Annotated in this window: 119 protein-coding genes and 5 tRNA genes (1 of these 124 only partly in view); 90 read left to right on the top strand and 34 right to left on the bottom strand. The window is 62.1% G+C overall.

The annotated features are described in order from the left end of the window. Positions 1 to 465 carry the 3' portion of an FkbM family methyltransferase gene (locus VB618_RS18400; protein ID WP_329798190.1) on the top strand. The gene continues 366 nt to the left of window position 1, outside the view, so only the last 465 of its 831 coding nucleotides appear in the window; the start codon falls outside the window, past its left edge; its stop codon occupies positions 463 to 465. Positions 466 to 472: 7 nt separating this feature from the next. Here the strand turns inward: VB618_RS18400 and sfsA are convergent, their stop codons facing one another. Next, a complete protein-coding gene (gene sfsA / locus VB618_RS18395; RefSeq protein WP_329798188.1) occupies positions 473 to 1,192 on the bottom strand; it encodes a DNA/RNA nuclease SfsA in 720 nt (239 codons plus the stop codon). A 121-nt stretch (positions 1,193 to 1,313) separates the two neighbouring features. Between sfsA and VB618_RS18390 the strand changes: the two genes are divergently transcribed. From VB618_RS18390 to VB618_RS18370, 5 genes are all read left to right on the top strand, one after another. Further along, a complete protein-coding gene (locus VB618_RS18390) occupies positions 1,314 to 2,060 on the top strand; it encodes a competence/damage-inducible protein A (RefSeq protein ID WP_329798187.1) in 747 nt (248 codons plus the stop codon). A 38-nt stretch (positions 2,061 to 2,098) separates the two neighbouring features. Then, entirely contained in the window at positions 2,099 to 2,605 is a 507-nt protein-coding gene (gpt, locus tag VB618_RS18385; RefSeq protein ID WP_329798186.1) for a xanthine phosphoribosyltransferase, read from the top strand. A gap of 18 nt (positions 2,606 to 2,623) precedes the next feature. Continuing rightward, complete coding sequence (locus VB618_RS18380; RefSeq protein ID WP_329798184.1) at positions 2,624 to 4,180, top strand: AMP-binding protein; 1,557 nt, start codon at positions 2,624 to 2,626, stop codon at positions 4,178 to 4,180. Between the two features lie 109 nt (positions 4,181 to 4,289). Next, positions 4,290 to 4,583: a hypothetical protein gene (locus VB618_RS18375; protein ID WP_329798183.1), complete on the top strand. Its 294-nt coding sequence runs from the start codon at positions 4,290 to 4,292 to the stop codon at positions 4,581 to 4,583. A 276-nt stretch (positions 4,584 to 4,859) separates the two neighbouring features. After that, complete coding sequence (locus VB618_RS18370; protein ID WP_329798182.1) at positions 4,860 to 6,080, top strand: porin; 1,221 nt, start codon at positions 4,860 to 4,862, stop codon at positions 6,078 to 6,080. 910 nt (positions 6,081 to 6,990) lie between these two features. Here VB618_RS18370 and VB618_RS18365 read toward each other — a convergent pair. Further along, positions 6,991 to 7,563, bottom strand: a complete 573-nt coding sequence (locus VB618_RS18365) for a hypothetical protein (RefSeq protein WP_329798181.1) — start codon at positions 7,561 to 7,563, stop codon at positions 6,991 to 6,993. Between the two features lie 42 nt (positions 7,564 to 7,605). On the opposite strand from VB618_RS18365, the gene VB618_RS18360 reads away from it, so the two are divergent. Further along, positions 7,606 to 8,004 (top strand): response regulator, encoded by a 399-nt coding sequence (locus VB618_RS18360; RefSeq protein ID WP_329798180.1) that lies wholly within the window; start codon positions 7,606 to 7,608, stop codon positions 8,002 to 8,004. A 100-nt stretch (positions 8,005 to 8,104) separates the two neighbouring features. Further along, positions 8,105 to 8,476 carry a hypothetical protein gene (locus VB618_RS18355; RefSeq protein ID WP_329798179.1) on the top strand — a complete coding sequence of 124 codons (372 nt, stop codon included), beginning with the start codon at positions 8,105 to 8,107 and terminating at the stop codon, positions 8,474 to 8,476. 51 nt (positions 8,477 to 8,527) lie between these two features. Here the strand turns inward: VB618_RS18355 and VB618_RS19845 are convergent, their stop codons facing one another. Continuing rightward, on the bottom strand, positions 8,528 to 8,752 hold the full coding sequence (locus tag VB618_RS19845) for a NepR family anti-sigma factor (protein ID WP_442931860.1): 225 nt from the start codon (positions 8,750 to 8,752) through the stop codon (positions 8,528 to 8,530). A 250-nt stretch (positions 8,753 to 9,002) separates the two neighbouring features. On the opposite strand from VB618_RS19845, the gene VB618_RS18350 reads away from it, so the two are divergent. Then, complete coding sequence (locus VB618_RS18350; protein WP_329798178.1) at positions 9,003 to 9,170, top strand: hypothetical protein; 168 nt, start codon at positions 9,003 to 9,005, stop codon at positions 9,168 to 9,170. 55 nt (positions 9,171 to 9,225) lie between these two features. On the opposite strand, the gene VB618_RS18345 is transcribed toward VB618_RS18350, so the two are convergent. The 5 genes from VB618_RS18345 to VB618_RS18325 form a co-directional block, all read right to left on the bottom strand. Further along, on the bottom strand, positions 9,226 to 9,435 hold the full coding sequence (locus tag VB618_RS18345) for a hypothetical protein (protein WP_329798177.1): 210 nt from the start codon (positions 9,433 to 9,435) through the stop codon (positions 9,226 to 9,228). A 240-nt stretch (positions 9,436 to 9,675) separates the two neighbouring features. Next, positions 9,676 to 10,857 carry a calcium-binding protein gene (locus VB618_RS18340; protein ID WP_329798176.1) on the bottom strand — a complete coding sequence of 394 codons (1,182 nt, stop codon included), beginning with the start codon at positions 10,855 to 10,857 and terminating at the stop codon, positions 9,676 to 9,678. A 204-nt stretch (positions 10,858 to 11,061) separates the two neighbouring features. Further along, a tRNA-Leu gene (locus VB618_RS18335) sits at positions 11,062 to 11,147 on the bottom strand. Between the two features lie 67 nt (positions 11,148 to 11,214). Further along, complete coding sequence (locus VB618_RS18330; protein ID WP_329798175.1) at positions 11,215 to 12,402, bottom strand: FAD-dependent oxidoreductase; 1,188 nt, start codon at positions 12,400 to 12,402, stop codon at positions 11,215 to 11,217. Further along, entirely contained in the window at positions 12,403 to 12,666 is a 264-nt protein-coding gene (locus VB618_RS18325; protein WP_329798174.1) for a zinc-finger domain-containing protein, read from the bottom strand. 144 nt (positions 12,667 to 12,810) lie between these two features. On the opposite strand from VB618_RS18325, the gene VB618_RS18320 reads away from it, so the two are divergent. Both VB618_RS18320 and VB618_RS18315 read left to right on the top strand, forming a co-directional pair. Next, positions 12,811 to 13,575, top strand: coding sequence for an alpha/beta fold hydrolase (locus VB618_RS18320; RefSeq protein ID WP_329798228.1), 765 nt, complete (start codon positions 12,811 to 12,813; stop codon positions 13,573 to 13,575). A 57-nt stretch (positions 13,576 to 13,632) separates the two neighbouring features. Next, complete coding sequence (locus VB618_RS18315; protein WP_329798173.1) at positions 13,633 to 14,124, top strand: class I SAM-dependent methyltransferase; 492 nt, start codon at positions 13,633 to 13,635, stop codon at positions 14,122 to 14,124. A 2-nt stretch (positions 14,125 to 14,126) separates the two neighbouring features. On the opposite strand, the gene VB618_RS18310 is transcribed toward VB618_RS18315, so the two are convergent. Further along, entirely contained in the window at positions 14,127 to 14,927 is an 801-nt protein-coding gene (locus VB618_RS18310) for an enoyl-CoA hydratase (protein WP_329798172.1), read from the bottom strand. 124 nt (positions 14,928 to 15,051) lie between these two features. Between VB618_RS18310 and cysE the strand changes: the two genes are divergently transcribed. From cysE to VB618_RS18295, 3 genes are all read left to right on the top strand, one after another. Then, on the top strand, positions 15,052 to 15,888 hold the full coding sequence (gene cysE / locus VB618_RS18305) for a serine O-acetyltransferase (RefSeq protein ID WP_329798171.1): 837 nt from the start codon (positions 15,052 to 15,054) through the stop codon (positions 15,886 to 15,888). Between the two features lie 105 nt (positions 15,889 to 15,993). Further along, complete coding sequence (locus tag VB618_RS18300) at positions 15,994 to 16,191, top strand: DUF3126 family protein (protein WP_201752112.1); 198 nt, start codon at positions 15,994 to 15,996, stop codon at positions 16,189 to 16,191. 59 nt (positions 16,192 to 16,250) lie between these two features. Beyond that, on the top strand, positions 16,251 to 16,781 hold the full coding sequence (locus VB618_RS18295) for a gamma carbonic anhydrase family protein (RefSeq protein ID WP_329798169.1): 531 nt from the start codon (positions 16,251 to 16,253) through the stop codon (positions 16,779 to 16,781). Positions 16,782 to 16,940: 159 nt separating this feature from the next. Here the strand turns inward: VB618_RS18295 and VB618_RS18290 are convergent, their stop codons facing one another. Then, the gene (locus VB618_RS18290; RefSeq protein WP_329798227.1) at positions 16,941 to 17,543 is read right to left on the bottom strand and encodes a transglutaminase-like cysteine peptidase; all 603 of its coding nucleotides are present in this window, start codon (positions 17,541 to 17,543) and stop codon (positions 16,941 to 16,943) included. A 372-nt stretch (positions 17,544 to 17,915) separates the two neighbouring features. On the opposite strand from VB618_RS18290, the gene VB618_RS18285 reads away from it, so the two are divergent. Next, entirely contained in the window at positions 17,916 to 18,731 is an 816-nt protein-coding gene (locus VB618_RS18285) for a rhomboid family intramembrane serine protease (RefSeq protein WP_329798168.1), read from the top strand. 137 nt (positions 18,732 to 18,868) lie between these two features. Continuing rightward, positions 18,869 to 19,300 carry a CBS domain-containing protein gene (locus tag VB618_RS18280; protein WP_329798167.1) on the top strand — a complete coding sequence of 144 codons (432 nt, stop codon included), beginning with the start codon at positions 18,869 to 18,871 and terminating at the stop codon, positions 19,298 to 19,300. Position 19,301: 1 nt separating this feature from the next. On the opposite strand, the gene VB618_RS18275 is transcribed toward VB618_RS18280, so the two are convergent. The 4 genes from VB618_RS18275 to folE all read right to left on the bottom strand — a co-directional run bounded on the left by VB618_RS18275 (position 19,302) and on the right by folE (position 22,687). Next, the gene (locus VB618_RS18275) at positions 19,302 to 20,312 is read right to left on the bottom strand and encodes a patatin-like phospholipase family protein (RefSeq protein ID WP_329798166.1); all 1,011 of its coding nucleotides are present in this window, start codon (positions 20,310 to 20,312) and stop codon (positions 19,302 to 19,304) included. An 86-nt stretch (positions 20,313 to 20,398) separates the two neighbouring features. After that, the gene (locus tag VB618_RS18270) at positions 20,399 to 21,553 is read right to left on the bottom strand and encodes an MFS transporter (protein WP_329798165.1); all 1,155 of its coding nucleotides are present in this window, start codon (positions 21,551 to 21,553) and stop codon (positions 20,399 to 20,401) included. 78 nt (positions 21,554 to 21,631) lie between these two features. Then, entirely contained in the window at positions 21,632 to 22,042 is a 411-nt protein-coding gene (gene hisI, locus VB618_RS18265; RefSeq protein ID WP_329798164.1) for a phosphoribosyl-AMP cyclohydrolase, read from the bottom strand. Between the two features lie 9 nt (positions 22,043 to 22,051). Beyond that, positions 22,052 to 22,687 carry a GTP cyclohydrolase I FolE gene (gene folE, locus VB618_RS18260; protein ID WP_442931858.1) on the bottom strand — a complete coding sequence of 212 codons (636 nt, stop codon included), beginning with the start codon at positions 22,685 to 22,687 and terminating at the stop codon, positions 22,052 to 22,054. Positions 22,688 to 22,887: 200 nt separating this feature from the next. Between folE and VB618_RS18255 the strand changes: the two genes are divergently transcribed. Next, on the top strand, positions 22,888 to 23,334 hold the full coding sequence (locus VB618_RS18255; RefSeq protein WP_329798163.1) for an iron-sulfur cluster assembly scaffold protein: 447 nt from the start codon (positions 22,888 to 22,890) through the stop codon (positions 23,332 to 23,334). Positions 23,335 to 23,337: 3 nt separating this feature from the next. On the opposite strand, the gene VB618_RS18250 is transcribed toward VB618_RS18255, so the two are convergent. Beyond that, positions 23,338 to 23,772: a hypothetical protein gene (locus VB618_RS18250; RefSeq protein WP_329798162.1), complete on the bottom strand. Its 435-nt coding sequence runs from the start codon at positions 23,770 to 23,772 to the stop codon at positions 23,338 to 23,340. Between the two features lie 27 nt (positions 23,773 to 23,799). Between VB618_RS18250 and yidD the strand changes: the two genes are divergently transcribed. Both yidD and thrS read left to right on the top strand, forming a co-directional pair. Next, positions 23,800 to 24,132 carry a membrane protein insertion efficiency factor YidD gene (gene yidD / locus VB618_RS18245; RefSeq protein WP_329798224.1) on the top strand — a complete coding sequence of 111 codons (333 nt, stop codon included), beginning with the start codon at positions 23,800 to 23,802 and terminating at the stop codon, positions 24,130 to 24,132. A 76-nt stretch (positions 24,133 to 24,208) separates the two neighbouring features. Beyond that, a complete protein-coding gene (gene thrS, locus VB618_RS18240) occupies positions 24,209 to 26,254 on the top strand; it encodes a threonine--tRNA ligase (RefSeq protein WP_329798161.1) in 2,046 nt (681 codons plus the stop codon). 100 nt (positions 26,255 to 26,354) lie between these two features. Here the strand turns inward: thrS and VB618_RS19840 are convergent, their stop codons facing one another. The 3 genes from VB618_RS19840 to VB618_RS18220 form a co-directional block, all read right to left on the bottom strand. Beyond that, positions 26,355 to 27,737: a CBS domain-containing protein gene (locus VB618_RS19840; protein WP_442931857.1), complete on the bottom strand. Its 1,383-nt coding sequence runs from the start codon at positions 27,735 to 27,737 to the stop codon at positions 26,355 to 26,357. 107 nt (positions 27,738 to 27,844) lie between these two features. Continuing rightward, entirely contained in the window at positions 27,845 to 28,726 is an 882-nt protein-coding gene (locus VB618_RS18225; protein ID WP_329798159.1) for a hypothetical protein, read from the bottom strand. Between the two features lie 19 nt (positions 28,727 to 28,745). Next, on the bottom strand, positions 28,746 to 31,190 hold the full coding sequence (locus VB618_RS18220) for a YfhO family protein (RefSeq protein ID WP_329798158.1): 2,445 nt from the start codon (positions 31,188 to 31,190) through the stop codon (positions 28,746 to 28,748). A 295-nt stretch (positions 31,191 to 31,485) separates the two neighbouring features. On the opposite strand from VB618_RS18220, the gene VB618_RS18215 reads away from it, so the two are divergent. Together VB618_RS18215 and VB618_RS18210 are read left to right on the top strand one after the other, a co-directional pair. Beyond that, the gene (locus VB618_RS18215; RefSeq protein WP_329798157.1) at positions 31,486 to 32,049 is read left to right on the top strand and encodes a nitroreductase family protein; all 564 of its coding nucleotides are present in this window, start codon (positions 31,486 to 31,488) and stop codon (positions 32,047 to 32,049) included. Positions 32,050 to 32,053: 4 nt separating this feature from the next. Next, on the top strand, positions 32,054 to 32,662 hold the full coding sequence (locus VB618_RS18210; protein WP_329798223.1) for a flavin reductase family protein: 609 nt from the start codon (positions 32,054 to 32,056) through the stop codon (positions 32,660 to 32,662). Positions 32,663 to 32,772: 110 nt separating this feature from the next. On the opposite strand, the gene VB618_RS18205 is transcribed toward VB618_RS18210, so the two are convergent. Next, the gene (locus tag VB618_RS18205) at positions 32,773 to 36,750 is read right to left on the bottom strand and encodes an Ig-like domain-containing protein (RefSeq protein ID WP_329798156.1); all 3,978 of its coding nucleotides are present in this window, start codon (positions 36,748 to 36,750) and stop codon (positions 32,773 to 32,775) included. A 326-nt stretch (positions 36,751 to 37,076) separates the two neighbouring features. On the opposite strand from VB618_RS18205, the gene VB618_RS18200 reads away from it, so the two are divergent. After that, complete coding sequence (locus tag VB618_RS18200) at positions 37,077 to 38,174, top strand: helix-turn-helix transcriptional regulator (protein WP_329798155.1); 1,098 nt, start codon at positions 37,077 to 37,079, stop codon at positions 38,172 to 38,174. A 15-nt stretch (positions 38,175 to 38,189) separates the two neighbouring features. On the opposite strand, the gene VB618_RS18195 is transcribed toward VB618_RS18200, so the two are convergent. From VB618_RS18195 to VB618_RS18180, 4 genes are all read right to left on the bottom strand, one after another. Then, a complete protein-coding gene (locus VB618_RS18195; RefSeq protein WP_329798154.1) occupies positions 38,190 to 40,676 on the bottom strand; it encodes an Ig-like domain-containing protein in 2,487 nt (828 codons plus the stop codon). A 314-nt stretch (positions 40,677 to 40,990) separates the two neighbouring features. Beyond that, entirely contained in the window at positions 40,991 to 41,860 is an 870-nt protein-coding gene (locus VB618_RS18190; RefSeq protein ID WP_329798153.1) for an HpcH/HpaI aldolase/citrate lyase family protein, read from the bottom strand. Further along, complete coding sequence (locus VB618_RS18185) at positions 41,860 to 42,339, bottom strand: MaoC family dehydratase (protein ID WP_329798152.1); 480 nt, start codon at positions 42,337 to 42,339, stop codon at positions 41,860 to 41,862. Before VB618_RS18185 ends, VB618_RS18190 begins: the two co-directional genes overlap by 1 nt. Positions 42,340 to 42,394: 55 nt before the next feature. Beyond that, on the bottom strand, positions 42,395 to 43,168 hold the full coding sequence (locus VB618_RS18180; RefSeq protein WP_329798151.1) for an NAD kinase: 774 nt from the start codon (positions 43,166 to 43,168) through the stop codon (positions 42,395 to 42,397). Between the two features lie 49 nt (positions 43,169 to 43,217). Here VB618_RS18180 and cutA point away from each other — a divergent pair, with 49 nt between their 5' ends. Further along, complete coding sequence (gene cutA, locus VB618_RS18175; protein WP_329798150.1) at positions 43,218 to 43,547, top strand: divalent-cation tolerance protein CutA; 330 nt, start codon at positions 43,218 to 43,220, stop codon at positions 43,545 to 43,547. Here cutA and VB618_RS18170 read toward each other — a convergent pair. Beyond that, positions 43,544 to 44,530: an MBL fold metallo-hydrolase gene (locus tag VB618_RS18170; protein ID WP_329798149.1), complete on the bottom strand. Its 987-nt coding sequence runs from the start codon at positions 44,528 to 44,530 to the stop codon at positions 43,544 to 43,546. The two genes, cutA and VB618_RS18170, sit on opposite strands and share 4 nt — an antisense overlap. Before the next feature lie 99 nt (positions 44,531 to 44,629). Continuing rightward, positions 44,630 to 45,427 carry a TrmH family RNA methyltransferase gene (locus tag VB618_RS18165; RefSeq protein WP_329798148.1) on the bottom strand — a complete coding sequence of 266 codons (798 nt, stop codon included), beginning with the start codon at positions 45,425 to 45,427 and terminating at the stop codon, positions 44,630 to 44,632. A 160-nt stretch (positions 45,428 to 45,587) separates the two neighbouring features. Here VB618_RS18165 and VB618_RS18160 point away from each other — a divergent pair, with 160 nt between their 5' ends. Continuing rightward, a complete protein-coding gene (locus tag VB618_RS18160; protein WP_329798147.1) occupies positions 45,588 to 45,764 on the top strand; it encodes a hypothetical protein in 177 nt (58 codons plus the stop codon). A 69-nt stretch (positions 45,765 to 45,833) separates the two neighbouring features. Here the strand turns inward: VB618_RS18160 and VB618_RS18155 are convergent, their stop codons facing one another. Both VB618_RS18155 and VB618_RS18150 read right to left on the bottom strand, forming a co-directional pair. Continuing rightward, complete coding sequence (locus VB618_RS18155) at positions 45,834 to 45,986, bottom strand: hypothetical protein (protein WP_329798145.1); 153 nt, start codon at positions 45,984 to 45,986, stop codon at positions 45,834 to 45,836. 273 nt (positions 45,987 to 46,259) lie between these two features. Continuing rightward, positions 46,260 to 46,334 (bottom strand) — tRNA-Thr (locus VB618_RS18150). Positions 46,335 to 46,474: 140 nt separating this feature from the next. Here VB618_RS18150 and VB618_RS18145 point away from each other — a divergent pair. Next, on the top strand, positions 46,475 to 46,780 hold the full coding sequence (locus tag VB618_RS18145; protein ID WP_329798144.1) for a hypothetical protein: 306 nt from the start codon (positions 46,475 to 46,477) through the stop codon (positions 46,778 to 46,780). A 75-nt stretch (positions 46,781 to 46,855) separates the two neighbouring features. Here VB618_RS18145 and VB618_RS18140 read toward each other — a convergent pair whose 3' ends face one another. Then, entirely contained in the window at positions 46,856 to 48,574 is a 1,719-nt protein-coding gene (locus VB618_RS18140) for an MFS transporter (protein WP_329798143.1), read from the bottom strand. Between the two features lie 240 nt (positions 48,575 to 48,814). Continuing rightward, a complete protein-coding gene (locus VB618_RS18135) occupies positions 48,815 to 49,636 on the bottom strand; it encodes a TrmH family RNA methyltransferase (protein ID WP_329798142.1) in 822 nt (273 codons plus the stop codon). Between the two features lie 191 nt (positions 49,637 to 49,827). Here VB618_RS18135 and VB618_RS18130 point away from each other — a divergent pair. From VB618_RS18130 to rpoC, 12 genes are all read left to right on the top strand, one after another. Further along, positions 49,828 to 49,912, top strand: a tRNA-Tyr gene (locus VB618_RS18130). Between the two features lie 17 nt (positions 49,913 to 49,929). Further along, positions 49,930 to 50,003 (top strand) — tRNA-Gly (locus VB618_RS18125). A 228-nt stretch (positions 50,004 to 50,231) separates the two neighbouring features. Further along, positions 50,232 to 51,422 (top strand): elongation factor Tu, encoded by a 1,191-nt coding sequence (tuf, locus tag VB618_RS18120; RefSeq protein WP_329798131.1) that lies wholly within the window; start codon positions 50,232 to 50,234, stop codon positions 51,420 to 51,422. A gap of 42 nt (positions 51,423 to 51,464) precedes the next feature. Continuing rightward, positions 51,465 to 51,541: transfer RNA gene (locus VB618_RS18115), tRNA-Trp, on the top strand. Positions 51,542 to 51,703: 162 nt separating this feature from the next. After that, complete coding sequence (gene secE, locus VB618_RS18110) at positions 51,704 to 51,904, top strand: preprotein translocase subunit SecE (RefSeq protein WP_036350572.1); 201 nt, start codon at positions 51,704 to 51,706, stop codon at positions 51,902 to 51,904. A 12-nt stretch (positions 51,905 to 51,916) separates the two neighbouring features. Then, positions 51,917 to 52,450, top strand: a complete 534-nt coding sequence (nusG, locus tag VB618_RS18105) for a transcription termination/antitermination protein NusG (protein ID WP_329798141.1) — start codon at positions 51,917 to 51,919, stop codon at positions 52,448 to 52,450. 170 nt (positions 52,451 to 52,620) lie between these two features. Continuing rightward, positions 52,621 to 53,049 (top strand): 50S ribosomal protein L11, encoded by a 429-nt coding sequence (gene rplK, locus VB618_RS18100; protein WP_329798140.1) that lies wholly within the window; start codon positions 52,621 to 52,623, stop codon positions 53,047 to 53,049. A gap of 10 nt (positions 53,050 to 53,059) precedes the next feature. After that, positions 53,060 to 53,761: a 50S ribosomal protein L1 gene (gene rplA, locus VB618_RS18095; RefSeq protein WP_329798139.1), complete on the top strand. Its 702-nt coding sequence runs from the start codon at positions 53,060 to 53,062 to the stop codon at positions 53,759 to 53,761. Positions 53,762 to 54,455: 694 nt separating this feature from the next. Then, the gene (gene rplJ, locus VB618_RS18090) at positions 54,456 to 54,974 is read left to right on the top strand and encodes a 50S ribosomal protein L10 (protein WP_036350581.1); all 519 of its coding nucleotides are present in this window, start codon (positions 54,456 to 54,458) and stop codon (positions 54,972 to 54,974) included. A 52-nt stretch (positions 54,975 to 55,026) separates the two neighbouring features. Next, the gene (gene rplL, locus VB618_RS18085; RefSeq protein WP_329798138.1) at positions 55,027 to 55,404 is read left to right on the top strand and encodes a 50S ribosomal protein L7/L12; all 378 of its coding nucleotides are present in this window, start codon (positions 55,027 to 55,029) and stop codon (positions 55,402 to 55,404) included. A gap of 244 nt (positions 55,405 to 55,648) precedes the next feature. Continuing rightward, entirely contained in the window at positions 55,649 to 59,779 is a 4,131-nt protein-coding gene (gene rpoB, locus VB618_RS18080) for a DNA-directed RNA polymerase subunit beta (protein WP_329798137.1), read from the top strand. A 104-nt stretch (positions 59,780 to 59,883) separates the two neighbouring features. Next, complete coding sequence (gene rpoC / locus VB618_RS18075) at positions 59,884 to 64,059, top strand: DNA-directed RNA polymerase subunit beta' (RefSeq protein WP_329798136.1); 4,176 nt, start codon at positions 59,884 to 59,886, stop codon at positions 64,057 to 64,059. A gap of 63 nt (positions 64,060 to 64,122) precedes the next feature. Here rpoC and VB618_RS18070 read toward each other — a convergent pair whose 3' ends face one another. Then, positions 64,123 to 65,781, bottom strand: coding sequence for a glycosyltransferase family 4 protein (locus tag VB618_RS18070; RefSeq protein WP_329798135.1), 1,659 nt, complete (start codon positions 65,779 to 65,781; stop codon positions 64,123 to 64,125). Between the two features lie 452 nt (positions 65,782 to 66,233). Here VB618_RS18070 and rpsL point away from each other — a divergent pair, with 452 nt between their 5' ends. The 37 genes from rpsL (at position 66,234) to VB618_RS17885 (ending at position 90,630) form a co-directional block, all read left to right on the top strand. Beyond that, entirely contained in the window at positions 66,234 to 66,605 is a 372-nt protein-coding gene (gene rpsL, locus VB618_RS18065) for a 30S ribosomal protein S12 (protein ID WP_009764294.1), read from the top strand. A gap of 33 nt (positions 66,606 to 66,638) precedes the next feature. Next, positions 66,639 to 67,109: a 30S ribosomal protein S7 gene (gene rpsG, locus VB618_RS18060; RefSeq protein ID WP_329798134.1), complete on the top strand. Its 471-nt coding sequence runs from the start codon at positions 66,639 to 66,641 to the stop codon at positions 67,107 to 67,109. A gap of 19 nt (positions 67,110 to 67,128) precedes the next feature. Continuing rightward, positions 67,129 to 69,204 (top strand): elongation factor G, encoded by a 2,076-nt coding sequence (fusA, locus tag VB618_RS18055; RefSeq protein ID WP_329798133.1) that lies wholly within the window; start codon positions 67,129 to 67,131, stop codon positions 69,202 to 69,204. Between the two features lie 44 nt (positions 69,205 to 69,248). Then, positions 69,249 to 70,439, top strand: a complete 1,191-nt coding sequence (gene tuf / locus VB618_RS18050) for an elongation factor Tu (protein WP_329798131.1) — start codon at positions 69,249 to 69,251, stop codon at positions 70,437 to 70,439. A gap of 68 nt (positions 70,440 to 70,507) precedes the next feature. After that, positions 70,508 to 70,816: a 30S ribosomal protein S10 gene (gene rpsJ / locus VB618_RS18045; protein ID WP_009764298.1), complete on the top strand. Its 309-nt coding sequence runs from the start codon at positions 70,508 to 70,510 to the stop codon at positions 70,814 to 70,816. 47 nt (positions 70,817 to 70,863) lie between these two features. Then, positions 70,864 to 71,592 (top strand): 50S ribosomal protein L3, encoded by a 729-nt coding sequence (gene rplC, locus VB618_RS18040; RefSeq protein ID WP_329798130.1) that lies wholly within the window; start codon positions 70,864 to 70,866, stop codon positions 71,590 to 71,592. Beyond that, the gene (rplD, locus tag VB618_RS18035) at positions 71,592 to 72,212 is read left to right on the top strand and encodes a 50S ribosomal protein L4 (protein ID WP_329798128.1); all 621 of its coding nucleotides are present in this window, start codon (positions 71,592 to 71,594) and stop codon (positions 72,210 to 72,212) included. The genes rplC and rplD overlap by 1 nt, the downstream gene beginning before the upstream one ends. Further along, a complete protein-coding gene (locus tag VB618_RS18030; protein ID WP_329798127.1) occupies positions 72,209 to 72,505 on the top strand; it encodes a 50S ribosomal protein L23 in 297 nt (98 codons plus the stop codon). Before rplD ends, VB618_RS18030 begins: the two co-directional genes overlap by 4 nt. A gap of 20 nt (positions 72,506 to 72,525) precedes the next feature. Beyond that, positions 72,526 to 73,362: a 50S ribosomal protein L2 gene (gene rplB, locus VB618_RS18025; protein ID WP_329798126.1), complete on the top strand. Its 837-nt coding sequence runs from the start codon at positions 72,526 to 72,528 to the stop codon at positions 73,360 to 73,362. 15 nt (positions 73,363 to 73,377) lie between these two features. Then, on the top strand, positions 73,378 to 73,656 hold the full coding sequence (rpsS, locus tag VB618_RS18020) for a 30S ribosomal protein S19 (protein WP_329798125.1): 279 nt from the start codon (positions 73,378 to 73,380) through the stop codon (positions 73,654 to 73,656). 1 nt (position 73,657) lies between these two features. After that, positions 73,658 to 74,038 carry a 50S ribosomal protein L22 gene (rplV, locus tag VB618_RS18015; RefSeq protein ID WP_329798124.1) on the top strand — a complete coding sequence of 127 codons (381 nt, stop codon included), beginning with the start codon at positions 73,658 to 73,660 and terminating at the stop codon, positions 74,036 to 74,038. A gap of 11 nt (positions 74,039 to 74,049) precedes the next feature. Then, entirely contained in the window at positions 74,050 to 74,754 is a 705-nt protein-coding gene (rpsC, locus tag VB618_RS18010; RefSeq protein ID WP_036352970.1) for a 30S ribosomal protein S3, read from the top strand. A gap of 24 nt (positions 74,755 to 74,778) precedes the next feature. Further along, positions 74,779 to 75,192 (top strand): 50S ribosomal protein L16, encoded by a 414-nt coding sequence (gene rplP / locus VB618_RS18005; RefSeq protein ID WP_036352973.1) that lies wholly within the window; start codon positions 74,779 to 74,781, stop codon positions 75,190 to 75,192. A gap of 12 nt (positions 75,193 to 75,204) precedes the next feature. Continuing rightward, the gene (gene rpmC, locus VB618_RS18000; protein ID WP_329798122.1) at positions 75,205 to 75,417 is read left to right on the top strand and encodes a 50S ribosomal protein L29; all 213 of its coding nucleotides are present in this window, start codon (positions 75,205 to 75,207) and stop codon (positions 75,415 to 75,417) included. A gap of 11 nt (positions 75,418 to 75,428) precedes the next feature. Continuing rightward, complete coding sequence (rpsQ, locus tag VB618_RS17995) at positions 75,429 to 75,668, top strand: 30S ribosomal protein S17 (protein WP_329798121.1); 240 nt, start codon at positions 75,429 to 75,431, stop codon at positions 75,666 to 75,668. A gap of 163 nt (positions 75,669 to 75,831) precedes the next feature. Further along, a complete protein-coding gene (rplN, locus tag VB618_RS17990) occupies positions 75,832 to 76,200 on the top strand; it encodes a 50S ribosomal protein L14 (protein ID WP_009764309.1) in 369 nt (122 codons plus the stop codon). After that, positions 76,200 to 76,517, top strand: a complete 318-nt coding sequence (rplX, locus tag VB618_RS17985; RefSeq protein ID WP_329798120.1) for a 50S ribosomal protein L24 — start codon at positions 76,200 to 76,202, stop codon at positions 76,515 to 76,517. Before rplN ends, rplX begins: the two co-directional genes overlap by 1 nt. Continuing rightward, complete coding sequence (gene rplE / locus VB618_RS17980; protein WP_329798119.1) at positions 76,510 to 77,076, top strand: 50S ribosomal protein L5; 567 nt, start codon at positions 76,510 to 76,512, stop codon at positions 77,074 to 77,076. Before rplX ends, rplE begins: the two co-directional genes overlap by 8 nt. Positions 77,077 to 77,115: 39 nt before the next feature. Beyond that, on the top strand, positions 77,116 to 77,421 hold the full coding sequence (gene rpsN, locus VB618_RS17975; RefSeq protein WP_329798118.1) for a 30S ribosomal protein S14: 306 nt from the start codon (positions 77,116 to 77,118) through the stop codon (positions 77,419 to 77,421). A 13-nt stretch (positions 77,422 to 77,434) separates the two neighbouring features. Next, positions 77,435 to 77,830 (top strand): 30S ribosomal protein S8, encoded by a 396-nt coding sequence (gene rpsH, locus VB618_RS17970; RefSeq protein ID WP_329798117.1) that lies wholly within the window; start codon positions 77,435 to 77,437, stop codon positions 77,828 to 77,830. Between the two features lie 36 nt (positions 77,831 to 77,866). Next, entirely contained in the window at positions 77,867 to 78,400 is a 534-nt protein-coding gene (gene rplF, locus VB618_RS17965) for a 50S ribosomal protein L6 (RefSeq protein WP_329798116.1), read from the top strand. A 12-nt stretch (positions 78,401 to 78,412) separates the two neighbouring features. Further along, entirely contained in the window at positions 78,413 to 78,775 is a 363-nt protein-coding gene (rplR, locus tag VB618_RS17960; protein ID WP_190846512.1) for a 50S ribosomal protein L18, read from the top strand. A gap of 64 nt (positions 78,776 to 78,839) precedes the next feature. Further along, positions 78,840 to 79,409 carry a 30S ribosomal protein S5 gene (gene rpsE / locus VB618_RS17955; RefSeq protein ID WP_099511403.1) on the top strand — a complete coding sequence of 190 codons (570 nt, stop codon included), beginning with the start codon at positions 78,840 to 78,842 and terminating at the stop codon, positions 79,407 to 79,409. A 14-nt stretch (positions 79,410 to 79,423) separates the two neighbouring features. Then, complete coding sequence (gene rpmD, locus VB618_RS17950; protein ID WP_329798115.1) at positions 79,424 to 79,633, top strand: 50S ribosomal protein L30; 210 nt, start codon at positions 79,424 to 79,426, stop codon at positions 79,631 to 79,633. A gap of 10 nt (positions 79,634 to 79,643) precedes the next feature. Continuing rightward, complete coding sequence (gene rplO / locus VB618_RS17945; protein WP_329798114.1) at positions 79,644 to 80,117, top strand: 50S ribosomal protein L15; 474 nt, start codon at positions 79,644 to 79,646, stop codon at positions 80,115 to 80,117. A gap of 107 nt (positions 80,118 to 80,224) precedes the next feature. Continuing rightward, entirely contained in the window at positions 80,225 to 81,562 is a 1,338-nt protein-coding gene (secY, locus tag VB618_RS17940; protein ID WP_329798113.1) for a preprotein translocase subunit SecY, read from the top strand. Positions 81,563 to 81,616: 54 nt separating this feature from the next. Next, entirely contained in the window at positions 81,617 to 82,198 is a 582-nt protein-coding gene (locus tag VB618_RS17935; protein WP_329798112.1) for an adenylate kinase, read from the top strand. A 193-nt stretch (positions 82,199 to 82,391) separates the two neighbouring features. Beyond that, complete coding sequence (gene rpsM, locus VB618_RS17930) at positions 82,392 to 82,760, top strand: 30S ribosomal protein S13 (RefSeq protein ID WP_329798111.1); 369 nt, start codon at positions 82,392 to 82,394, stop codon at positions 82,758 to 82,760. A gap of 78 nt (positions 82,761 to 82,838) precedes the next feature. Further along, positions 82,839 to 83,228, top strand: coding sequence for a 30S ribosomal protein S11 (rpsK, locus tag VB618_RS17925; RefSeq protein WP_329798110.1), 390 nt, complete (start codon positions 82,839 to 82,841; stop codon positions 83,226 to 83,228). Between the two features lie 90 nt (positions 83,229 to 83,318). Beyond that, complete coding sequence (locus VB618_RS17920) at positions 83,319 to 84,341, top strand: DNA-directed RNA polymerase subunit alpha (protein ID WP_442931855.1); 1,023 nt, start codon at positions 83,319 to 83,321, stop codon at positions 84,339 to 84,341. A gap of 126 nt (positions 84,342 to 84,467) precedes the next feature. Then, positions 84,468 to 84,890: a 50S ribosomal protein L17 gene (rplQ, locus tag VB618_RS17915; RefSeq protein WP_329798108.1), complete on the top strand. Its 423-nt coding sequence runs from the start codon at positions 84,468 to 84,470 to the stop codon at positions 84,888 to 84,890. Positions 84,891 to 85,034: 144 nt separating this feature from the next. Next, positions 85,035 to 86,441, top strand: coding sequence for a Do family serine endopeptidase (locus VB618_RS17910; RefSeq protein WP_329798107.1), 1,407 nt, complete (start codon positions 85,035 to 85,037; stop codon positions 86,439 to 86,441). Continuing rightward, on the top strand, positions 86,441 to 86,884 hold the full coding sequence (locus VB618_RS17905) for a GNAT family N-acetyltransferase (protein ID WP_329798106.1): 444 nt from the start codon (positions 86,441 to 86,443) through the stop codon (positions 86,882 to 86,884). The genes VB618_RS17910 and VB618_RS17905 overlap by 1 nt, the downstream gene beginning before the upstream one ends. Beyond that, complete coding sequence (locus VB618_RS17900) at positions 86,881 to 88,188, top strand: replication-associated recombination protein A (RefSeq protein WP_329798105.1); 1,308 nt, start codon at positions 86,881 to 86,883, stop codon at positions 88,186 to 88,188. Before VB618_RS17905 ends, VB618_RS17900 begins: the two co-directional genes overlap by 4 nt. Before the next feature lie 54 nt (positions 88,189 to 88,242). Then, positions 88,243 to 88,935, top strand: coding sequence for a tetratricopeptide repeat protein (locus tag VB618_RS17895; protein WP_329798104.1), 693 nt, complete (start codon positions 88,243 to 88,245; stop codon positions 88,933 to 88,935). 9 nt (positions 88,936 to 88,944) lie between these two features. Next, positions 88,945 to 89,331 carry a fluoride efflux transporter CrcB gene (gene crcB, locus VB618_RS17890; RefSeq protein WP_329798103.1) on the top strand — a complete coding sequence of 129 codons (387 nt, stop codon included), beginning with the start codon at positions 88,945 to 88,947 and terminating at the stop codon, positions 89,329 to 89,331. Positions 89,332 to 89,373: 42 nt separating this feature from the next. Continuing rightward, entirely contained in the window at positions 89,374 to 90,630 is a 1,257-nt protein-coding gene (locus VB618_RS17885) for an RluA family pseudouridine synthase (protein WP_329798102.1), read from the top strand. A gap of 83 nt (positions 90,631 to 90,713) precedes the next feature. On the opposite strand, the gene VB618_RS17880 is transcribed toward VB618_RS17885, so the two are convergent. Next, entirely contained in the window at positions 90,714 to 91,304 is a 591-nt protein-coding gene (locus VB618_RS17880) for a hypothetical protein (protein WP_329798101.1), read from the bottom strand. Positions 91,305 to 91,511: 207 nt separating this feature from the next. Here VB618_RS17880 and VB618_RS17875 point away from each other — a divergent pair, with 207 nt between their 5' ends. Both VB618_RS17875 and VB618_RS17870 read left to right on the top strand, forming a co-directional pair. Next, positions 91,512 to 91,973 carry a hypothetical protein gene (locus VB618_RS17875; protein ID WP_329798100.1) on the top strand — a complete coding sequence of 154 codons (462 nt, stop codon included), beginning with the start codon at positions 91,512 to 91,514 and terminating at the stop codon, positions 91,971 to 91,973. 125 nt (positions 91,974 to 92,098) lie between these two features. Next, positions 92,099 to 92,689 (top strand): GNAT family N-acetyltransferase, encoded by a 591-nt coding sequence (locus VB618_RS17870; RefSeq protein WP_329798099.1) that lies wholly within the window; start codon positions 92,099 to 92,101, stop codon positions 92,687 to 92,689. Between the two features lie 10 nt (positions 92,690 to 92,699). Here the strand turns inward: VB618_RS17870 and VB618_RS17865 are convergent, their stop codons facing one another. Beyond that, positions 92,700 to 93,167: a 5' nucleotidase, NT5C type gene (locus VB618_RS17865; protein ID WP_329798098.1), complete on the bottom strand. Its 468-nt coding sequence runs from the start codon at positions 93,165 to 93,167 to the stop codon at positions 92,700 to 92,702. A 147-nt stretch (positions 93,168 to 93,314) separates the two neighbouring features. Between VB618_RS17865 and VB618_RS17860 the strand changes: the two genes are divergently transcribed. From VB618_RS17860 to VB618_RS17850, 3 genes are all read left to right on the top strand, one after another. Further along, positions 93,315 to 93,590 carry a GNAT family N-acetyltransferase gene (locus VB618_RS17860; protein ID WP_329798097.1) on the top strand — a complete coding sequence of 92 codons (276 nt, stop codon included), beginning with the start codon at positions 93,315 to 93,317 and terminating at the stop codon, positions 93,588 to 93,590. Between the two features lie 115 nt (positions 93,591 to 93,705). Next, entirely contained in the window at positions 93,706 to 95,478 is a 1,773-nt protein-coding gene (gene ftsH, locus VB618_RS17855) for an ATP-dependent zinc metalloprotease FtsH (RefSeq protein WP_329798096.1), read from the top strand. 107 nt (positions 95,479 to 95,585) lie between these two features. Further along, positions 95,586 to 95,711: a hypothetical protein gene (locus VB618_RS17850; protein ID WP_329798095.1), complete on the top strand. Its 126-nt coding sequence runs from the start codon at positions 95,586 to 95,588 to the stop codon at positions 95,709 to 95,711. Between the two features lie 84 nt (positions 95,712 to 95,795). On the opposite strand, the gene VB618_RS17845 is transcribed toward VB618_RS17850, so the two are convergent. Both VB618_RS17845 and VB618_RS17840 read right to left on the bottom strand, forming a co-directional pair. Then, positions 95,796 to 96,650 (bottom strand): alpha/beta fold hydrolase, encoded by an 855-nt coding sequence (locus tag VB618_RS17845; protein ID WP_329798094.1) that lies wholly within the window; start codon positions 96,648 to 96,650, stop codon positions 95,796 to 95,798. A 172-nt stretch (positions 96,651 to 96,822) separates the two neighbouring features. Then, positions 96,823 to 97,881: a LacI family DNA-binding transcriptional regulator gene (locus tag VB618_RS17840; RefSeq protein WP_329798093.1), complete on the bottom strand. Its 1,059-nt coding sequence runs from the start codon at positions 97,879 to 97,881 to the stop codon at positions 96,823 to 96,825. A gap of 260 nt (positions 97,882 to 98,141) precedes the next feature. On the opposite strand from VB618_RS17840, the gene VB618_RS17835 reads away from it, so the two are divergent. The 11 genes from VB618_RS17835 to VB618_RS17785 all read left to right on the top strand — a co-directional run bounded on the left by VB618_RS17835 (position 98,142) and on the right by VB618_RS17785 (position 110,329). Continuing rightward, positions 98,142 to 99,215, top strand: coding sequence for an ABC transporter ATP-binding protein (locus VB618_RS17835; protein ID WP_329798092.1), 1,074 nt, complete (start codon positions 98,142 to 98,144; stop codon positions 99,213 to 99,215). A gap of 66 nt (positions 99,216 to 99,281) precedes the next feature. After that, on the top strand, positions 99,282 to 100,541 hold the full coding sequence (locus VB618_RS17830; protein WP_442931849.1) for an ABC transporter substrate-binding protein: 1,260 nt from the start codon (positions 99,282 to 99,284) through the stop codon (positions 100,539 to 100,541). Between the two features lie 78 nt (positions 100,542 to 100,619). Beyond that, positions 100,620 to 101,558: a carbohydrate ABC transporter permease gene (locus VB618_RS17825; protein WP_329798091.1), complete on the top strand. Its 939-nt coding sequence runs from the start codon at positions 100,620 to 100,622 to the stop codon at positions 101,556 to 101,558. Between the two features lie 5 nt (positions 101,559 to 101,563). Next, positions 101,564 to 102,415 (top strand): carbohydrate ABC transporter permease, encoded by an 852-nt coding sequence (locus VB618_RS17820; protein ID WP_329798090.1) that lies wholly within the window; start codon positions 101,564 to 101,566, stop codon positions 102,413 to 102,415. Between the two features lie 12 nt (positions 102,416 to 102,427). After that, positions 102,428 to 104,161, top strand: a complete 1,734-nt coding sequence (gene araD / locus VB618_RS17815) for an L-arabinonate dehydratase (RefSeq protein WP_329798089.1) — start codon at positions 102,428 to 102,430, stop codon at positions 104,159 to 104,161. A gap of 9 nt (positions 104,162 to 104,170) precedes the next feature. Continuing rightward, positions 104,171 to 104,980 (top strand): HpcH/HpaI aldolase family protein, encoded by an 810-nt coding sequence (locus VB618_RS17810; RefSeq protein WP_329798088.1) that lies wholly within the window; start codon positions 104,171 to 104,173, stop codon positions 104,978 to 104,980. A 15-nt stretch (positions 104,981 to 104,995) separates the two neighbouring features. After that, positions 104,996 to 105,889, top strand: a complete 894-nt coding sequence (locus VB618_RS17805) for an aldose 1-epimerase (RefSeq protein ID WP_329798221.1) — start codon at positions 104,996 to 104,998, stop codon at positions 105,887 to 105,889. Then, on the top strand, positions 105,886 to 106,767 hold the full coding sequence (locus VB618_RS17800; protein WP_329798087.1) for an SMP-30/gluconolactonase/LRE family protein: 882 nt from the start codon (positions 105,886 to 105,888) through the stop codon (positions 106,765 to 106,767). Before VB618_RS17805 ends, VB618_RS17800 begins: the two co-directional genes overlap by 4 nt. Before the next feature lie 12 nt (positions 106,768 to 106,779). Further along, positions 106,780 to 107,544 (top strand): SDR family NAD(P)-dependent oxidoreductase, encoded by a 765-nt coding sequence (locus VB618_RS17795; RefSeq protein ID WP_329798086.1) that lies wholly within the window; start codon positions 106,780 to 106,782, stop codon positions 107,542 to 107,544. A gap of 7 nt (positions 107,545 to 107,551) precedes the next feature. Next, on the top strand, positions 107,552 to 109,555 hold the full coding sequence (locus VB618_RS17790) for an alpha-glucosidase (protein WP_329798085.1): 2,004 nt from the start codon (positions 107,552 to 107,554) through the stop codon (positions 109,553 to 109,555). A gap of 3 nt (positions 109,556 to 109,558) precedes the next feature. Then, entirely contained in the window at positions 109,559 to 110,329 is a 771-nt protein-coding gene (locus VB618_RS17785; RefSeq protein ID WP_329798084.1) for a sulfite exporter TauE/SafE family protein, read from the top strand. Positions 110,330 to 110,415 lie beyond the last annotated feature (86 nt).

Raw genomic sequence — 110,415 nt, 5'->3', positions numbered from 1 at the left:
ACCCGGATCCTGGCCGTGGAGCCGCAGCCGGAGATCTTCGACAGGCTGATCTACAACATCCGGCAGAATCCCTCCTGCACGATCAAGGCTGTCGACTGCGCGATCGCCGACAAGACGGGCGAGCTCACCCTCTTCCTGGACCCCCTCAACCGGGGCGAGGCGAGCCTTAAGATCGTCAATTCCAGCCAGACGGACGCGATCCGCGTCCCTGCCGTGACCCTGCTCGAACTTCTGAGCCGGGAGGGCCTGACCCATGTCGACGCGATCAAGCTCGATGTGGAGGGGGCGGAGGACCTGGTCCTCGGCCCGTTTTTCCGTGACGCGCCCGCTTCCCTCTACCCGTCCGTGTTCATCGTGGCGAACGTGCCGGAGCGCTGGCAGGTCGATGTGGTCGGTCTCCTCACGGGCAAGGGCTACCGGCAGATTCTCGAGACCAAGATGAACTTGGTGTTCGAGCGTTCCTGAGGGGCGCTTACCGCGGCTTTACGATCTCCACCGGTCGGTCGATGGTCACCTCCTGCGGCGTGATACGGCAGACATAGGCGTAGGATTCCACGCCCGCGGCGAGGGCGTGCCGGAAGGCCTTATCGTAGGCCGGATCGATGTCGCGGGCGACGTCGAAGCGCTCGGCATCCATCTGAATGACGTAAACGAGGGCGGCTCTCGCGCCTTGGGCCTTCATGTCGGCCAACTCGTAGAGGTGCTTGGCGCTGCGGGCGGCGATGCAATCCGGGAACTCGGCGAAGCCTGCCTCACGCATGAGATGGCAGTTCTTCACCTCCAGGTAGCAGGGCGGCTCGCCGTCCTTCTCCAGCAGGAAGTCGACCCGGCTGTTTTTGCCGTACTTCACCTCGGGCCGGACGCGGTCGTAAGCCGCGAAGGGCGCGAGGCGCCCCTCCCGCAGGGCCTCGGCCACCAGCAGGTTGGGGCGGGAGGTGTTGATCCCAATGAGCTGGAGCGGACCGCCGCCGGCCGCGACCTCCACGAACTCCCAATTGTATTTTAGCTTGCGGTTGGGGTTCGTGGCCCGTGAGAGGAGGGCCCGGCTGCCGGGTTCCTTCAGACCCATCATAGCCCCTGGATTGGCGCAATGAGCCGTAACCACCTCGCCGGTGTCTAGCTCAATATCCGCCAGAAATCGCTTGTAGCGCTCGATGAGACGTCCCTCGAGCAGGGTTTCCTGAAAACGCATCCAAAACCAACATTCGCGTGTAAAAATCCCTGGTAGCAGGGGAGAAGCCTTCGGTTCAACCGAACCCTTGCTTGAGAATTGCCGTTTCTGAGGCTAAACGCCCCCAAAAGGATCGCTGCGCATGGCCGTCTCCGTTACAGCCGCTCTTCTCATCATCGGGGATGAGATCCTCACGGGTCGCACCAAGGACAAGAATATCGGCTACATCGCCGAGTATCTGACCGGGATCGGCGTAGACCTGCGCGAGGTGCGCGTCGTGCCGGACGTGGAGGAGGAGATCGTGGCTGCGGTGAATGCCTTGCGCCACCGCTACACCTATCTCTTCACCACCGGCGGCATCGGCCCCACCCACGACGACATCACGGCCGACTGTATCGCCAAGGCTTTCGGTGTCGGGATCGACCATGATCCGCGGGCAGTCGCGATACTGCGGGAGCGCTATACGCCGGACGAGCTCAACGAGGCCCGCCTGCGTATGGCCCGGATCCCCGATGGTGCCGACCTGATCGAGAACCCGATCTCCAAGGCGCCGGGCTTCCGCATCGGCAATGTCTTCGTCATGGCCGGCGTGCCCTCGATCATGCAGGCCATGCTCGACAACATCGCGCCGACCCTGGAAACCGGGGCGCGCATGATCATCGAGAATATCGAGGCGGAGGGTCTGGCCGAGGGCATCTATGCCGAGGGCCTGGGCCAGATCGCATCGTCCTTCCCGAGCGTCTCCATCGGGTCCTATCCGTCGTTCTCCACCAGCGGCTTCCGCAACCAGATCGTCGTGCGCGGCAAGGAGCCTGAGGCCGTTGCCCGGGCCGCCGCTGCCGTGCGCGATCATCTCGCCCGCCTCAAGGGTGACCAAGCGCCATTGTAAGAGTTATCCTCGCCACCACCGTCACAAAGAGCCAACCGATGTCTCCGACTTCTCCCAAAGCCTTCCCCGTCTCCTGGGACCAGTTTCACCGCGATTGCCGCGCCCTTGCCTGGCGCTTGGCCTCGGCCGGCCCGTTCGAGGCCATCGTCTGCATCACCCGCGGCGGCCTCGTGCCGGCCGCCATCGTGGCGCGTGAACTCGACGTCCGCCTTATCGAGAGCGTCTGCATCGCGAGCTATCACGACTACAAGAACCAGGGTGAGCTCCGGGTGCTCAAGGACATTGCGCCCGCCGTCAAGGCGCTGGGCGACGGCACGGGCAAGGGCGTGCTCGTGATCGACGACCTGACCGACACCGGCAAGACCGCCAAGATGGTCCGCGACATGCTGCCCAGCGCGCATTTCGCCGCCGTCTATGCCAAGCCCGCCGGACGCCCCCTCATCGATACCTTCGTGACGGAAGTCAGCCAGGACACCTGGATCTACTTCCCCTGGGATATGGGCCTGGCCTATCAGGCGCCGATCCGCGAAGGCTCGGCCGGCTAGTTGACCAGGAGCGCGCCCGTGGCTGAGTTCGACATCGCGCGGACGCGCAAGACCCTGTTCGGAGCACTCCTCGATGCCCGGGATCGTTTCGGCCGCAACAAGGTTGCCCTGGAGGATCTGGAGCGTCAGCCGATCACCTTCGAACGTCTTGTCCTCGGCTCCCTGGTGCTCGGGCGCAAGCTCGCCAGATTGACGAAGGAGCGCGAGACCGTCGGCGTGCTGCTGCCGAATGTGCAGGCGATTGCCGTGACCCTGTTCGGGCTCAACGCCTTCGGGCGCGTTCCGGCCTTCCTGAACTTCACCGCGGGTCTCAAGAACCTCAGGGCCGCCTGCGAATTGGCCGGGATCGAGACCATCGTCACCTCGCGGCGGTTCATCGAGCAGGGCAAACTCGACGACATCATTGAGGCGTTAGGGGAGGGGCGTACGATCCTCTGGCTCGAGGATGTGCGCGCAGAGCTTACGAGCCTCGACAAGCTGCGCGGGCTTGTCGATTCATGGATCGCGCGGCGTGTCCACGCTGGCGCGAACCTCCAGCCGGACGACCCGGCCGTGCTGCTCTTCACCTCAGGGTCCGAGGGCGTGCCGAAAGGCGTGGTGCTGTCGAACGCCAATCTGGTAGCCAATGCCTATCAGGTGAAGGCTCTCGCAGGCGATGTGCTGAAGGACGACGACGTCTTCTTCAATCCGCTGCCGATCTTCCATTCCTTCGGCCTGACCGCAGGTCTTCTGACGGCTTTGCTCAACGGCATGAAGGCGGTGCTCTATCCAAGCCCGCTGCACTACCGGCAGATCCCGAAGCTCGTTGCGGGAACGCGCGCCACGGTGATGCTCGCCACTGACACCTTTCTCCAGGGCTATGCCCGCGCTGCCGGCGAGGACGATCTCGCAAGCGTGCGCTTCGTGATTGCCGGGGCCGAGCGGGTGAAGGACGAGACGCGCCGCCTTTGGGATCGGCATGGCACGGTCATCGTCGAGGGATACGGCGCCACCGAATGCTCGCCCGTCATTGCCTGCAATCTTCCCGACGACAACCATCCGGGCACGGTGGGGCATGTCCTGCCCGGCATCGAATGGCGCCTGGAAGCCGTCGAGGGAATCCATGAGGGCGGGCGCCTGCACGTGCGCGGCCCGAACGTGATGAAGGGCTATCTCGACCCGGCCGGACCCGGCGGCATCCGGCCGCCGGCCGAGGGGTGGCACGACACCGGCGACATCGTCACCGTCGATGGTCGGATCGTGACGATCCGGGGGCGGGCAAAGCGCTTTGCCAAGATCGCCGGCGAAATGGTGTCCTTGGCGGCCATCGAGGCGACCGTCCAGTCCCTCTGGCCCGACAGCAGCCATGTGGTGGTGGCGATCCCGGACCCGCGCAAGGGGGAGCAGATCGTCCTCATCACCGACAAGCCGGATGCGGACCGCGATGTCCTCATGGCCCATGCCAAGGACCATGGTTTTCCTGAACTTTGGGTGCCGCGCTCCATTCTGGTTGCGAGCATTCCGGTGCTGGGCTCGGGAAAGACCGATTATGCCGGCGCTGTCGATCTGGCGCGGCGCCTGCAGCCCATGCTGTAGCGGCTTCATGCCCTCTTCGGTCAGGGGCCTCGCGGTAACAAAGCCCTGCTTGACGCGTTGTCATTTCGAAGAGTGTTCCGTTCGGACAGTCTGTACGAAGGGTATGACGATGCGAAAGATTGTTTGTGTTCTGGCTCTCTTGGTCGCTGCATCGAGTGTCCAGGCCCAGCCACGGCCATTGACCCCTAACCTGACCTGCAATCAGGCTCGTGGTCTCGTGCTGACGCGAGGTCAGATCGTTCTTGGAACCGGCACCTACACTTACGACCGCTATGTCAGCGATGGGCGGTTCTGCCTGCGCAACGAGATGACCGAACTCGCTTTCGTGCCGACCCGGGACACGCCCCAATGCCCTGTCGGGTATACCTGCCGGGAGCTCGAACTGGATTTCTTCGGAGATTGACGAGTTGGCTCGGGCAGATTTGGGAGACATGTGTCTTAGCGGCGGATGGGCCTCAAGCTGTAGTGCGAGTGACGCAACGACAGGGTTTGCCTGGCTGTTGAATTCGGGCCACACCCTGGAAAATAAGCATGCGAACCCTCCTGGAATGCCTATCTTTTCGGCATAGTGCGCGTCGCATGAGCGGATCTGAAGCGAACCTGTGTTGCGTCAGACGTGAGCGTGAGTATGGTCACGTTTGTACATGGGTCTCGGACCCAGATTTCTTTGGAGAAACCCATGAAGCTCGTTAAGGGCCTCTTTCTTGGAACAGTCGCAGGGCTTGCGGCTGTCACGGGGGCACAAGCCGCTGACTTGCCGGTCGCTAAGGCCGCAGCGGTCGAATACGTTCGCGTCTGCTCCACCTACGGTGCAGGCTTCTTCTACATCCCAGGCACGGAAACCTGCTTGCGCGTCGGTGGCCGCGTCCGCGCCGAGTACACCTACCTTGAGCCTACAACTCGCGAGAGTAATTCGATCGGCTTCCTCGCCCGCGGCCGCGTCCAGCTCGATGCCCGCACCGCGACGGCTTACGGTCTGCTCCGCGCCTTCGTCCGTATGGAGATATCCCGCAACACCGGCGTCTACGCTAACTCTAATGGTCCCGGCACCGGCACCTCGCCGAACATTGCCCAGGCCTACATCCAGTTCGGTGGCCTGACCGCCGGTCGTACGACCTCGTTCTTCACGAACGGCGACGTCGCGAATGAGAATTGGGGCACGCTCCGCTTCTACGACTATCCTGATGTGAACCTGCTCGCCTACACCTTTTCCTTCGGCAATGGCTTCTCGGCCACCCTGTCGCTGGAAGAGGGCTCCTTCGCGACCAACCTCGCCACGGACCTTGCCGATGTCGGCGCCGGCCAGAGGCTGCCTGACCTCGTCGGTAACCTGAAGTATTCCGGCACCTGGGGTTCGGCTCAGCTTTCCGGCGCACTGCATCAGCTCCGCACCAACACCCTTGTTGGCGGCGATTACGTTGACAGCGAACTTGGCTGGGCCGTGTCGGGCATGGTCAACGTGAACCTGCCGGCGCTCGCCGAAGGCGATGCCTTGTGGTTTGCCGCCACCTATGCCGACGGCGCTCTCGGTTATCTCGGCTTCGATCCCGACAACTCGGTCGGCATCGCTTCGGGAACGGCTGTGGACGCCTATGTGGATCTTGATGGCGATCTCGATACCGGCCGCGGCTGGTCCCTCGCCGGTGGTCTCAACCACTACTGGACCCCGACGATCCGGCAGAGCCTGTTCGGCTCCTATGCTCGCGTTGAGTACGGTTCTACCGCTCCTGTCGCTGACTTCACTGAATGGCGCGTCGGTTCGAACCTGATCTGGTCGCCGGTTTCCGGTCTCGACATCGGTGTGGAGGCTCTCTACTCCAACCTCAACCCGCGTGGCATTGTCGGCGCGGATGATGATGACGCTTGGGAAGGCCGCCTGCGCATTCAGCGCGACTTCTAAACACTCTTCCTAATTAGTTAGAAAACCCCGGTGGTGACGCCGGGGTTTTCTTGTTTTGGTCATAACGACGTCCTACTGAAAGCTCCTTCTGCCTTTCAAACGGGCTCCTCAGCCGACGGGATCAAACTATGCCCACGGTGCTTAAAACCTTCACTGCCGCATGGCTCGCAATTGGGCTTGGTGGATGCGTTGGCATGGCGGGGATTTCCACCTGGGACTATCGATCAGGTTCTGGCTATGAGACCGCACGCGCACAGGAAAGCCGGATCCAGGTCGATTCAGATCAGGGTCTGACGCATGAGGCCTGTACGAGCGTGAGCAGAAGGCAGATTGCCCCTTCGGGCAGTGTCTCGGGCACCGATCTGAGCGCCTGCCGCTCCAACTGATCCGGTACGTGGAGCCAAGGAACGAACCTTCACCTTGACCGTTGGCATGAGGTCAATTCCAATTCGGGAGAGAATCCTCATGAACAACATCATCTGGCTCATCGGTGCAATCGTTGTGGTCCTGGCGATCCTGTCATTCCTCGGACTGCGCTGAACACGAACCCTGAACCTGCAGGACAGAGTTCGCATCATATGCGCTGTCCTGCAGTTCTCGACTTATCAGGTTATCTGCAGTGACGCTGCCGATTGCGAGGCAGGGCAGCCGCTCACTCCAGAAGAACAAAGACGACTGATGCGACATTCATCGCGGCCAAGAGGCCGATCAATACGGTGAACAGCGGGATGCCTCGCCTGCGTACCGCTCCGGCGCCGCTCCCCACTTCCATATCCGGTTCCGGACAAGATTCCCTGCAGGTCATTCCTTATCCTCTTCTTGGCCTTACGTTTCGTAATGTTGGCCAGAATGAGCCGGGTTCAACGACACCGACGTGCGGTTTCACACAAGCCGGCTGCAGGCGTTGCTTCTAGTGACGCGTCGCGCTCTTCTGGATTTGGAGAAGTTGCCCCTCGATCGCCCGCATTCTCGTCATCAGCCGGTCCAGTTCGTAAAGGAGTTGCTTCTCGTCCTGCCGGGCCTGCTCAACCGATTCAGACGAGGAGCCGTGGCGGATCCGATGAAGGGCATCGGCGAGCTTGCGGTCGAGAAGCCGCATGTGATGCTCCAGGTCCAAGAATTCCTGGTGAAGCTGGGTCTCCTTGAACACGGTGGGGATCTCACGTGAGAAAAGTCGGTTCAAGCTTAAGCTACAGCCTGGAAGGCGGTTCCTCCAGAGCAAAAAGCTTCTCAAGAAAATTTCTATAAGGCCAAGCTGAAACGGAGAGCCGTCCTCACCGTTCTGTGATGAGGGTCTTGGCCCGATCGCGCCCTGCGCTCGGGACAATTGCTTATTCGCGATCTTGTCGAAGATGCGGTTGAAAGCGTTACTGCTTTCGACCGCATATTGAGTTCTGGCTTTATCGCACCGGCTGTCCGCATCGCGTTTTCGGAGCCGGATTTTTCTATCCAATAGAGAGCCTGAGGATCGTTGCTCCTTCATCAAAGGGCTCCAGGAAATGTAAACTGGAAGAGGAGATGGCTTATGGGACAGAGAATCGAGCCTTATCGTATAGCCTTGATCGTCGAGGATGATTTCGAAGTCAGGGGCTTAGCGGCAGCTCTTCTCGAGGAAACTGATCTGAAGGTCGTCGAGACGTCCAGCGCGGAAGAGGCGCTGGCCTATCTGAACCGGCATTCGGAAGAAGTAGCCTTCCTTTTTGCTGATCTCCGGCTCCCCTGCCTGATGGACGGATTGGATCTGGTGCGAACCGTTCGGCTCAAGTGGCCATGGGTTCGCACGGTGCTGACCTCCGGCAGCCCCCTTGATGACGAGTCTGGCGATGTCCCGCGGGATGTCCGTTTCATGCCCAAGCCCTGGAGAGCCCTTGAAGTCCTGATGGAGGCGGAGAGGGCCGCCGCTCAGTCCCTCCGGAGAAACTGAGGGTCACTGGGTCGAAGCCTATCCGCATCGTCTCGCACGTCGGCGTGGAACCTAGGCGCTTGCCGGGAATTGGCGTCAGCAGTTCGAAGAGGATTAACTGATGCCGAACACGTCTATTGCTACCGGAACTTTCGCGTCTCGCAGTGAAGCCAACCAAGCGGTCCAGCGCCTTGTCTCTGCCGGGTTCGCCCGCAACAGCATCGAGCTTCATCGCCATAATGGCGATGAAGGTTATGACCTCGAGATGCATACCCGACAGGAGAATCTTAAGCGGGCCGAGCGCCTGATCCATGCCTCCGTGCCGCTCTATGCCGTGCGTCAGACCGCGTCCGGTGTCGTTCAGACCGCCAAGTCATATCCCTTCGTTCTGCTCGGAGCTGGAATTCTGGCGGGGTTTCTGATCTACAGCCTCGTTCCGAAGGAAACGGCCTCGGCGGGCCATTCGAATCCGCGGAACCGTCGCAGGCGCTAAGGCTCAGAACCATCTCAATGGGGTGAGGGCTCGATCCTGAACAGATATGGCTCAGTGGTCCTCATCCCCTTCTCGACGGCCCGCCCTTTCAAGCCTCTCCAGTAACTGCCTGATGCGATCCGGCGCAGGTTCCTTCAGGATGCTCTGGTAATTGTGCTGAAGTTGACGTCCGAGATCTTTCAACAGTTCGGATTGCCCGGCCGCTGTCAACCCATTGGAGCCGATACTCCAGCCCGTGTTGCCTCCTGCGGCATAAGGGTGGTGCCGCTTTGGCATCAATGACCTCCCTGTGAGTTGCGCGTGGTGATCGAAGAACGGGCGAGTTCCTATTCAGTTGCGGCTAAGTTTCTGAAGAAGTTTAATTTTTTCGCCTCGGCGAGATTCCTCGTCCATGCTGAGACAGGTATCCTGCGCCCCCGGGCCTTGCGTCTTATATCCTTATTGGGGAGCAGGCGACTGCCGGTCGCATTGGCTTGACCCTTCTCATGCGTCAAAGCTCAGCTTCAAGGTTGCTGGGGGCTGCGGGATGCGTGAAGTTCTGATGATCTATCTGGGTGGCGTCATACTGCTCCTTGCAGTCTCGACCATGATCAATGACGAGGAACAGGTTGGCCTCGATCACATCCTGATCGCCGGCTTCGGCTGGCCGATTCTGACGCCCCTCCTGGCGTTCCGAGCGTGGCACAGCCGCTGAGATTCCTAGCTGCATTTAGGAGAGCAGGCGGAGGCGTATTGTGACCTGGCGGGGCTTAGTTCCGCGAGGGCGCAGAACGGGGTGAGCAGCGGTATCCGATGGGGCACTGGGCTGTATCGGCCGTCGGAACCCAGGCCGGATCCAGGGTTTCGCCGACGCCGCAGGATCCGTAGGATCCGACATAGCGGTCGTAGGTGAAGGGCCCCGTGTTGAGGACGATGGCTTTCTGCGAGGCGACAAGGCCCTGTGCCTGAGTACAGGACATTCTCAGCGTCAGAGGATGGCTCTGTGCCCATGCATCGACACTCGTCGATACAAGGACCAAGGCGGCCACTAGGCTTATGCGGTGAGGCGAAAAGGAGCCGGAGAGCATCGTTCGTCTCCAAAGGGACTGGTCAAGAGTGCCTTCGACCATATCCGCCAACAGGATCGCTCGATGTGCTGTCATGCACACCAAGCGCCTTAGATCACAGCACCGGGCCCTCCGGCTCCTATGGATGCTCGACTAGATGATCTGGAAGTCCAGAGATGTCATCCTCAGGCCGACTGAGAGCTTCGCTACGATGACCTGCTCACTCCTGCCGGTGCCGTCCTGATCGTAATAGAGAACACCGTTGGTGCGATCGTAGATGATCCGATCGCTCGCGTCATGTGCCCCCGTTCCAGTCCAGAAAGCCGAAGACCTCAACTGACCCTCTGGTCCTAGACCCGTGAATGCATTGTTGTTCAGTAAGAATGTGTCACTGGCAACCGAGAAGTCCCGAATGGTGTCTACATCTGCTGAACCGTTCGGGATCCCATGATAGACGAAGACATCCAATCCCGAGCCGCTGCGGAGAATGTCGGCACCTGACTGGCCATAAAGGCGGTCATTGCCGCTTCCGCCGTTAAGAGCATCATCCCCGAAGCTGCCATAGAGACGGTCGTTGCCGCCGCCGCCAGTCATAGCATCGGCGCCGGAGCCACCGTCTAGACTGTCGTTGCCGAGGTCGCCATTGAGAGCGTCGTTGCCGGAACCGCCACTTAGGCTGTCGCTGCCTCCCCCACCCAGCAAAACGTCATTGCCAGAACTGCCACTCAGCCGGTCATTGCCCAGTTCCCCATAGAGACGGTCACTTTCCCTCCCGCCGTTGATCCTGTCGCTCCCAATGCCCCCCATAATCCGGTCGTTGCTCGCTGTTCCGAAGAGCGCGTCGTCCACGGTCATATACTGAAGCTGACCATAGAGGGGAGCATCCGACCTGGTGACTCCTACGGGAAGGTTTGTGCTCAGACTCAGGCTCACCGAATGGAGCACTGACGCAATGACAGAGTTGCTGTTCAGATCATCCCCTGAAACCTGTCTAAAGATATCGACGCTATAGTTCAGATCCGCGTTCTCGATATTGTTGGCGTGCTGGACCATGATTTGCCAGACATCATCGACGTTTCTGTTGCCGAGATCGAGTACCTTGCGGTGCCTCTCCTCTGGGGTGTCTGAGCCTCTCCTGTCGGGGGAGGTAGCAAGATTGGCATCGACCAATGTCTCAAGATCGCCGTTCGATCCTGCAGTGCCTCGGATCACTTTCTCCGAGACGACACGACCCTGCTCATCCGTAACGGTCTTGACGAGATAGAGGTGAAAAAAGCCGCTATCGACTCCCTCAAATTCAACGGGCTTTGCCTCGATGGCAATAACGGTCGGCATGGGCAGACTCCTAAAACGGGCCGGGTTACCCGGACACTTCATTTCTCCTTCATCAACTTTGCTTCTGGCTTTGCCGTTCCGAAGAAGGCGTGGGAATTCGGCGTTTCTATTGTCGCAGTCGATTTGACCGAAGGCTGACAGCAAGGCGAGCTTCCGGGAGCTACGCCTCTCAAGGTGGTGACGGCAATGAGTGGGATAATCGAATGGTGCGGACGGCGGGGGTCGAACCCGCACGGGCATAGCCCGAGGGATTTTAAGTCCCTTGCGTCTACCGGTTTCGCCACGTCCGCTTCAGCAAAGAGGGTTATCGAGCTGTGGGCCTGAGCGCAAGTCCAACCATACGCGCTGGATACTCACTTAGTCCGGAGCACGGAAGCCATAGAGCCAGTCGTAGCGCTTCGTCATGCCCTCGGGGCCGAGATAGCGCATGACCCTGTCGCGCCCGAAGGCCACCAGAGAGCCCGCATGATAAATGCGCCCGTTCGTGCGGGCTTCCTTCTGGACCCGGGTCGCGCGCCCGAGGCGCTGCTTCTCATAGGCCGAGAGGACTGCTGGGATATCGGTTGGCGTCTCGCGCAGCAGAGAGGCAAGGGTCGCCGCCGCCTCGATCGCCATCGCGGCACCTTGAGCCAGGAAGGGCAGGACCGGATGAGCGGCATCGCCGAGGAGGGCAATCAGGCCCTTGGCGAGGCGCTCGGCCGGATGGTCGAAGAGCGACCAGCGCAGCCATTCCTGTGGCAGGGCGAGAAGATCGCGCAGGACAGGGGCGGACGAGGCATAGCGGGCGAGCAGATCCTCGCGCCGGCCGGGAGCGGCCCAGCCCTCTACGGGTGTAGGATTTCTCTCGATAGCCGCGACATTGATAAGCCTGCCGCCGGCAATGGGGTAATGCACCACATGGCCCTGAGACCCGAGCCAGAGGCCGGTCTCCTCGCCCGCGAGTTCGGCCGGGGCGGCGCTGCGCTCGAAGGTGGCCCGCCAGGCAATGTGGCCGCGATAGGTGGGCTGCGTCCTGTCGCCGAGTTGCTGCCTGACCTTCGACCAGACGCCGTCGGCGCCGATGATCATGTCGACCGTGAGGGTCTCCTGCGCGCCGCCGGCGGATATCCAGGTGAGGGAAGCCTGTGAGGGATTGTTCTCAATACTCTCCACCGTCCGCCCCATGACAAGGCGGATCGACGGCTCGGACCGGACGGCATCGAGCAGGATCATCTGGAGATCGGCCCGGTGCACGACCCAATAGGGAGCCTCGAACCGCTCGCGCATGAAGGCGCCCATGGCCACCTCGCCGATGGGCTTGCCCGAGCGGATCGCGCGTACCATCACGCGCTCCGGCTCCGTCGCCACACGGCGGAGCGCCGGGCCGAGACCGAGTTTGATCAGGATCCGGCTGGCATTGGGCGAAAGCTGCAGGCCTGCTCCGACCTCGCTGAACCCGGTCCGGCGCTCAACGAGCGTCACTGCGTGGCCCTGCCGGGCTAAGGCCAGAGCCGCCGTCAGGCCGCCGATGCCGGCGCCGACGACTGCAATCGAGAGCTTCTGCACTTACCGGGAAGAGGCGGAGTTCGCGAAATCGGGCTCCCAGACGCATTCAGCCGGGCGGGCCTCGTCAAACTTCAGGGAGGGGTCGTACTTGAACAGGGTCGAGCAGTAGGAGCAGATCGTCTCGGTGTCATAGCCCATGTCGATGAAGATATGGGGATGATCGAAGGGCGGCGTCGCTCCGATGCACATGAACTCCTTCGAGCCCACGTGAATGACGGGAACGCCCGGATCGTTGTGGAAGTGGGGAGTACCTTTGTCAGCCATTGCCGTTGCTCTGAAGCGTTGAAATTTGGCGCACCATAATGGCCGATCGGCCATGCGCCTAGAGCAAATTTCCAAGCGTTGCATCCGGCCAGATGGGTGCTAGGTAGAACCTCACTCTTGGTTTCCTCCAACGCCACTGGTCCGATGCGCTATTTCAATTCAAACGGCGTGAGCATCGCCTATGTCGACGTGCCGCCCCATGAGGGGCAGGGCGATCCGATCCTGCTCATTCACGGCTTCGCCTCGAACCATGCGGTCAACTGGGTCAACACGCTCTGGGTGAAAACCCTGACGCGGGCCGGATACCGGGTCGTCGCCTTCGACAACCGGGGGCATGGGCAGAGCGAGAAGCTTTACGATCCCGAGGCCTATAATTCCTATCGCATGGCGGAGGATGGCTGCCGGCTGCTCGACCATCTCGGCATCGAACGGGCCGACGTGATGGGCTATTCCATGGGCGCGCGGATCACCGCCCACATGGCGCTCACCGCCCCGGAACGGATGCGCTCCATGCTTCTTGGCGGCTTGGGCATCCATCTGGTGGAGGGTGTCGGCCTGCCGCTCGGCATCGCCGATGCCATGGAGGTGGGCTCCCTAGACGATCTGACCGACCCCATGCAGCGCATGTTCCGGGCCTTTGCCGAGCAGACGGGCAGCGACCTCAAGGCGCTCGCGGCCTGCATCCGCGGGACCCGGCAGGTGCTGACCCCAGAGGAGGTCGCCTCCATCACACTGCCGACCCTGGTCTCGGTTGGAACCAAGGATGACGTCTCCGGCTCAGGGCCGGAACTGGCCCGGCTCATCCCGAACGCGACGGCGCTCGATATTCCAGGGCGGGACCACAACCTCGCCGTGGGCGACAAGGTGCACAAGCAGGGCGTGCTCGACTTCCTGACGCAGCGTACATGAGGCACCTACCTTTGCTTTAAAGGGCTCCTCCCCATATCCCTGCGGCAGGAGTGACCTATGACCCGACTCGACTCTGTGATCCGGCGGCTTACCGCCCAGCGCGACCTCCTGAACTGGGCGGCTCAGGAGATCAGAACCACGGGGCTTATTCTCGAACTCGGCCTCGGCAACGGCCGCACCTACGATCACCTGCGGACCAAGCTACCCGGCCGCGAAATCTATGCCTTCGAGCGCTCTCCGGCGGCTCATCCGGATTGCTATCCTCCCGAAGGCTACCTGATTGTCGGGGACATTTTCGAGACCCTGCCGGCCTTCATCGCGCGGTTTGGGCAGGGATCGGCGGCGCTGATTCACACCGATATCGGCACAGGTGACGAAGAGGCGAACCGCCGGCACGCCCTGCGGCTGTCGCCCCTGCTCGATTCCCTGCTCCAGCCCGGAGGGCTTCTGATCGCCGACCGAGCCTTCGAGATGCCGTCCTGCACCGACATCTCTTCCCAGACGAACGTGCCGGAGGGCCGTTACTTCGTGTATCGCCGGAACGCCTGAACCTAGCGCCCGGTGAAAACCGGCCTGCGCTTCTGCAGGAAGGCCTCGCGGCCCTCTACGGCATCCGCACTGTCGAAGCACTGATCAGCCAAGGCCACTGGGTTGGCGCCGGGATGCGCCACGCCAACTGAATCATCTATCGCTGCCTTGGCGGCCCTGATCGTCAGGGGCGCGTTCTCCGCGATGCTCTCCGCGAGCGTTTGCGTGACCTGTTCCAATTCGCCATCGGGGACCAGCCGCTGCACGACCCCGAGGCGATGCGCCTCCTGAGCGTCGAGCCGCCGTGCGGTGAAGAACAGATCCTTCGCGGCGGTGGCGCCGACGGCAGCGGTCACGAGCTTCATGGCTCCCGGAGGGTAGCCGACCCCGAGCCGTGCTGCCGGAATGCCGAAGATGGCGTTCTCGGAGGCAACCCGCAGGTCGCAGGAGAGGGCAAGACCGAAGCCGCCGCCGAGGCAGAAGCCGCGAATCATGGCAATCACAGGCTTGGAGCAATGGGCGACGGCCCAGAAAGCCGCTTCGTTGGCGGCCTCATAGAGCCGCCCGCCCTCGGCATCGGCGCGTACCGTCGCGAATTCGGCGATATCGGCTCCGGACGCGAAAGAGGCTTGGCCTGCGCCCCTCAGGACGACAACCCGCACGTCCGGATCCCGGTCAAGAGCCTCCATCAGCGACGGGAAGGCCTTCCACATCTCCAGGTCAACGGCGTTATGCTTGGCAACATTGTCGATGGCCAATGTTGCAATGCTGCCGCTGAAGGAGAGGGCAAGCTTGGATGGTACGGGCGAAAAAGAGTAGGTCATGGCTCGTTTGGATCTGTAGTAAGGGCCCGGGCTTCTTATTTATGATTGAGGCCATAGCGGATCGTGCGGAAAAGTGGGCTTGGTTTTATGTACGATGCGCCAGCATAGCCGGCAGGAGACTACCATGACACAGACGCGCCTGAAGCCGGGAGCCCCCGATGCCGTGGCCGGAAAGGTCGATCCGATCTGGGATCGCCTCCGCTCCGAGGCCGAAGCGATCGTCCAGGCCGAGCCGGCGATGGCCGGCTTCGTCCTGAGCGCCATCCTGCACCAGCCGAGCCTCGAGGCCGCGGTGATTCACCGGGTCGCCTCCCGTCTTGGCCATGCGGCTGTGCCGGCTGACATCATCGAGCAGATCTTCCTTGAGGCCGTGGAGAGCGACCGCACCATCGGGGCGGCCATGAGGGCCGACATCAGCGCCGTGCTCGACCGGGATCCCGTGGTCTCCCGAGCCATCGAGCCCGTGCTCTACTTCAAGGGCTTCCACGCCATACAGACGCACCGGCTGGCTCACTGGCTGTGGAAGAGGGGGCGGCAGGATTTCGCCCTGTATCTGCAGAGCCGCTCGTCCGAGACGTTCCAGACCGACATTCATCCGGGAGCCCGGATCGGACGGGGCATCTTCCTGGACCACGCCACCGGGCTCGTGGTGGGCGCCACCGCGGTTATCGAGGACAATGTGTCGATGCTCCAGGACGTGACCCTGGGCGGAACAGGCAAGGAGCGGGGCGACCGTCATCCCAAGATCCGCCAGGGCGTGCTCATCGGCGCCGGCGCCAAGATCCTCGGCAATATCGAGGTCGGCCACTGCGCGAGAATCGCCGCAGGCTCTGTCGTGCTCAAGCCTGTGCCCCATAATGCCACGGTGGCCGGCGTTCCCGCCAAGGTCGTCGGCACGGCCGGTTGCGAGGAGCCCGCCCGGTCCATGGATCATTGCTTCTCTGACACTGACGGAATCTGAGGACGGGCTCCATCCGGGACCTAACGCCGCTTGCTCGCGTTTGCCGGGCATGGCAAGTGCAGCAAACGTGACAGTAAGAAAGGACCTGTAGTGGAAAAAACCGAGATGGCTAAAGTCGAGCGCTACCTGCGCCAGACCTTTGCGAACCACTCGATCCGCGTTGTCGGGCGGCCGAAGAAGACCGATTCGGCGGAAGTTTACATCGGTGAGGAATTCGTCGGCGTTCTCTTCGTCGACGATGAGGATGGGGACCGCTCCTTCAACTTCACCATGGCAATCCTCGATACGGATCTTGAGGACTAGGCGCTTTTTCGCAGCAGACCTCCCCTGAGGTTCTGCTGCTTTTCTCTGCTGGATCATTGATGCCGATCTACAGCCTCGACGACACCGCCCCGATCCTTCCCGAACCCGGCCGCTTCTGGATCGCCCCGGACGCGCATGTGATCGGCAGAGTCCGGTTGGGGCTGGATGTCAGCATCTGGTTCGGCGCCGTGTTGCGGGGCGACAATGAGCTCATCGACATCGGCGAGGCCACGAACATTCAGGAAGGCGCGCTGCTGCACACGGATATGGGGGTGCCCTTGAGCGTCGGTGCGGGGTGCACCATCGGGCACAAGGCCATCCTCCATGGCTGCACCATCGGCGAGAATTCCCTGATCGGCATGGGCGCCACGGTGCTCAACCATGCGCGCATCGGCGCCAATTGCCTGGTGGGAGCGAATGCGCTCGTGACTGAAGGCAAGGAATTTCCCGATAATTCGCTGATTGTCGGGGCTCCCGCCAAGGCGATCCGGGTGCTGGATGCCGAGGCCATCGAGCGGCTTCGCTTGTCGGCCAGGCACTACGTGGAGAACTGGCAGCGTTTCGCTCAAAAAATGAAGCGGATCGACTGATCCGCCGCGCATCGTGCGTAAAAGTGGATCCGGTTTTCCTGCCCACACGATGCGTTTCACCAAAAAATAAGGCGGATCGACTGATCCGCCTGAAGTCTTCTGACATCGATGGTGGGAAAATGAACTAGCCGGCGCCCTCAGGTGCCGGCTTTGGAATTCTTAGCGGTTCGCCGTGGTGGTCGGCGACGAGACGATGCCGCCGAGCGACACCCAACCCATCGCGTCCTGGCTCTCGCGCTTGATGTAGACATAGCCGGTGCGGTGCCAGGGGAGGACCGAGGAGATCTTGTTGTCCAGGACGAAGTCGCCCCGGCTGGTGCGGACCATCAGCACCGCATGGCCTTCACCGAGCTCGTCGATCACGACGGTCATGCGCATGGCGCGGCGGGGCAGGCCGGCCTCCACGAGAAGGCGGCGCTTCAGAAGCTGGAAGTCTTCGCAGTCACCCTTGCCATCATCGGGGAAGCCCCAGGTGTCGACGACGCCGAAGTGATCAGCATCCGTCACTGCCTTGATGCCCGAGTTCACGCGCTGATTGACGGATACGATGGTCTTCCAGGCCTGAGGCGTCAGCTCGATCTTGTCGGCTTCCGTGACATCGACGGTGCATTCGGAGCGAAACTTCTCGCAGAACTGGGACCAGCCGAGGAGCGGCTTGGCAGTGCCGACGCTCGTGATCGGGGCGCTGTTGACGGGCAGAGACGCGAGGGTCTGAGCCTGGGCGGCAGCACCGGAAAAGATCAGGGAGAACCCGAGAAGAATTGTTTTGATGAAATTGCCGGAAAATTCCGACTTCTCATTTGCGCCACAGAAAAGGCCGTTCTTGAAATAATCCTGCCGCATGCCCCACCAGCCGGTTAACGTTCTTTTAACCAAACTGACATGGTTACATTTAGGGCTCAAGCGGAAAGTAAAAGGTGAGTTAACGCGTCGCGCCTCGGCTGGTTCCTTTATGGTTAACAAAAATATTGAAGATCGCAATTCCGAAAGGACGAGTTTCCTCTCCGTTAAGCTCGGCCGCTGCTAAGTTGTTGGTTTTTCTCGACTGGGCGGCCAAATAGAGGTTAGGTCGCGGATATCTTCAATCCCGGTGACCGGGATATTCCTGTCGGCCGTCTCATACAAAAGCATTACATGTCTCCGAACCCGCCCCGTGCCCGAGAGCCGATCCTCAACCTTCCGGCCGTCATCGCCCTCTGCCTGCTGGCGCTGATCGGCATCCATGCCGTCCGCCTGCTCCTCTCCGACGAATCGGATTTCATGCTGATCATCGACTGGTCGGTGATTCCGGCCCGCTGGTCCGTGGCCTTCGGGAGCGTCCAGGTGGAGGATGTCATGAACTACCTGCGCGAGGGCGTTGCGGAAGACACGATCACCCCTCTGATGGCCTTGGCGCAGTATGTTCTCGACGGCCAGGAGGGCAGGCCATGGACGGCTTTGTCCTATGCCTTCCTGCATGGCTCCTGGGCCCATGTGCTGATCAACAGCGTTTGGCTGGCAGCCTTCGGGACACCCATCGTCCGTCGTTGCGGCGGCGGGCGGTTCTTCATCCTGTCGGCGGCCGCCGCGATTGCCGGAGCGGTTCTCTACGCTGTTATGAATCCCTTGCAGGTTCTGCCGATGATCGGAGCGTCCGGGGCCGTGTCGGGTCTTATGGCGGCTGCCTCCTGGTTCATGTTCGCCCCGGCCTCGTGGCACTGGGAGGGGCGGCTGACGCAGCCCCACGAGCGGCCCCGGGAAACCCCAGCGCACATGATCCGCAACCGGCAGGTCCTGATCTTCCTCGGGATCTGGTTCGCCGCCAACTACGTGTTCGCCTTCGTCCAGCCTTTAGGCGTCACGGATGCGAGCATCGCCTGGGAGGCGCATCTCGGCGGCTTTCTGGCAGGCCTCGTCCTTTTCCCTCTGGTGGACCCGCTTCCCGCACGAGCCAAGCGCATCTCGGCTTGAAACTGATGCCGTTTGCGCTGATCATCCGAAAGCTGACGTAGGGTTTTCACCCAAAGTCGTGGGTGTCTGACCCAGCATCAGCCTAGCGAGTACGAGGGCTGACGGTCCTTCGCCATTCGCGCAACGGGAGGGAATCAATGATCGTCAATCGCATTCTTTCGCTCAAGGGTCGCGACGTCGCGACCATCGAACCGAGCCGGACTTTGAGCGAAGCGGCCAAGGTTCTCGCCGAGCGCAGGATAGGTGCCCTTCTCATTGTGGATGGTCAAAGGCCTGTGGCAGGCATCATTTCCGAACGGGACATCGTGCGGGCGGTCGCCAGCCATGGCGCCAAGGCCCTGGAGGAGCCCGTCTCCCGCTTCATGACGGAAAAGGTGATGACCTGCACGGGGGAGACCTCGATTCCCGACGTGATGGAACTGATGACCCAGCAGAAATTCCGGCATGTCCCAGTCGTCGAGGGCGGACGCTTGGTCGGCATCGTCTCCATCGGCGACGTGGTGAAGGAACGCCTCCAAGAGGTCGAGGCCGAGGCCGAGGCGATCAAGGAGTATATCGCGACGGCTTAAATCAGCGCGGCTGCGATTCCTGCAGCAGTTCGAGAATATCCGGCAGGGCGCGCTCCGTGGCCTGCCGGCCCAAGGTGATGCATTCCTGGGCCCGGTGGAATTCGAACAGCCCCATCTTGGCGAGTTTCGGCGCGACCATGATGTCCGGCGGATCGCCGGCGAGCCGTGAGCGGGCGATGCGATCCTGGGTGATGTTGAAGGCATCCACCATCACGGTGGCCATGCCCGGAGCATTGGGCTTGCTCTGCTTCTCGCCGCGGCCGCCCGGAAAGATGCCCCAGCGCCGCGGGGCTTCCTCGATCACCTGCTCGATCTCCTTCTCGTCGCTCGTCCCGGCATCGTAGGATTGGATGACCGTGCCGCGCACGCGCACCTCGCCATTGAGGTTCACGCAGATGACGATGTCGGCTCCCAGGGCACGGGCGGCCGTGATCGGAATCGGGTTCACCAGGGCGCCATCCATGAGCCATCGTCCGCCGATCATGACCGGGTCGAACACGCCCGGAAGGGCATAGGACGCGCGCATGGCCTGAACGAGAGGGCCGCGCGTCAGCCAGATCTCGTGGCCGCTCACCAGTTCGGTCGCGATGGTGCAGAACTTGACCGGCAGCGCCTCGACCCTCTGGTCGGTGAGATCCTGGTCGAGCAGGCGTTGCAGGCGTCCGCCGGCGATGAGGCCCGCGCCGCTGAAATGGAAATCGAGAAGGCCCATGACGCGCCGCTTGGTCAGCGAAAGGGCGAAGGCCTCCAGTCCGTCGAGCTTGCCGGCCGCATAGCAGCCGCCCACGACAGCGCCGATCGAGCACCCGGCGATCACGTCCGGAACGATGCCGGCTTCCTCAAGAACGCGGAGGACGCCGATATGGGACCAGCCCCGTGCCGCGCCTCCGCCGAGTGCCAGGCCGATCCGGGGCTTGGCCCGAGGATCGCGTTCGACAGGCGCTTTGATCTCCGTCACTCCCCCACCACCCCCCGAACCGGCGCTGCGCCGGGCAATTCCGTCCCACAACATTGATCGACTCCAAGGCACTCTGTTCATTATGGCGGCTTCCCATGAAACCCGCGTGAACATGCCCTCAAGTTTCAATTAGGACTGGTTCATGAAAACTGAACAGTGGAACGCTGAAGAGCCCGCTGCGACATGATGATGATGACGAAGGTGAAGACGATCAGAAGACCCAGCATTGCGCGCAGGCCGAAGATTTCCCCGCCGAACCCGATCAGCGGCGGGCCCATCAGCAATCCGCCATAGCCCAGCGTCGCCACCATGGCGACCCCCATGCTGGGCGGAATGCCCTTCATCTGGCCGGCTGTGCTGAACAGGACCGGCACCGTATTGGCCAATCCAATGCCCACCAGGGCAAAGCCGATGGAGGCGGGCAGGGGCGAGGGCAGGATCATCGCCAGGGCAAGGCCGAGGGCCGAGAGCAGGCCACCGAGCTGGAGGGTGCGTGCCCGCCCGAGATGGCGCACGGCAAAATCGCCCATGAACCGGCAGATTGTCATGGTGAGCGAGAAGGCGGCAAAGCCTGACACGGCCGCCTCCAGGCTCGCGCCGGCCACCGTCTGAAGATAGATCGCTGACCAGTCGACGATGGCGCCCTCGACGATGAAGCAGAACATGGCAAGCACCGCGAGGAGAATGACCGGACCGCGAGGCCAGGCGAAGCCGTGGCCTTCCGATGCTCTTTCCGTCTCCCCCATGGTCCAGAAGCCCGTCACGAGGAAGAGCATCCCCATCCCGGAACAGGAGATCAGCAGCGTGGGGACGATCCCGATATCGGACGCGATGAGAAGGCCGGACAAAGCGGCTCCGGCCAGCCCGCCGAGGCTGAAGAAGGCGTGAAAGGACGACATGATCGCCGCTCCCCAGGCCCTCTCGACCACGGTGGCATTGGTGTTCATGGCGATGTCCATGGTGCCGTTGCAGGCGCCGGCCACGAGGGATGCGGCGATGAAGAGCGGCAGGCTCGGTGCCAATCCCGGCAGGAGCAGAGCGGTCGCAAACGAGAAGGCCGCGATGAGGGTCATCGTCCGGCTGCCGACGACGGCCACAGCCCAGCCGATCACCGGCATGAGAGCGACGGCGCCGAGAGAGAAGGCCAGGAGTCCAAGGCTGAGTTCCCCATCGGACAGGCCGAGCGACACCTTGAACCGAGGCAGCTGCGCCGCCCAGGTGCCGATGCCGAAGCCATTGCCGAAGAAGATGGCGCTCGCCGCTACCCGCGCGAGGAGAAGGTCACGTCGTGTCATGCGGCGTACCTATCGCGTATGCCGGAAACGTGCACCCGTTTCCTGGCGGAGGGCAGCCCTGCGTTTCGAGAGGGCTGCTCAGTCGATGACCAGACTCGGGCCGTCTGCCGACATTTCGACCCTGCGGTAGAAGCAGGAGCGGCGCCCCGTATGGCAGCACCCGCCGTCGCCCGCGACCTTCACCTTCAGCAGAAGGGCGTCCTGGTCGCAGTCGGTCCGTATTTCCAGAACCGTCTGGACCTGCCCGCTGGTCGCGCCCTTGTGCCAGAGTTCCCCACGGGAGCGGGACCAGTACCAGGCCTCGCCGGTCTCAAGGGTCTTCGCCAGGGCCTCCGAATTCATGTACGCGACCATGAGGATTTCGCCCGTCGCGGCTTCCGTGGTGATGCAGGTGACCAGCCCGTCCGCTCCGAAACGGGGGGACAGAACACTGCCCTCCTCGAGTTCGGTCTTGGAGCCGGGAGGCGGAAACGGGTTGGTCGCGGTCATACGAGGGCCTCAGCCCCGGCCGTTGCGCACCAGGGTGAGGAAGCGCACCTGTTCGGCCGGGTCTTCCTTGAAGACACCTGTGAACTGGGTCGTCAAGGTCAGGGCGCCGGCCTTCTGGATGCCACGCATGGACATGCACATGTGCTCGGCCTCGATCATCACCGCCACTCCGCGCGGGGCGAGCGCCTTGACCATGGCCGAGGCGATCTGGGCCGTCATGGTCTCCTGCGTCTGCAGGCGACGCGCATAGGCATCCACAAGGCGGGCGAGCTTGGAGAGGCCGACAACGCCCTTGGAGGGATAATAGGCCACATGCGCCACGCCGTAGAACGGCACCATGTGGTGTTCGCAATGGGAATAGAAGGGAATGTCGCGCACGAGCACGATATCGTCGTAGCCTTCAACCTCTCTGAAGACCTTGTCGAGGATTTCGGCCGGATCCTCCCCATATCCCGAGTAGAGTTCCCGGAAAGCCTTGGCCACGCGCTTAGGCGTATCCTGAAGTCCCTCGCGCGACGGGTCGTCCCCGGCCCAACGGAGCAGGGTGCGGACGGCGGCTTCGGCCTCTTCCCGGGTCGGCGTCGTAACAGGTTTGTCGGCAACCGGATTCAGACGCGCGGACAAGGACTTGACGGCATCACTCACGCAGGGCCCCTTTCGTCATTCTTCGGATTAGGAAGCGACGCAGCTTCCAAACATTTTTTCAGCTTCTTCTCCGCACGCCACTGGTCAGAGGCCTATTCCGGAGTTCAGCTACCACAATATGGGTTCAGTACCCATTTTGTGTATTAGATACCTACGCGGAGTTAAAGGGTATATTCCCAAACGTAATGTCACAGGCTGTCATGCTGAATGAGATCTATAGCCGGCGCATCCTCGAACTCGCGGCCGATATTCCGCACCTCGGGCGGTTGCCAGACGCTGACGCATCCGCGACGGCCAGATCCAAGCTTTGCGGGTCGACGGTGACGGTCGATGTGAAGCTCGATCAAAATGTAGTGACGGGCTTCGCCCAGGACGTGAAGGCCTGTGCCCTGGGCCAAGCCTCGTCCTCAATCATGGGGCGCCATGTCATCGGCTCGACAGTCGAGGAACTCCGCGACCTTCGCGAGACCGTAACGCAGCTGCTCAAGGCGGGCGGTGAGGCACCTCAGGGCAAGTGGGAGGACCTGAAGGTTCTGGAGCCCCTGCGGGACTACAAGGCCCGGCATGCTTCCATCCTGCTCACCTTCGATGCAGTCGTGGATGCTCTCGACCAGATCGAATCGAGAAGGAGTTCAGGCCAGACCTAAATTTCAAGTGTAAACTTTTTCCTCATTCGGATTGCGGATTGTATATTCAAAAGCTTTGACAAATTTCAGAAAATTTTCTGAAGCGTGATCCGCGATTTTGCTTAAGAAGAAAGCGGTGAGAGGATTATTACTTTGTAGTGAAAGCCGGTTGGAAGCGATCTCTTTGATTGTAATATTGTCTGGTATTTCTTGACTTACTGATAAGACATTCAGCGTTTCGAGATTGGTCTTGTTTCTTCCTATCAAATCAGAGGACCCGAAGTATTGATCTATAATCAATGCCAGATCATCGTTCTTGCTGAAAATACATACATCACCATAGTCTCGGATAAAATCGTAAAACTTGTCAGTGGTTTCACCGCTGATCGTGGTTGCAAAAATGAACCCACCAAGGCTTTGTCTTGTTTCGTATCTGACCGTGACTTTAGTATCTCTCATTGGCTTCTCACTTTCGCAAAGCGCATGATGCAACCTACAGTAGGAAAACTTATTGCGCACTACCTTATACGCGGTTATCAACTAACATTGTCTGGGCTCATCGGCCGCCAATGCCGCCATCTGCCCTCTTGCTCCGAATACACCGACGAGGCGATTCAGCGGCACGGGTTCTGGCCGGGGGGCTGGATGGGTTTCGCGCGGATATGCCGTTGCGGGCCCTTCGGGACCTCAGGGCTCGATCTCGTGCCTGAAACGTTGCCCGAGGCTGCCTCCTGGTATAAGCCCTGGGCTTATGGTCTCTGGCGGGGCGTCAATGCTCCCCCGATCATCTGCGAGGCAGCCGAACCTGACGGCGGCTGACTTCGCCTTTCATCAGCAAGCCGTCGGCCCCGCTTACCTGCTCCGTTGGCAGGAGTGAGCCAGGAGAAGATTTGACATGATTACCCTGACATTTCCCGATGGCGCCCAGCGCCAGTTTGAGCCCGGCATCACCGGCCGCGAGATCGTGGAAGGCATCGCCAAGTCGCTCGCCAAGCGCACAATCGCCATGGCGCTCGACGGCACGGTCGCCGATCTCGCCGATCCGATCTCCCAGGATGCCAAGATCGAATTCCTCAACCGCGAAGACCCGCGCGCGCTGGAACTGATCCGGCACGATTGCGCGCATGTGCTCGCAGAAGCCGTGCAGGAGCTGTTTCCGGGAACGCAGGTGACCATCGGTCCCGTAATCGAGAACGGCTTCTATTACGACTTCGCCCGCAACGAGCCCTTCACCCCGGAGGACTTCCCGGCGATCGAGGCCAAGATGCGCGAGATTATCGCGCGCGATAAGCCCTTCACGAAGGAAGTCTGGAGCCGCGACAAGGCCAAGCAGGTCTTCAAGGAGAAGGGCGAGACCTACAAGATCGAGCTCATCGACGCGATTCCGGCAGGCCAGGATCTCAAAATCTACTCCCAGGGCGACTGGTTCGATCTCTGCCGCGGTCCGCACATGACCTCCACGGGCAAGATCGGCAACGCCTTCAAGCTCATGAAGGTGGCGGGCGCCTATTGGCGCGGTGACAGCAATAACGCGATGCTGACCCGCATCTACGCGACCGCCTGGGCTGCCCAAGAGGATCTCGACAACTACATCCGCCAGCTTGAGGAAGCCGAGAAGCGCGATCATCGCCGCCTGGGCCGCGAGATGGACCTGTTCCATTTCCAGGAGGAAGGACCGGGCGTCGTGTTCTGGCATCCGAAAGGCTGGACGGTGTTCCAGGAGCTGATCTCCTATATGCGCCGCCGTCTCAAGGGCACCTATCAGGAGGTCAACGCGCCGCAGATCCTCGACAAGGCCCTGTGGGAGACCTCAGGTCACTGGGGCTGGTACTCGGACAACATGTTCGCCGTGAAGTCGGCTTCTGCCTTCCTCCGCCCGAACGATCCGGAGGCGGATCAGCGCCTATTCGCCCTCAAGCCGATGAACTGCCCGGGCCACGTCCAGATCTTCAAGCACGGCCTGAAATCCTACCGCGATCTGCCGCTGCGCCTCGCCGAATTCGGCAACGTTCATCGCTACGAGCCGTCGGGCGCCCTGCACGGCCTCATGCGTGTGCGCGGTTTCACGCAGGACGACGCGCATATCTTTTGCACCGAAGAGCAGCTGGCCGCGGAGTGCCTGAAGATCAACGATCTGATCCTCTCCACCTACGCCGATTTCGGCTTCGATGAGATCGTCGTGAAGCTCTCCACACGCCCTGAGAAGCGCGTCGGCACAGACGAGATGTGGGATCACGCGGAAGACGTGATGACCCGCGTCTTGAAGCAGATCGAGGATCAGTCGGGCGGGCGCATCAAGACCGCGATCAACCCGGGCGAGGGCGCGTTCTACGGACCGAAGTTCGAGTACGTGCTGCGCGACGCCATCGGCCGCGACTGGCAATGCGGCACCACGCAGGTCGACTTCAACCTGCCGGAGCGGTTCGGCGCGTTCTATGTCGATGCGGACGGCCAGAAGAAGACGCCCGTCATGGTGCACCGCGCGATCTGCGGCTCCATGGAGCGCTTCACCGGCATCCTGATCGAGCACTTTGCCGGCCATTTCCCGCTCTGGCTCGCGCCGGTGCAAGCGGTGGTCGCTACCATCACATCCGAGGGCGATGAGTACGCTATGGAGGTGGTGCGCGCCGCCGAGGCCGCAGGCCTTCGCGTCGAGCCTGACCTGCGCAACGAGAAGATCAACTATAAGGTCCGCGAGCATTCGCTCGTGAAGGTGCCTGTTCTTCTCGTGGTTGGCCGCAAGGAGGCCGCCGAACGGACAGTCTCCATCCGCCGTCTCGGCAGCCCCGAGCAGAAGACCATGACCCTCGATGAAGCCTTGAAGGCGCTTGCTGCCGAGGCCGTAACGCCGGACCTCAAGCGGGCGGCGAAAGCGGTGTCCGAGCCGGAGGGGCATGCGACGCTTGACGGCCATCGCGTGGTTGAACGCACGGTGGCGTAACAGCCGATCAAATGGATGAAGGCGGCGCTCCTGTTCAAGAGCGCCGCCTTTTTCTTTGGCTCAACCTTCTCAGGATGAGGGTATCGTTGAGAGCATCGCCTCAGCTCGTCTGTCGCTGCCGTCCAGTGGTGCGGCCGCCTGCTGCGGTACCGGCTGTTGTGCCGGCCGTGCCGCTGCCGGGATTGCCTGTCGCGGCTCCTGCATCGCCGGCTTCGGTGCCGGTGGCATGTGTGCCTTGGCGCTGGCCGACCCGCAGGTTGTTCTGCACGTGGGACACGCCGGAGACGGATTCCGCCATGTCTTCGGCCCGGCGCCTTTCGTTGCGGTCGCGCACCGTGCCGGTGAGGGTCACCTCCCGGTTCTGGACCTGCACCTCGATTTCTGACGCATCGAGCATAGGATCGTCGGTCAGGCGCTCGCTGATGTCCTCGCGGATGCGCTCGTCCGAGCGCTGGTAGCCCTTCGGGCCACGGCCCTGGTGCTCGCCCCGGCGGACCTCGCCGAAGCTGCCGGTGGCGTCGTTGCTGAACCGGTTATTGCCGGGGCCCATGCCATAGTTGCTGTGATCCCGTCGCTCGTTCACGAGGCTCCAGGTCCGTTCGCGATCCTGCATGCGGCGATCATCCTCGCTGCTGTCGTCGCCGGGGCGGGCGCGCTCGCCGGTGATGGTCGAAGCGCCATAACGCGGAGGGTGAAAGCCCCTGCCGGCGGAGCCGCGGCCCGCGAATTCGTCGCCATAGCTCTGATAACCATCGCCGCCGAAGCCGCCGCGCATGCGGGAGTCGCGGGCGCCTTCCTGGCCGGGATAGCCGAAGCTGCCGAAGGCGGCGCGCACATCGTCCTCCTCGCGGAAGCGGAAATGGTCGCGGCCCGGCCTGCGGCTGTTGTCGACCCGTCCGCGATTGCCGTTGTCGTGGTAGTCGTTAGGGCGGTGCCGGTCAGTGTCGTCCCGGCTGGCGTCGTTCATGCGCCGTTCCAGCTCGCGCCGTTCATCGGCCGTCAGGCGAGCCTGTCCGCCGCCCCGCGTCTGGTCGGCGCGGGCACTTGTGGGCGTGCCGGAGCGGTCGGGCTCTGAGGGGGTGGAAATGCGATGCAGAGCGCGGGTGGCCTCACCCTCGACATCGGTCGCTAGATCGCCGAGCGCCACGATGCCGACCAGGTGCTTGTCGTGATCGACCACGGGCAGGCGGCGGATCTGGTGGTCGCTCATCAGCTGGACGATATGGCTCACGTCGTCGTCGTCGAAGCACCACCACACATTGTCGGACATGATGTCCCGCACGCGGGTGGTGTCGGGCGGGAGGCCGGCTGCGGTTGCGCGAACGGTGATGTCGCGGTCCGTCACCATGCCGCGCAGGCGCCGCCCATCGCAGACGGGCAAGACGCCGACATTCATTTCATCCATGAGCCGTGCCGCTTCCTGGATGGTCCGGTCCGGACTCACCACGCGCACGTTGCGGGTCATGATCTCTGCGACTTTCATGGGCTTCCTCTCCTGCAAGGTCACGCCTTGGGAGTGCGGGCTCATGCGCGGCGCGACCTGTACTTGGTGTTCGGTCAATGCCGCGGGGCCGGAAAGGTTCAGGGCAGTCAGGGTTTGGCGAGAACCTCGATATCGCGGTCGAGTCCGCTCTCGATCTTGAACTCGCGGGTATGGACCTTGCCCTCGTGGCGGGCGATGAGGACGTATTCGCCCTCGGCCAGTGTTACGGACGGGAAGGCCCCGATAGCCTCGCGGATCACGTCGCCGCCCGGGGTGAGCACGCTGAAGGCCGTTCCGGCAAAGGCTTCGCCGCCTGCGGACGCCACTAGCTTCATGGTCACGGTGGCTGCGCGGTGGTTGAGGGTTGCCTCGGTGACCCGGCCCGATTCCACCTTCAGATCACTGCGCATGATGGCGTTGGCATCCCCGTAGGTGGAGACGATGTGGTAGGTGCCCTCAGGCAGGCGGATCATGTCGTTCGCCTTGGCTTCGGCGATCACGAGCCTTCCTTCCGAGTTCTGCGCCTCCGGCACATAGACCGAGAAGGTGAGGCGGTTGGCCGGAATGGGGCTCCCGCTGACCGCACCTTTGAGCTGAAGGGCGCCCGCATTGATCGCGAGACGCTCGTTCAGGTTGCCGCGCTGCACGCTGATGCGCTTCGAAGCGCTGGCAAAGCCATAGGCCACATGGATGATGTAGTTGCCCGGCGAGAGGGTGAAGCTCGGCGCAGGGCTGGTGGAGCGGGCGACGATCACCGGTTGGGAGGCGTCGCCGCGATCCTCATAGATCCGCCAAACGAGACCGGATCGGATCGGCTCGTTGCTCCCGGCAAAGGTCGCGCCCGCATTCACCGTTACCTGTCCGATGGAGATCGGAGGCTGGTTTTGTGACATGGACGGCACGGCAGGAGACTGGGCCGCGGCCGTGGATGCCGACAGGAGAGTCAGAAGACCGAGGACGAAGGAGCGTGGATTCACGGAAAAAGGCATCGTTTCGAAAAATCGCTCGTTACCGGAGCGGAGCTGCGATGGCCGTTTGAATCGGCTCGTCCTCGCTCTTCACGATATCGGCGGCGGCTGCAACAAGATTTTCCAGGGACATAGGGCGGAAGTGGAACTCGACCCGGTGCCGTCCCGGACCGATCTCGACCCCACGGAACAGGAGATTGGTCCGCAGGATCGGGCGGCGCTCGCCGTCCACAGTAGCCTCCCAGCCCGGATAGTGAATGTCGTGCAGCACCAGCACGCCGTTCGCGCTGCTGTCGACCTCGATCGTGACTGAGTTCCGCTGATAGCTGACGATGCGGGCCTCACCCTTGGCGGGTTCCGGCTTCGAGCCGGCCGGGGAATACCGGGCCTTGAGGAGCGGCAGGCTCTCGTGGTCGATGAGGGCTTCCGTCTCGCGGTTGAACTCCGGCAACTCCTCCTCGCCGAGCACAGCCTCGGAATCCACCGGACTCACATGATGAGCCACATAAGTGCGGGGGCCGGAGGCATTCAGGCGATAGATCCACATCCGCCCGGTGCCATAGACCACCTCCGCATCGGCCAAGCGGGGGAAATGGCGCGGCAGCTTGTCGGCAGGGCGATCGAGAACGATGTAGTCGAGCCCGAGCAGGCTCGCGAGTTCGCATTCGTAGCCGCGGAAGCTGGTCGGGAACTGGCGCAGGTTGGGGTCTTCGGCATTTTCCCCCGGACCGATGGCCCGCTCGTAATCGGCAAGACGCAAGGGGTTGTAGCCGATGATGTCCTCGATCCCGAGCACCATGGAGGCGTTCTGCCAGGCACCCTTCAGGCCGAGGATCTCGACACGGGGATACTCGCCATGGGCGTTCCGCTCGACGAGTTCGCGCTTGAGGATCTGGAGGCCCTGCAACTGCTCGGGCGGCAGCTTGGTGAAGACGGTGTAGCGCTCGGCCGGCTCGGCGTTGAGGGCCGAGGCCGCGTGGCGGCCGATCAGCTCCGCACCCGTCAGTGTGACCAGCACCAGTGCCATCACCCCACGCCAGCGCGGTGCGGCGCTCAGCTTGGCAATGACCAGGACCGCCACGGCGGCCGCGGCGAGGCTCATGCCGATTTCGGTTAAGGCCGGGGCGGCATGCCCGCCCTTGACCGCGAACGACAGGGCACTGGCGATGGCCGCGATCACAAGGCCTAAGGCGAGCAGGGGCGGGAGGGCCCAGAAGCGGCCGAGGGCGGCGCGGTTCCACCTGGGGAGCCCCTCCGTCACATAACGATGCACGAGATAGCCGCCGGCAAAGGCCAGGGCGATGTTGATGAGGAAGGTGGCATCCGCCGGCCTGCGGTAGAGGTTCACGCCCGGCATATGGTCGAAGATGAACTCGAAGCCCGGGGTGTAGCGCCCGAGGGCATAGAGCAGGGCGGCCATGCCCATCGCGAGGAAGAATCGGAACTCGCGGGCGAACAGGCGCCCGCCGGCGACACCGTTCCAGATCAGAAGAAGGGCCGGGATCGTGCCGATGAACAGGTAGTTCGTGGCCCGGTCGGTCCAGGTTCCTTCAGCCAGGCTGTGCCAGTCAGGCCCCCAATAGTCATAGGTCCAGCGCAAGGAGCCGAAGACATTACCGAAGAGGATCGTTGCCAGGCTTTCCGGCGGCAGGGACCCCATGGCGGCCACGCCGAAGCCGAAGGAGGGGCGCGTGGAGGTGGCGAGGAACTGCATCGTGAGGACGACCGGAACCGCCATCAGCGCAGCCCCGATGGCTCCCATGGCGATCAGGAGCCCCAGGCGGGATCTGAGATAGGGAAGGGAACCGGGAGCGGCCCAGATGCGGTGAACGGCGACTGCAATCAGCGTGAGCGCGCAAAGGAAGGCGACCTGGTCCCGCCCGAGGACCATCAGGACCGCGCTCAACGCGAACAGAACGCCATAACGGTAGGAGCGGCGGTCGAGCGCCTCCTCCAGGAGCCAGAAGGCCAGGGGGAAGAAGCCGTAGCTGAAGATCATGCCCGTGTGCTGGAGCCGCGCGGTGGCGGAGCCTCCGAGCATGAAGACCAGCGCGGCCACTACGGCGCCGGCAGAGTGCCAGCCGCGCCGACGGAATATCGGCACGAAGGCGAGGGCGCCGGGAAGGAAATGGGCAAACACGACCACGTCGAAGGCCTGCATCGAGGGCTCGGGCACGAGCCATCCGAACAGCAGCATGGTGGGCGTGAACAGAAGGGACTGGGGATCCGCCGCCGAGGGGTGGCCGCCGAAATGGTAGGGGTTCCAGAGGGGCAGTTCCCCATGGGCCAGGGCGGCGCCCAGGTAGCGCAGGGTCGGGTAGAACTGGTTCTTGGAGTCCCACGGAACGACCGTTCCGGTCAGGGGCCAGATGGATACGGCCAGCGCCCAGGCGGCCAGGATGAGACCGAAGGCGATGAGCGTCTCGCGCCTCGACCAAGCGGCGGGGGAAGCAGGACTACTGGGTCCGAAAAAGGATGTCTGCATTGCTTTCAAGCGGCGTCTCGCCGGCGTACCTCACCCTCCGGCGTGACCCTCAAGCCTGCTCTTGTGCAGGCTGCCGGGTCCGCCAGGGTTGAAACCTGCTTGGCGTCTGACCGCACTCCCCCTATACATCCGCTGCTGTTTCTTCTGTGGCAGCGGCCCGCCCTTGGGACGCCCGCGCTTCCTCAAGCGCATCAAGACGGCGAGACGATGGCCGGCTTCAAGGCCCATCGTGCTCGCAGCCTTCGTGAGCATCCACCTACATTGTTCCACATTATCCAAGCCGGATGAAGAGCCCATGAACGATAGCCTTTCCCGCCTTCTGCAGCGCCGCTCCGTCCCTGCGCGCTGGCTGGGCGAACCGGGGCCGAGCGAGCAGGAGGTCGAGACCCTCCTGAAGGTGGCCTCCCGGGTGCCGGACCACGGTAAGCTGGTTCCATGGCGCTTCATCCTTATCCAGGGCGACGCCCGTCAGCGCCTCGGCGCGGTGCTGGCGACAGCCTTTCAGGCGGACAACCCCGAGGCCGGCGAGGACAAGCTGGCCGTTGAGCGGGAGCGCTTCGCCCAGGCGCCCCTGGTGGTTGCGGTGGTGTCCCGCGTCGTGCCGCATGTGAAGATCCCCGAATGGGAGCAGGTTCTCTCGGCCGGCGCCGTCTGCATGAACCTCCTTAACGCCGCGATGTTCCTCGGCTACGGCGCCTCCTGGCTTACCGGCTGGGCCGCCTTCGACCGGCGGGTGCTCGATGCGCTGGGTTTGAATCCAAACGAACGGATCGCCGGCTTCATTCATATCGGCACGGCCAAGGAGACGCCGGCTGACCGCGACCGGCCCAGCCTCGACGACATCGTGACACGGTTCTAATGTGATGTTCTACGAAACCGCCACCAACGCCCATGGCCTGCCGCACGATCCGTTCAAGGCCATCGTCACGCCCCGGCCCATCGGCTGGATCTCCGCCATGAGCGCCAAGGGGGAGGTGAACCTTTCACCCTACTCGTTCTTCAATGCCGTGTCTGAGCGGCCGCCCATGGTGGCCTTCTCCTCGGCGGGCAAGAAGGACGCGCTCACCTTCATCGAGGAGACGGGCGAGTTCGTCTGCAACCTGGCGACCTACGACCTGCGGGACAAGATGAACCTCACCTCGGCGCCATTACAGCGCGGCGAGAACGAGATGGAGCATGCGGGCCTCAAGGCCGCACCGTCCCGGCTGGTGAAGCCGCCCCGGGTGGCGGAGGCAGCGGCGGCTCTCGAATGCCGGTGGCTCCAGACCGTGCCGCTCGAGCCTCTCGGAGGCGGCGACCCGTCCTACTACCTCGTGATCGGTCAAGTGATCGGGATCCATATCGACGACAGCTACATCGTCGACGGCCTCGTCGACACGGCCGCCATGCGACCCATCGCCCGCTCCGGCTACCGTGACTACTTCGTGGCGACCCCGGAGACAAAGTTTTCCATCACACGACCCGGAGGCTGACACGGCCGGATCGTCGGCGGAACGCCGTCCCGGCCCGAGAATGTAAAAAGCCCGCGATGGTCTCCCATCGCGGGCTTTTTCGTTTGTTCAGGCTTCGATCGTCATCTGGATCAGACGATGAAGAAGTCCTTCTCGGTCAGCTTCAGGTTCTTGGAGAGGGTAGCGATCTCCACCTGCTTGCCCTTGCCGGAGCCATCGGCGTCGTAGAAGAGCTTGCCCTTCTTGTCGTCGTAGATCACGTAGTCGTTCTTGTCCTTGGCCTTGTCGCCGATGGTGAAGAACGACTTGCTGAGCTTCGCAGGGCTCGCTTCGGTGCCCTTCTTGCCGAGCTTGGTGAACACGGCATTGTCGAGCCAGAAGCTGTCGTCCTTGACAATGAAGTCGAGAACTTTGTCCACGTTCGACTTGCTGGCCACGGTGTCGAACACGAACGTGTCCTTGCCAGACTCACCCTTCAGGGTGTCCTTGCCGATACCGCCACGGATATTGTCGTTGCCCGTGCCGCCATAAAGCATGTCGTTGCCTGCGCCACCCGCGACAGTATCGTTACCGGCGCCAGCCTTGAACACATCGTTGCCCGCATTGCCCGTAAGGACATCCGAGGTCGAGGTGCCCGTGACTTTTTCTCCAGAAACGTCTCCGACGTCGATGGTGAGGGTCTCTACGTAAGTCGCACCAGCCGAGTCTTTAACCTGAACCCGGATCGTGTGCGACGTTGCCTGCTCGTAGTCGAGTGCGAAGTTGCGCGCGACAGTGAGGAGGCCGGTTGCTGCGTCCACAGCGAAGCGTCCACTTGCATTGTCGAGCAGGGCATAGGTGAAGGTGCCACCTTCAGGATCCGAGGCCGTCAGCTTGCCGATCTCGGTTCCAGCCACCGAATTCTCAGTGACCGCATTCTTCGACAGGAGGATATCCCGCGGCGCATCATTGACGGCGTTGATGGTCAGTTCGAAGGTCTGAGGCGCGCTCTTTGCACCCGCTGTATCAACCACACGGTACTGGAACTCGACAGGACCGTTGAAGTCGGCCGGCGGAACGTAGCTGAAGGTGCCGTCAGCCTTGAGCGTCAACCCAGCCACTGGGGCAACTAGTTCGTACTTCAGCGAGTCGCCATCGTCTACATCGGAACCGGCTGGAACACTGCCGGTGATGACCGTGTCCTCATTGCCCGAAGCGCTGTTGCCGGTGGCAGCTGCGACCGGGGCCTCGTTCACGTTCGTCAGATTGACGGTGACCTCACGTTCCTCGATGTTGCCAGTTGCATCCTCGGCAGTGATCAGCAGCACGAAGCTCTTCTGGTCGGATTCGCTCTCGAAATCGAGCGGGCCGCCAACATACACGAGGTTGCCATCGACAATGTTGAACAGGGCTTGATCGTCACCGCCGGTGATCGTGAACGTTTCGCCCTCTTCAGGGTTTAGCATTGCGACTGTGACCGGTGCTGTCGTGCCGTCTGCATTCTCTGCAAGTGCCAGGGGGGAGGGGACGTTAGGAGCAGCAGTGTCGAGCGTGAAGGTGAATGTGGTCGCCTCCGACACATTGCCGGCTGCATCCGTCTGGCGGACATGGACTGTGTTCTGACCTTCTTCAGCCTCGAACGACGAGCTCCATGTGGCGCCGTCGGTCGAGTACTCGACTGTTGCGCCAGCCTCGAGGCCCGTGATCGCCAGTTCACCGTCATTGGTGATCTTGTCGCCAGCTGCGCCGGTATCGTTGGCCAGAGCCACAGCCGGGGCCAGTACCACTGTATCGATAGTCACCTTCTGAGTGGTGGTGGTCTCGTTACCGGCTGCATCCCTGGTCACCACGGTGATGGTGTGCTCGCCTTCTGTCAACTTGGTGGCGTCGAACGTGTAGCCGCCGTTAGCTTCAACCAGATCCTCATCGCCGATTTTGGCTGATATGACCGTAGCGCCGACATCCGGAGTGATAGTCACCGCCACTGCGTTCGTAGCCTCGGTCTTGTTCAGGCCATTCGCAGCGCCAGCCACTGCAATCGCCGCCGCCGCCGGGGCAGTAGTGTCTAGTGTGAAGGTGAGGATCGATGGTGTTGACACGTTGCCGGCTGCATCCGTTTGGCGGACATGAACCGTATTCTGGCCTTCCACTGCTGCGAAGGTCGTGTTCCAAGTCTGGCCGCCATCGATCGAGTAATCGACTGTTGCACCATCCTCGATAGCACTGAGGTTTAGCTCACCGTCATTGGTGATCTTATCGCCAGTCGTGCCGGTATCGTTCGCCAGAGCCACAGCCGGTGCTTCCGGAGCTGTGATATCCATATTGCCATCAATGGCATCGACGATAGTGACCACGCCGTTGAATTTACCGCCGGCATCGCTACGGGCAACCAGCAGCTTCGCCGCCAGGTCCTGAAGGAACTTCGGGTTGTTAAGCCGGTCGGCAACCTCTTTCAGAATGATGGTGTATGGATCGGCCTCAAGCTCATCGACACGGGCCGCAAGCGCCGCATTGCCGGCGACGGAACCCCACTCCTCGATCAAATCCTGACGCTGCTCGCTGAGAACGCCAACATAGTCCTTGAGGGCCTTGACCATGGCAGCAGCATCGCCAGCATTGTCGATTGCCTGAATGAACACATACTTGTTGTATTCCACGCTGACCTGATGGTCGAGCGCCTCAACCAGGGCCTCTTCTGTCGAGAAGTCACCGAAGAACTTCTTGATCTCAAGCACGCCGTTGGCGACTGCTGTCTGACGGCCCGAGGGGCTTGGGATGTGGGCGTACTCAGCTTCGCTGGCATCGTCCAGTAGATCAGCGCCGTGTGTTGTAATTGCGGCTAGAATTTCGGCGGAGGTGGTGGCGCTGTTGAATGCGTAGACTGCATCAACGGCATCGCCAGCTTTGTCCAGAGCGTCAACGAGGGTCCAGACACCATTGTAGTTAGCGTTGCCGCGGGTAGCAACGAACTGGGCGCTCAACTCGGCCAGGAAGTCGGCAGCGTCAGCATCGTCGAGACGTGCGTCAAGTGCCTTCAGGATGATCGTGTAAGAATCGGCCTTGAGTTCCGCGACGCGGGCTGCGAGGGGAGCGTTGTTCGCGATAGCGCCCCACTCCTCAATTAATGCTTGACGCTGGTCATTGAGAACCTCCACCTGCTGAGTGAGTTCACCTGCAATGATGTCAGCGGCTTCTTCGGTCCGAGCGTTGTCGATAGTCCGGATAAAGACGTACTTATTGTATTCAACGTTGACTTGTTGGTCGAGCGCTGCTGCGAGAGTCGCCTCCGTAAAATCGCCGAAGAACTTTTTGATCTCTAGCAACCCGTCAGCAATGGCCGTTTGACGGCCCGAGGGACTTGGGATGAAGGCATACTCGGCTTGACTGTCAAGATCTAGCAGATCAGCGCCATGCGTAGTGATAGCCGCCAAGATCTCGGCGGAGGTAGTGGCGCTGTTGAACGCATAGACCGGATCTACAGCGTCGCCAGCCTTGTCCAGCTCGTTGAGGAGTGTCCAAACGCCAAAATAGCTGGCCTCGCCACGGTCTGCGAGGAACTTGGCAGTCAGTTCGGCGAGGAATGCATCACCGTCCGCATCGTCAAGACGCGCATCGAGCGCCTTCAGGATAATCGTGTAGGGATCTGCCTTCAGCTCGGCAACGCGAGCGGCAAGCGGTGCGTTATTCTCGACAGCGCCCCACTCTGCGATCAGCGCCTGACGCTGGTCGTTGAGGGTGCCAACCTGTGCCAGGAGGATCTCTGCGAGATCTGCGGCAGCCTCGTCACCCCGAGCGGTGTTGATGTCGTCGATGAAGACCTGCTTGTTGTACTCGACGTTGACCTGATGAGCGACAGCCTGAGCAAGAGTGGCTTCGGTGAAGTCACCAAAGTAAGTCCTGATTTCAAGGATGCCGTCGGCAACAGCCGTCTGACGACCGGAAGGGCTCGGGATATAGGCATACTCGGCTTGGCCGGCGTTATCGAGCAAAGTCGCTTTGTGTTCAGTGATTGCTGCCAGAACTTGCTCAGCAGTCGTAGCGCTGTTGAAATCTAAAACAGGATTTTCAGACATAAACATTCCCCCAAACTCACCCTCATGGTGAGCATTTCGAACTCTTGGGAGCGCCATGGGGCGCCCCGCCGATCGCGTCCGTTGCCATTGCCCTGCCGCTTCCAACCACGCGGGGAGAGGGCGATGTGTGGTTTCGTAACGTTAAAGAGCACACCTCAGGGGAATCGCTCATTACCCATATGGGGAGTTGATAACGTTCCAAAAACTACGTAAATGGGGAGTGTCTCGAAGAGGCTGCCTACCTGTTTGGGTAGGTGCCGTAAGGGCATCCAGCGTGATAGGGGCTAAAGCAGCCAGGGATGCAGCAGCATCTCTAGGCTGCAGAAATTAACAAAGGCTTTTCGGGCTGGCCCGTGGTTTGTCGAGTGTAGAGTTGTCTGCAAATGCCAGTAACAGAGGCTTTCTATGAGGCTGCCATCGTTCCAGAGTTGTGGAAGGAGGCGCTGGATCGTGCGAGCGAGGCCTGGAATGCGGATGGCGTCATCGTCTCATCCTATCCTGACTGCCTGAGCGGCTATCTCAACTCCGGTCGAATGGAGGAGTTTTGCGGCCGCTTCGTCGGTGAAGGATGGTACAAGCGCGATATTCGAGCAGTCCGTGGGCTCGCCTTCGTGCGCAAGGGCAATGAACTCGTTACCGATCTCGATCTCTTCACACCGGACGAGTTGACGCAGCTTCCGTTCTACACCGACTTTCTTGAGCCTTTAGGTTTCCAGTGGTTCGCAGGGGGGCTGCTGACTGAGATAGGCGCGCCACAGATTACGCTCTCTGTTCATCGCAAAGCCGGCAGGGACCCGTTCCTGCAGAATGACTTGGCCCGCATTCAGCGGGACCTGCCGCACATGAAAAGAGCCGCCCGGCTGGCCTCAAAAGCTCGCATGTCCTACGCCGAGGGATTGGTCGACAGCCTCGAGCGTTTGACCTGTGGCGCTATCCTGATCGATTGGTTGGGACGGGTCATCCGCATGAACAAGAAAGCCGAGAGCTATCTCGGGACCCATTTCCAGGTAATCTCATCCCGCGTCCGATCACGACATCGGGAGAACAATAAGGCTTTGCAGGAGCTTGTAGAGACTTGCACCCAACCGTTCATGGAGCGGAGCCGGGATGCCGTGACATCCGCTCTGCTTCACAGGCCAAATGAACTCCCTCTCGTTGTTCATGCCCATCCTATTGTTCGCCGGGCTTCAGATGTCTTCCAAGGGGCTGCTGGCCTTCTTTTGCTCAGCGATCCAGGGGAGGAGCGGGGTCTCGATACCAAGACCATCCAGAAGATGTTTCAGCTGACACCCTCCGAGATGCGGATCTCCACAGGACTTGCGAAAGGTCTCGACACGCAACAGATCGCAAGCCAGCATGGGATCGGTGCCGATACTGTCCGCTACCATCTTAAATCGATCTTCGCCAAGACGAGCACGCGTCATCAGGCACAACTAGTCAGCCTGCTCTCCCGCCTCTCGGACCCGCCTGAACTCAACTAAGGGTGCTTGCCGGGTCTAGATGACGAAGAAGTCCTTGTAGGTCATGGCGAGCTTCTTCGACAGGGTGGCGATCTCCACAGCCTTGCCTTTGCCAGAGCCATCGGCATCGTAGGAGAGCATGCCCTTCTTGCTGTCGTAGATGAGGTAATCGTTCTTGTCCTTGGCCGCAGAGCCGGCCACGAAGAAGTCTTTCTTCAACTGCACGGGCTTCATTTTCGAGCCGAACTTGCCGATCTTTGTAAAGACCATGTTGTCGAGCCATAAACTGTCGTCCTTCACATTGAAGTCGACGATCTTGTCTTTGTTCGTGCTCTTGTTCGCCTTGCTGTCGAATACGAAGATGTCCTTGCCTGATCCGCCCGTCAGCTGATCGTTCCCAAGTCCGCCCCAAAGCGCGTCGCGGCCTGAGCCGCCCCTGAGAATATCTGCAGAGGACGAGCCTATGATCCTCTCGCTCGTATCGTCATTCACTTGGATGACAAAGGTCTCCTGATACGCGGCGGCGTCCTTATCCTTCACCTGCACAGTGACCGTGTGTGTGGTCGCCTGCTCGTGGTCGAGCTTGACGCCGTCCTTGACCACAAGAAGGCCATTGCTGATGGCGAAACACCCGTCGGCGTCGTTTATCAGGGAGAAGGCGAGAGCGTCATCGTCGATGTCGAATCCCCTAAGCGTGCCCACGACTGTCCCGGCTGTGGCGTTCTCCTCCACGCTGTCGGTCGACAGAACGATGTCATGCGGTCTGTCGTTCACCGGGCTGACGGTGATCGTGAATGTTCTCGGTTGACTTGTCCCACCTTCAGCATCGACCACCTGATATTGGAATGTCACTGTGCCGTTAAAGTTTGGCGTCGGCTGGTAGCTGAAGGTGCCGTCCCCACTGAGTGTCAAACCTTGGACGGGCTGCATCAGCGTGTAGGTCAAATCATCGCCATCGATGTCCGTACCAGAAGGGACGTGTCCCATAATGCTGGTATCTTCAATGCCCGATGCGCTGTTGCCTGATCCCGCAGCCTCAGGGGAATCATTTCGCCCTGTAATGGTAACGGTAATGGTCGCGACCGCAGTACCGTCCAGAGACTGAACCGTCAGCGTCTGGTGAACCTGCTGGCCTTCCTTAAGAGATTGCGCGGCGCTGTTGAGCGTGAAGCCCCACTCACCGGTGATGCTGTTGAAGGCAAACGTCCCGAATTGTTTCTGAAGCTCGCTTTCCTCAACAGTCTTGAACCTGTTTTCGCCCCAGTCACCATCCTCGACGGTCATGCGGCCGCCAACACTATGCAGATCACCCTCGTTCATGGAGCCGGAACTACCGCCGGTAATCGCAGCGTCGTAGGTTGCATCAATGGCCCTGTCGATCATGTCGAGCGCAGCGATCAAAGCGTCGATGTCGGGAAGTATACTGCCTTGGCGTGCCGCCTGCATCCTCACGGTCAGTTCTGCTAGATAAGCCTCATCGCCAATTTGCGAACTGACTTCGCTCAGGATGATGGAATAGGTTTCGCCTTCAAGCTCAATCGCACGGGCAACCGCAGCCTCGTTGCCACTGTTGATCCATCCAGCAATCAGCTCCTGCCGCTGCTGATGGAGGTGTGTGACATGGGTGCTCAATGCTGCTGCCATGGAGCTGGCATCCTGTGCGCTGTTGATCGCTCGGAGACCTGCAAGACGACCATGGACAATATCGATCTGCTTCTCCACGACCGTTGTAACGTGATCCGGCGAGGTGAAGTCTCCAAATAACGTTCTGATCTCGGTCACGCCAAGTCCAACGGCCTGCTCGTAGGCATCCTCTTCAGACAGCTGCTGGAGCTTATCGAGGTGATCGGGATCGAGCAGTGCCGATGCATGATCTTTGATTGCGACGAGCATGGCCTCCCAACCTGCCGCATCATTGAATGGCGTGACGATGCTCTCCGATCCAAGCACATCAATCGCATCACCGAGCCCCTCGATGAGACTATCGAGAGTATCGAAGGGTCCGTTCTCCTCGCGGGTTGACATCATTTCCGCCGCCAAGGCGTCGAGGTATCGCCCATCGTCGAGACGAGGGGCGATCTTCCTTAAAACAGTTGTGTAAGGCTCGGCCGCAAGTTCGGCAGCTCGAGCTTTGACGGCAGGGTTGTCACTTAAAGACCATTCCTGAATGACGCTTTCTCGGTCGTCGTAGAGCAACTGCACCTGCTCAAGAGCAGCCCTCATGTCCTCCACGCTGCTCGATGTTTCAAAGGCGTAGACGAAATAAAACTTGGCATATTCCACATCGATCTGCCGCTCGACGACAGCCTTGATCTCCGACAGGGATGTGAAGTTCCCGAACAGGGTCTTGATTTCGTTGACGCCGAGACCGACTGCCTGCTCGCGATCTACGTCGTCTGCCAAGTAACCGAGATTCTCGATATGGATGTCATCAAGAAGCGCCGCGGCATTGCTCTTGATCGCGGTCAAGACCTCGTCCCAATCGGCCGCATCATTGAAAGCTGCAACAATAGCATCGGACATCCGAAATTCCCTATGCCTGTCTTTGCATGGCGTCTTCCGGCGATGCCAAGAACATTCCGCTCGCTATCCGCCATCCATGAAGCAGAGGAGCAAAGTCCTCATCATATCGATAGGGAGGGAAGCGGTTGTCGACTATCTATTTGAAGAGGATTGATGCCATTTGGCCCTTTAAAGAGCAGTTTGCTTCTCGAATACTGCAAGTGTCGAAGATAGATTGTCGATATTATAACTTTAGGTTGATTTAATACTTATAACTACTTACAGTTAGAGGAATAAATTTGCTGGCCCATCCGGTTCCCAGACTGGCTCGGTAACTATTTGCTGGCACGCCTCAGAAGCCGTTCCGCACGTAGCAGGTGCGGTTGGTCCAGCATCTCGCCATTGACACCGACCACACCTGCTCCGGGATTGGCTTTGAAAGCCTCGATCACCGCTTGGGCCCGCTCGATTGCCTCCTGCGAGGGGGCGAAGGCTTCGTTGATGATGGGGATCTGTGCCGGATGGATCGCCATCTTGGCCACGAAGCCATCGCGGCGGGCGTCCCGGCACTCTGCTTCCAGGCCTGCCATGTCGCGGAAGTTGGTGAAGACGGAATCCACTGCATCGACACCAGCCGCCGTGGCCCCCAGCAGGGTGAGAGAGCGGGCGAGGCGATAGGGATCGGTGTAGGAGCCATCTTCACCTCGGTTCGTCTCGGCTCCCAGATCGGCTGACAGATCCTCGCCGCCCCAGGTGATGCCCATGAGCCTGTGGCTTGCGCCTGCAAAGGTGCCGAGCGCAAACACGCCGGCGGCATTCTCCGTCGCGATGGCGAGAATGCGGGTGACGCCGTCCTCAAGGCCGAATTCAGCCTCGCGCACGGCGAGCTTGGCGCCGAGATGCGCCACGTCGGCACCACCCACCGTCTTCGGCAGCACCATCCCGTCGGGGCCGGCACGCATGACGCCGTCGAGATCCGCATCAATAAGGCCTGTAGTCAATCCGTTGACGCGCACGAAGAGGCGCGGGCGCTCGGCCTTCGTGCGGTGCTCGTTCAAAAACTCCGCCGTGACGCGGCGGGCCTCCTCCTTGGCGGCGAGAGCCACCGAATCCTCAAGATCGATGAGGAGGACATCCGCTCCGGAAGTCAGGCCTTTCTCGAGCTTCCTGGCGCTGTCGCCCGGGACGAAGAGCAGGGAGCGCATCAGGCGATCCTCTTGCGCATGAAGGCCTGACGGCGGCATTCGGCCACGAGAGTGCCGTCCTGCTTGTAGGCCCGGTGGATGAACTCCACGATTCCGGCGTCGGGACGCGATTTCGACTCGCGCTTGGCCACGATCTCCGTGGTCGCATTGATGGTGTCGCCTTCGAAGAGCGGAGCCGGAAACTTCACGTCCGTCATGCCGAGATTGGCGATGGTCGTGCCCACCGTCGTATCGTTGACCGAGATGCCGATGAGCAGGCCTAAGGTGAACAGGGAGTTCATAAGCGGCTTGCCCCATTCCGTTTCTGTCGCGCAGAAATGCGCGTCGATATGGAGCGGCTGTGGATTGAGGGTCATGTTGGAGAACAGCATGTTGTCCATCTGCGTCACCGTCCGGGTCAGGCGGTGCTTGATGGTGGTGCCGACGGTGAAATCCTCGAAGTAGAGGCCGCCTCTCGGGTGCCTGCTCTCATCGTTCATGATTTTGACCTCTCGTTCCTGGCTGGCACGTTGAAGCCCGCGCCTTATGCTGTCGTCAATAGCCGAACTGCTCCCGCAGGATGCGCTCATCGAGGCTGTGGCCGGGGTCGTGCAGCATCACGAGATCGACGCTGCGATCCATTGAAACATCCACCCGGGAGACATTGCGGAATTCCGTGTGGTCCGCAACCGCGCTCACGGGGCGATTGCCCGCCTCCAGAACCTCGATCTGGATCTTGGCATAATCCGGTAGCAGGGCACCGCGCCAACGCCGCGGGCGGAAGGCGGAAATCGGCGTGAGGGCGAGCAATGGTGCGTTCAGCGGCAGGATCGGCCCACCCACGGAAAGGTTGTAGGCAGTCGACCCGGCAGGGGTCGCCACCAGGATGCCGTCGGCACTGAGTTCGGGGATCCGTACCCGGTTGTCGACGCTCACCCGTAGCTTGCCCGCTTGATAGGTCTGACGCAGCATCGAGACCTCGTTGATGGCCCGCGCCGTGTGAGACACGCCCATTACATCCCAAGCCACCATCAGCAGCGGGTGAACCACACTCCGTCCAGCCGCTTCAAGACGCTCGAACAGATCCTCCTCCCGGAAGTCGTTCATCAGGAAGCCAACGGTGCCCTTGTTCATGCCGTAGATGGGCTTGGCCGTGCCCATGAACCGGTGAAGGCTCTGCAGCATCAGGCCATCTCCACCAAGGGCCACGATGACATCGGCCTGTTCAGGCGCAACGTTGGCGTAACGATCCTGCAGGATTTGGAGTGCGCCTTGCGCATCTGGCGCGGCGCTGGCCACGAATGCGATATTGTTGAAACGACGGGCCATGCCCAATTACCCTCGCTGCGTCCTGTAGGCTGCGAAGAAAAGGCATAGCATGGATCGCCCGCTTCTCGTCTATACGACCTTTCCCGATGTGGACATCGCCCTGTCGATCGGGGAGGGGCTCGTTCGCGACCGGCTGATCGCCTGCATCAACGTGCTGCCGGGGATGCGGTCCGTCTATGCCTGGAAGGGCGCCGTCGAGCAGGGGCAGGAGGCCGTGGCCATCCTGAAGACCCGCAAGGGCCTTCAGGATCAGGTGCATCGGGCGCTGAAGGAGCGCCATCCTTATGAGACGCCGGTCGTTCCCTTCATCGAGCCGACCGGCGGGGATGCGGCCACCCTGGAGTGGCTTGTTGCCGAAACGGCCAGCGGGCAGCCTTAGGCCGCCGGGCTCCACTGGACCGGCACGAAGCGGAAGCCAGTGCCCTCCTTGGCAATGTGGCCTGTCGCCGGGAAGGGGGCGTGGTAGAAGGCAACCTGCGCCCGCTCGGACGCGGCCATGTCGAGCAACCGACGGCGGGTGGCGCGGGCTTGGTCCGCATCCATGTCGAACACCGCCGACCAATCGGGGTTGCGGACGAAGAGGGCCGGGTGGTTCGTGGTGTCCGACATGATCATCAGCTTACCGCTGCCTGAGGACAGCATGTACGCCGTGTGACCGGGCGTGTGTCCTGGGGCTGCCACGGCGGTGAGGCCCGTCACGACCTCCTTGTCCATCTCGTAGCGCTTTACGTTGTTGGCAATGGGACCGAACGCGCGGCGCGCGCCCTGGAAGGCACCCTTCATGCCCTCCGGCGCCTGGTTCATGCGGGCATCGTCCATCCAGAAAGCCCATTCTGCAGCCGGAACCATCACTTCGGCATTCGGGAAGACGGCGGTGCCATCCTTCAGGCGCAGGCCGTTGATATGGTCGCCATGGAAATGGCTGATCACGACCGTGTTCACCTGGGCCGGATCGAAGCCGGCTGCGCGGAAATTCGCCATCCAGCGGCCGGAGGTTGGCGCTCCCATGTCGCCGTTGCCGGTGTCAATTAGGGTCAGGCGCCCGCCGTTGTTGAGCACGAGCGTGTTGAAGGTGATCGGCAACGCGTTACCGGGGAGGAAAGCCTCCTGCATGGCCTGCTGGACCTGAGACAACTCCGCATTGCGGACGAAGCCTTCGAGGGGACGCTGCGCGAAGCCGTCGTTGATGGCGGTCACCTCGATATCGCCGACCTTGTAGCGATAGAAGCCCGGCGCCTGGCGCGAGCCCGACCCTTGAGCGGGAGCCGGCGCGGAAGGAGCGGTCTGAGCCAGGGCTGGCCCGACAATGGGAGTGGCGGCAAGAGCGGTGCTGGCAAGAATGGTGCGGCGTGTAATGGACATGAGCGTCTCCAGGCTTGGGAGCAGAAGCCTAGAACGGCCCCGCTTGCATGCAAGAGCGCTTCCTTTCACAAGTCAGCGAGCAGGAGAGGGCTCCAGCCCTTATTTGCCCTGAGTGAGATGGTGCAGGGCAATGCCGCTGGTGGTGGCGACATTGAGGGAATCGAAGCCTCCGCTCATTGGGATTGACACGGTCCGGGTCCGCGCCAGGAGTTCCGGCGGCAGGCCGGGACCCTCCGCGCCCAGCAGCAGCGCCGTACGCCGGGAGGGCCGGACCTTCGAGAGGTTTTCCGCACCGGACGGGGAGAGGGCGACCACTTCGAAGGAGGCGTCCTCCAGCGCCCGCACCAGGGCATCGGCCGAGGGAGCCCGCGCAAAGGGCACAACCAAAGCTCCGCCGACCGAAACGCGGATGGCTTTGCGGTAGAGCGGGTCGCAGGTTTCTTGGTCGAGCAGGACTGCATCCGCCCCGAAGGCAGCCGCATTCCGGAAAATCCCGCCGACATTGTCGTGGTTGGCAAGACCGACTAGGCCGACCACGAGGGCCGTCCCCGGCAGGCCAGCAAGGAGAGCTTCGACCGGAAGCAGGGCCGGACGCCTAGCCACGGCCAGAATGCCTCGATGAATCGGGAAGCCGACAATCGCGTCCATCACCTGCCGGTTTGCCACATAGACAGGAACCTCGGGTGGCAGGAGGTGGAGTGCATCGTTCAGGCCCTCCACGCGTCCTTCGCCCAAGAGAAGCGATTCGACCACGAAGCGGGACTGCCTCAGCAGGACTCTCAGGACAACCTCACCCTCCGCGATGAAACGGTGCTGGCGCCCTAGGAGATCTCGCTCCTTCACGGCCCTATAGGCTTCGATTCGCAGATCGTCAGGGTCCGAGATAGCAATCAGCATGGGCGTGGATCGAGTCTTCGGAGTGATTGGGCATCCCGTCTGTCTAATGCGGGAAATCGGCTTTGCCTATGCGGGGCTGTCGAACGGAACAACGAGTTTGCATCCCGGTTAGCCCTGCAAGGACAGTTGGGGCCGCCTCACGGGGTCCCGAAGGAGCAGGATGATGTGGGATATAGCCGATGGTTGGGTCTGGGCATTGGTGATCGTCGGCGGCCCGTTGCTGATCGGCATCTTCATGGCCGTTGCCAGCAGCCGACGCCGCAAACTGACGCGAAACGAGCAGAAGGTCTCCGACGAGGTTGCGCACAAGAACTGGGGCAAGGAGCAGATCCGCTAGTAGCTTGGCCTTCAGCCCACGTGATGCTCCCACCGGTGCCGCCCCGGCGCTGCGGCTTTGATGTGCTGTTCAATCGATTGCTCGTCGCTTCTGCTTAGAGTGCTCCAGGTGGGTGTCGTTCGCATGAGCGATTTCCCGAGACAACTGGGTCGCGATGATGCCGACGATGACGGCGGAAGCCACTGCCGCCGAGCCCATCACGTTCAGCAGGAATACCGCCATGAATGCCTCCTGCCACAATGGGAGGAAGCCTAGGCCTGGCTGTGGAAATTGCCGCCTGGGAAGACGGGCTACCCCTGGCTGGCCTTCACCGGGCAACCAGAACACCGATGTCTCAGGCAAGCAGGGCAGCGGGCCGGGCAGGAGCAGTGGCGGCTCCTCCGGACGAGCGATTCCGCGGGCGGCGGCTGATTGATGCTCGAATTCCCGGAGAGCACGAAGCCCCGGCAATCTGCCGGGCTTTTTTCGAAGTCTCCACCGTTTCAAGGAAAGGGGTGGTGCCGGTGGAGAGGATCGAACTCCCGACCTTCGGTTTACAAAACCGCTGCACTACCGCTGTGCTACACCGGCCGACTTCATAGGGCTGAGGTAGCAGCACGCGAAGCAGGACGCAAGTTCCATACAAATGTAAATATTAAGTGTCCCAGCACACCGAAACCAACCTTGGATTCTGGAATTATCAGGCAAACAGCAATCCAGGAGTTGGTGCTATGAGGACCCTAGGGGCTTCTGTTCAGACGAGAGTTCGACTGCGAGGCGTCCTCAAGACTCTCGTGGTTCTATCGGTCCTTGGGGGTGCAGGCCTGGCCGGAACAGCCGAGGCTGCACCGGCGAGCCACGGTGTGGCTGCAAAGCCTGCCAAGGAGGTGGTGACATCCATTTCTGCCAGGGACGTGGAGACAACGTCGTCTGTTCAGCCCACCACGGGCAGCGATGCGCACTGCGATATCTCCCGCAAGCGCATGTTCGTCGAGGGTGAGGGCTGGATCGTGCGCCGTGTGACCACCTGCTACTGACAGGCAGGTCCTTTCCAACGAAAAGCCCCGCCTTTCGGCGGGGCTTTCCTGTTTGATGAGAGGCTTGTCGGAAGCTCAGCGCCTCGGGCTGGCGCCCTCGTAGGTCATGATATCCCGGTCCTTTGTCTCCGGCACAAAGAGGAGGCCGACCACGAAGGTCACCAGGGCGATCACGACCGGATACCACAGGCCGTAGTAGATATCGCCGGTGGCCGCCACCATCGCGAAGGCGGTGGGAGGCAGCAAACCGCCGAACCAGCCGTTGGCGATGTGATAGGGCAGGGACATCGCAGTGTAACGGATGCGGGTGGGGAAGAACTCCACCAGGGCCGCTGCGATCGGGCCGTAGACCATCGTGACGTAGATTACGAGGATCCACAGGATGCCGATGGCTTTCAGGGCCTGAGGGTTGCTGAGGGCGTCGAAGAAGCCGTTCACCTTCAGGATGCTCGGGTCGCCGGCCTTCGGGTAGCCCACTTCGGTGGCCGCAGCCGAGAACGCCGTGATGTTGGCCGGAATGGCCGGAGCGATCGGGGTTTCCTTACCATTGAAGGTCACCTTCGGAGCGGTGCCAGGAGCAGCCGGAACGAGCTCGTACTTCACGGCCGAGCGGGCCAGGGCCACGCGGGCGATGTCGCACGGAGCCGTGAAGGTACGAATGCCGACCGGGTCGAACACCGAGCCGCATGCAGCCGGGTCGGCCACGACCTGAACCTTGGCCGTTTCCAGAGCCTGATTCAGGTTCGGGCTGGCGATGTTCGTGAGCGCACCGAAGAGCGGGAAGTAGGTGATCGCCGCGATCAGGCAGCCGCCGAGAATCACCGGCTTGCGGCCGATCTTGTCGGAGAGGATGCCGAATACGATGAAGCCGCCGGTGCCGAGGATCAGCGACCAGGCGATTAGCACGTTCGAGGTGAGCAGGTCGACCTTCAGAATGCTCTGGAGGAAGAACAGGGCATAGAACTGGCCCGTGTACCACACCACAGCCTGACCGATGGCGAGACCGATGAGGGCAATCAGCACCATCTTGGCGTTGCCCCACTGGCCGAACGCCTCCTTCAGAGGAGCCTTCGACTGAGTGCCTTCGTCCTTCATCTTCTTGAAGGCCGGCGATTCGTTCATCTGGAGACGAATCCAGACCGAAATGCCAAGCAGCACCACTGACAGCAGGAACGGAATGCGCCAGCCGGCGATCGGCCAGCCTTCACCGGTCTGGAAGCCGGCCTCGCCCATCCAGGTGCGCAGCACGAGAATGACGGCGAGAGACAGCAGCAGGCCAACGGTAGCTGTGGTCTGAATGAAGCTGGTGTAGAAGCCGCGACGGCCGGCCGGGGCATGCTCGGCCACATAGACCGCAGCGCCGCCGTACTCGCCGCCGAGGGCGAGACCCTGGAGCATGCGCAGCGCGATCAGGATGACGGGAGCGATCCAGCCGATTTGGGCGTAGCTGGGCAGCAGGCCGACCAGGAAGGTCGAGAAGCCCATGATCAGGATCGTGACCAGGAAGGTGTACTTGCGGCCGACGAGATCGCCGATGCGGCCGAAGAAGATGGCGCCGAACGGGCGGACCAGGAAGCCTGCCGCGAAGGCCAGGAGCGCGAAGACGTTACGGGTCGTCACGTCGAAGGCGGAGAAGAACTGAGCGCCGATGATCGTGGCGAGAGAGCCGTAGAGATAGAAATCGTACCATTCGAAGACGGTGCCGAGGGAGGAGGCCAGGATGACCTTCCTTTCCTCCTTCGTCATCGGCCGCGTTGCGGCGGCCGACTGCGGCGTTGTTGCTGCTGTTGCCATAGGGTTCCCTTCCATTGATGTGCCCGGTCTGATCCGGGTTCTGGGTCGCGGCCCGAATGTCGAGCTTTGAGCCGAGGCATCGTGACTGCTCTACGCAGCCAAGAATCCATCGAACGGGAGGCTACCTCCGGCCTTTCTTTCCACAATTCCCAATTGGTATTTGCGACTTCCGTCTAAGAAGTTGCTTCTCCTGCATGATTATCGTGCAGAGCCAATGGGTTAACCCTGCGACCAGGGCTATTATTTGACGTTACGGAAAGCGCCTTTAACCACAGCAAAAAGGGAAATCGCGGCTGCATTCGAGACGTTGAGGCTCTTGATGGCGCCAGGCATATCGAGGCGTCCGATCACATCGCAGCACTCCCGCGTTCTCTGCCTCAATCCTTTTCCTTCGGAGCCGAGCACGAGAACGACAGGCAAGCGGATGTCGATTTCATCCAGATTGGTCTCGCCTGAGGAATCAAGTCCGATTCGTTGATAGCCGCGCTCACCCAGGTCTGTCAGTGTGCCGCTGAGGTTGCGGACGATCATGAAAGGCACATGCTCGAGGCCGCCTGAAGCGGATTTAGCCAGAACGCCCGTCGCGGCGGGACTGTGCCGGGCCGTCGTGATGATGGCTTCCACATCAAAGGCTGCCGCCGTGCGGACGATGGCGCCGACATTGTGCGGATCGGTAATCTGGTCGAGGGCCAGCACGACCCTCTTGCCGCTTAAGGTGTCGACCGAGGGAGAGGGCAGGGGATCGGCCTCGGCATAGAGCCCCTGATGGACGGCATCCGGCTCCAGGAGGCGGTTGATCTCGTCCGGCCTGACGATCTCAGGTTCGATCGGCAGGGGAGCGCCCATCTCTTCGCTCAGGCGTTTGGCGGAGTTCTCGGTCGCCAGCAGGCGGCGAATCGTACGCTTGCCGTTGCGCAAGGCTTCGAAGACCGGGTGCCAGCCATAGAGAATGGTCGTGTCGATCTCGAAATTCGGACGCCAAGCCTTAGGGTCTCGGTGGCCCGGCTTGCCGTGAGGGCGCTGAAATCGGGGCTTGCGGGAGGGGAAGGGGCGCTCGCTCATGCTCTTTGGATCTCACGATTTGTCAGAGCGCCATAGCACAGTGAGCCGCTATGCACGACCACTCGATTTCGGCGCGCTTTGAGGTTGACACCGGCCATCCACCTCACCATAAGAGCGCCACGGAACGCCGAGCCCCAGGCGAAGCGGTCCGCAGAACAGCCTCGGCGTTGTGCGTTCGGGTTGGGTTCTAAGGGGGAATGTCCCGAGCGGCAAAGGGGGCGGACTGTAAATCCGCTGGCTATGCCTTCGTAGGTTCGAGTCCTACTTCCCCCACCACCCAATCAGAAGGGCATGCGGGTGTAGCTCAATGGTAGAGCAGCAGCCTTCCAAGCTGAATACGAGGGTTCGATTCCCTTCACCCGCTCCACCTTCCTCTACACTTCCTGCCTAGCTTGTAATTCTGGCCCTAAATGCCTTTATACAACCCGAAACCGCCCTTGAGGAGTTCTCGGAAACCTCGTGCTTGATACGTGAAGGATCAGGTTATCGGGCATTAGGTTCTGCAATATCGAAATTGGCTCTTGCACAAAGAGCGCAACCGCAATATCGGACGCCCCTGGGTTTTTTGTTCCTGGCCTCTGTAAGGTAGAGATCAATGGCGAAGGAAAAGTTTCAGCGGAACAAGCCGCACTGCAACATTGGGACGATTGGTCACGTGGACCATGGCAAGACGTCTCTGACGGCGGCGATCACGAAGGTTCTGGCGGAGTCGGGCGGGGCGACGTTTACGGCGTACGACCAGATCGACAAGGCGCCGGAAGAGAAGGCGCGCGGCATCACGATCTCCACGGCACACGTGGAGTACGAGACGGTCAACCGGCACTATGCCCACGTGGACTGCCCCGGCCACGCCGACTACGTGAAGAACATGATCACGGGTGCGGCCCAGATGGACGGCGCGATCCTGGTGGTGTCCTCGGCCGACGGCCCGATGCCGCAGACCCGCGAGCACATCCTGCTGGCCCGCCAGGTGGGCGTGCCTGCTCTCGTGGTGTTCATGAACAAGGTCGACATGGTCGACGACGCCGAGCTGCTCGACCTGGTCGAGCTCGAGGTGCGCGAGCTTCTGTCGAAGTACGACTTCCCGGGCGACGACATCCCGATCGTGAAGGGCTCGGCTCTTTGCGCTCTGGAGGATCGCCAGCCTGAGATCGGCCGCGAGGCTGTGCTTAAGCTGATGGCCGAGGTGGATGCCTACATTCCGCAGCCGGAGCGTCCGATCGACCTGCCGTTCCTGATGCCGATTGAGGACGTGTTCTCGATCTCGGGCCGCGGCACGGTGGTGACGGGTCGCGTCGAGCGCGGCATCGTGAAGGTCGGTGAGGAAGTTGAGATCGTGGGCCTGAAGGCCACGGTCAAGACGACGGTCACGGGCGTCGAGATGTTCCGCAAGCTGCTCGATCAGGGCCAGGCGGGCGACAACGTGGGCGTTCTGCTGCGCGGCACGAAGCGCGAGGACGTGGAGCGCGGCCAGGTGCTGTGCAAGCCGGGCTCGATCAAGCCGCACACGAAGTTCAAGGCCGAGGCCTACATCCTGACGAAGGAAGAGGGCGGCCGTCATACGCCGTTCTTCGGCAACTACCGTCCGCAGTTCTACTTCCGCACGACGGACGTGACGGGCGTGGTGACGCTGCCTGAGGGCACCGAGATGGTGATGCCGGGCGACAACATCACCATGGAGGTGACGCTGATTGCGCCGATCGCCATGGAGGAGAAGCTGCGCTTCGCCATCCGTGAGGGCGGCCGCACCGTCGGCGCCGGCGTCGTCGCCGCCGTAATGGACTAATGAGATCCAGGTGGCGGGTTTCCGCCACCTGTTGACCGCCGGAGGAGTGTAGCTCAATCGGCTAGAGCACCGGTCTCCAAAACCGGGGGTTGGGGGTTCGAGTCCCTCCACTCCTGCCAGCGGTCGACAAAGCGGGCGTTTTGCTCTAAAGAGCGCCCCATAGATGGTTTGAACAGGTGGCGCGGGGCTTGGAAAGCAGCCTCGCGCCCCTTCAATTTGGGCTCAAGCGTGCCCTCAGAGGACGTTCGCTGCCGCTCTCAAGGCGGTGCGGGCGCAGGGAAATGGCGAAGACGAACCCGTTCGATTTCATACAGCAGGTCCGCTCGGAAGCCGCGAAGGTGACTTGGCCGACGCGCAAGGAGACCATGATCACGACCGCTATGGTGTTCGTGATGGTGGTGCTTGCCAGCATCTTCTTCCTGGTCGTCGATCAGGCGATCGGCTGGGGCGTTCGCTCGGTGATCCTTGGGCTTGGCGGTTAAGGGGTGGATGCAATGACGAAGCGTTGGTACATCGTCCACGCCTATTCGAATTTCGAGAACAAGGTCGCCCAGTCGATCAAGGACCAGGCCGCCCAGCGCGGCCTCGAGGACAAGTTCGACGAGGTCATGGTGCCGACCGAGAAGGTCGTCGAGGTGCGCCGCGGCCGCAAGGTCGACACCGAGCGCAAGTTCTTCCCGGGCTATGTCCTGGTGAAGTGCGATCTGACCGACGAGGTCTACCACCTCATCAAGAATACCCCGAAGGTGACGGGCTTCCTGGGCGCCGACAAATCCAAGCCGGTTCCGATCCCGGATCGTGAGGCCGAGCGGATCAAGGGCCAGGTGGCCGAGGGTGTCGATCACCCCAAGCCGTCCGTGAACTTCGAGATCGGTGAGCAGGTCCGCGTATCCGATGGGCCGTTCGCCTCGTTCAACGGCGTCGTCGAGGAAGTCGACCACGCCCGGGCCCGCCTCAAGGTGGCGGTGTCCATCTTCGGCCGCGCGACGCCGGTCGAACTCGAATACGGTCAGGTCGAAAAGGTCTGACCGGCAGGAAGTGGCACCTTAATGGTGGCACTTCTCAGGTCCTCTGAGAGGGCCTTTCATCCGCGGGAGGTCTGCCCGGTCGCCAGCCGGGATTGTGGGACTGGACCGCGATCTGCAACTGCCATTCCGTTCGGTAGGCTCCGGGCGGGTGGTCCATTAGGAGCAGTCCTATGGCAAAGAAAATCTCGGGCTACGTTAAGCTTCAAGTGCCCGCAGGCGCAGCCAACCCGTCGCCGCCGATTGGTCCGGCGCTCGGTCAGCGCGGCCTGAACATCATGGAATTCTGCAAGGCCTTCAACGCGAAGACTGCGCAGATGGAGAAGGGCACCCCGATCCCGGTGATCATCACCGCGTATCAGGACCGTTCCTTCACCTTCGAGATGAAGCAGCCCCCGGTCTCGTACTGGCTCAAGAAGGCCGCGAAGATCGACAAGGGTTCGCAGACCCCCGGTAAGGGCGCCAATGTCGGTCGCGTGACCCGCGACCAGATCCGCGAGATTGCCGAGAAGAAGATGGTCGATCTCAACTGCGACACCGTTGAATCCGCTATGGCCATGATCGAGGGCTCCGCGCGCTCGATGGGCATGGAAGTGGCATAAGGAGGGCATGATGGCTGTTAAGGAAGGTAAGCGCATCCGCGCCGCCCGCGAGGGTGTTGATGCCACCAAGCTTTATCCGATCCAGGATGCGGTGAAGCTGATCAAGGAACGCGCCAAGGCGAAGTTCGACGAGACCATTGAGATCTCGATGAATCTCGGCGTCGATCCCCGCCACGCCGACCAGATGGTCCGCGGCGTCTGCAATCTGCCGAACGGCTCCGGCCGTACGGTTCGCGTGGCCGTGTTCGCCCGCGGCGCCAAGGCCGACGAGGCCAAGGCTGCCGGTGCCGACGTAGTGGGCGCCGAGGAGCTCTTCGAGGTCGTCAACGGCGGCACGATCAACTTCGACCGCTGCATCGCCACCCCGGACATGATGCCGCTCGTCGGCCGTCTCGGTAAGGTTCTTGGCCCCCGCGGCCTGATGCCGAACCCGAAGGTCGGAACGGTCACCATGGACGTGAAGGGCGCCGTCGAGGCCGCGAAGGGCGGTGCTGTGGAGTTCCGCGTCGAGAAGGCCGGCATCGTCCACGCCGGTATCGGCAAGGCCTCCTTCGACGAGGTCAAGCTCGTGGAGAACATCAAGGCTTTCGCCGATGCTGTCTCCAAGGCGAAGCCTACCGGCGCCAAGGGCACCTACATCCAGCGCGTCGCCGTCTCCTCGACGATGGGTCCGGGCGTGAAGGTCGATCCGGCTTCGGTCCTCAACGCCTAATCGGCTGTTGCCAAGATCTGGGAGAGCCCGGCACCTGTTGCCGGGCTTTCTCGTTTGGAGCTTTTGAACCTAGGGCTCCAAGCCATGACATTGGTGCAGATAGGTTTTCTGAGTACATGTCCAGCGCTCTAGATTTGATCGAACCTCTTATCGCGTTAGGTAACCTCCTTTTGCCCCTGATCGCCGTTGGCCTGATTCCCAAAGGGCATCTGACGATCAGACGCATCAGTAGATGAAACTCCGTAACGTAAACTAACGCGGTCTTTCTGACAAAAAGGCACTTGGCAAATGCTTCAGAAAGGCTTAATAGAGCGCGTTGAGTTTCCAACATAGGCCGAGGCTCCGCTTTTGCGCGAGCGCTAGGCTAAGAATCCGTCCCGGAGACGGGGCGGTGACAGGCCGGCGAGCCAAGAGGCAACTTTTGGCGCGTTCCGGCTATGTCCTGTCCAAGACTGCAGGTGCCGGCTTAGCTGGTTTAATTCGAAAGGGCCTGCATAGACGGGGAAGCCGAATTTACCATCTGCTTAACGCAGGTGACGGGAGTCGGTTCGAACCATCTCACCCGGTGCGCCGCTAGGCGTCATTTGGGGGACAGGGCTTGCGAGAGCGTCGTTCAAGATGCCTCGGATGCAAGTCCGGGCCTTGAGCGGCAAATGCAACCGGCGGGATATTCCCGCCAACCGGAGAGAGCCCAGTGGAAAGAGCAGCAAAGCGCGAGCTCGTCTCGACTCTCAACGACGTGTTTAACACCACGAGCGTTGTCGTCGTCGCCCACTATGCTGGCCTCACGGTCGCCGACATGCAGAAGCTGCGCGCGCAGATGAAGCAGGCCGGTGCCACCGTGAAGGTCGCAAAAAACAGCCTCGCCAAAATCGCTCTCGAAGGCAAGGACGTCGCGTCCATCTCGGGCCTTATGAAAGGTCCGACCCTGATTGCTTATTCGAGCGATCCGGTCGCGGCGCCCAAGGTCGCTGTTGATTTCGCCAAGGGGAACGACAAGCTCGTCATCCTCGGCGGCGCAATGGGCGCGACCTCCCTGAACGTGGACGGAGTGAAGGCACTTGCCACTCTGCCGTCCCTTGATGAACTGCGCGGCAAGCTGGTCGGCCTTATCCAGGCTCCGGCTACCAAGATCGCTCAGCTCAGCACTGCGCCGGCGGCAAAGCTCGCTCGCGTGTTCGGGGCCTATGCCAAAACAGGCGAAGCGGCGTGAGGCCGTACCTCAAAACCATCAATCGTTCGAACTGAACCTAAGGAACTAAGAAATGGCTGATCTTGCCAAGCTCGTTGACGATCTTTCGTCGCTGACCGTTCTCGAGGCTGCTGAGCTCTCGAAGATGCTCGAAGAAAAGTGGGGCGTTTCCGCTGCTGCGGCTGTTGCCGTTGCGGCTGCTCCTGGCGCTGGCGCCGGTGCTCCGGCTGCTGAAGAGCAGACCGAGTTCACGGTCGTTCTGGCTGCTACCGGCGACAAGAAGATCGAGGTCATCAAGGAAGTCCGTGGCATCACGGGCCTGGGCCTCAAGGAAGCTAAGGACCTCGTCGAAGGTGCGCCGAAGCCCGTCAAGGAAGGCGTTTCCAAGGACGAAGCCGAGAAGATCAAGGCGACCCTCGAGAAGGTCGGCGCCAAGGTCGAGCTTAAGTAATTTTGCGGCCTTCATGGCCGCAGGGTTACCCCCGAGAAATCGGGGCTCAAAACACACGGTCCCAGGCGTTTTTGCCTGGGGCCGTTGTGTCGTCAAAGAGGCGGGGCTTCTTGGCGGCACCTCAGCGGGTCCGAAAAGGACCAGATATCTTGCGGTTAGCGGGCGGTTTAGCCGCCGGGCGGCTAATCGAGGCTCCTGATCCAGCGGGATTCTCGATTAGCCGTGTATGAGGAACGAGGTCCAGATGGCCAACACACTGATCGGCCGGAAGCGCATTCGCAAGTTCTTCGGAAAAATCAAGGAAGTGGCGGAGATGCCGAACCTTATCGAGGTTCAGAAGGCATCCTACGACCAGTTCCTGATGGTCGAAGAACCAAAGGGCGGCCGGCCGGAAGAGGGCTTGCAAGCCGTCTTCAAATCGGTTTTCCCGATTTCGGACTTTTCAAATACTGCCCTGCTCGAGTTCGTGAAGTACACGTTCGAGCCGCCGAAGTATGACGTTGACGAGTGCCGCCAGCGGGGCATGACCTTCGCTGCGCCTCTCAAGGTCACGCTGCGCCTCATCGTGTTCGATGTGGACCCGGATACCGGCGCCCGCTCCGTGAAGGACATCAAGGAGCAGGACGTCTACATGGGCGACATGCCGCTCATGACCTACAACGGCACCTTCGTCGTGAACGGTACCGAGCGCGTGATCGTCTCGCAGATGCACCGTTCGCCGGGCGTGTTCTTCGACCACGACAAGGGCAAGACGCACTCCTCCGGCAAGCTGCTGTTTGCTGCCCGCATCATCCCCTATCGCGGTTCCTGGCTCGACATCGAGTTCGACGCCAAGGACATCGTGTATGCCCGTATCGACCGCAAGCGTAAGCTCCCGGTCACGTCGCTGCTCTACGCCCTCGGCCTCGACGGCGAAGAGATTCTCACCACCTTCTACAACCGCATCACCTATACCCGTGACGGCGCCGCCTGGTCGGTGCCGTTCGATGCGGAGCGCATGAAGGGCTTCAAGGCCTCCGTGGACCTGGTCGACGCCAAGTCGGGCGAGGTCGTGCTCGAGGCCGGCAAGAAGCTGACGGTCCGTACCGCCCGCCAGCTGGCCGAGAAGGGCCTCAAGAACCTGCGCGCGACCGATGAGGACCTCTACGGCCAGTATATCGGCAACGACCTCGTCAACCCGTCCACCGGCGAGATCTACGCCGAGGCCGGCGACGAGATCACTGAGAAGCTGCTGAAGGGTCTGGGCGAAGCCGGCTTCACCGAGATCCCGGTTCTCGACATCGACCACGTCACGATCGGCCCGTACATCCGCAACACGCTGGCCGTCGACAAGGCTTCCTCCCGCGAGGACGCCCTGTTCGACATTTACCGCGTCATGCGTCCGGGCGAGCCGCCGATCCTCGACACGGCGGAAGCGATGTTCAACTCGCTGTTCTTCGATGCCGAGCGCTACGATCTCTCGGCCGTGGGCCGCGTGAAGATGAACATGCGCCTCGACCTCGACGCCGAGGACACCGTGCGCACCCTTCGCCGTGAGGACATCCTTGCGGTCACGAAGGCGCTTGTGGACCTGCGCGACGGCAAGGGCGAGATCGACGACATCGACCACCTCGGTAACCGTCGGGTGCGTTCGGTCGGCGAGCTCATGGAGAACCAGTACCGCCTGGGCCTGCTCCGCATGGAGCGCGCGATCAAGGAGCGCATGTCGTCGGTCGATATCGACACCGTCATGCCGCAGGACCTGATCAACGCGAAGCCTGCGGCTGCCGCCGTGCGCGAGTTCTTCGGCTCCTCGCAGCTCTCGCAGTTCATGGACCAGACGAACCCGCTCTCCGAAGTCACGCACAAGCGTCGCCTCTCGGCCCTCGGCCCGGGCGGTCTGACCCGCGAGCGCGCCGGCTTCGAGGTGCGCGACGTGCACCCGACCCATTACGGCCGCATCTGCCCGATCGAGACGCCGGAAGGCCCGAACATCGGTCTGATCAACTCGCTGGCGACCTTCGCCCGCGTGAACAAGTATGGCTTCATCGAGACGCCGTTCCGCCGCGTGCGCGACAGCCACGTGACCGACGAGGTGATCTACCTCTCGGCCATGGAGGAGGCGAAGTATAACATCGCCCAGGCCAACTCGCTGCTCGACGACAACGGCACGCTGACGGAAGAGCTCGTGATCTGCCGCCGCGCCGGTGAGAACATCGTCGTGGCTCCGGACCGCGTGGACCTCATGGAGGTTTCGCCGAAGCAGCTCGTCTCGGTTGCAGCCGCGCTCATCCCGTTCCTCGAGAACGATGACGCGAACCGCGCTCTCATGGGCTCGAACATGCAGCGTCAGGCCGTGCCTCTGGTTCAGGCGGACGCTCCGTTCGTCGGCACCGGCATGGAAGCGATTGTGGCCCGGGATTCCGGTGCCGCCATCGGGGCTCGCCGCACCGGCGTCGTCGACCAGGTGGACGCGACCCGTATCGTTATCCGCGCGACGGAGAACACGGATCCGACCCGTCCGGGCGTCGACATCTACCGCCTGCAGAAGTTCCAGCGCTCCAACCAGTCGACTTGCATCACGCAGAAGCCGCTGGTCCGCGCCGGCGACCTCGTGCGCAAGGGCGACATCATCGCCGACGGTCCGTCGACCGAGTACGGCGAGCTGGCGCTCGGCCGGAACGTGCTCGTCGCGTTCATGCCGTGGAACGGCTACAACTTCGAAGACTCGATCCTGCTCTCCGAGCGGATCGTGAAGGAAGACGTCTTCACCTCGATCCATATCGAGGAATTCGAAGTGATGGCCCGTGACACGAAGCTGGGTCCTGAGGAAATCACGCGCGACATTCCGAACGTGTCGGAAGAGGCGCTGAAGAACCTCGACGAAGCCGGCATCGTGTATATCGGCGCCGAGGTCCATGCGGGCGACATCCTCGTCGGCAAGATCACGCCGAAGGGCGAAAGCCCGATGACGCCGGAAGAGAAGCTTCTGCGCGCCATCTTCGGTGAGAAGGCCTCCGACGTCCGCGATACCTCGCTGCGCGTGCCCCCGGGCGTGACCGGCACCATCGTGGAAGTTCGTGTCTTCAACCGTCATGGCGTCGACAAGGACGAGCGCGCCCAGGCCATCGAGCGCGAGGAAATCGAGCGTCTCGCGAAGGACCGCGACGACGAGCAGGCGATCCTCGACCGCAACACCTATGCGCGTCTGGCCGAGATCCTCACCGGCAAGAGCGCTGTTGCAGGCCCGAAGGGCTTCAAGAAGGACACGAAGATCACCCGGGATCTCCTCAACGAGCACCCGCGGTCCCAGTGGTGGCAGTTCGCGGTCGAAGACGATGCTCTGATGACCGAGATCGAGGCCATGCAGAAGCAGTACGACGAGTCGAAGAAGCGCCTTGAGCAGCGCTTCCTCGACAAGGTCGAGAAGCTGCAGCGTGGCGACGAGCTGCCTCCGGGCGTCATGAAGATGGTCAAGGTCTTCGTGGCCGTGAAGCGCAAGATCCAGCCGGGCGACAAGATGGCCGGCCGTCACGGCAACAAGGGTGTCGTGTCGCGCATCGTTCCCATCGAGGACATGCCGTTCCTTGAGGACGGGACGCACGCGGACATCGTGCTCAACCCGCTGGGCGTGCCGAGCCGCATGAACGTCGGTCAGATCCTCGAGACGCACCTCGGCTGGGCTGCTGCCGGTCTCGGCAAGCAGGTCGCCCAGGCGGTCGATGCCTACATGCGGTCGGGCCAGTCCAAGGGGCTTCGCGATCAGCTCGTGTCGATCTACGGCAATATGCCGGAAATCGAGCAGGCTTCCGACGAGGAGCTGGTCGAGCTGGGCAACAAGCTGCGTCGCGGTGTTCCGTTCGCCACGCCCGTCTTCGACGGTGCGAAGGAATCGGACATCGAGTTCATGCTGCAGAAGGCTGGCCTCGACCCGTCGGGTCAGGTGACGCTTTATGATGGCAAGACCGGCGAGCCTTTCGACCGCAAGGTGACCGTGGGCTACATCTACATGCTGAAGCTCCACCACCTCGTGGACGACAAGATCCACGCCCGCTCCATCGGCCCCTACAGCCTCGTCACCCAGCAGCCGCTGGGCGGCAAGGCCCAGTTCGGTGGCCAGCGCTTCGGCGAAATGGAGGTGTGGGCACTGGAGGCTTACGGCGCAGCCTACACCCTGCAGGAAATGCTCACGGTCAAGTCGGACGACGTGGCCGGCCGCACGAAGGTCTACGAAGCCATCGTTCGTGGCGACGACACCTTCGAGTCGGGCATTCCGGAGAGCTTCAACGTTCTCGTGAAGGAAATGCGTTCGCTCGGCCTCAACGTGGAGCTGACCAATTCCAAGAAGGCAGCCAACGAGGCGGGGCAGCTGCCCCCGTCCGAGGCTGCCGAGTAAGCCGACCGCTCAAGTTCGATGTTTGGCCGCGGCGATGATGCCGCGGCCCCATGCAATTGCCGGTGAGGGTGCTTATCTAGCGCCCTCCAGCCCAGGAGACGGCGATGAATCAAGAGGTCATGAATCTCTTCAACCAGACGGCCCAGCCGCAGAGCTTCGATCAGATCAAAATCTCGATCGCGAGCCCTGAGAAGATTCTGTCCTGGTCCTACGGCGAGATCAAGAAGCCGGAGACCATCAACTACCGCACGTTCAAGCCCGAGCGCGACGGCTTGTTCTGCGCGCGCATCTTTGGCCCGATCAAGGACTACGAGTGCCTGTGCGGCAAGTACAAGCGCATGAAGTACAAGGGCGTGATCTGCGAGAAGTGTGGCGTCGAGGTGACGCTGGCCCGCGTCCGTCGCGACCGCATGGGCCACATCGAGCTCGCCGCGCCCGTCGCTCACATCTGGTTCCTCAAGTCCCTGCCGAGCCGCATCGGTCTGCTGCTCGACATGACCCTGAAGGATCTGGAGCGCATCCTCTATTTCGAGTCCTACATCGTCGTCGATGCGGGTCTGTCGCCGCTCAAGGACCGTCAGCTCCTCACTGAGGAGGAGTACATCCGCGCTCAGGACGAGTTCGGTGAAGACTCCTTCACGGCCATGATCGGCGCGGAAGCGATCCGCCGGATCCTGCAGGAGCTCGACCTCGAGAAGACCGCCCAGGAGATCCGCGAGGAGATCGCGGTCACCACGTCCGAGCTGAAGCCCAAGAAGCTCATGAAGCGCCTCAAGATCATCGAGGCCTTCGTCCAGTCGGGCAACAAGCCCGAGTGGATGATCATGACGGTCGTTCCGGTGATCCCGCCGGATCTGCGTCCGCTCGTGCCGCTGGATGGCGGCCGCTTCGCGACCTCGGATCTGAACGACCTCTACCGCCGCGTCATCAACCGCAACAACCGCCTGAAGCGGCTCATGGAGCTCCGCGCTCCGGACATCATCGTCCGCAACGAGAAGCGCATGCTGCAGGAGGCGGTCGACGCCCTGTTCGACAACGGCCGCCGCGGCCGCGTCATCACCGGCGCCAACAAGCGTCCGCTGAAGTCGCTCGCCGACATGCTGAAGGGCAAGCAGGGTCGCTTCCGCCAGAACCTGCTCGGCAAGCGCGTGGACTACTCGGGCCGTTCGGTCATCGTGGTGGGTCCCGAGCTCAAGCTGCACCAGTGTGGCCTGCCGAAGAAGATGGCGCTCGAACTCTTCAAGCCGTTCATTTACGCCAAGCTCGACGCGCGGGGTCTCTCCGCCACCGTCAAGCAGGCGAAGAAGCTCGTCGAGAAGGAGAAGCCCGAGGTTTGGGACATCCTGGACGAGGTCATCCGCGAGCATCCGGTTCTCCTGAACCGCGCTCCGACGCTGCACCGTCTGGGCATTCAGGCCTTCGAGCCCACCCTCATCGAGGGCAAGGCGATCCAGCTGCACCCGCTCGTCTGCGCCGCGTTCAACGCGGACTTCGACGGCGACCAGATGGCCGTCCACGTGCCGCTCTCGCTCGAGGCTCAGCTTGAAGCCCGCGTGCTGATGATGTCGACCAACAACATCCTGCACCCTGCCAACGGTCAGCCGATCATCGTGCCGTCGCAGGACATCGTTCTCGGCCTCTACTATCTCTCCATCGTCTCCGACGGTCAGCCCGGTCAGGGCAAGGCTTTCTCCGACATGGGCGAGATCGAGCACGCCTTGAACGAGAAGGTCATCACGCTCCACACCAAGATCCGCTACCGCTGGGAAGGCTTGGACGAGGACGGCAAGCCGGTGTCGAAGATCGTCGACACCACGGCCGGCCGCGTGATGCTCTCGCGCCTGCTGCCGAAGCACCCGATGCTCCCCTACGACGTCGTGAACAAGCTCATGACGAAGAAGGAGATTTCCAACATGATCGATGCCGTGTACCGGCACTGCGGTCAGAAGGAATCGGTGATCTTCTGCGATCGCATCATGGGTCTGGGTTTCTACAATGCGTTCAAGGCCGGCATCTCGTTCGGCAAGGACGACATGGTGATCCCGGAGAACAAGTGGGAGATCGTCGAGGAAACCCGTTCCCTCGCGAAGGACTACGAGCAGCAGTACCAGGACGGCCTCATCACCCAGGGCGAGAAGTACAACAAGGTTGTCGACGCCTGGGCGAAGTGCTCGGACCGCCTCGCTGCCGAGATGATGAACCGCATCTCCACGGTGCAGAAGGACGAGAACGGCCGCGACAAGCCGGTCAACTCGATCTACATGATGTCCCACTCCGGCGCTCGTGGTTCGCCGGCCCAGATGAAGCAGCTCGCGGCGATGCGCGGCCTCATGGCCAAGCCGTCGGGCGAGATCATCGAGACGCCGATCATCTCGAACTTCAAGGAAGGCCTCGACGTTCTCGAGTACTTCAACTCGACCCACGGCGCCCGCAAGGGCCTGGCCGATACCGCGCTCAAGACGGCGAACTCGGGTTATCTGACCCGCCGCCTCGTCGACGTGGCGCAGGATGCGGTCATCCGTGAGCCGGATTGCGGCACCGAGAAGGGCATCAAGATGCGTGCCATCATCGATGCCGGCCAGGTGGTCGCATCGCTGGCGTCCCGCATTCTGGGCCGCTCGACGGCAGAGGATCTGACGGCCCAGGACGGCTCAATCATCGTTCCGAAGGGCACGATGATTGAGGAGCATCACCTCGAGGCGATCGGCGCTGCCGGCATCCAAGAGGTGAAGATCCGCTCCGTGCTGGTCTGCGCGTCGAAGAACGGCGTCTGCGCCACTTGCTACGGCCGCGACCTGGCCCGGGGTACCCCGGTCAACCACGGCGAGGCTGTCGGCGTGATCGCGGCGCAGTCCATCGGCGAGCCGGGCACGCAGCTCACCATGCGTACCTTCCACATCGGTGGTGCGGCTCAGATCGCGGACTCGTCCTTCATCGAGTCGAGCTTCGAGGGCACGATCGGCTTCCGCAATAAGAACATTGCGCGCAACTCCGACGGCGATCTCGTCGTCATGGGCCGCAACGTGGCTGTTCTGGTCATCGGCTCAGACGGCGCTGAGCGGGCGGTTCACCGCCTGCAATACGGCTCCCGCCTGAAGGTGGACGAGGGCGACACGATCAAGCGTGGCCAGCGTATTGCCGAGTGGGATCCCTATTCCCGTCCGATCCTCACGGAGATCGACGGCACCGTGGGCTACGAGGACCTCGTGGACGGCGCCTCGATGATCGAGTCGATGGACGAGTCGACAGGCATCGCCAAGCGTGTGGTCATTGACTGGCGGGGTTCTCCGCGTACAGCAGACCTGCGTCCGGCAGTGGTCATCCAAGGCGCTGGCGGCAAGGTGGCCAAGGTCGCCCGTGGTGGCGACGCCCGTTACCTGCTGCCCGTGGATGCGATTCTCACGGCCGATCCGGGTTCGAAGGTCAAGGCCGGCGATATCCTCTCCCGTGTCTCGACCGAGAGCGCCAAGACCCGCGACATCACGGGCGGTCTGCCGCGCGTGGCGGAGCTGTTCGAGGCCCGTCGTCCGAAGGACGCGGCGATCATTGCGGAGAAGTCCGGCACGATCCAGTTCGGCCGCGACTACAAGAGCAAGCGTCGCCTGACGTTGAACCCGCACGATGGCTCCGAGCCGGTGGATTACCTGATCCCCAAGGGCAAGCACATCCACCTGCAGGACAATGACGTGGTCGAGGTCGGCGACTTCATCGTCGACGGCAACCCGGCTCCGCACGACATTCTTGCGATCAAGGGTGTCGAGGAGCTGGCAGCCTACCTCGTGAACGAGATCCAGGAGGTCTACCGTCTCCAGGGCGTGCTCATCAACGATAAGCACATCGAGGTGATCGTTCGCCAGATGCTGCAGAAGGTCGAGATCACCGATGGCGGCGACTCCGAGCTGCTCACCGGCGAGCAGGTGGATCGTCTCGAGCTTGAGGAGATCAACGAGCGTCTTGTGTCCGAGAAGAAGAAGCCCGCCGTCGGCGTGCCGGTTCTGCTCGGTATCACCAAGGCCTCGCTGCAGACCCGCTCCTTCATCTCTGCGGCGTCCTTCCAGGAGACCACTCGCGTCCTCACCGAGGCAGCGGTCAATGGCAAGGTCGATACCCTTGAGGGCCTCAAGGAGAACGTCATCGTCGGCAGCCTGATCCCGGCCGGCACGGGCGCGCTCACCGCTCAGATCAAGGCAGTCGCGACCCATCGCGACGAGTTGATCCTGCAGCAGAAGCGTTCCGAGTCCCAGGCTAAGGTGAGCGAGCTGCCTCCAGCGGCCGAATAAGCTGCGAAAACATGACAAGAATGAAAAGGCCGCCTTCGGGCGGCCTTTTTCGTGGGTGCTTGCTTAAGAACGCTCGCCTCTGGGAGTGAGCGTAAGCAGGCCGAGCTTCGCCAGCCATAGGAGGGCTCTGACGGTCAGGGCCGGCGAGGCGCTCTGGTGCGCGGCAAGGATATCCCGGACCGTCGTGCCCTGGCTGCCTGCCAGCTTCCACACCGCAAGAAGGAACGCGGAGGAGATATCCGGCGACGCATTTACCAGGGCTACTCTCAGGCTCAGCCGCTCCAGCACCTCGGCCTCATCGATCTCGGCTGCTTGCGAAACAATGTGTTGGCTGGAGAAGGGGAGCGAAGGGAAGCTGGCGAAGAGATCGAACGGATCGGGTCGAGCCGGCCAGAAACCGCGCATGGCCTCAGGGGAGGGTGCTGCCTGCCCGGCATTCCTCAGTGTGGCGAGTTCCTGCCACAACTCCTCATACGCCTTGATGATAACTTTCCAATCGAAGCACTCCCTTGCACGGGTCGCCCCGTTTGCGCCCATGCGGCGGCGCAGGTCCGGATCGGCCGCGAGACGCTCGAACGCAGCAGCCGTGGCTTCCACGTCCACGGCTACGGCAGTCGATGTCTGGCCGATATAGGAATCGTAACTGTCGACCTCGAGGGCATGCCGCGTGGCCAGATGCTGCCCCGCTCCCGGTGGGGCAGCCATGGTTGGTACGGCGAATCCGTCGATGCCGTTTCTGACGGTATCCTTGTATCCGTCCCAGTCCGTCACCACCACCGGCAGCCCGGCCGCCATGGCTTCGATGGGGGTGAGACCAAAGGTCTCCTGAATGTTGTCGGAGAGGGAGCAGAATACGTCTGCCGCCGCCCAGGCCGTGTCCCGGATGTCATTGATGCGGCCGTCGAGCACGATTGATCGCACAGATGGGCAAAGCTTGGCCCTTGCTTCCGAGAAGGCCTGAGCGATCTGATCGTTGGCCGTCCAGCCGCATTCGATCAGGACGATACGATGATTGCGGGTCAGGCGCTCCAAGGCCAGGTACATGGGAGCCGGATTCGCCTTGGCATGGAAGGACAGGCGCCCGAGGAACAGGACGACGAACTCACCCGGTTCGACCCCAAGGGATGAGCGTGCCTCGTCCCTGCGCTCTGAGCGTCGAGTTTGGGCTTCACAGTCCACGCCAAGGGGAATCACCGGAAGTTGCGGCCTGACGAAGCGGGTGGCGCCGAGGCGCCGCGATAGATGATCCTCTTGGCGAGCGAACAGCATCTCGATGACCGCACGGGAGGCTGTCGATGTGCAGATGATCGCATCCCAGGGCTGCACCGCAGCCGTAAGGAGCGAGGTGAGCCCATCCATAGCCCGCGCGGAGGAGAGGGTGTGGTTCACCCCGCACAGGCTCCAGGACCTGGGCCCATTAAGCTCCCGCTGCCACGTTTGCGCTGCGTTGATCGGGCTTGGCGTAAAGAGACAGCCCACCTGCCTGAGCGCGCCCGCCTTGGCCGTCACGATGTAGCGCGGCGAACTCTCCGGGCGGAAGTTCTTGACAAAGCTGCAGAATTCACCGCCGAGCTTTGCATTTCCCACATACCCGACGGGAGTATCATTGGACGAATGTCGGGCAAAGGCCGAGAGGAAGCCATGACCGGCGAAGTGACGGCCCATTGGCTTCCCATGGGTCACATCATAGGCCTCGGTCTCAAAGTGAATTGCCGCCGTCACTATCCGCCCCTCTTCTCAACTGCTACTTCATAACCTTGTGCCGAGCGGGAAGAAACCCGTATAGAACACACAGCACCGGCCGCATCCCGTCATTTGGGAGCGCCTTTCTAGAACGTTACCGAAAAGTGTTGACTTTGCGCGACTCGGGCGCTAGAGAAACCGGACTTTCCGGCTGGCCGTAGGTTTTCGCCAGTCGAGGCGCCTAGCTTCGACGGATGCCACCTAAACGCTGCCGAACTCAACCTTGACTGACACTCGTCAGATTTAGGGCACGACCGCGGTCATAAGATCGTGGTCCTCTGCAATCGCACCGCGCCAGGGGCTTACCCAAGTCAATGGCGTGGCTTCGTTTTGTGCAACCTGAAAAGGTCCGCAGAAGCGAAGGGCGGCGTTCAACCGTTGAAGACACATTCATGGCCACCTGTCGGGTGGCCGGTCAAAGAGGGCACAGGATGCCAACGATCTCTCAGCTGATCCGCAAGCCGCGGACTGCGCAAAAGAGCCGGAATAAGGTTCCCGCGCTTGAGGCCTGCCCGCAGAAGCGTGGCGTGTGCACGCGCGTTTATACGACGACCCCGAAGAAGCCGAACTCGGCTCTCCGTAAGGTCGCCAAGGTTCGTCTGACGAACGGGTTCGAAGTCATCGGGTACATCCCGGGTGAAGGTCACAACCTTCAAGAGCACTCCGTGGTCATGATCCGCGGTGGTCGCGTGAAGGACCTTCCGGGTGTCCGCTATCACATCCTCCGCGGTGTCCTCGACACCCAGGGCGTGAAGAATCGTAAGCAGCGTCGTTCGAAGTACGGCGCGAAGCGGCCGAAGTAAGCCGTCAACTGTATTTGAGGTCGGAGCTAGCTCATGTCCCGCCGCCATAGCGCCGAAAAGCGTGAGATCATCCCGGACGCCAAGTTCGGCGATATCATCGTCACCAAGTTCATGAATTCCATCATGTACGACGGAAAGAAGTCCTCTGCCGAGAGCATCGTCTACGGTGCGTTCGACAGCATCGAAAGCCGCGCCAAGGCGAACCCGCTCGAGGTCTTCAAGCAGGCCCTCGACAACGTCGCTCCGGCGATCGAAGTTCGCTCCCGCCGCGTCGGTGGTGCCACCTACCAGGTCCCGGTCGAGGTTCGTACCGAGCGCCGTCAGGCTCTCGCGATCCGCTGGATCATTCAGGCCGCCCGCGGCCGCAACGACAAGACCATGATCGAGCGTCTCTCCGCCGAGCTGCTCGATGCCTCGAACAACCGCGGCAATGCCGTGAAGAAGCGCGAAGACACCCACCGTATGGCGGAAGCCAACCGTGCGTTCTCGCATTACCGCTGGTAAAGGTCTGAGGAGCTGAGTGATGCCCCGCACGCACGCGATTGAGGACTACCGCAACTTCGGCATCATGGCCCACATCGATGCCGGAAAGACCACGACGACTGAGCGCATCCTGTACTACACCGGTAAGTCCCACAAAATCGGTGAAGTGCACGAAGGCGCCGCGACGATGGACTGGATGGAGCAGGAGCAGGAGCGTGGCATCACGATCACGTCCGCTGCCACAACCTGCTTCTGGAACGACAAGCGCCTGAACATCATCGACACCCCCGGCCACGTCGACTTCACCATTGAAGTCGAGCGTTCGCTGCGCGTTCTCGACGGTGCCGTCTGCGTTCTCGACGGCAACCAGGGTGTTGAGCCCCAGACCGAGACCGTTTGGCGTCAGGCCGACAAGTACGACGTTCCGCGTGTCGTGTTCGTCAACAAGATGGACAAGACCGGCGCGAACTTCTTCAACTGCGTCGCCGACATCATCAAGCGCGTGGCCGGCAAGCCCGTCTGCCTTCAGATCCCGATCGGAGCGGAGAGCGATTTCCGCGGCATGGTCGATCTGATCAAGATGAAGGCCCTTGTCTGGTCCGGCGAGGCGCTCGGTGCCAACTTTGACGAAGTCGAGATCCCGGATGACCTGAAGGATCAGGCTGCCGAGTATCGCGCCAAGCTCGTCGAAGCTGCTGTCGAGATGGATGATGATGCCTTGGCCGCTTATCTCGACGGCCAGGAGCCGGACGATGCGACCCTGCGCCGCCTGATCCGTACGGCCGTGCAGCGTCGTGCCTTCCACCCGGTGCTCTGCGGTTCCGCGTTCAAGAACAAGGGCGTTCAGCCCCTGCTCGACGCCGTCGTGGACTTCCTGCCGTCCCCGGCAGACCGTGAGGCTATCCAGGGCATCGACTTCAAGACCGAAGAGCCGACGATCCGCAGGCCGACCGACGAGGAAGGCTTCTCCATGCTCGCCTTCAAGATCATGGACGATCCCTTCGTTGGTACGATCACCTTCTGCCGCGTCTATTCCGGCAAGGTGAATTCTGGCGACACGATGCTCAACTCTTCCCGCGACAAGAAAGAGCGCGTCGGCCGCATGCTCCTGATGCATGCGAACAACCGCGAGGACATCAAGGAAGCCTATGCGGGCGACATCGTCGCTCTCGCGGGCCTCAAGGAAGTCCGCACCGGCGACACGCTGTGCGACCCGAACAAGGCCGTGATCCTGGAGCGCATGGAGTTCCCGGAGCCGGTGATCGAGATCGCCATCGAGCCGAAGTCGAAGGCCGACCAGGAGAAGCTGGGCCTTGCCCTGGCGAAGCTGGCCGCCGAGGACCCGTCCTTCCGCGTCTCCACCGACCAGGAGTCGGGTCAGACGATCCTGAAGGGCATGGGCGAGCTTCACCTCGACATCAAGGTCGACATTCTCCGTCGTACCTACAAGGTCGATGCGAATATCGGTGCTCCGCAGGTCGCCTATCGTGAGACCGTCACGAAGAAGGCCGAGATCGACTACACCCACAAGAAGCAGACCGGCGGTACGGGCCAGTTCGCCCGCGTCAAGATCGTCGTTCAGCCGAACGAGCAGGGCGCAGGCTTTGCCTTCGATTCGAAGATTGTCGGTGGTTCGGTGCCCAAGGAGTACATCCCGGGCGTCGAAAAGGGCCTGCAGTCGGTTGTGGGTGCTGGCGTCGTTGCCGGCTTCCCGGTGGTCGACCTCAAGGTCGAGCTCATCGACGGTGCCTTCCACGAAGTCGACTCGTCGGCTCTCGCCTTCGAAATCGCCTCCCGTGCGGCTCTCCGTGAAGCTCTCCAGAAGGGTGGCTCGGTTCTGCTCGAGCCGGTGATGAAGGTCGAAGTCACGACCCCCGAGGACTACACGGGTTCCGTGATCGGCGATCTGAACTCCCGGCGTGGTCAGATCCAGGGTCAGGACATGCGCGGCAACGCCGTGGTCATCAACGCGATGGTCCCGCTCGCCAACATGTTCGGCTACGTGAACACTCTGCGCGGCATGAGCCAGGGGCGTGCGAGCTACACCATGCAGTTCGACCACTACGAGCAGGTGCCGTCGAACGTGGCTGCCGAGGTTCAGGCGAAGTACGCCTGAACCCACTAAGCGAAATTTGAACGATCAAAGGAACGGGTGCCACGATGGCGAAGGAAAAGTTTCAGCGGAACAAGCCGCACTGCAACATTGGGACGATTGGTCACGTGGACCATGGCAAGACGTCTCTGACGGCGGCGATCACGAAGGTTCTGGCGGAGTCGGGCGGGGCGACGTTTACGGCGTACGACCAGATCGACAAGGCGCCGGAAGAGAAGGCGCGCGGCATCACGATCTCCACGGCACACGTGGAGTACGAGACGGTCAACCGGCACTATGCCCACGTGGACTGCCCCGGCCACGCCGACTACGTGAAGAACATGATCACGGGTGCGGCCCAGATGGACGGCGCGATCCTGGTGGTGTCCTCGGCCGACGGCCCGATGCCGCAGACCCGCGAGCACATCCTGCTGGCCCGCCAGGTGGGCGTGCCTGCTCTCGTGGTGTTCATGAACAAGGTCGACATGGTCGACGACGCCGAGCTGCTCGACCTGGTCGAGCTCGAGGTGCGCGAGCTTCTGTCGAAGTACGACTTCCCGGGCGACGACATCCCGATCGTGAAGGGCTCGGCTCTTTGCGCTCTGGAGGATCGCCAGCCTGAGATCGGCCGCGAGGCTGTGCTTAAGCTGATGGCCGAGGTGGATGCCTACATTCCGCAGCCGGAGCGTCCGATCGACCTGCCGTTCCTGATGCCGATTGAGGACGTGTTCTCGATCTCGGGCCGCGGCACGGTGGTGACGGGTCGCGTCGAGCGCGGCATCGTGAAGGTCGGTGAGGAAGTTGAGATCGTGGGCCTGAAGGCCACGGTCAAGACGACGGTCACGGGCGTCGAGATGTTCCGCAAGCTGCTCGATCAGGGCCAGGCGGGCGACAACGTGGGCGTTCTGCTGCGCGGCACGAAGCGCGAGGACGTGGAGCGCGGCCAGGTGCTGTGCAAGCCGGGCTCGATCAAGCCGCACACGAAGTTCAAGGCCGAGGCCTACATCCTGACGAAGGAAGAGGGCGGCCGTCATACGCCGTTCTTCGGCAACTACCGTCCGCAGTTCTACTTCCGCACGACGGACGTGACGGGCGTGGTGACGCTGCCTGAGGGCACCGAGATGGTGATGCCGGGCGACAACATCACCATGGAGGTGACGCTGATTGCGCCGATCGCCATGGAGGAGAAGCTGCGCTTCGCCATCCGTGAGGGCGGCCGCACCGTCGGCGCCGGCGTCGTCGCCGCCGTAATGGATTGATAGATAGAGGATCAAAGGACGGCGGCCGGGTTACGGCTCGGTCGCTTCCCTTGTTGAATGGATAAGCCATGAACGGTCAAAACATTCGTATTCGCCTTAAGGCGTTCGACCATCGGATCCTCGACGCTTCGACACGGGAAATCGTGTCGACAGCGAAGCGGACCGGCGCTCAGGTTCGCGGGCCCATCCCGCTGCCGACGCGCATCGAGCGCTTTACGGTTCTTCGCTCGCCGCACATCGACAAGAAGTCGCGCGAGCAGTTCGAGATGCGCACTCACAAGCGTGTTCTCGATATCGTGGACCCCACCCCGCAGACGGTTGATGCCCTTATGAAGCTCGATCTCGCTGCTGGTGTGGACGTGGAAATCAAGCTCTGAGCCGTTGGGCTTGGAGCTTTCGGTAGACACGCCGAGAGGATACGCACATGCGCTCAGGCGTCATTGCACAGAAACTCGGGATGACCCGCATCTTCACGGATGCCGGCGAACACATCCCCGTCACGGTTCTGAAGGTCGACAGCTGCCAGGTTGTCGCCCACCGGACCAAGGAAAAGAACGGCTATACCGCGCTGCAGGTCGGCGTCGGTAAGGCCAAGGTTAAGAACGTTTCGAAGGCCGAGCGCGGCAACTTTGCCATCGCCAAGGTCGAACCGAAGCGCAAGCTCGCGGAGTTCCGCGTCTCCGAGGATGCTGTCATCCCGGTCGGCGCCGAGATCACCGCTGATCACTTCATTGCCGGTCAGTTCGTGGACGTCACGGGCATCACCACCGGTAAGGGCTTCGCCGGCGGCATGAAGCGCTGGAACTTCGGCGGACTGCGCGCCACGCACGGCGTGTCGGTCTCCCACCGCTCGATCGGTTCGACCGGTGGCCGCCAGGATCCGGGCAAGACGTTCAAGAACAAGAAGATGCCGGGTCACCTGGGTGCCGAGCGCGTTACGACGCAGAACCTGCGCGTGGTGTCGACCGACGTCGAGCGCGGTCTGATCCTCGTCGAAGGCGCCGTTCCCGGCGTTGCCGGCGGCTGGATCTTCGTCCGCGACGCGGTGAAGCGTAAGTTGCCTGCAGAAGTGCCGATGCCCGGTTCGTTCCGCACGGCCAACGATGCTGCGCCGGCCGCACAGGCTGAGCAGGCCCAAGAGGAGAATGCGTGATGAAACTAGATATCACCACGCTTGAGGGCAACACCACTGGTTCGGTTGACCTGAACGAGGCGATCTTCGGCCTCGAGCCGCGCGCCGATCTTCTGGCCCGTTGCGTCCGCTGGCAGCTCGCAAAGCGCCAGGCCGGCACTCACGCCGTGAAGAACCGTTCGCTCGTCGATCGGACCAGGAAGAAGATCTACAAGCAGAAGGGCACAGGCAGCGCCCGCCACGGCGCCGCGAGCGCTCCCCAGTTCCGGGGCGGCGGTCGTGCCTTCGGCCCTCAGGTCCGCAGCCATGCGCACGACCTGCCCAAGAAGGTTCGCGCCCTCGCTTTGAGGCACGCGCTCTCGTCCAAGGCCAAGGGCGCTTCGCTCATCGTGATCGACGATGTGACGCTGTCCGAGCCGAAGACGAAAGCTCTCGTCGAGCGCTTCGGCAAGCTCGGCCTCGGCAACGCCCTGATCATCGGCGGCGCTGAGATCGAGACGAACTTCCAGCGGGCTGCTCGCAACATCCCGAACATCGACGTCCTGCCGGTGCAGGGCATCAACGTCTATGACATCCTGCGTCGCGAGAAGCTCGTTCTCACGAAGGCGGCTGTCGATGCGCTGGAGGCGCGCTTCAAATGAGCCTGGACCCGCGCCATTACGATGTAATCGTGAGCCCGGTCATTACCGAGAAGGCCACGGCCCTGTCCGAACAGAACAAGGTCGTCTTCAAGGTTCGACTGGATGCGACGAAGCCGCAGATCAAGGAAGCGGTTGAGAAGCTGTTCGATGTCAAGGTGAAGAGCGTCAATACGATCCTCACCAAGGGCAAAGTGAAGATGTTCCGCGGCACCCGCGGCCAGCGGTCGGACGTGAAGAAGGCGGTTGTAACCCTCGCTGAGGGCCAGGCCATCGACATCACGACGGGCCTCTGATCGGTTGAGAGAGTGATCCGATGGCTTTGAAAACATTCAAACCAATCACCCCCGGCCTACGCCAGCTGGTGATTGTGGACCGCAGCGAGCTCTATAAGGGCAAGCCGGTCAAGAAGCTGACGGAGGGCAAGAGCTCCTCCGGCGGCCGTAACAACATGGGTCGCATAACCGTCCGCTTCCGTGGCGGTGGTCACAAGCGCACCCTGCGCCTGGTCGACTTCAAGCGTCGCGCCCGTATGGGCGATGTGGCGACCGTGGAGCGGATCGAGTACGATCCGAACCGCACCGCCTTCATCGCACTCATTGGCTACGCTGACGGCGAGCAAGCCTACATCCTGGCTCCGCAGCGTCTGGCTGTCGGCGATAAGGTGTCGGCTGGCGAGCAGGTCGACATCAAGCCGGGCAACGCGATGCCGATCGGCAACATGCCGGTGGGAACGATCATCCACAATGTGGAGCTGAAGGTCGGCAAGGGTGGCGCACTCGCCCGCTCCGCCGGCACCTACGCCCAGATCGTGGGTCGTGACCAGGGCTACGTGACGGTCCGCCTGAACTCCGGCGAGCAGCGTCTGGTCCATGGCCAGTGCTTCGCCAGTGTCGGGGCGGTGTCGAACCCGGACCACATGAACACCTCGATCGGTAAGGCTGGTCGTAACCGCTGGCTTGGCAAGCGTCCGCACAACCGCGGCGTTTCCATGAACCCGATCGACCACCCGCACGGTGGTGGTGAGGGCCGTACCTCCGGTGGTCGCCATCCGGTGTCCCCATGGGGCGTTCCGACCAAGGGCAAGAAAACCCGTTCGAACAAGCGGACCGACAAGTTTATCGTGTCGAGCCGTCACGCTCGGAAGAAGTAAGGATAGAGGCACGTCATGGCACGTTCGCTTTGGAAGGGTCCGTTCGTCGACGGCTACCTCCTCAAGAAGGCCGAGGCTGCCCGTTCCTCGGGCCGCAACGAGGTTATCAAGATCTGGAGCCGCCGCTCCACGATCCTCCCGCAGTTTGTGGGCCTCACGTTCGGGGTCTACAACGGTCAGAAGCACATTCCCGTCAACGTGAGCGAGGAAATGGTGGGTCACAAGTTCGGCGAGTTCTCGCCGACCCGCACCTTCCACGGCCACGCGTCGGACAAGAAGGCGAAGAGGAAGTAAGATGGGTAAGGCCGCGACTCCTCGCGCACTGAGCGACACAGAGGCACAAGCCGTCGCTCGCATGCTGCGCGTCAGCCCCCAGAAGCTCAATCTTGTTGCGGCCCTTATCCGCGGCAAGAAGGTTTCTGCGGCTCTCGCCGATCTCGAGTTCTCCCGCAAGCGCATCGCTCGCGAAGTAAAGAAGTGCCTCGAGAGCGCCATTGCCAACGCCGAGAACAACCACAACCTCGATGTGGACGATCTCGTCGTCAGCCAAGCCTTCGTCGGCAAGGCGCTTGTCATGAAGCGCTTCCACGCCCGGGCCCGTGGCCGGGGTGCTCGTATCGAAAAGCCGTTCTCGAACCTCACGATCGTGGTTCGGGAAGTTGCCGAACAGGCATAAAGGAGAACCAGATGGGTCAGAAAGTTAACCCGATCGGTCTTCGGCTCGGCATCAACCGGACCTGGGACTCGCGCTGGTTCGCCGGCAAGGGCGAGTACGCCAAGCTGATGCACGAGGATATGGCGATCCGCGAAGCTCTCATGAAGCAGCTGAAGCAGGCCGCCGTTTCGAAGATTGTTATCGAGCGTCCGCACAAGAAGTGCCGCGTCACCATCCACTCGGGTCGCCCGGGCGTGGTGATCGGCAAGAAGGGTGCAGACATCGAGAAACTCCGCAAGCTCGTCGCCAAGATGACCGACGCGGATGTGGCGATCAACATCGTCGAAGTCCGCAAGCCGGAAGTCGACGCGACGCTGGTGGCCGATTCCATCGCCCAGCAGCTCGAGCGCCGCGTTGCGTTCCGCCGCGCCATGAAGCGCGCCGTTCAGTCGGCGATGCGTCTGGGCGCCGAGGGCATCCGTATCAACTGCTCGGGCCGTCTGGGTGGCGCTGAAATCGCCCGCCTCGAATGGTACCGCGAGGGCCGCGTTCCGCTGCACACCCTGCGTGCGGATGTGGATTACGGGACGTCCACGGCTTTCACGACCTATGGCACCTGCGGCATCAAGGTCTGGATCTTCAAGGGCGAAATCCTTGAGCACGATCCGATGGCCCAGGACAAGCGGATGAACGACGAAGGAGGCCGCTCCGGTGGCCGCCGCGAGCAAGCGGCGTAACCGAGAGGTCAGGAGAGGTTTGCCATGTTGCAACCGAAGAAAACCAAGTTCCGTAAGCAGTTCAAGGGCCGCATTTCCGGCACTGCGAAGGGCGGCACGGACCTCAACTTCGGCCAGTTCGGCCTGAAGGCGATGGAACCCGAGCGTGTGAACGCTCGCCAGATCGAGGCGGCTCGCCGCGCCATCACCCGCGCTATGAAGCGCGCGGGCCGGGTGTGGATCCGCATCTTCCCGGACGTGCCGGTGTCGTCGAAGCCGACCGAAGTGCGTATGGGTAAGGGTAAGGGCGCTCCCGAGTTCTGGGCGGCCAAGGTGAAGCCTGGCCGTATCATGTTCGAGATCGACGGCGTGCCGGAGGATATCGCTCGTGAGGCTCTGCGCCTCGGCGCTGCGAAGCTTCCGATCAAGACGCGCTTCATCCAGCGCATTGCTGAGTAAGGGGAGAGAATCATGAAGACCAAGCAGAGATTCTCCGACCTCAAGGCAATGTCCGCTGACCAACTGTCGGATGAGTTGCTGAACCTGAAGAAGGAGCAATTCAACCTCCGGTTCCAGCGCGCCACCGGCCAGCTCGAGAACACCGGACGCGTTCGTGAGGTCCGCAGGGACGTCGCCCGCGTCAAGACGCTTCAGCGCCAGAAGGCTGCTGGGGCGAAGGCTTAAAGGGGATCAAGATGCCAAAGCGCGTTTTGCAGGGCGTCGTTGTCAGCGACAAGCAGGACAAGACGGTTGTCGTGAAGGTGGAGCGTCGTTTTACGCACCCGGTCATGAAGAAGACCGTGCGTAAGACGAAAAACTACCACGCTCATGACGAGAACAACACAGCCAAGGTGGGCGACCAGGTCTTCATCGAAGAGACCAAGCCGCTCTCCAAACTCAAGACCTGGGTGCTCGTCGACCAAGCGAAGGCTTAAAAGGCTTTCTTTTGGGGTTGTCCGATAGGGGCGGTTCGTGTATACGACCGCCTCTCTCGACATTTGAAGGGCAGGGGACAGTAGATCCCCGTCAGGCGTAGTCCGGGGGGCAATCGTGCCTTGGCCCGGAAACCTGTCTGAAACAAAGGAAAGGATCAAAGCCATGATCCAGATGCAGACGAATCTTGACGTCGCCGACAATTCCGGCGCCCGTCGCGTGATGTGCATCAAGGTTCTCGGCGGTTCGAAGCGTAAGTACGCTTCCGTGGGCGATATCATCGTCGTATCCGTGAAAGAAGCTATCCCGCGCGGTCGCGTGAAGAAGGGCGACGTCATGAAGGCGGTTGTCGTTCGCACCGCTAAGGACATCCGTCGCGCTGACGGTTCGGTCATCCGTTTCGACCGAAATGCTGCCGTTCTGATCAACAATCAGAAGGAGCCGGTCGGCACCCGTATCTTCGGCCCCGTTCCCCGTGAACTGCGTGCCAAGAACCACATGAAAATCATTTCGCTTGCGCCGGAGGTGCTCTAATGGCCGCGAAGATCAAGAAGGGTGACAAGGTTGTCGTCCTGACCGGTCGCGACAAGGGCAAGACCGGTGAAGTTGTCCAGGTGCTTCCGAAGGAAGAGCGCGCGTTCGTCCGCGGCGTGAACGTCGTGAAGCGTCACCAGCGCCAGACGGCAAACCAGGAAGCTGGCATCATCTCGAAAGAGGCTGCCATCCATCTGTCGAACCTGGCCTACGCAGACCCGAAGGACGGCAAGCCGACCCGGGTTGGTTTCAAAGTTCTCGAAGACGGCCGCAAGGTCCGTTTCGCCAAGCGTTCGGGGGACCTGATCGATGGCTAAGGCTCAGGTGGACGGCTATACGCCGCGGATGAAGAAGCACTACGAGGAAGTGGTGCGTCCGAAGCTCATTGAAGAATTTGGCTACAAGAACCCCATGGAAGTTCCGACGATCGAGAAGATCGTTCTGAACATGGGCGTTGGCGAGTCGACCGCTGACTCGAAGAAGGCTACGGTCGCTGCTGCCGATCTCGCTCTCATCGCCGGCCAGAAGCCGGTGATCACGAAGGCCCGTAAGGCAATCTCGCAGTTCAAGGTCCGCGAGGGCATGCCGATCGGTGCCAAGGTTACGCTGCGCAAGGCTCGCATGTACGAGTTCCTTGACCGCTTCGTGACCATCGCGCTCCCGCGCGTCCGCGACTTCCGGGGCCTGAACCCGAAGTCGTTCGACGGCCGCGGCAACTACGCAATGGGTATCAAGGAGCACCTCGTGTTCCCTGAGATCAATTACGACAGGGTCGAGCAGGTTTGGGGCATGGACGTCATCATCACCACTACGGCGAAGACTGACGACGAAGCCCGTGCCCTGCTGCGTCACTTCAACTTCCCGTTCCGGCAGTGAGGATAACTGTCCTCAAACGCGGACACTGGAGATAAAAGCATGGCTAAGAAAAGCGCTATTGAGAAGAACAAGCATCGTCGTGAGCTGGTGAAGAAGTTCGCCGGCCGTCGCGAGCGCCTCCTGGCGGTCGCCAATGACGAGTCGAAGTCCATGGAGGAGCGCTTCGAGGCGCGCCTCAAGCTGGCCGAGCTGCCGCGCAACGCGAGCCCGACCCGCATTCGCAACCGTTGCGAGATCACGGGCCGTCCCCGCGCTTACTATCGCAAGCTCGGCATGTCTCGTATCGCTATGCGCGAGCTCGGCAACAAGGGCCTGATCCCAGGCCTCGTGAAGTCCAGCTGGTAAGGGAGGGCATCATATGATCAACGATCCGTTGGGCGATATGCTCACCCGTATCCGTAACGCGCAGATGCGCCGTCGCGGTACCGTCTCGACCCCTGGCTCGAGGCTGCGCGCTCGCGTTCTCGAAGTCCTCAAGTCCGAGGGCTACATCCGCGACTATTCGCAGACGGAGTTCGGCAATGGCCGGACCGAGTTCTCGATTGAGCTGAAGTACTATGACGGCCAGCCGGTGATCCGCTCAATCGAGCGCGTCTCCAAGCCGGGCCGCCGCGTGTATGCTTCCGTCGACACCATGCCTCGCGTGGCCGACGGTCTGGGCATCACCATTCTCTCGACGCCCCAGGGCGTGATGGCCGATCACGAGGCCCGTGAGAAGAACGTGGGCGGCGAAGTGCTCTGCAAGGTCTTCTAAGGCTAGGCACCCGCACAGAACCACGGAGATTCGAAAATGTCCCGAGTAGGCAAGAAACCCGTTTCGGTTCCGTCAGGTGTGACGGCGACCGTCGACGGTCAGATGGTTAAGGTTAAGGGCTCGAAGGGCGAACTCTCGTTCCTCGTTCCCGAAGAAGTGTTGGTTGCTTTCGAAGACGGCGCCGTGTCGGTGAACCCGCGCGACGAGTCCAAGACAGCCCGCGCGAAGTGGGGCATGTCCCGCGCTCAGGTGGCGAACCTGGTCGAAGGCGTGTCCAAGGGCTTCGAGAAGCGCCTTGAGATCAACGGCGTCGGCTACAAGGCCGCCGTTGCGGGCAAGGTGCTGAAGCTGTCGCTGGGCTACAGCCACGACATCGACTACGCGATTCCGGCAGGCGTGACGATCACGACGCCGAAGCCGACCGAAATCGTCGTTGTTGGCATCGACAAGCAGGTCGTTGGTCAGACCGCCGCCGAGATCCGCGAGTACCGCGGTCCGGAGCCCTATAAGGGCAAGGGCGTCAAGTATGCCAACGAGTTCATCTTCCGCAAGGAAGGCAAGAAGAAGTAAGGACGACGTATCATGGCTGAGAAGAAAGGCGCTGAAGATCGCCGCAAGGCTCGTGTGCGCCGTGCGATCAAGAAAGCAGCGAACGGTCGTCCGCGTTTGTCGGTCTTCCGTTCGTCCAAGCAGATCTATGCCCAGATCATCGACGACGTGCGCGGCCATACGGTCGCTGCGGCTTCGACCCTCGAGACTGACCTGAAGGGCAAGCTCAAGACCGGCGCCACCGTGGATGCGGCGAAGGAAGTGGGCAAGCTCGTGGCTGAACGCGCGGTTGCTGCCGGCGTGAAGCAGGTCATCTTCGACCGTTCGGGCTACCTCTATCACGGTCGCGTCAAGGCCCTGGCCGACGCTGCCCGTGAAGGCGGTCTGGATTTCTAACGGCGGGTATATTCCAAGCAACCCTTAGCGAGCGGGCCCGCCGCCCGCGCAAGTGAGAGGTCTCATGGCTAGAGAACCAAGAGAACGTGCTGATCGCGAAGAGCGCGACAGCGAATTCGTGGACCGCCTGGTCCACATCAACCGCGTCGCCAAGGTGGTGAAGGGCGGTCGTCGCTTCGGCTTTGCTGCTCTCGTCGTCGTCGGCGACCAGAAGGGTCGCGTCGGCTTCGGTCATGGCAAGGCTCGTGAAGTGCCGGAAGCTATCCGCAAGGCCACGGACGCTGCCAAGCGCTCCATGATCCGCGTTGCGCTGCGCGAAGGCCGCACGCTCCATCACGACGTGAACGGCCGCCATGGCGCCGGCAAGGTCGTGCTTCGTGCTGCTCCCCAGGGTACCGGCATCATCGCCGGCGGCCCGATGCGCGCCGTCTTCGAGGTGGTGGGCATGCAGGACGTGGTCGCCAAGTCGCTCGGCTCGTCGAACCCGTACAACCTCGTCCGCGCGACCTTCGATGCGCTCAAGAACGAGGACAGCCCGCGTTCGGTCGCTGCTCGCCGTGGCCTGAAGGTCTCGACGCTGCAGGCTCGCCGCCGTGACGCAGACACCAGCGAAGCCGCTGGCGCTGAAGCGTAAGGGAGGCTTTGATAATGGCAAAGAATCCTGCTTCCGCAGCAAAGAGCACCCTCACCGTTGAGCAGATCGGTTCCCCGATCCGCCGCGAGGCCAAGCAGCGCCAGACGCTGATCGGTCTCAAGCTCAACAAGCTTCATCGTACTTCGACCTTGGAAGACACGCCTGCGATTCGGGGCATGATCGAAAAGGTCAAGCACCTCGTGCGCGTTGTCGACGGGCAGTGAGGAGAGCGTCATGAAACTCAACGAAATTCGTGACAACGAAGGTTCCACCAAGAACCGCATGCGTGTCGGCCGTGGTATCGGCTCCGGCAAGGGCAAGACCGGTGGTCGCGGCGTGAAGGGACAGAAGTCCCGTACCGGCGTGTCCATCAAGGGCTTTGAAGGCGGTCAGATGCCTCTGCACCGTCGTCTGCCGAAGCGCGGCTTCAACAAGCCGAACCAGATTGACCTGAACGAGGTCAATGTCGGCCGCATCCAGCAGGCCATCGAAGCCGGCAAGCTCGATAAGGGCGCTGCCGTCACAGTCGAGTCGCTGGTGGCTGCCGGTGTGGTCTCCAAGCCGCGCGACGGCGTGAAGATCCTCGGCGTCGGCGAACTCAAGGCTAAGCTTTCCTTCCAGGTCCATGGCGCGTCGAAGTCGGCCGTCGAAGCGATCGAGAAGGCCGGTGGCTCGGTCACCCTGCTGGGTGGCGTTGCGCAGGCGTGAGCCAGCGCCCACATTGACTAAGATCCAAGCGGCGGCCCGCGTTTAAGATCGCGTGGCCGCCGCTTGCGTGATGACCGTCACGGTTCAAGTATTTCGGGGACACCACTATGGCCTCAGCAGCCGAGCAACTTGCGGCAAACATCAATTTCGGCGCCATCGCCAAGGCCGATGAGCTGAAGAAGCGCATCTGGTTCACCTTGGGCGCCCTCATCGTCTATCGTCTCGGCACCTATATCCCGCTGCCCGGCATCAACCCGGAGGCCCTGGCGCAGAGCTTCCAAAATGCCAGCGGCGGCGTGCTAGGCCTCTTCAACATGTTCTCGGGCGGCGCCGTGGAGCGCATGGCGATCTTCGCCCTGAACATCATGCCGTACATCTCGGCTTCGATCATCATCCAGCTTCTCACCTCCGTCCTGCCCTCACTCGAGGCGCTCAAGAAGGAAGGGGAGGCCGGCCGCAAGATCCTGAACCAGTACACCCGCTACCTTACGGTGATGCTGGCGGTGTTCCAGTCCTGGGGCATCGCGGTAGGCCTGCAGAGCTCCGGCACCATCGTGGACGCGCCGGGCCCGTTCTTCCTGATCTCGACCGTGATCACCCTGACCGGCGGCACCATGTTCCTCATGTGGCTGGGCGAGCAGATCACGTCCCGCGGCATCGGCAACGGTACGTCGCTGATCATCTTCGCCGGCATCGTGGCGAACCTGCCGTCGGCCATCGCCGGCACCCTCGAGCTTGGCCGACAAGGCGCCATCTCGACCGGGCTGATCATCGGCGTGATCGTGATGGCCATCGCAATTATCTACTTCGTGGTGTTCATAGAGCGTGCCCAGCGTCGTCTTCTCATCAACTATCCGAAGCGTCAGGTCGGCAATCGGATGTATGAGGGCCAGACCTCGTTCCTGCCGCTCAAGCTGAATACCTCGGGCGTGATCCCTCCGATCTTCGCCTCCTCGCTGCTCCTGTTGCCTGCGACGATCGCCAGCTTCCAGACCAACGCAGACGGGACTGGGTTCATCTCCACGCTGACAGCCTATCTTGGCCACGGACGCCCCGCTTACATGTTCCTGTATGCGGCGCTGATCGTGTTCTTCGCCTTCTTCTACACGGCCATCGTGTTCAATCCGACGGAAACGGCGGACAACCTGAAGAAGCAGGGTGGTTTTATCCCGGGTATTCGCCCTGGTGAGCGGACGGCGGACTTCATCGACCAAGTTCTGACCCGCATCACGGTGCTGGGCGCCATTTATCTGGTGATCATCTGCCTGATTCCCGAATTGCTGGTGTCTTATGCGGCTTTGCCATTCTACTTTGGCGGGACTTCGCTTCTGATCGTCGTGTCTGTTACCATGGACACGGTTGCTCAAGTGCACGGCCACTTGCTGGCTCACCAGTACGAGGGCCTGGTCAAAAAGGCGAAGCTCAAAGGCTCGCGCAGACGCTAAGATTAAACGCCTCGCCTCATGGCGAGCATTCTCGACGAAGTCAGGGGGGCGTCGATGAGGATCATCCTGCTGGGGCCGCCGGGGGCCGGAAAAGGCACTCAGGCCGTGCGTCTGGTCGAGCGGCTGGGAATTCCCCAGCTGTCCACCGGCGACATGCTCCGCACAGCCGTGGCTGCCGGCACGCCGGTCGGCCTCAAGGCCAAGGCCGTCATGGATCGTGGTGACCTAGTGTCGGACGACATCGTCGTCGGCATCATCGCGGATCGAATCGAGGAACAGGACGCTAAAGCCGGCTTCATCCTCGACGGCTTTCCGCGGACCGTCGCGCAGGCAGAAGCCTTCGACAGCATGCTGGCTGACAAGAGCCTGAAGCTCGATGCCGTCATCGAGTTCAAGGTCAATGAGGCCGAACTGGTCGAACGGATCGTCAGGCGGGCCAAGGACACCGAGGCTCGCGGGGAGCCCGTTCGCAAGGACGACAACCCGGAGGTCTTCAAGACACGGCTTGAGGCCTACAGGAATCAGACGGCCCCGCTTTCGGCCTATTACGAGCGCACGGGCATACTCAAGACCGTCGACGGCATGAAGCCTATCGATGACGTGACCCAGGCGATCAAGGGAATCCTGGGTCGCTGAAGGGCAGGGGCTTGACGGGCGGGTTAATTTCCGTTAGGGGCAAGCACTTGCACAAGAACCTGCATATCCAGAGGGCTTCATGAGAGGCTGCTCTGGATTCTTGTGTTCAGCATAAGCCCGCGCAAGGGCCGGCCTCCACCGGACGCGCGATAATCATAACCCGAAGCTTTTGCTTCTTACATGGAGATGGACGATGGCCCGTATTGCAGGCGTCAACATTCCGACCGCCAAGCGCGTTGTGATCGCGCTTCAGTATATCCACGGCATTGGCGCCAAGAAGGCCCAAGAGATCGTCGAGAAGGTCAACATCCCGGCCGAACGCCGCGTGAACCAGCTGACCGACGCCGAAGTTCTGGCCATCCGCGAGACCATCGACCGCGACTACATTGTCGAGGGCGACCTGCGCCGCGAAGTGTCCATGAACATCAAGCGCCTGATGGATCTGGCTGCCTACCGTGGCCTACGCCACCGCCGCAGTCTGCCGGTCCGCGGTCAGCGCACCCACACGAATGCCCGCACCCGCAAGGGCAAGTCGAAGCCGATCGCCGGTAAGAAGAAGTAAGATTTTACGGCCACCCCTGACGGGTGGCCCTCTCTCCCGAGCGCCTGGCACGACGGGCGCGTTTGAAGGATCTTTGGAATGGCTAAAGAAGCTACCCGCGTCCGCCGCCGCGAACGCAAGAACATCGTTTCCGGCGTGGCGCATGTGAACGCCTCGTTCAACAACACCATGATCACCATCACGGACGCCCAGGGCAACACGATCTCGTGGTCCTCGGCCGGCGCGATGGGCTTCAAGGGTTCGCGTAAGTCGACCCCTTATGCGGCTCAGATGGCCGCTGAAGATGCGGCCCGCAAGGCTTCCGAGCATGGCATGCGCACCCTCGAGGTCGAAGTGTCCGGTCCCGGCTCCGGCCGTGAGTCCGCCCTGCGCGCTCTGCAGTCGGCCGGCTTCACCGTCACGTCGATCCGTGACGTGACGCCGATCCCGCACAATGGCTGCCGCCCGCGCAAGCGTCGCCGCGTCTAAGGTTATCCGGCGCGTGGGTCCAAAAACCCGCGCGCGTTCCGGTTTAAAGGGTGGGTCAAAAGCCTCCCTTCAAGCCGTACCTCATGAGGTGTGGTTGTGATCCAAAAGAATTGGCAAGAGCTGATTAAGCCCAACAAGCTCGAAGTCTCCCCGGGCGACGATCCTAAGCGCATCGCGACGGTCGTTGCGGAGCCGCTTGAGCGTGGCTTCGGCACGACGCTCGGCAACTCCCTGCGTCGTGTCCTGCTGTCGTCGCTCCAGGGCGCCGCTGTTACGGCCGTCCATATCGACGGTGTGCTGCACGAGTTCTCGTCCATCCCGGGCGTCCGTGAGGACGTGACGGACATCGTCCTCAACGTGAAGACGATTGCCATCAAGATGCAGAGCGAGGGCGCCAAGCGCATGACGCTCCGCAAGACCGGCCCCGGCGCCGTGACGGCTGGCGACATCAACACGGTCGGCGACGTGCAGATCCTGAACCCCGAACTCGTGCTCTGCACGCTGGATGAGGGCGCCGAGATCCGCATGGAGTTCACGGTCGACACCGGCAAGGGCTACGTTCCCTCCGAGCGCAACCGCACCGAGGATGCTCCAATCGGCCTCATCCCGGTCGACGCGCTCTACAGCCCGGTAAATAAGGTCTCCTATCGTATCGAGAACACCCGTGAGGGCCAGATTCTCGACTACGACAAGCTGATCATGACGGTCGAGACCAACGGCGCAGTGACGCCTGAGGATGCTGTGGCCTATGCCGCGCGCATCCTGCAGGACCAGCTCCAGGTCTTCGTGAACTTCGAAGAGCCCCGCAAGGAAGAGGCTGCCGCTGCTGCGCCGCAGCTGCCGTTCAATCCGGCGCTTCTCAAGAAGGTCGACGAGCTTGAGCTGTCGGTTCGTTCGGCGAACTGCCTGAAGAACGACAATATCGTCTATATCGGCGACCTGATCCAGAAGTCCGAGGCGGAAATGCTTCGCACTCCGAACTTCGGCCGCAAGTCGCTTAACGAGATCAAGGAAGTTCTCGCCGGCATGGGCCTGCACCTCGGCATGGACGTGCCGGGCTGGCCGCCGGAGAACATCGAAGACCTCGCGAAGCGCTTCGAAGAGCATTACTAAAGTTCGTCGGAGCCGCCTTCCTTAGCTGAGGGCGGCTCCTTCATCTGCCCCGCCGAATAACGGCGGATAATCAAGAGAGACGGTCCGTCCCTTGGCACGGCGGCCGTAAAATCAAGGAGAAAGCCAATGCGTCACGGATTCCGTGGTCGTCGCTTCAACCGCACGACCGAACACCGCAAGGCCATGTTCGCCAATATGGCGGCAGCGCTGATCAAGCACGAGCAGATCGTCACGACGCTTCCGAAGGCCAAGGACCTGCGTCCGGTCGTCGAGAAGCTGATCACGATGGGCAAGCGCGGTGACATGCATGCTCGCCGCCTCGCCATGTCGAAGCTGCGCGACGAGGCCATGGTCAAGAAGCTTTTCGACGTTCTCGGCAAGCGCTACCAGGACCGTAATGGCGGCTACACCCGCGTCCTGAAGGCCGGCTTCCGCTACGGCGACAATGCCCCTCTGGCCGTGATCGAGTTCGTGGAACGCGACGTGGATGCGCGCGGCCAGGATTCAGGTCCGACCATGAAGGAAGAGATCATCGAAGCCGCCGAGTAATCTCGGCACAAGCCACACGATCCAGGGCGGCCTTCGGGCCGCCCTTTTTGTTTGCGAACTGGTCTCCCCATATTTCCGGTGGAGCTTGGTATTTTGTGCCCTGCGTTCTATCGAAGTGCATCGCTGTTCGAGGGATTCGAGACCATGCGCTTTATGCCGTTTCGCCTGTCCATTGCCGTAATGGCGCTCGCTCTAGGAATTGCCGAGGCGCAGGCCCAGACGCAGCGGGTCGTGCCGGAGAGCAAGGCCCAGGTTCAGCTCTCCTTTGCGCCCGTGGTTCGGCAGACTGCGGGGGCGGTGGTCAACGTCTATGCCAAGCGCAACGACCGCCGGCAGAATGCCGCCATCGAGGACTACTTCCGCCGCTTCTTCGGCGACAACGCGCCGGGCGTTCCGCGCGGCCGATCTCAGAGCTCGCTCGGCTCGGGCGTTATCGTCGATTCCTCAGGTCTTGTGATCACGAACAACCACGTGATCGAGAACATGAACGAAGTGAAGGTGGCGTTGGCTGACCGGCGGGAATTTGAGGCCGATATCCTGCTGCGCGACTCCCGCACGGATATTGCCGTGCTCAAGCTGAAGGACGCCACCAACCTCCAGGCTGTCGAGCTGGGCGACTCTGAGGCCCTTCAGGTGGGTGACATTGTGCTGGCCATCGGCAATCCATTCGGTGTGGGCCAGACGGTCACGCAGGGCATTGTGTCGGCCCTGGCACGGACCCAGGTTGGCATCTCCGACTACCAGTTCTTCATTCAGACAGATGCCGCCATCAACCCGGGCAACTCGGGCGGTGCCCTCATCGACATGAACGGCCGGGTGGTGGGCATCAACACGGCCATCTACTCCCGGTCGGGCGGCAGCATCGGTATCGGGTTCGCCGTACCGTCCAGCATGGTCCGCGTGGTGCTCAATTCCGCCAGAGGCGGCGCCAAGAACGTGGTGCGGCCTTGGCTCGGCGCGCGCCTCCAGCCCGTCGATGGCGATATCGCCAGCGGGTTGGGTCTGGAGCGCCCGACCGGTGTTCTCGTCACCGCCGTCTATGACAAGGGGCCGGCTGCCGAGGCCGGCCTCAAGCGTGGCGATGCCATCCTGGAGGTCGACGGGCAACCGGTCGATAACCCGGATTCCTTCGGCTACCGCTTTACCCTCAAAGGAACCAAGGGGCAGGCGCCGCTGACCGTTCTGAGGGGTGGAAAGCAGACGACGATCCAGGTCAAGCTCATGCCACCACCCGAGAACCCGCCGCGGGATCCGGTGCGCAGCCGTGGGCAAACGCCGTTTACAGGGGCGACCCTCGTCAACATGTCGCCGGCTGTGGCCGACGAACTGCAGATCGACGTTGCCGACGACGGTGTCGTCGTTGCCGAGTTGGAGGAACGCAGCGTTGCCGCCAGCGTCGGGTTCGAGAAGGGCGATCAGATCGTCGCCATCAACGGCGAGCGGGTTGCGAACACCCGGGATGCGGATCGCCTGATAAACCGGAACGGTGGCTATTGGGAAATCACGGTCAGCCGCGGCGGACGGACCTTCACGACAGTGCTGGGGCGATAATGACTTGGGCGATCTCGAACGAACTTTCAGCCCGGGATATCAACACCGCCTATGGCTGGATCTCGGCCGAGAGCTACTGGGCCAAGGGCCTGCCACGCACGTTCTTCGAGCGCTCCGTGGCGAACTCCCTTTGTTTCGCGTTACACGATGCAACCGGGAACCTTCGAGGCTTTGCCCGTGTCATCACGGACAAGGCGACTTTTGCTTATCTCTGCGATGTCTTTGTCTGTGCGACCGTGCGCGGGCAGGGGGCGGGAAGAGCGCTGATGGGCGCTATCATCGAGCACCCTGAGCTTCAACAACTTCGCCGATGGATGCTGGTGACGAGGAATGCGCACAAGCTTTATGAACACTATGGCTTTGAAACTCCCGAAAACCCTGAAAGGATCATGGTTCGTCTGGACCCAGGCATTTATGCTCGCTTAAGCTCTGAAGGATCATGAGCGACCTGTTCTCCTCTGCCGGCCTCGACCAAAACGCGCCCCGTCCGCTGGCGGACCGGATGCGGCCGACAAAACTCTCCGAAGTGGTCGGCCAAGACCATCTCGTGGGGCCGGACGGTATCCTCACCCGGCTCATCGCCTCGAAGTCCCTCGGCTCCCTGATCTTCTGGGGGCCTCCCGGCACCGGCAAGACCACGGTCGCCCGGCTGATGGCCCATGAGACGGATCTGCATTTCGACCAGATCTCGGCGATCTTCTCCGGCGTGGCAGACCTCAAGAAGGTCTTCGAGGCGGCCCGTCACCGCCGGTCCATGGGAACGGGCACATTGCTCTTCGTCGACGAGATCCACCGCTTCAACCGAGCCCAGCTCGACGCCTTCCTGCCCGTCATGGAAGACGGCACGATCACCCTGGTCGGGGCGACCACCGAGAACCCGTCATTCGAGCTGAATGCGGCGCTGCTCTCCCGTGCCCGGGTGCTCCTGTTCAAGTCCCTCGACGAAGACGCAATCCTGAAGATCCTGGTTCGTGCCGAGGAGATCACAAGCAAGAGCCTGCCGCTTGACGAGGAGGCGAGGGCGTCTCTCGTGCGCATGGCGGATGGCGACGGGCGCGCCGTGCTGACGCTGGCCGAGGAGGTCTGGCGCTCGGCCAAGCCCGGCGAGGTCTTCGATGCGGAACAGCTGCAGGAAATCATCCAGCGCCGCGCGCCCATCTACGACAAGGGGCAGGAAGGGCATTACAACCTCATCTCCGCCCTCCACAAAACCATCCGTGGCTCCGACCCTGATGCTGCGCTCTATTACCTGACGCGCATGTTGGACGCGGGCGAGGACCGGCTCTTCATCGCCCGCCGGCTGGTGCGGGCGGCCGTGGAGGACATCGGCATGGCCGATCCCCAGGCGCTGGTCATCGCCAATGCGGCCAAGGACGCATTCGACTTCCTCGGCTCGCCGGAGGGGGAGCTGGCGCTTGCCCAGGCGGCGGTCTACCTCGCCACCGCGCCGAAATCGAACGCCCTGTATACGGCCTACAAATCCGCCACGCGGGTGGCCAAGGAGCACGGCTCCCTCATGCCGCCCAAGACCATCCTGAACGCCCCGACCAAGCTCATGAAGCAGATCGGCTATGGCGAGAGCTATGCTTACGACCACGACGAGTCGGATGCCTTCTCCGGTCAGGATTACTGGCCGGACAAGCTCGGTCGGCAATCGTTTTACGACCCTGTGGACCGTGGCTTCGAGCGGGAGATCCGCAAGCGGCTGGATTGGTGGGAGAGGCTTAGGAAAGACAGACAGAAGTAACTCTGTATCGCGCTCGCTTCTTCGTTGCTATGCTGCAAGGGCAGGGAGATGCAGATGAAGAAGCTGGTTCCTTTATTAGTCTGGCTGTTGGCAGCCGCTGTCCCGACTTTGGCGCAGGCTCAGAAAGCCGAGGTCGCTCCGGGTATCAGCGTGACCCGCAAGACATACCGGGTGCCTGACAACGAGGCGCCTTTCTTCAATTTTGCCGATAAGAACGAAGCACAGAAGGCAGCCGACAAAAAGCTTGTCGACGCAGTGCTGGAGCGAGTTCCGGACAGGACACGGGCGGCGGGCACGGCCATCGATGCCGGCATGCGGGCGTTCCTGTCGGACAATGACTTCGCTACCGCGGCCAAGCGCTTCAATCAGGCTTACCTGCTCCATCCGCAGCACAGCGGTGTCTATCATGGCTTCGCACTCGTCGCTGCCGCCCGGTTCAAAGACTTCGGTTATGCCGATGAGCTCTTCCGGCTGGCCGCTCGCATGAAGTCGCCGGCCCCGCCGCTGGCAGCGGATCATGGTCGGACGCTTCTGATCGCGGGCCGTCCCGCTGAAGCGAAGGCTCTGCTCGAGCAGGCTGTGAAGGACACTCCAGGCTGGGCTGTGCCCCGTATGAACCTGGCTTGGGCGGCACTTCAGACCGGAAATCGCGCTGAGGCCTGCCGGCTTATCACCCAAGTGAAGGGGCAGGATCTGGAGAGCGTCGAACGAGATCTGGCCTTGTTCAAACAGAAGGCAGGCTGCTAGCTTCGCCTCATGTCTTCCTACCTCCTCGTATTCCTCGGCGCCGGCATCGGCGGAACCCTACGCCATGGGGTGAATGTCGGCTGCGCCCGGATGTGCGGAGCGGCATTCCCATGGGGAACCCTGACGGTGAACGTCGTCGGCTCCTTTCTGATGGGGGCCATTGCCGCCTGGCTCGCCTTAAGGGGCGACGAAGGATGGAGCCAGCCTCTGCGGCTCTTCCTGACCACCGGGATCCTTGGCGGGTTCACCACATTCTCGGCTTTTTCCCTCGATGCGGTGATGCTTTGGGAGCGGGGGCAGGCTGGGCTAGCTATGGCTTATGTCGGAGCTTCGGTTGTTCTTTCGATTGTCGGATTGCTCGCCGGTCTGGCGTTAATCCGTACGTTCACAGCCTAAACCTCGATTGCCGCCTGCGCGGCGCTCTGGTACCCACGGATCATGAGAAAAAGCGGTTCAGGACAGAATGGTGCCCGTGGCGGGCGGAAGGAATCTCGGCAGGGCTTTCGCTCCCGGGAGGATAAACCTGCGCGCAAAGCCCCGGCGAAGCCGCGCGGCATGAAATCGGCTGCGGCCAAGACGCGGGCGCCCTCAGTCGTGCGCGAGAAGCCCGCCGCGGCACGGCCACAGGCAAAGCCCGCGATTGCGGAGGCTCCACGCCAGACGCGAGCCCAAGCCAGGGCGGAGGCCCAGGAGGTTCTGGCGACAGGCGTGCAGACCCTCGTGGTCGAGCCAGACGAAGCCGACATGCGCGTCGACCGCTTCCTGGTCGCGCGGTTCCCGCAGCTTGCCTTCACGCATATCCAGCGCATCGTCCGTAAGGGGGAACTGCGCATTGACGGCAAGAGGGCGCAGCCCAGCGAGCGCCTTGTGGCCGGCCAGAAGGTCCGGGTGCCACCGCTGAAGCTCGATCAGCCTCGTCCGGTCTCCCGTAGCCCGGCCAAGGACCAGGGTGACAGCGATTTCCTGAAGTCTATCACGCTCTATGAGGACAAGGACGTCCTCATCATCAACAAGCCGATGGGGCTTGCCGTCCAGGGCGGCTCAGGCACCAAGCGGCACGTGGACGGGATGCTCGACTCCCTGACCGGCGAGGATGGCCAGAAGCCGCGCCTCGTGCATCGCCTCGACAAGGACACGGCCGGCTGCCTCGTGATCGCCAAGACGCGCTTTGCCGCCTCCACGATGGCAAAGTCTTTCCGCGCCCGCACCACGCGCAAGATCTACTGGGCGCTCGTCGCCGGTGTGCCGCGCGTCCGGCAGGGCAGGGTCTCGACCTACCTTGCCAAGGAAGGCGAGGAGGGCGATGCGCGCATGAAGGTCGCCCAGCACGGCGATGAGGGGGCAAGCCACGCGCTGACCTATTACGCCGTGATCGACACGGCGGCGCAGAAGCTCGCCTGGCTATCCCTCAAACCGGTTACCGGCCGCACGCACCAACTGCGCGCGCACGCGGCGCATATCGGTCATCCCATCGTCGGCGATCCGAAATATTTCGACATCGAGAACTGGGAACTGCCCGGCGGCATCCAGAACAAGCTGCACCTGCTGGCGCGCCGGATCGTCATTGCCCATCCGCGGACAGGCAAGCCCATCGACGTGACGGCGCCGTTGCCGCCGCACATGCAGCAGAGCTTCAACCTGCTGGGCCTGGATACGAGCCAATACGATCCTATCGTCGAGGCGCCCGAGGATTAGGACATCGGCTCTCTAGCGTCGCGAGATCCGGGCGAAGAGCCGTTTCAGGGCAGGACAGTAGAACGCGCAGGTGCGGCCTCGACCTATGGCGCTGCGCCTGCGGACGCTCGCTCCCGCGCCGCGTTACGGAACAACCAGGCCGATATGAGCCACAGCGCGGAGAAGAAGCCGGTCAGGGCCACGATTACCCGTGGCCAGTTCGCCCCTGTGGAGCCCAGCCCGGCCATCAGGGCGATCACCCCGACGAACGTCTGAGCGAGTGCTGTCGCGGCCAGTACGCGCGCCATGCCATGAGGCCGGAATCGCACGATGAGGCCACCGAGGATCGGGACGGCGAGCACACCGGCATACATCAGGTTGGCTGGGTTATCCTCGGACCCGATGATGCCGACGGCAAGGTTCATCCAGATGAGAATGAAGGCTGCCACGACCGCAACGCCTACGGCGGCTCGGTAGGCAGTGTTTCCTGTCATCCTTGCCGCCAGCTCGTAGGCCGCGCAGGCGCCGAGCAGCATGGCACCGAACACGATGAAATCTGTCTCGTCCCAATTCATGTCATCGGTGAACAGCATCGCGATCAGGGGGAGCAGCAAGAGGAGCGCTGCGATGATCCAGGGCGCCAGCCTCCACGAATGCCTGCGTTGCCCGCTGCTGCCTTCCGCGCTTCCTGCCATGGCCCTGCTTCCGTGCCCGCGTGAGGCTTTCAGCCTAGCCCAAGGCTGGTCGATTTCCCACTCTGTCGCACTTTCGCCGCGGGGCAGGCGCAGCATCGGGTATCTCACTCAGCCATCCGGTTGTCTGAGTATTGAGGATTGAGCATCGGTTGGATCCCGAAAGTGCAAATCCACTCTTGGGTCCGATGCTCGGCAAGGAGGAGATGGATGGAACACAAGCATCTTGATCAGCTCCGTAGCGTAGCCGACGTTCAGCAGAGACCTTTGTCCCGTGAGGAACGACTTCAGCGTTGGATCGACCTGCTCGAACGCGATCCGAAGCGCCCCCTGAACTCCCTTGGTGAGATCGAGTATAAGCCGCCAGCCGAGAGAGCCTTGATCCGCGAGGACAACTCTCCGCTGACGGTCGCTTACGAGGATCCGATCCTACGCGCCGATGGTCTTGCAGGCGACAGGCTCGGCGATGCCATGCGCTACTTTGCGCTCTCAGATGGTCAGGCGCACTACGCCCTCTGCTCGTGCCTCAGCGGGCGCACGATGGATGCCTCGACCTGCGCGCAGAGATTGCGGAACGCGACTGGCAACGTCGCCTGGGAATCGGCCGTAGGCGCCTGGGCGCTGGCGGCTCTCGCGGTTAGCCTGCCCGGCCTCGTCTACCTACTGGGCTGACGCGTATTGCGTCGGCTGCCGATCATCACATCAGGAGACCGGTCGTCTCCTGGTGCTGCCTTGGCCGTTGCGGGTTTGCTCTGAATCGGAGACAAAGCTGCAGATCGGATAAAGGCACCTTCACCATGCTGCATATCGAGCCCGTGACTCTCTCGACGGATCGTCTGACCCTAAGGCCCTTGAGCCTCGCCGATGTTCCGGCTCTGGGCGAGGCGGCCGGCGACGGAGAGCTCTGGGCGAAGAAGACCACGACCGTGCCGCGGCCGGAGGGTTTTGAGGCCTATGTGCAGAAGGCCCTGGAGCTGCAGGAGGCCGACCTTGCGCTACCTTTCACGACCGTCGTGAACGAGGGCAATCGGGTTATCGGCTCGACGCGCTACATGAACATCGATGCCGCCAATCACCGGGTCGAGATCGGCACCACCTGGATCGCGAAATCTTGGCAGCGGACCTTCGTCAACACCCACGCGAAATTCCTCATGCTGCGGCACGCCTTCGAGGTGCTGGGCTGCAACGCGGTGGAACTGCGGACCCATCGCCTCAACGACCAATCGCGCGCTGCCATCGAGCGCCTCGGCGCCAAGCTCGACGGAATCCTACGCCAGCACATGATCATGCCCGACGGGCATATCCGCGATACGGCGGTCTACAGCATTGTCCGGGACGAATGGCCTGCGGTACAGGCCGGGCTTGAACGGAAGATGGCTTTGGAGTGAGAAACGCGGCTCAGATGAAGCCGTGCTCCCGTAAATTTCGGATTGAGGCTGCTGCACTCGTGTGGTGGATGAAGATGCCGCCAGCGCCCTCCCAGAGATGGCGGTACTTGTCGTGGTCGTCGACCAGCGCATCGCCGGGGCGGCAATGCTGGCGCTTCAGGGCGGCTGTCGTCGTGATCACTTCCGTGCCCGGAAAGTGCCGCTCGGCCCAGCGTCGCTTCTGCGGCTCAGCCCAGTCGCCCCGGGGCAGGCCGGTCAGGATCACGGGATCGAGGTGCCTCACGGCCTCGAACAGCTCCATGGCGTCGGGCAGGGGCTCCAGGCTGTTGAAGAAATCCCCGGCGGAGGCGAGTTCCGACCAGAAGCGCTTCAGGCCGAACCGCTTCTCGTACGCGGCCGGTGTCATCCCGAAGATCCGGGCGGCGCCCTTGTCGAAATCCGCCAGGACACCGTCGCAATCCAGGAACACGGTCTGCATGCTGGCTGGTCCTCCTATCCGCTAGGCCGAAACAGATCACGCTTGGGATTGTTCCTGCCCGCAGGCAGCTCAAGCTTGGCCGCTTGCGGAACGCTGCCTGGCGGATCACGTTGGACTTTTGACAGTGTTCATCAGGTGAGTTGAGCCATGAGAAGCGACGTTCGGGACAATGAGGACGGTCATCGGTTCGAGCTGGAGCGGAATGGGCAGATCGCGTTCGCGACCTATGAGCGGCGCGGGTCCAACCTCGTAATCCGGCATGTGGAAGCCGCCATTCCCCTGCGCGGAACAGGGGCTGCCGGAGACCTCATGCGGGGAGTGGCGGAAATCGCCCGCTCCGAGGGGCGGAGGATCACACCGCTTTGTGGTTATGCCTTCGCCTGGATTCGGCGCCACAAGGAATATGGCGATCTGCTGAACTGAGCGGCTCCCCCTCCATCCGGTGGGTGTGCCCATTCGCCGTACTGCGAACTGCGTCAAAATAAACTAAACAGCGGCTCCTCCAAAAAATTCAAACTGCGCTATGGGGGCGCCGCCGGTGACCAACGTTCTCGAAAAAGCCAGACAGCTGCTGTCCAAAAAAGGCGTGGCTGTTTCAGCCGCCATCCTTGCCCTGGTGATTGCGGTCGCCGTATTCCTCGCCCCGCGCTATCTGGCGCAGCCGGTCGCCGAGATCACGTTTTCCGAGTTCACACGTGAACTGACCCAGAAGAAGGTCCAGAAGGTTCTTATCGGAAGCGGCGGCCTCTCCGTCTCCTTGGCAGACAGGGATGTCTTCGTCCGCATGCCGAACGGTCTCGTCAGCGCCGACTATATCGAGCGGATTACCGCCTCTGGCGCTGAGGTCGATTTCAAGAAGCCCGGCTTCGATCCGGCCCAAATGGCGAGCATCCTCGTGCCTATCGTGCTGGTTTTGGCTGTGCTGGCCATGCTGGCCATTCAGACCGACTTCAAGCCGACCTCCCGCTGGCCCAAGGTGGTCCGCAGTATCCCGAACCGCTTCGACGACGTGGCAGGCCAGGATGAAGCCAAGGCCGAACTGCAGGAGGTGATCGCCTTCCTGAAGGACGCAGACGCCTTCACTAAGGTCGGAGCCCGCATTCCCCGCGGCCTGCTGATGGTAGGCCCTCCGGGAACCGGCAAGACCCTGATCGCCAAGGCTCTAGCCGGGGAGGCGGGGGTCTCCTTCATGGCTGTGTCGGGCAGCGACTTCTCGGCGCCCCTCATCGGCATCGCCAAGGGTCGCGTGTCCAAGCTCTTTGAGCAGGCCCGCAAGAAGGCACCCTGCCTGATCTTCATCGACGAGATCGATGCCATCGGCCGCAAGCGCGGGGGCGGGGGATCGGCGGCAGACCGCGAGTTCGAGTCCACCTTGAACCAACTCCTCGTGGAGATGGACGGCTTCAACACCACGGCTGGCGTGATCGTCATCGGCGCCACCAACCGCGTTGACGTGCTCGATGCGGCCCTCCTGCGCCCCGGGCGCTTCGACCGCCAGGTTCATATCGGGCTGCCCGACATTACCGGTCGCGAGGCGATCCTCAACGTTCATGCCCGCAACATCAAGCTGGCTGATGGAGTGAGCCTTGCCTCCATCGCAAAGGGCACGCCCGGCTTCTCGGGCGCCGACCTCGGCAATCTCCTCAACGAGGCCGCGATCTTTGCCGCTCGTGAAGGGGCCGAGGCGGTGATCCGCGAGCACCTAGAGGCCGCCCGCAACAAGATCATCATGGGCCTTGAGCGCCGCTCCCTCGTCATCTCGGATGAAGAGCGCAAGCTTGTGGCGGTGCATGAGGCGGGGCACGCGCTCTGCGCCACCCTGCTCCCGGCCTCCGATCAGGTGCACAGCGCCACCATTATTCCCCATGGCCAAGCGCTCGGCCTCGTCATGCGGCTGCCGGAGCATGACCGATTCTGCATCCCGGTGGAGAAGCTCGAGGCGGATCTCATCGTCGCCATGGGCGGTCGCGCGGCCGAGGAGGTCGTGTTCGGACCGAAGAAGGTCACGACAGGTGCCGCCAGCGACATCGCGCATGCCACCAACATCGTGACTCGTATGGTGACCGAGTGGGGCATGAGCCCGGCCATCGGCATGGTGCGCGTCACCCGCGCGGGCGACAACCTTCCGCGTGAGGTCGAGCAGGAAATCCGGCGCATCATCGACGAGATGTACGAGGCCGCGAAGGCCTGCATCGAGGACAACCGCGATGCCCTCGATGCCCTGACGGAGGCGTTGCTGGAGCACGAGACAATCGAGGGCGACGAGGTCCGCAGGATCGTTCACATGCAGCAGGCGAGACTGGCGGCCTGAACAGGCCCCCTCTCACGGCAGCACGGTTGCTTTACAACGCTTGGGAGCCTCTAAGCTGGCAGAGAGGCGCGTGTTCTCATATGGTGCGTCACATCAAGGGGCTTCACATGAAACAACTCGTCCGCGCCGCTTTCGCCATCAGCATCGGACTTCTGGTCACGGCCTGCGATAAGTGTGGCAACTGGAACATCAACACCCCACAGCTATGCCACGAGACCAAGCCGCAAGGTTGAGGTTCAATCGCGTCGCGCAAGCGTTAAAGCACACACGCGGTGCCTCGTGCGGCAGGGTATAATCTGATATCAGGCCAGGTGCAGCTACCTGGCCCGCAGTTCTCCATCGCCCCAGTTTTCGCGGGTGACGGACAGCCCGAGTTGCGCCTCGAGCAGCGATACATAGAGATCCGGTCGAGCCACGTAGGGAAAGTGCCCGCCCCATTCGAAACGGTAGGCGACTGACGGCTTCAAGCGCGCTCTTACAGCGTCCCGCATCGGCGGCGGAATGAGAGGGTCGTCGGCGCTCTCGATCGTTGCAATCCTGTCCCGCGGCAGACTGAGGGGTGGCAGCTCCGGCCCCTGTTTGAGCGCGTTCAGCCGTGCGCGCAGTTCCTGCTCGGGGATCCGCCCACCGACTTCGGCCATCAGAAGATCGACTAGATCCTCCTGCTCCGGATGAGAGTCCCGCCAGGTGCCGAGACCCTGGCCGAAACCGGCGCGGAGTTCCTCGATCGGTGCATTCTCGATATCGGAGGAGTAGGGCGGTCGGGCCGCGATTCCTGCAACCGAGTGCAACGTGTTGGCCGCGATGAGTCTCTCAACAATATGCGGATACGCTGCGGAGAAGTATTGTGCCAGGTATCCTCCGAGGGAGGAGCCGAGCACTGTAACACGGTCAAGGCCAATCCTGCCGCAAAGCTCCACGAGATCGCTTGCCCACTCTGCTACGCCGCCGCTCTTAGGGTAGGTAACGGAAACGATGCGGGCACGGTCTTTCAGGGCCTCTATCTGCTGCCAGAAGATGTCGCCGCGGCCCAACGTGCCCGGAATGAGCAGCAGTGCTGGGCCCGCATCGCCTGTCTGGACATATCCCCATTCCCGGCTGCCGATGAGGGTCCGCTGCTCGGGGTGGCGATCTGTGAAGCGGTCACGGTTTGCGATCAGGCGATTGGCCATGCGAACGGCTCCTTCAAACTTAGGCCGGACTACAGGTCTCGTCGGAGCGGGGAGCCTCCACGAAGCTGCGTCTCTGCGCCCAGGCTGCCGCAGATGGCACTTGAACACCAGAGGTAGGGGGCTGCTACGTGATGTAAAATGTCTTTGAGAAGCGTACGACCTGTGGGTCTGCTTAAGTGCTCCGCCGCTCGATAAGAACATGCCCCGTATCGATGATGCGCGAGGCGCCTTCAGGGTGTTCGCTATGGATGCCTCCGAGAATCAAGCGCGCGACTTCCTTTCCGATCAGGTCGCCAGAAGGGCGGATCGTCGTGAGAGAGGGGATGCACGAAGCACTGAAATCGAGGTCCCCGAAACCAATCACGGCAATCCTGTCCGGTACGGCAATCTCCCGGCGCTGGCACTCGAAGAGCGCGCCCAGGGCGATAAGATCGTTCGAGCATGCGATGCCATCGAGGTCCGGAACCTGCTGGAGGGCACGGCTCAACAGGAGCGATCCGGCCTCGACCGTGGCTGCCCCTGGATGATTGATGACCTCGCAGGTTGCGGTTTCCGCCGCGTGCTTGGCCTCGTCGGCAAAGCCGCTCGCGCGCTTGGCGGCGCGATGATCCTCCTGCATGCGGGCGCCGAGGAACGCGATGGAGCGGCGTCCCTTTGACAGGAGGTGCCGGGCTGCGGACGCGCCCACCTGCGGGTGTGAAAAACCGACTGCCATGTCGATCGGCTTTGCGCCGATCTCCCACATCTCGACGACAGGCACCCCGCTCGCCCGCAGAAGCTTGCAGGTTTCAGCGCTGTGAGACAGGCCTGTCAGCACGACGGCTGCGGGAGCCCAGGAGAGGGCGGTTCGAACCAGAGCTTCCTCCTGATCCTCCCCATACTCGCTATGACCGAGGATCACCTGCAGGCCTTCGGCGGCCAACTCAGATTGCAGGGTCGACACCGTCTCGGCGAAGAACGCGTTGCGGATCGACGGTACGATGATGCTGACCACCTTCGAGGATGCGGCCGCGAGTCCGCCTGCCACCAGATTAGGAACATAGCCCAAGGTCGAGACGGCACGGGCGATTTCCTGGCCAGCCGCAGGGGAAACGGCGGCGGGCTTGCGAAGGTAGAGCGAGACCGTGGAAGGGGAGACCTGGGCGAGCTTGGCCACATCCATCATCGTCACGCGCTGCATCTTGCGCCGCTTCCGGGGCACGCGGTTCTGCGAGCTGTTGCCAGCATCCATCAGCCTTGCCTTTCGTAGCGCTACGAGAGAATACTTTCCGACAGTATAGTGCTGATATGGCATTTCTCCAACAGATTATGCCAGATTACCCGCTAAAGCCTTAATCCACGGGCGCTAAGGGACTTCCCTGAAAGCTGCTTGCGCAAAACTTATCGTAGCGCTATTATGCGCCTACTGAGCCAAGAACCTGGGATTCGTCGCAGGGGCATATGTGCAAGTGCGCCGGGATCGAGTGCGCCGCAAATCAACAGGGAGGGAGCATGTCGTCTGTCAGCTTCCGCAAGCTTGAGAAGACTTACGGTGCCCTGCGAATCGTAAAGGGCATCGACCTGGAAATTGCCGACCGCGAGTTCGTGGTGCTGGTGGGCCCGTCTGGCTGCGGCAAGTCAACGACCCTGCGCATGCTTGCAGGCCTTGAGAGCATCAGCGGCGGCGAGATCCGCATCGGCGAGAGGGTGGTGAACAAGCTGCCGCCCCGCGAGCGAGACATCGCCATGGTTTTCCAGGATTACGCGCTCTACCCGCACAAGACCGTCTATGAGAACATGGCCTTCAGCCTGAAGGTGCGGGGGATTCCATCCGCCGAGATCAAGCCGCGCATCACCCAGGCGGCCGAGATGCTCGGAATCACCCAGCTTCTCGAACGGAAGCCGAGCCAGCTCTCCGGCGGGCAGCGCCAGCGCGTCGCCATGGGGCGCGCCATCGTGCGTCGTCCCCAAGTGTTCCTGTTCGACGAGCCGCTCTCGAACCTCGATGCCAAGCTGCGCGGCCAGGTCCGCACGGAAATCAAGCGTCTCCATCAGGCCATCGGCACCACCATCATCTATGTGACTCACGATCAAGTCGAGGCGATGACGCTCGCCGACCGTATCGTGATCCTGAAGAATGGGGAGATCGAGCAGGTCGGCACCCCGGACGAGGTTTACAACTCCCCAGCCAGCGTCTTCGTCGGCGGCTTTATCGGCTCACCGGCCATGAATTTCGCCAAGGGCACGATCCGCGGCGGACAGCTGACGTTCGACGGCGGAGCCAGCCTTCCGCTACAGAGCCACACGGTCGTGAAAGCCTCTGGCCTCGAGGGACGTGAAGTGGTCGTCGGCATCCGTCCGGAGCATTTCGTGCCGGCCGGCGAGGGCCATGCCCTGTCAGGCCGGGTGCAGGTCGTCGAGCCGCTGGGCTCCGATACCCTCATCCATTTCGCCCTCGGCTCGTCCAATCTGACCGCGCGCGTCGCGCCGGAGATGCGCCCGAGCCCCGGCGAGAACCTCTCCATCGGTGTCGATCCTTCGCGGATCCACCTGTTCGATGCGGCAACGGAACGGGCCATCGCCTAAAAAGGTGCGGTTCAACAAAGGGTGCCGGCATGAAACCGGCATCGTCAAACTTCCACGGAGGAAACGATGACTCTCAAGACAACCATGACACTACTTCTGGCGGGCGCGGCTGTAACTCTGTCGGCATCCGTCGCGACAGCGCAGACCAACCTGCGGGTTTTTGTCTCGAGCCAGCACCGCCCTGACGTATGGCGCAAGGCCTTCGACATGTACGAGGCCAAGAACTCGAACGTGAAGGTGACGATCGAGACCGGTGGCAACACCTCCGAGCAGCAGGCCCAGTACCTCAACACTGTCATGACGGCGAAGGACTCGTCGCTCGACATCATGATCCTCGACGTGATCCGCCCGGCACAATATGCAGCAGCCGGCTGGACCGTGCCCTTCAACGAAGTCCTCGGCAGCGATGCCGCCAACTACATGAAGCGCTATCTCCCGGCTTATGCCGAGGCCAACACGGTCGATGGCAAGGTCGTGGCTCTGCCGGCCTTTGCCGATGCCATGTTCCTCTACTACCGCAAGGATCTTCTCGAGAAGCACGGCATTCAGCCGCCGCAGACCTGGGACGAGCTTGCGGCTGCGGCCAAGAAGGTGACGGACGCCGAGAAGGATCCGAACCTCCAGGGTCTGTCCTTCCAGGGCAAGGCCATCGAAGGCGCAGTCTGCACCTTCCTCCTGCCGTACTGGAGCATGGGCAAGCAACTCGTCTCCGACGGCAAGCTCTCCTTCGACAAGGACGCGGCCGTGAAGTCGCTGAAGCTGTGGAAGGACTTTGTCGATCAGGGCGTCGCCAAGAAGAACATCGCCGAAGTGGCGACCGACGACACCCGCAAGGAGTTCCAGTCCGGCAACGTGCTCTTCGCCGTCAACTGGTCCTATGCATGGGGTCAGTTCCAGGGCGCCGAGTCCGCCGTGAAGGACAAGGTCGGCGTTGTGAAGCTGCCGGCCGTGCAGGGCGGTCAGCCGGCCTCCTGCCTGGGTGGCTGGGAATGGGGCGTGTCAGCCTATTCCAGCAACAAGACCGAGGCGCAGAAACTCGTCCAGTACCTGTCGAGCCCCGAGACTTCGGAGTTCATGGCGATCAATGCTTCCCTGCTGCCGCAATTTCCGGAAGTCTATACGGATGCGGACGTGACCAAGGCCGTGCCGTGGTTCGCTAATGCCAAGCCCGTCGTCGAGACCGCTAAGGCTCGTCCCGTGACGCCGCGCTACAACGAGGTCAGCGAGATCATCCGCACCACCGTCAACGGTGTTCTGGCCGGCCAGTCGACACCTGAGGAAGGCGCAACGCAGATGGAAGGTCGCCTGCGTCGCGTGCTGCGCTAAGACAAGCCGCAATAATCATTTGACGGGCGCCTACGGGCGTCCGTCACCCCAACGTCGCAACCGGGCGGGATGATCACGATGGCAACGGCCAGCGAAACGACCCTAGTGACCACGCACAACGAGAGCGGCACCAAATGGTGGACGCGGTTTCTCGATCCGAGCGAGCGCACTCTGGCCGTGCTGCTGCTGATGCCGGCAGCGCTTCTGCTGACGCTGATCATCGTCTATCCGGTCTGCCGCCTGATCTGGACAAGTTTCCAGAGCCTGTCTCTCACCTCCGGCTTGCCGGCAACCTTCGCCGGACTTGAGAACTACACGCTTATGCTGGAGGATCCGGTGTTCTGGGAGACGACCTGGAACACGGTACTGATTACGCTCATCACCGTTCCGGGCGCGCTATTCGTCGGCCTCGCTCTCGCCCTGATGGCGAACCTTCCGTTCAACGTGAAGTGGCCCGTTCGCCTGTCGCTCCTGATCCCCTGGGCTCTGCCGCTCTCCTTCGCCGGTCTCATCTTCGCGTGGTTCTTTCATTCCGAGTACGGCGTTGTGAACGACGTGCTTCGGCGCATCGGCATCGAGGGCGTGATCTGGTTCAACTCCGCCAATTGGGCCTTTGCCGCGATCTGCCTCACGATCGTCTGGAAGACCTCGTCCTTCATGGCGCTCATCATCCTCGCCGGCCTCCAGACAATCCCGCGCTCTCTCTACGAGGCGGCTGACGTGGATGGGGCAGGGCGCCTGAGGCAGTTCTTCGAGATCACGCTGCCGCTGCTCAAGCCCGCCATCGTCGTGGCTCTGATCTTCCGCACCATCACGGCGCTGCAGACCTTCGACATCCCGTTCACCATGACGCGTGGCGGTCCGGGCACCTCCACGGCGACGCTCGCCATGTACATCCACCAGAACACGGTCGACTTCCTCGATCTCGGCTATGGCTCGGCGCTCGCGGTCGTCATGTTCGCCCTCTCCATGGGCGTGACGGCGGTCTACCTTCGCATGATCCGGGCCAAGGGGTGACAGCCATGAGCCACGACACCACTGCGAGCCGCTCGCTTTTCTCCGGCAAGCCCCTGCGCATCCTGATCGGCTTCATCCTGGTCGTGAACGGCATGTTCCCGGCGCTCTGGATTCTGTTCACGTCGCTCAAGACGGAATCGGAACTGACGCTAAAGCCGATTACTTGGCTGCCGCATGCGCCGACGATCGCGAATTATCTGCGCGCGTTCACAGACCAGCCCCTGCTGCTGTTCCTGTTCAACAGCTTCATGGTGGCGATCCTGTCCACCGCACTGACGCTCTTCATATCGGTGCTTGCCGCCTATGCGCTGGCCCGGCTTCAGTTGCGGGCCCGGGATCTCATCCTGTCGGCTATCATCGCGGTATCGACGTTCCCACTCGTCACGCTGCTTGTCCCGCTCTTCGAGATCATGCGGGCTCTCGGCCTTCTCAACACCTGGGTAGCTCTGATCCTGCCCTATACGGTGCTGAGCCTGCCGGTCTGCACCCTGATCCTGGTCTCGTTCTTCGAGGGCATTCCGCGTGATCTCGAGAACTCCGCCATGATCGACGGCTGCACTCGCATCGGTGCGCTGTTCAAGGTCGTGGTGCCCCTCTCGGCACCGGGCGTATTCACGGCAGGGATCCTGGCATTCGTGAACGCCTGGGATGAGTTCCTGCTGGCACTTTCGTTCAATTCCAACCCCGCCCTGCGCACGCTCCCGGTCGGCATCACGCTCTATCAGGGTGAGTTCGCTTTCCCCTGGCCGGTGATCTCGGCAGCGCTCGTCGTCGGCATCGTGCCGGTCGCGGTCCTGATTGTGATCTTCCAGGAGCGCGTCGTGTCCGGACTGACTTCCGGCGGCATCAAGGGATAAGGACCGTTTGCAATGACACGCCGATCAATCGGAGAGCTGCGGAGTCAGCGCTGGTTCGCATCCGACGACATGCGCGGTTTCGCGCATCGCCAGCGCACGCAGCAGATGGGCATGCGGCGGGAGGAGTTTCTTGGAAAGCCCGTTGTCGCCATCGTCAACACCTGGAGCGATCTCAGCCCCTGCCACTCGCACCTGCGCGACCGCGCAGAGGCGGTGAAGCGCGGCGTGTGGCAGGCGGGCGGCTATCCGGTGGAGCTGCCGGCTCTATCCGTCGGCGAGGTGATGGTGAAGCCCACCACCATGCTCTACCGCAACTTCCTCGCCATGGAGGTGGAGGAGCTGCTACGCTCGCATCCTATCGACGGCGCCGTGCTCCTGGGCGGTTGCGACAAGTCCACGCCGGGCCTCCTCATGGGAGCGATCAGCATGGACATCCCGGTGATCTACTGCCCGGCCGGACCCATGTCGAACGGGCAATGGCGCGGACATAAGACGGGTGCTGGCACCCACACCAAGAAGTATTGGGACGAGCTTCGCGCCGGCAATATCACTCAGGACGATTGGGTCGATCTCGAAAGCCGGATGACCCGCTCTATCGGCACCTGCAACACCATGGGCACGGCCTCCACCATGACGTCCATCGTGGACGCAATGGGCCTCACGCTTCCCGGCGCGACGTCGATCCCGGCCGCCGACAGCGGTCATCCCCGCATGGCCTCGGCCTGCGGCGAGCGTATCATCGAGATGATCTGGGAGGACTTCAAACCCTCCCGCTTTCTCGACGCGAGGAGCTTCCGCAACGGCCTCATCGCCTACATGGCGCTTGGCGGGTCGACCAATGCCGCCGTTCACCTGATCGCCATGGCGCGCCGGGCCGGCGTCGATCTCACTCTTGACGACATGTCCGACATGGCGGGTCGGGTGCCTGTCTGCGCCAATCTCTTCCCATCGGGCGAGTATCTGATGGAAGATTTCTACTTCGCCGGCGGGCTTCTGGCGCTGCTCAGGAAGCTGGAGCGGCATCTCGACAAGGACGCCGTGACGGTGAACGGCAAAACGCTCGGCGAAAACATCGCCGGAGTCGAGTGCTGGAACGACGAGGTCATCCGCGGAGAGGACAACCCGGTCGTGCCGCTCTCTCGCGGCAAGACGCTGGCGGTACTGCGCGGAAATCTCGCCCCCAACGGCGCCGTCATGAAATCCTCGGCGGCCAACCCGAAATTCCTCAAGCATGTCGGGCCCGCCCTCGTGTTCGACAGCCCGGCCGAGATGAACCGCACCATCGACGATCCCGACCTCGACATCACGGAGGATACGGTCATCGTGCTGCGCAATGCCGGTCCCGTGGGCGCGCCGGGCATGCCGGAATGGGGCAACCTGCCGATCCCGAAGAAGCTCCTTCGCCAAGGTGTGCGCGACATGGTGCGCATCTGTGACGGCCGCATGAGCGGCACCCATTACGGCACCTGCATCCTGCATGTGGCGCCGGAAGCGGCAATCGGCGGACCCCTCGGCCTCCTTAAGACAGGAGACCTTGTGGAACTCGATGTGGAGGCCGGGCGCCTCGACATGCGGGTCGACGAGAAGGAGCTGGAGCGCCGCCGCGCCGAATGGAAGCCGGGAGCCTTGCGCTACGAGCGTTCCTTTGCGGCCCTCTACCAGCGCCACGTCTCCCAGGCCGATGAGGGCTGCGACTTCGACTTCCTGTCCACGCGCGGCCCCGTGGCCGAGCCGTCAATCTTTTAAAGGTTTGCCATGATCAGCATCGAGAACCGCTTCAAAGGCTGGCTGAAAGGGCAGGGCCCCAAGCCGCCGCTCGGCACTTGGCTCATGGCAGCCGCCCCTGCGACTGCCGAGGCGATGGGCTACAGCGGCTTCGACTTCCTCGTCGTCGATATGGAACATGTGCCAATCGAGGTGTCGGATCTGGCGCATATCCTGCGCGCCATCGGCTGCACGCCGGCCGACGCGGTGGTGCGGCTCGCCTGGAACGATCAGGTGCTTGTCAAGCGCGTGCTCGATGCGGGCGCCCAGACGATCATGCTGCCCTTCGTGCAGACGGCCGAAGAGGCCCGCCAGGCGGTCGCGTTCGCCAAGTATCCGCCCGAAGGCGTGCGCGGCGTGGCCGCCGTGCACCGCGGCTCGCGATTCGGCCGCGCCGCGGACTATCTCAAGCGCGCCAACGATCAAATCGCGGTCATCGTCCAGCTCGAGACGCCCGAAGCAATCGAACGGATGCCGGAGATTGCCGCCGTTCCAGGGATCGACGCCCTGTTTGTCGGGCCGGGCGACCTTGCCGCCGCCATGGGCCACATCGGCAACATCGCGCACGCGGAAGTCCAGGCGCTGATCGAAAAGGCCGCCAAGATGGCACGTGAAGCCGGCAAGCCGGTCGGAATCGTCGGTCCCAATCCGGACATGGTGAAGCGCTTCATCGGTTACGGCTACAGCTACGTGGCGGTGGCCTCTGACATTGCCATGATGACGAGCCGCGCCTCCGAGTGGCTTGGTGCTCTCAGGGGCGAGGCTGCACCTGCTCCTGCCGCGCCCGCTGCGGCCTACTAAAGCCTTGAGGAGGTTATCCTGATCGTCACGCTCAGGAACAGCGCTCTGAAGCTCGATCTGGCGCCAACCATCGGAGGCGCCATTGCGGGCTTCTGGCATGATCGGGTGGCGCTCATGCGGGAGACTCCTGAGCAGGCCTTGCGCGACGGATTGGTGCGGCAGACCAGCTGCTATCCGCTCATTCCCTACAGCAACCGGATCGCGCAGGGGCGCTTCTCGTTCGAGGCTGTCGAGCATCGGCTGGCGCTGAACTTCGGCGACCACCCGCATTCCATCCATGGCAATGCCTGGCAGAAGCCCTGGCAGGTCGTGGAAGCGGATGATGCACGCTGCCGTCTTGCGCTCACTCACCGTCCGGATGGAGAGGCGGCGGAGGGGTGGCCCTTCGCCTACCGCGCTGAGCAGCTTTTCGAGCTCTCTCCGGATGGATTGACGCTCACGCTACTGCTTGAGAACGCGGATCATCGCGCCATGCCAGCCGGTTTGGGGCTGCACCCGTTCTTTCCGAAGCGCCCTGGAGTTCGCTTGCAGTTCGCAGCCGAGCGTGTCTATCCCAACGGCGAGGATTCGCTTCCGATGGACCGCATTCCGGTTCCGGACAATTGGAGCTACCGGACCATGCGCGAGTTGGGCGAGCCGCGTCTCGACAACTGCTTCTCAGGCTGGAATGGAACGGCGCGCATCGCCTATGTTCAGGAGAAGATCGCCTTGAGCATCGAGGCCGATCCGCTCTTTGGCCATCTCGTGGTGTATGTTCCTAACGAGCGTGATTTCTTCGCAGTCGAGCCTGTGAGCCACATGAACGACGCCATCAACCGGCCTGACCCGACCGATCACGGACTCAAAATCCTCAAGCCGGGCGAGCGCCTGACAGCACGGGTCTGGTTCGGCGTGGAGGCCTTGTCATGAATCTCGCCGTTGCGTTGGACCTTCGGGCCGAACTCGGAGAGTGTCCTGTCTGGTCCGTCGAGGAGCAGGCGCTCTACTTCGTCGACATCAAGGGCAGGGCGCTCCACCGCTTTGTGCCCGCAACCGGCGCACACCGCACCTTTTCCATGCCCGAGGAAATCGGGTGCATCGGGCTGCGACAAGGCGGCGGCTTCATTGCGGGTTTTCGCTCGGGACTCTGGCTGCTCGACCACGATGGCAACCGCATGCGTAAGCTTGCCGACAATCCGGAAGACCAGCGCACGAGCCGGTTCAACGACGGGCGCGTCGATCCGGCGGGCCGCTTCCTGGCCGGCACCATCGACGAGCCCAAGGATGGCGGCAAGGCGCATCTCTACCGCTACGATTCCCGTGGGCTGGCAACACTTGCTGGCGGTCTTCTGACCTCCAACGGCGTCGCCTTCTCGCCCGACGGCCGCACCCTCTACCACTCCGATACGCCCACCTTCACTGTCTGGCGTTATGCGTATGACCCCGCGACCGGTGAGGCCACGGACAAGACCCTGTTCGTGCGTCTACAGCCCACTGAAACCGATCGAGGCCGTCCCGACGGCGCGGCGGTGGATGCGGAAGGCTGCTATTGGACTGCTCTGTTCGAGGGCGGACGAATTCATCGCTATTCGCCGGACGGGCGCCTGCTGGCCGAATATCCCGTTCCCGCCCGGTGTCCCACCATGGTCTGCTTCGGCGGTGCCGATCTGAAGACCCTGTACGTGACGTCCGCCCGCACCGGCCGTTCCGAGGACGAACTGGCAGCCCTTCCGCATTCCGGCAGTCTGTTCGCCATGCCGGTCGATGTGCCTGGGCTGCCCGAATACGAATTCGATCTTTCCGTTTAAGGCTGCATTGCCATGTCGTTCGATTATACAACCGCCCAATATTGCTCACTCTCGGACCGCTCGGTCGTCATCACGGGCGGCGCTTCCGGGATCGGCGAGGAGATGGTGAGAGCCTTTGTCGCTCAAGGCGCGCGCGTCTCCTTCATCGACGTAGCGAGGGAGCCGGGCGAGGCTCTGGCGACCGCAACGGGGGCCGACTTTTACCCCTGCGATGTTGCCGATATTTCTGCCCTTCGCGAGGCACTGGCCAGAATCGAGAATGATCACAGCGGCGTGGATGTTCTTGTCAACAATGCCGGCAAGGACGATCGGCATGACATGGGCGAGGTGGAGCCCGATTACTGGCGGCGCATGCTGGCGCTCAACCTCGATCATCAGTTCTTCGCCACGCAGGCGGTCTCGAAGGGCATGGCTGCACGCGGCGCCGGCTCGATCATCATGCTGGGCTCCATCTCCTGGATGCGCGGGCGTCCCGGCATGGTGGGCTATACGACTGCCAAGGCGGCGATCAACGGGATGACACGCACGCTTGCCCGAGAGTTGGGACCTGCTGGAATCCGGGTGAACTGCATCGTGCCGGGTGCGATCCTCACCGAGCGGCAGAAGACGCTCTGGCTGACGCCGGAGTTGAACCAGCAGTTCCTCGACCTCCAGGCCCTGAAGTTCCGGCTCGACGCCAGCCATGTGGCGAGAATGGCGCTCTTCCTTGCCTCTGATGAGAGCGGCGGCTGCACGGGGGCGAACTTCATCGTCGATGCCGGCCTGACGCAGAATTGAGATTGCCATGAAAATCCAGACCACTCCTGACGGCTTCCACCTCGTTCTCGACGGCAGGCTTATCCTGCGCCACCGCAGCGATGCTCCATGCCTGTTCGTCGGCCAGGGCGACGCGCGCATGGACATGTACCGCGGCAATTTCGACATCGAGGATTATGTCGTCGAGCGCACGCCGCTGGCGCATGCAGTGGTGTCAGGCTCGGAAATCGCCTTCTCAGCGGCACCGGGCCAGCCGGCCCGCCTGACCCTGCAGGTGTCGGGCGACGAGCGGAATGGCACCATCGCATTCCGCACCGACGATGCCGCCATCAACCGGCTCTGGATCCACGTCGCGGCGGAGGACGACGAGCATGTCTGGGGCGGCGGCGAGCAGATGTCGTATTTCGACATGCGCGGCCGGCGGTTTCCCCTCTGGACCTCCGAGCCCGGCGTGGGCCGCGACAAGACGACGGAAATCACCTTAAAGGCGGATGTCAGCGGCAAGTCGGGAGGTGATTACTGGAACACCAACTATCCGCAGCCGACCTATCTCTCATCGCGGCGCTACGCGCTGCATGTGGAGACGAGCGCCTATTCGGCTTTCGACTTCCGCCGAGGCGACTTTCACGAGATCGAGGTCTGGACGGTGCCTGAACAGATCGAGCTGACCGCTCGTCCAACTTTCATTGATCTCGTCGAGGCCATGGCCGAGCGCTTCGGCCGCCAGCCCCCGCTGCCGGAATGGGTCTATGGCGGGGCGATCATCGGCTTGAAGGACGGTGCCAATTCATTCGAGCGGCTGGAGCGCATCATCGCTGCCGGCACCAAGGTCTCCGGCCTCTGGTGCGAGGATTGGGTGGGCCTGCGCCACACCTCCTTCGGCGCGCGCCTGTTCTGGGACTGGAAGGCGAACGATGACCGCTATCCGGCGCTGCGCCAGCGCATCGCCGACCTGGAGGATCGCGGCATCCGCTTCCTCGGCTATGTGAATCCATATCTGGCGGTCGACGGCTCGCTCTTCCCCGAGGCCGAAGCTGCAGGCTATTTCGCGACAGACGGGAATGGGCAAACGTCTCTCGTTGATTTCGGCGAGTTCGATTGCGGCGTCGTTGACTTCACAAACCCGGAGGCAGCCACATGGTTCGCGGAGCGTGTCATCGGCCAGAACATGATCGATTTCGGGCTCTCCGGATGGATGGCCGATTTCGGCGAGTATCTTCCCATCGACGTGAAGCTCGCCAACGGCATTGATGCCAAAGTCATGCACAATGCTTGGCCGACGCTCTGGGCCGAGGTGAACGCCCGCGCCGTCGAGAGCAGGGGGAAGACAGGCGAGACCCTGTTCTTCATGCGTGCCGGATTCACGGGGGTCCAGCGGCATTGCCCGCTGCTCTGGGCAGGCGATCAGTCGGTCGACTTTACCCGTCACGACGGCCTTGTGACCGTCATCTCGGGCGCGCTCTCATCGGGGCTCCTCGGCAATGCCTACCATCACTCGGATATCGGCGGCTATACCAGCCTCTTCGGCAATGTGCGTACGCCGGAGCTCATCATGCGCTGGGCCGAGATGGGAGCCTTCACGCCGGTCATGCGCACCCACGAGGGCAATCGCCCGCGTGAGAACCTGCAGATCGACCAGGACCCGCAGGTGCTGGACCATTTCGCCCGCATGACACGGGTCTATGTGCATCTGGTGCCATACCTGAAATCCCTCGTGAGGGAGGCCTCCACGCAGGGCCTGCCGGTGCAGCGGCCGCTGTTCCTCCATTTCGAGGACGATGCCCGCACCTATGCCATCCAGGATGCCTATCTCTATGGCGCGGATCTTCTGGTGGCTCCCGTCTCGCAGGCCGGGAAGACCGAGTGGAGCACGTATCTGCCCGCCGGAGCGGAGTGGGTTCATATCTGGACCGCCGAGACATTTGCGGGCGGAAGCGACGTGACCGTTCCTGCGCCTTTCGGCCAGCCGCCGGTGTTCTACCGCGCCGGCTCACGTTTCGCAGAGCTGTTCGCGAGCCTGAGGACAATCTGAGCGATGTCGGTTGTGGAGCTCATCGGCTTTCTCCTGCTGGCGGGCGCCGCAGCCTATGCTCAGACTCTCACGGGTTTTGCCTTCGGCCTCATCACCATGGGCGGTGTCGGGCTGACAGGTCTTCTATCGCTGCCTGATGCGGCCATGATCGTGAGCGTACTCACGCTGGTAAACGCCACGCAGATGCTCCTGAAGGGCTGGCGCGATGTGGCGTGGCGAGAGTTCGGCTTCGTCATGGCGGCCAGCATCCCGATGCTCTTCGTCGGCTATTGGCTGCTGGAATGGCTCGCCGGAACCCGTGCCGATCTCCTGCGCCTGATCCTCGGGCTCGTAATCATCGTCTCAAGCCTGCAATTGGCGCGAAAGCCGAAGCCTCTGGAGAAGCAGTCCGGTGACGGATCGTTTCTTTTCTTCGGCTCCATTGCCGGGCTCATGGGCGGGATGTTCTCAACCGCCGGGCCACCGCTTGTCTATCATTTCTACCGCCAGCCCATGTCCCTCGTGAAGGTCCGGGAAACACTTGTTACCGTCTTCGCGCTCAACGCCGTGTTCCGTATCGGTCTCGTGGTGCTCTCCGGCGACCTGCCATCCGGTTCGAACCTGACAGGCCTTCTTGCCATTCCGGCAGTCATGGGCGCGACCTATGCGGCGCGTCGCTGGCCACCTCCAGTTTCGCCAACCACGATGCGTCGTATCGTGTTTATTCTCCTCTTTCTCTCAGGCGTGTCTCTCGGAGCACCTGCCGTCATTCATCTCTTTGGAGTTCTGTCATGAGTGTTCATCACCAGCCTGCTGCCCGTCGTGTTCTGGATCTGAAGGACGCGTCGCTTCTGGTGGACTGGGCCTATGTGGCGGGCGCG

Source organism: Microvirga sp. CF3062, assembly GCF_036314045.1.
Lineage (GTDB): Bacteria > Pseudomonadota > Alphaproteobacteria > Rhizobiales > Beijerinckiaceae > Microvirga.
The sequence above is the reverse complement of the archived record's forward strand: the minus strand, read 5'-3'. Positions and strand labels throughout refer to the sequence as shown.

Bases quoted from the DNA above. Each gene is read 5' to 3' on its own strand.
- sfsA (WP_329798188.1), bottom strand. From the start codon at position 1,192: ATGCGTTTTCAGGAAACCCTGCTCGAGGGACGTCTCATCGAGCGCTAC.
- VB618_RS18390 (WP_329798187.1), top strand. From the start codon at position 1,314: ATGGCCGTCTCCGTTACAGCCGCTCTTCTCATCATCGGGGATGAGATC.
- gpt (WP_329798186.1), top strand. From the start codon at position 2,099: ATGTCTCCGACTTCTCCCAAAGCCTTCCCCGTCTCCTGGGACCAGTTT.
- VB618_RS18375 (WP_329798183.1), top strand. From the start codon at position 4,290: ATGCGAAAGATTGTTTGTGTTCTGGCTCTCTTGGTCGCTGCATCGAGT.
- VB618_RS18370 (WP_329798182.1), top strand. From the start codon at position 4,860: ATGAAGCTCGTTAAGGGCCTCTTTCTTGGAACAGTCGCAGGGCTTGCG.
- VB618_RS18365 (WP_329798181.1), bottom strand. From the start codon at position 7,563: ATGAAGGAGCAACGATCCTCAGGCTCTCTATTGGATAGAAAAATCCGG.
- VB618_RS18360 (WP_329798180.1), top strand. From the start codon at position 7,606: ATGGGACAGAGAATCGAGCCTTATCGTATAGCCTTGATCGTCGAGGAT.
- VB618_RS18355 (WP_329798179.1), top strand. From the start codon at position 8,105: ATGCCGAACACGTCTATTGCTACCGGAACTTTCGCGTCTCGCAGTGAA.
- VB618_RS19845 (WP_442931860.1), bottom strand. From the start codon at position 8,752: ATGCCAAAGCGGCACCACCCTTATGCCGCAGGAGGCAACACGGGCTGG.
- VB618_RS18350 (WP_329798178.1), top strand. From the start codon at position 9,003: ATGCGTGAAGTTCTGATGATCTATCTGGGTGGCGTCATACTGCTCCTT.
- VB618_RS18345 (WP_329798177.1), bottom strand. From the start codon at position 9,435: ATGTCCTGTACTCAGGCACAGGGCCTTGTCGCCTCGCAGAAAGCCATC.
- VB618_RS18340 (WP_329798176.1), bottom strand. From the start codon at position 10,857: ATGCCGACCGTTATTGCCATCGAGGCAAAGCCCGTTGAATTTGAGGGA.
- VB618_RS18325 (WP_329798174.1), bottom strand. From the start codon at position 12,666: ATGGCTGACAAAGGTACTCCCCACTTCCACAACGATCCGGGCGTTCCC.
- VB618_RS18320 (WP_329798228.1), top strand. From the start codon at position 12,811: ATGCGCTATTTCAATTCAAACGGCGTGAGCATCGCCTATGTCGACGTG.
- VB618_RS18315 (WP_329798173.1), top strand. From the start codon at position 13,633: ATGACCCGACTCGACTCTGTGATCCGGCGGCTTACCGCCCAGCGCGAC.
- VB618_RS18310 (WP_329798172.1), bottom strand. From the start codon at position 14,927: ATGACCTACTCTTTTTCGCCCGTACCATCCAAGCTTGCCCTCTCCTTC.
- cysE (WP_329798171.1), top strand. From the start codon at position 15,052: ATGACACAGACGCGCCTGAAGCCGGGAGCCCCCGATGCCGTGGCCGGA.
- VB618_RS18300 (WP_201752112.1), top strand. From the start codon at position 15,994: ATGGCTAAAGTCGAGCGCTACCTGCGCCAGACCTTTGCGAACCACTCG.
- VB618_RS18295 (WP_329798169.1), top strand. From the start codon at position 16,251: ATGCCGATCTACAGCCTCGACGACACCGCCCCGATCCTTCCCGAACCC.
- VB618_RS18285 (WP_329798168.1), top strand. From the start codon at position 17,916: ATGTCTCCGAACCCGCCCCGTGCCCGAGAGCCGATCCTCAACCTTCCG.
- VB618_RS18280 (WP_329798167.1), top strand. From the start codon at position 18,869: ATGATCGTCAATCGCATTCTTTCGCTCAAGGGTCGCGACGTCGCGACC.
- VB618_RS18275 (WP_329798166.1), bottom strand. From the start codon at position 20,312: ATGTTGTGGGACGGAATTGCCCGGCGCAGCGCCGGTTCGGGGGGTGGT.
- VB618_RS18270 (WP_329798165.1), bottom strand. From the start codon at position 21,553: ATGACACGACGTGACCTTCTCCTCGCGCGGGTAGCGGCGAGCGCCATC.
- hisI (WP_329798164.1), bottom strand. From the start codon at position 22,042: ATGACCGCGACCAACCCGTTTCCGCCTCCCGGCTCCAAGACCGAACTC.
- VB618_RS18255 (WP_329798163.1), top strand. From the start codon at position 22,888: ATGCTGAATGAGATCTATAGCCGGCGCATCCTCGAACTCGCGGCCGAT.
- VB618_RS18250 (WP_329798162.1), bottom strand. From the start codon at position 23,772: ATGAGAGATACTAAAGTCACGGTCAGATACGAAACAAGACAAAGCCTT.
- yidD (WP_329798224.1), top strand. From the start codon at position 23,800: ATGCAACCTACAGTAGGAAAACTTATTGCGCACTACCTTATACGCGGT.
- thrS (WP_329798161.1), top strand. From the start codon at position 24,209: ATGATTACCCTGACATTTCCCGATGGCGCCCAGCGCCAGTTTGAGCCC.
- VB618_RS19840 (WP_442931857.1), bottom strand. From the start codon at position 27,737: ATGAAAGTCGCAGAGATCATGACCCGCAACGTGCGCGTGGTGAGTCCG.
- VB618_RS18225 (WP_329798159.1), bottom strand. From the start codon at position 28,726: ATGCCTTTTTCCGTGAATCCACGCTCCTTCGTCCTCGGTCTTCTGACT.
- VB618_RS18220 (WP_329798158.1), bottom strand. From the start codon at position 31,190: ATGCAGACATCCTTTTTCGGACCCAGTAGTCCTGCTTCCCCCGCCGCT.
- VB618_RS18215 (WP_329798157.1), top strand. From the start codon at position 31,486: ATGAACGATAGCCTTTCCCGCCTTCTGCAGCGCCGCTCCGTCCCTGCG.
- VB618_RS18210 (WP_329798223.1), top strand. From the start codon at position 32,054: ATGTTCTACGAAACCGCCACCAACGCCCATGGCCTGCCGCACGATCCG.
- VB618_RS18205 (WP_329798156.1), bottom strand. From the start codon at position 36,750: ATGGCGCTCCCAAGAGTTCGAAATGCTCACCATGAGGGTGAGTTTGGG.
- VB618_RS18200 (WP_329798155.1), top strand. From the start codon at position 37,077: ATGCCAGTAACAGAGGCTTTCTATGAGGCTGCCATCGTTCCAGAGTTG.
- VB618_RS18195 (WP_329798154.1), bottom strand. From the start codon at position 40,676: ATGTCCGATGCTATTGTTGCAGCTTTCAATGATGCGGCCGATTGGGAC.
- VB618_RS18190 (WP_329798153.1), bottom strand. From the start codon at position 41,860: ATGCGCTCCCTGCTCTTCGTCCCGGGCGACAGCGCCAGGAAGCTCGAG.
- VB618_RS18185 (WP_329798152.1), bottom strand. From the start codon at position 42,339: ATGAACGATGAGAGCAGGCACCCGAGAGGCGGCCTCTACTTCGAGGAT.
- VB618_RS18180 (WP_329798151.1), bottom strand. From the start codon at position 43,168: ATGGCCCGTCGTTTCAACAATATCGCATTCGTGGCCAGCGCCGCGCCA.
- cutA (WP_329798150.1), top strand. From the start codon at position 43,218: ATGGATCGCCCGCTTCTCGTCTATACGACCTTTCCCGATGTGGACATC.
- VB618_RS18170 (WP_329798149.1), bottom strand. From the start codon at position 44,530: ATGTCCATTACACGCCGCACCATTCTTGCCAGCACCGCTCTTGCCGCC.
- VB618_RS18165 (WP_329798148.1), bottom strand. From the start codon at position 45,427: ATGCTGATTGCTATCTCGGACCCTGACGATCTGCGAATCGAAGCCTAT.
- VB618_RS18160 (WP_329798147.1), top strand. From the start codon at position 45,588: ATGATGTGGGATATAGCCGATGGTTGGGTCTGGGCATTGGTGATCGTC.
- VB618_RS18155 (WP_329798145.1), bottom strand. From the start codon at position 45,986: ATGGCGGTATTCCTGCTGAACGTGATGGGCTCGGCGGCAGTGGCTTCC.
- VB618_RS18145 (WP_329798144.1), top strand. From the start codon at position 46,475: ATGAGGACCCTAGGGGCTTCTGTTCAGACGAGAGTTCGACTGCGAGGC.
- VB618_RS18140 (WP_329798143.1), bottom strand. From the start codon at position 48,574: ATGGCAACAGCAGCAACAACGCCGCAGTCGGCCGCCGCAACGCGGCCG.
- VB618_RS18135 (WP_329798142.1), bottom strand. From the start codon at position 49,636: ATGAGCGAGCGCCCCTTCCCCTCCCGCAAGCCCCGATTTCAGCGCCCT.
- tuf (WP_329798131.1), top strand. From the start codon at position 50,232: ATGGCGAAGGAAAAGTTTCAGCGGAACAAGCCGCACTGCAACATTGGG.
- secE (WP_036350572.1), top strand. From the start codon at position 51,704: ATGGCGAAGACGAACCCGTTCGATTTCATACAGCAGGTCCGCTCGGAA.
- nusG (WP_329798141.1), top strand. From the start codon at position 51,917: ATGACGAAGCGTTGGTACATCGTCCACGCCTATTCGAATTTCGAGAAC.
- rplK (WP_329798140.1), top strand. From the start codon at position 52,621: ATGGCAAAGAAAATCTCGGGCTACGTTAAGCTTCAAGTGCCCGCAGGC.
- rplA (WP_329798139.1), top strand. From the start codon at position 53,060: ATGGCTGTTAAGGAAGGTAAGCGCATCCGCGCCGCCCGCGAGGGTGTT.
- rplL (WP_329798138.1), top strand. From the start codon at position 55,027: ATGGCTGATCTTGCCAAGCTCGTTGACGATCTTTCGTCGCTGACCGTT.
- rpoB (WP_329798137.1), top strand. From the start codon at position 55,649: ATGGCCAACACACTGATCGGCCGGAAGCGCATTCGCAAGTTCTTCGGA.
- rpoC (WP_329798136.1), top strand. From the start codon at position 59,884: ATGAATCAAGAGGTCATGAATCTCTTCAACCAGACGGCCCAGCCGCAG.
- rpsL (WP_009764294.1), top strand. From the start codon at position 66,234: ATGCCAACGATCTCTCAGCTGATCCGCAAGCCGCGGACTGCGCAAAAG.
- rpsG (WP_329798134.1), top strand. From the start codon at position 66,639: ATGTCCCGCCGCCATAGCGCCGAAAAGCGTGAGATCATCCCGGACGCC.
- fusA (WP_329798133.1), top strand. From the start codon at position 67,129: ATGCCCCGCACGCACGCGATTGAGGACTACCGCAACTTCGGCATCATG.
- tuf (WP_329798131.1), top strand. From the start codon at position 69,249: ATGGCGAAGGAAAAGTTTCAGCGGAACAAGCCGCACTGCAACATTGGG.
- rpsJ (WP_009764298.1), top strand. From the start codon at position 70,508: ATGAACGGTCAAAACATTCGTATTCGCCTTAAGGCGTTCGACCATCGG.
- rplC (WP_329798130.1), top strand. From the start codon at position 70,864: ATGCGCTCAGGCGTCATTGCACAGAAACTCGGGATGACCCGCATCTTC.
- rplD (WP_329798128.1), top strand. From the start codon at position 71,592: ATGAAACTAGATATCACCACGCTTGAGGGCAACACCACTGGTTCGGTT.
- VB618_RS18030 (WP_329798127.1), top strand. From the start codon at position 72,209: ATGAGCCTGGACCCGCGCCATTACGATGTAATCGTGAGCCCGGTCATT.
- rplB (WP_329798126.1), top strand. From the start codon at position 72,526: ATGGCTTTGAAAACATTCAAACCAATCACCCCCGGCCTACGCCAGCTG.
- rpsS (WP_329798125.1), top strand. From the start codon at position 73,378: ATGGCACGTTCGCTTTGGAAGGGTCCGTTCGTCGACGGCTACCTCCTC.
- rplV (WP_329798124.1), top strand. From the start codon at position 73,658: ATGGGTAAGGCCGCGACTCCTCGCGCACTGAGCGACACAGAGGCACAA.
- rpsC (WP_036352970.1), top strand. From the start codon at position 74,050: ATGGGTCAGAAAGTTAACCCGATCGGTCTTCGGCTCGGCATCAACCGG.
- rplP (WP_036352973.1), top strand. From the start codon at position 74,779: ATGTTGCAACCGAAGAAAACCAAGTTCCGTAAGCAGTTCAAGGGCCGC.
- rpmC (WP_329798122.1), top strand. From the start codon at position 75,205: ATGAAGACCAAGCAGAGATTCTCCGACCTCAAGGCAATGTCCGCTGAC.
- rpsQ (WP_329798121.1), top strand. From the start codon at position 75,429: ATGCCAAAGCGCGTTTTGCAGGGCGTCGTTGTCAGCGACAAGCAGGAC.
- rplN (WP_009764309.1), top strand. From the start codon at position 75,832: ATGATCCAGATGCAGACGAATCTTGACGTCGCCGACAATTCCGGCGCC.
- rplX (WP_329798120.1), top strand. From the start codon at position 76,200: ATGGCCGCGAAGATCAAGAAGGGTGACAAGGTTGTCGTCCTGACCGGT.
- rplE (WP_329798119.1), top strand. From the start codon at position 76,510: ATGGCTAAGGCTCAGGTGGACGGCTATACGCCGCGGATGAAGAAGCAC.
- rpsN (WP_329798118.1), top strand. From the start codon at position 77,116: ATGGCTAAGAAAAGCGCTATTGAGAAGAACAAGCATCGTCGTGAGCTG.
- rpsH (WP_329798117.1), top strand. From the start codon at position 77,435: ATGATCAACGATCCGTTGGGCGATATGCTCACCCGTATCCGTAACGCG.
- rplF (WP_329798116.1), top strand. From the start codon at position 77,867: ATGTCCCGAGTAGGCAAGAAACCCGTTTCGGTTCCGTCAGGTGTGACG.
- rplR (WP_190846512.1), top strand. From the start codon at position 78,413: ATGGCTGAGAAGAAAGGCGCTGAAGATCGCCGCAAGGCTCGTGTGCGC.
- rpsE (WP_099511403.1), top strand. From the start codon at position 78,840: ATGGCTAGAGAACCAAGAGAACGTGCTGATCGCGAAGAGCGCGACAGC.
- rpmD (WP_329798115.1), top strand. From the start codon at position 79,424: ATGGCAAAGAATCCTGCTTCCGCAGCAAAGAGCACCCTCACCGTTGAG.
- rplO (WP_329798114.1), top strand. From the start codon at position 79,644: ATGAAACTCAACGAAATTCGTGACAACGAAGGTTCCACCAAGAACCGC.
- secY (WP_329798113.1), top strand. From the start codon at position 80,225: ATGGCCTCAGCAGCCGAGCAACTTGCGGCAAACATCAATTTCGGCGCC.
- VB618_RS17935 (WP_329798112.1), top strand. From the start codon at position 81,617: ATGAGGATCATCCTGCTGGGGCCGCCGGGGGCCGGAAAAGGCACTCAG.
- rpsM (WP_329798111.1), top strand. From the start codon at position 82,392: ATGGCCCGTATTGCAGGCGTCAACATTCCGACCGCCAAGCGCGTTGTG.
- rpsK (WP_329798110.1), top strand. From the start codon at position 82,839: ATGGCTAAAGAAGCTACCCGCGTCCGCCGCCGCGAACGCAAGAACATC.
- rplQ (WP_329798108.1), top strand. From the start codon at position 84,468: ATGCGTCACGGATTCCGTGGTCGTCGCTTCAACCGCACGACCGAACAC.
- VB618_RS17910 (WP_329798107.1), top strand. From the start codon at position 85,035: ATGCGCTTTATGCCGTTTCGCCTGTCCATTGCCGTAATGGCGCTCGCT.
- VB618_RS17905 (WP_329798106.1), top strand. From the start codon at position 86,441: ATGACTTGGGCGATCTCGAACGAACTTTCAGCCCGGGATATCAACACC.
- VB618_RS17900 (WP_329798105.1), top strand. From the start codon at position 86,881: ATGAGCGACCTGTTCTCCTCTGCCGGCCTCGACCAAAACGCGCCCCGT.
- VB618_RS17895 (WP_329798104.1), top strand. From the start codon at position 88,243: ATGAAGAAGCTGGTTCCTTTATTAGTCTGGCTGTTGGCAGCCGCTGTC.
- crcB (WP_329798103.1), top strand. From the start codon at position 88,945: ATGTCTTCCTACCTCCTCGTATTCCTCGGCGCCGGCATCGGCGGAACC.
- VB618_RS17885 (WP_329798102.1), top strand. From the start codon at position 89,374: ATGAGAAAAAGCGGTTCAGGACAGAATGGTGCCCGTGGCGGGCGGAAG.
- VB618_RS17880 (WP_329798101.1), bottom strand. From the start codon at position 91,304: ATGGCAGGAAGCGCGGAAGGCAGCAGCGGGCAACGCAGGCATTCGTGG.
- VB618_RS17875 (WP_329798100.1), top strand. From the start codon at position 91,512: ATGGAACACAAGCATCTTGATCAGCTCCGTAGCGTAGCCGACGTTCAG.
- VB618_RS17870 (WP_329798099.1), top strand. From the start codon at position 92,099: ATGCTGCATATCGAGCCCGTGACTCTCTCGACGGATCGTCTGACCCTA.
- VB618_RS17865 (WP_329798098.1), bottom strand. From the start codon at position 93,167: ATGCAGACCGTGTTCCTGGATTGCGACGGTGTCCTGGCGGATTTCGAC.
- VB618_RS17860 (WP_329798097.1), top strand. From the start codon at position 93,315: ATGAGAAGCGACGTTCGGGACAATGAGGACGGTCATCGGTTCGAGCTG.
- VB618_RS17850 (WP_329798095.1), top strand. From the start codon at position 95,586: ATGAAACAACTCGTCCGCGCCGCTTTCGCCATCAGCATCGGACTTCTG.
- VB618_RS17845 (WP_329798094.1), bottom strand. From the start codon at position 96,650: ATGGCCAATCGCCTGATCGCAAACCGTGACCGCTTCACAGATCGCCAC.
- VB618_RS17840 (WP_329798093.1), bottom strand. From the start codon at position 97,881: ATGGATGCTGGCAACAGCTCGCAGAACCGCGTGCCCCGGAAGCGGCGC.
- VB618_RS17835 (WP_329798092.1), top strand. From the start codon at position 98,142: ATGTCGTCTGTCAGCTTCCGCAAGCTTGAGAAGACTTACGGTGCCCTG.
- VB618_RS17830 (WP_442931849.1), top strand. From the start codon at position 99,282: ATGACTCTCAAGACAACCATGACACTACTTCTGGCGGGCGCGGCTGTA.
- VB618_RS17825 (WP_329798091.1), top strand. From the start codon at position 100,620: ATGGCAACGGCCAGCGAAACGACCCTAGTGACCACGCACAACGAGAGC.
- VB618_RS17820 (WP_329798090.1), top strand. From the start codon at position 101,564: ATGAGCCACGACACCACTGCGAGCCGCTCGCTTTTCTCCGGCAAGCCC.
- araD (WP_329798089.1), top strand. From the start codon at position 102,428: ATGACACGCCGATCAATCGGAGAGCTGCGGAGTCAGCGCTGGTTCGCA.
- VB618_RS17810 (WP_329798088.1), top strand. From the start codon at position 104,171: ATGATCAGCATCGAGAACCGCTTCAAAGGCTGGCTGAAAGGGCAGGGC.
- VB618_RS17800 (WP_329798087.1), top strand. From the start codon at position 105,886: ATGAATCTCGCCGTTGCGTTGGACCTTCGGGCCGAACTCGGAGAGTGT.
- VB618_RS17795 (WP_329798086.1), top strand. From the start codon at position 106,780: ATGTCGTTCGATTATACAACCGCCCAATATTGCTCACTCTCGGACCGC.
- VB618_RS17790 (WP_329798085.1), top strand. From the start codon at position 107,552: ATGAAAATCCAGACCACTCCTGACGGCTTCCACCTCGTTCTCGACGGC.
- VB618_RS17785 (WP_329798084.1), top strand. From the start codon at position 109,559: ATGTCGGTTGTGGAGCTCATCGGCTTTCTCCTGCTGGCGGGCGCCGCA.